106 protein-coding genes, 13 tRNA genes, 1 other RNA gene and 2 pseudogenes (2 of these 122 running past the window's edge) are annotated in these 115,343 nt (G+C 52.0%); 83 read left to right on the forward strand and 39 right to left on the reverse strand.

The annotated features are described in order from the left end of the window. The 3 genes from clpB to pgi all read left to right on the forward strand — a co-directional run. A protein-coding gene (gene clpB, locus VCU37_RS03475) for an ATP-dependent chaperone ClpB (RefSeq protein WP_418896460.1) crosses the window boundary here: on the forward strand, window positions 1-1,540 show its 3' portion. It extends 1,091 nt beyond the left edge of the window; the window shows 1,540 of its 2,631 coding nt (coding positions 1,092-2,631); its start codon lies beyond the left edge, outside the window; its stop codon occupies window positions 1,538-1,540. An 83-nt stretch (window positions 1,541-1,623) separates the two neighbouring features. After that, window positions 1,624-2,319 carry a hypothetical protein gene (locus VCU37_RS03480; RefSeq protein ID WP_336249237.1) on the forward strand — a complete coding sequence of 232 codons (696 nt, stop codon included), beginning with the start codon at window positions 1,624-1,626 and terminating at the stop codon, window positions 2,317-2,319. A 241-nt stretch (window positions 2,320-2,560) separates the two neighbouring features. Further along, a complete protein-coding gene (gene pgi, locus VCU37_RS03485; protein ID WP_336249238.1) occupies window positions 2,561-4,198 on the forward strand; it encodes a glucose-6-phosphate isomerase in 1,638 nt (545 codons plus the stop codon). A gap of 81 nt (window positions 4,199-4,279) precedes the next feature. On the opposite strand, the gene VCU37_RS03490 is transcribed toward pgi, so the two are convergent. Next, on the reverse strand, window positions 4,280-4,987 hold the full coding sequence (locus VCU37_RS03490) for an LppM family (lipo)protein (protein WP_336249239.1): 708 nt from the start codon (window positions 4,985-4,987) through the stop codon (window positions 4,280-4,282). 68 nt (window positions 4,988-5,055) lie between these two features. On the opposite strand from VCU37_RS03490, the gene VCU37_RS03495 reads away from it, so the two are divergent. The 3 genes from VCU37_RS03495 to VCU37_RS03505 are packed head-to-tail and all read left to right on the forward strand — an operon-like array spanning window position 5,056 to window position 8,814. Continuing rightward, on the forward strand, window positions 5,056-7,071 hold the full coding sequence (locus VCU37_RS03495) for a beta-propeller domain-containing protein (protein WP_336249240.1): 2,016 nt from the start codon (window positions 5,056-5,058) through the stop codon (window positions 7,069-7,071). A gap of 33 nt (window positions 7,072-7,104) precedes the next feature. Beyond that, on the forward strand, window positions 7,105-8,508 hold the full coding sequence (locus VCU37_RS03500) for an amino acid permease (protein WP_336249241.1): 1,404 nt from the start codon (window positions 7,105-7,107) through the stop codon (window positions 8,506-8,508). 45 nt (window positions 8,509-8,553) lie between these two features. Beyond that, window positions 8,554-8,814, forward strand: coding sequence for an HPr family phosphocarrier protein (locus tag VCU37_RS03505; RefSeq protein WP_336249242.1), 261 nt, complete (start codon window positions 8,554-8,556; stop codon window positions 8,812-8,814). Between the two features lie 166 nt (window positions 8,815-8,980). On the opposite strand, the gene VCU37_RS03510 is transcribed toward VCU37_RS03505, so the two are convergent. Then, window positions 8,981-9,070, reverse strand: a tRNA-Ser gene (locus VCU37_RS03510). 147 nt (window positions 9,071-9,217) lie between these two features. Between VCU37_RS03510 and VCU37_RS03515 the strand changes: the two genes are divergently transcribed. Beyond that, on the forward strand, window positions 9,218-9,553 hold the full coding sequence (locus VCU37_RS03515) for a hypothetical protein (RefSeq protein ID WP_336249243.1): 336 nt from the start codon (window positions 9,218-9,220) through the stop codon (window positions 9,551-9,553). A gap of 73 nt (window positions 9,554-9,626) precedes the next feature. Then, a tRNA-Ser gene (locus VCU37_RS03520) sits at window positions 9,627-9,715 on the forward strand. A gap of 68 nt (window positions 9,716-9,783) precedes the next feature. Here VCU37_RS03520 and VCU37_RS03525 read toward each other — a convergent pair. The 4 genes from VCU37_RS03525 to VCU37_RS03540 form a co-directional block, all read right to left on the reverse strand. Continuing rightward, window positions 9,784-10,800: a zinc-dependent alcohol dehydrogenase family protein gene (locus VCU37_RS03525; protein WP_336249244.1), complete on the reverse strand. Its 1,017-nt coding sequence runs from the start codon at window positions 10,798-10,800 to the stop codon at window positions 9,784-9,786. 111 nt (window positions 10,801-10,911) lie between these two features. After that, the gene (locus VCU37_RS03530; RefSeq protein WP_336249245.1) at window positions 10,912-11,262 is read right to left on the reverse strand and encodes a DUF2304 domain-containing protein; all 351 of its coding nucleotides are present in this window, start codon (window positions 11,260-11,262) and stop codon (window positions 10,912-10,914) included. 3 nt (window positions 11,263-11,265) lie between these two features. Further along, on the reverse strand, window positions 11,266-12,006 hold the full coding sequence (locus VCU37_RS03535; protein WP_336249246.1) for a glycosyltransferase family 2 protein: 741 nt from the start codon (window positions 12,004-12,006) through the stop codon (window positions 11,266-11,268). Window positions 12,007-12,047: 41 nt separating this feature from the next. Further along, window positions 12,048-12,761, reverse strand: a complete 714-nt coding sequence (locus VCU37_RS03540) for a hypothetical protein (protein ID WP_336249247.1) — start codon at window positions 12,759-12,761, stop codon at window positions 12,048-12,050. 91 nt (window positions 12,762-12,852) lie between these two features. On the opposite strand from VCU37_RS03540, the gene VCU37_RS03545 reads away from it, so the two are divergent. Both VCU37_RS03545 and VCU37_RS03550 read left to right on the forward strand, forming a co-directional pair. Continuing rightward, window positions 12,853-12,929 (forward strand) — tRNA-Arg (locus tag VCU37_RS03545). Between the two features lie 164 nt (window positions 12,930-13,093). Next, a tRNA-Ser gene (locus VCU37_RS03550) sits at window positions 13,094-13,185 on the forward strand. Window positions 13,186-13,206: 21 nt separating this feature from the next. Here the strand turns inward: VCU37_RS03550 and tadA are convergent. Continuing rightward, window positions 13,207-13,701: a tRNA adenosine(34) deaminase TadA gene (gene tadA, locus VCU37_RS03555; protein ID WP_336249248.1), complete on the reverse strand. Its 495-nt coding sequence runs from the start codon at window positions 13,699-13,701 to the stop codon at window positions 13,207-13,209. Window positions 13,702-13,876: 175 nt separating this feature from the next. On the opposite strand from tadA, the gene VCU37_RS03560 reads away from it, so the two are divergent. Then, window positions 13,877-14,581: a DNA alkylation repair protein gene (locus VCU37_RS03560; RefSeq protein ID WP_336249249.1), complete on the forward strand. Its 705-nt coding sequence runs from the start codon at window positions 13,877-13,879 to the stop codon at window positions 14,579-14,581. A gap of 42 nt (window positions 14,582-14,623) precedes the next feature. On the opposite strand, the gene ffs is transcribed toward VCU37_RS03560, so the two are convergent. Next, window positions 14,624-14,724, reverse strand: an RNA gene (ffs, locus tag VCU37_RS03565) — signal recognition particle sRNA small type. A gap of 83 nt (window positions 14,725-14,807) precedes the next feature. Between ffs and VCU37_RS03570 the strand changes: the two genes are divergently transcribed. From VCU37_RS03570 to VCU37_RS03605, 8 genes are all read left to right on the forward strand, one after another. Further along, window positions 14,808-14,899, forward strand: a tRNA-Ser gene (locus VCU37_RS03570). Window positions 14,900-15,021: 122 nt separating this feature from the next. After that, window positions 15,022-17,175, forward strand: coding sequence for a DNA polymerase III subunit gamma/tau (dnaX, locus tag VCU37_RS03575; protein ID WP_336249250.1), 2,154 nt, complete (start codon window positions 15,022-15,024; stop codon window positions 17,173-17,175). A gap of 51 nt (window positions 17,176-17,226) precedes the next feature. Next, entirely contained in the window at window positions 17,227-17,544 is a 318-nt protein-coding gene (locus VCU37_RS03580) for a YbaB/EbfC family nucleoid-associated protein (protein WP_418896434.1), read from the forward strand. 5 nt (window positions 17,545-17,549) lie between these two features. Further along, window positions 17,550-18,158, forward strand: a complete 609-nt coding sequence (gene recR, locus VCU37_RS03585; RefSeq protein WP_336249251.1) for a recombination mediator RecR — start codon at window positions 17,550-17,552, stop codon at window positions 18,156-18,158. Between the two features lie 93 nt (window positions 18,159-18,251). Next, window positions 18,252-19,520 carry an aspartate kinase gene (locus VCU37_RS03590; RefSeq protein WP_336249252.1) on the forward strand — a complete coding sequence of 423 codons (1,269 nt, stop codon included), beginning with the start codon at window positions 18,252-18,254 and terminating at the stop codon, window positions 19,518-19,520. Next, window positions 19,517-20,557, forward strand: a complete 1,041-nt coding sequence (locus VCU37_RS03595; protein ID WP_336249253.1) for an aspartate-semialdehyde dehydrogenase — start codon at window positions 19,517-19,519, stop codon at window positions 20,555-20,557. The genes VCU37_RS03590 and VCU37_RS03595 overlap by 4 nt, the downstream gene beginning before the upstream one ends. 89 nt (window positions 20,558-20,646) lie before the next feature. After that, window positions 20,647-20,720 (forward strand) — tRNA-Pro (locus VCU37_RS03600). A 427-nt stretch (window positions 20,721-21,147) separates the two neighbouring features. Next, window positions 21,148-21,639: a hypothetical protein gene (locus tag VCU37_RS03605; RefSeq protein WP_336249254.1), complete on the forward strand. Its 492-nt coding sequence runs from the start codon at window positions 21,148-21,150 to the stop codon at window positions 21,637-21,639. 104 nt (window positions 21,640-21,743) lie between these two features. Here the strand turns inward: VCU37_RS03605 and VCU37_RS03610 are convergent, their stop codons facing one another. Then, the gene (locus VCU37_RS03610; protein ID WP_336249255.1) at window positions 21,744-22,352 is read right to left on the reverse strand and encodes a hypothetical protein; all 609 of its coding nucleotides are present in this window, start codon (window positions 22,350-22,352) and stop codon (window positions 21,744-21,746) included. Between the two features lie 27 nt (window positions 22,353-22,379). Then, window positions 22,380-23,288 (reverse strand): metallophosphoesterase, encoded by a 909-nt coding sequence (locus VCU37_RS03615; RefSeq protein ID WP_336249256.1) that lies wholly within the window; start codon window positions 23,286-23,288, stop codon window positions 22,380-22,382. 221 nt (window positions 23,289-23,509) lie between these two features. On the opposite strand from VCU37_RS03615, the gene VCU37_RS03620 reads away from it, so the two are divergent. Further along, entirely contained in the window at window positions 23,510-25,261 is a 1,752-nt protein-coding gene (locus tag VCU37_RS03620; protein WP_336249257.1) for an RNA polymerase sigma factor, read from the forward strand. 11 nt (window positions 25,262-25,272) lie between these two features. Here VCU37_RS03620 and VCU37_RS03625 read toward each other — a convergent pair whose 3' ends face one another. Together VCU37_RS03625 and VCU37_RS03630 are read right to left on the reverse strand one after the other, a co-directional pair. Further along, a complete protein-coding gene (locus tag VCU37_RS03625; RefSeq protein ID WP_336249258.1) occupies window positions 25,273-27,336 on the reverse strand; it encodes a chloride channel protein in 2,064 nt (687 codons plus the stop codon). Continuing rightward, a complete protein-coding gene (locus VCU37_RS03630) occupies window positions 27,337-27,894 on the reverse strand; it encodes a hypothetical protein (RefSeq protein WP_336249259.1) in 558 nt (185 codons plus the stop codon). 336 nt (window positions 27,895-28,230) lie between these two features. On the opposite strand from VCU37_RS03630, the gene VCU37_RS03635 reads away from it, so the two are divergent. The 10 genes from VCU37_RS03635 (at window position 28,231) to VCU37_RS03680 (ending at window position 38,759) form a co-directional block, all read left to right on the forward strand. Next, window positions 28,231-28,815, forward strand: a complete 585-nt coding sequence (locus VCU37_RS03635; RefSeq protein ID WP_336249260.1) for an RNA polymerase sigma factor — start codon at window positions 28,231-28,233, stop codon at window positions 28,813-28,815. Window positions 28,816-28,875: 60 nt separating this feature from the next. Then, window positions 28,876-30,270, forward strand: coding sequence for a DUF5667 domain-containing protein (locus tag VCU37_RS03640; RefSeq protein WP_336249261.1), 1,395 nt, complete (start codon window positions 28,876-28,878; stop codon window positions 30,268-30,270). 232 nt (window positions 30,271-30,502) lie between these two features. Further along, window positions 30,503-31,735 carry an MFS transporter gene (locus VCU37_RS03645; RefSeq protein ID WP_336249262.1) on the forward strand — a complete coding sequence of 411 codons (1,233 nt, stop codon included), beginning with the start codon at window positions 30,503-30,505 and terminating at the stop codon, window positions 31,733-31,735. Between the two features lie 32 nt (window positions 31,736-31,767). Continuing rightward, complete coding sequence (locus VCU37_RS03650) at window positions 31,768-33,456, forward strand: VanW family protein (protein WP_336249263.1); 1,689 nt, start codon at window positions 31,768-31,770, stop codon at window positions 33,454-33,456. A gap of 136 nt (window positions 33,457-33,592) precedes the next feature. Next, complete coding sequence (locus VCU37_RS03655; protein ID WP_336249264.1) at window positions 33,593-34,681, forward strand: phosphate ABC transporter substrate-binding protein PstS; 1,089 nt, start codon at window positions 33,593-33,595, stop codon at window positions 34,679-34,681. A gap of 79 nt (window positions 34,682-34,760) precedes the next feature. Further along, window positions 34,761-35,702 carry a phosphate ABC transporter permease subunit PstC gene (gene pstC / locus VCU37_RS03660; protein ID WP_336249265.1) on the forward strand — a complete coding sequence of 314 codons (942 nt, stop codon included), beginning with the start codon at window positions 34,761-34,763 and terminating at the stop codon, window positions 35,700-35,702. A gap of 117 nt (window positions 35,703-35,819) precedes the next feature. Beyond that, window positions 35,820-36,893 (forward strand): phosphate ABC transporter permease PstA, encoded by a 1,074-nt coding sequence (gene pstA / locus VCU37_RS03665; protein ID WP_418896436.1) that lies wholly within the window; start codon window positions 35,820-35,822, stop codon window positions 36,891-36,893. A gap of 10 nt (window positions 36,894-36,903) precedes the next feature. Continuing rightward, the gene (gene pstB, locus VCU37_RS03670) at window positions 36,904-37,683 is read left to right on the forward strand and encodes a phosphate ABC transporter ATP-binding protein PstB (protein ID WP_336249267.1); all 780 of its coding nucleotides are present in this window, start codon (window positions 36,904-36,906) and stop codon (window positions 37,681-37,683) included. Between the two features lie 27 nt (window positions 37,684-37,710). Continuing rightward, the gene (locus tag VCU37_RS03675) at window positions 37,711-38,157 is read left to right on the forward strand and encodes a DUF4236 domain-containing protein (RefSeq protein ID WP_336249268.1); all 447 of its coding nucleotides are present in this window, start codon (window positions 37,711-37,713) and stop codon (window positions 38,155-38,157) included. Window positions 38,158-38,294: 137 nt separating this feature from the next. Continuing rightward, window positions 38,295-38,759, forward strand: coding sequence for a Dps family protein (locus VCU37_RS03680; protein ID WP_336249269.1), 465 nt, complete (start codon window positions 38,295-38,297; stop codon window positions 38,757-38,759). A gap of 146 nt (window positions 38,760-38,905) precedes the next feature. Here the strand turns inward: VCU37_RS03680 and VCU37_RS03685 are convergent, their stop codons facing one another. Then, the gene (locus tag VCU37_RS03685) at window positions 38,906-40,057 is read right to left on the reverse strand and encodes a hypothetical protein (protein WP_336249270.1); all 1,152 of its coding nucleotides are present in this window, start codon (window positions 40,055-40,057) and stop codon (window positions 38,906-38,908) included. A 271-nt stretch (window positions 40,058-40,328) separates the two neighbouring features. Here VCU37_RS03685 and VCU37_RS03690 point away from each other — a divergent pair, with 271 nt between their 5' ends. Then, on the forward strand, window positions 40,329-41,285 hold the full coding sequence (locus VCU37_RS03690) for a hypothetical protein (protein WP_336249271.1): 957 nt from the start codon (window positions 40,329-40,331) through the stop codon (window positions 41,283-41,285). 38 nt (window positions 41,286-41,323) lie between these two features. Here VCU37_RS03690 and VCU37_RS03695 read toward each other — a convergent pair whose 3' ends face one another. Further along, window positions 41,324-41,932 carry a class I SAM-dependent methyltransferase gene (locus VCU37_RS03695; RefSeq protein ID WP_336249272.1) on the reverse strand — a complete coding sequence of 203 codons (609 nt, stop codon included), beginning with the start codon at window positions 41,930-41,932 and terminating at the stop codon, window positions 41,324-41,326. Between the two features lie 14 nt (window positions 41,933-41,946). Then, a complete protein-coding gene (locus VCU37_RS03700; RefSeq protein WP_336249273.1) occupies window positions 41,947-42,867 on the reverse strand; it encodes a glycosyltransferase family 2 protein in 921 nt (306 codons plus the stop codon). Window positions 42,868-42,951: 84 nt separating this feature from the next. On the opposite strand from VCU37_RS03700, the gene cysK reads away from it, so the two are divergent. Then, window positions 42,952-43,902, forward strand: coding sequence for a cysteine synthase A (cysK, locus tag VCU37_RS03705; RefSeq protein WP_336249274.1), 951 nt, complete (start codon window positions 42,952-42,954; stop codon window positions 43,900-43,902). A 177-nt stretch (window positions 43,903-44,079) separates the two neighbouring features. Here cysK and VCU37_RS03710 read toward each other — a convergent pair whose 3' ends face one another. Continuing rightward, window positions 44,080-45,624 (reverse strand): alanine/glycine:cation symporter family protein, encoded by a 1,545-nt coding sequence (locus VCU37_RS03710; protein ID WP_336249275.1) that lies wholly within the window; start codon window positions 45,622-45,624, stop codon window positions 44,080-44,082. A gap of 88 nt (window positions 45,625-45,712) precedes the next feature. Here VCU37_RS03710 and epsC point away from each other — a divergent pair, with 88 nt between their 5' ends. The 9 genes from epsC (at window position 45,713) to purB (ending at window position 56,071) form a co-directional block, all read left to right on the forward strand. Next, entirely contained in the window at window positions 45,713-46,291 is a 579-nt protein-coding gene (epsC, locus tag VCU37_RS03715) for a serine O-acetyltransferase EpsC (protein WP_336249276.1), read from the forward strand. A 59-nt stretch (window positions 46,292-46,350) separates the two neighbouring features. Next, window positions 46,351-47,631 (forward strand): adenylosuccinate synthase, encoded by a 1,281-nt coding sequence (locus VCU37_RS03720; protein WP_336249277.1) that lies wholly within the window; start codon window positions 46,351-46,353, stop codon window positions 47,629-47,631. Next, the gene (gene purD / locus VCU37_RS03725) at window positions 47,631-48,893 is read left to right on the forward strand and encodes a phosphoribosylamine--glycine ligase (RefSeq protein WP_336249278.1); all 1,263 of its coding nucleotides are present in this window, start codon (window positions 47,631-47,633) and stop codon (window positions 48,891-48,893) included. Before VCU37_RS03720 ends, purD begins: the two co-directional genes overlap by 1 nt. A gap of 228 nt (window positions 48,894-49,121) precedes the next feature. Continuing rightward, entirely contained in the window at window positions 49,122-50,621 is a 1,500-nt protein-coding gene (locus VCU37_RS03730; RefSeq protein ID WP_418896461.1) for an amino acid permease, read from the forward strand. Window positions 50,622-50,974: 353 nt separating this feature from the next. Next, window positions 50,975-52,243, forward strand: coding sequence for a hypothetical protein (locus VCU37_RS03735; protein WP_336249279.1), 1,269 nt, complete (start codon window positions 50,975-50,977; stop codon window positions 52,241-52,243). A gap of 380 nt (window positions 52,244-52,623) precedes the next feature. After that, a complete protein-coding gene (locus VCU37_RS03740) occupies window positions 52,624-52,905 on the forward strand; it encodes a hypothetical protein (protein WP_336249280.1) in 282 nt (93 codons plus the stop codon). Between the two features lie 83 nt (window positions 52,906-52,988). After that, on the forward strand, window positions 52,989-53,954 hold the full coding sequence (locus VCU37_RS03745; protein WP_336249281.1) for an SMP-30/gluconolactonase/LRE family protein: 966 nt from the start codon (window positions 52,989-52,991) through the stop codon (window positions 53,952-53,954). A 73-nt stretch (window positions 53,955-54,027) separates the two neighbouring features. Then, complete coding sequence (locus tag VCU37_RS03750; RefSeq protein ID WP_336249282.1) at window positions 54,028-54,627, forward strand: CPBP family intramembrane glutamic endopeptidase; 600 nt, start codon at window positions 54,028-54,030, stop codon at window positions 54,625-54,627. Between the two features lie 34 nt (window positions 54,628-54,661). Beyond that, a complete protein-coding gene (gene purB / locus VCU37_RS03755; protein WP_336249283.1) occupies window positions 54,662-56,071 on the forward strand; it encodes an adenylosuccinate lyase in 1,410 nt (469 codons plus the stop codon). A gap of 161 nt (window positions 56,072-56,232) precedes the next feature. Here the strand turns inward: purB and VCU37_RS03760 are convergent, their stop codons facing one another. The 3 genes from VCU37_RS03760 to VCU37_RS03770 form a co-directional block, all read right to left on the reverse strand. Next, window positions 56,233-56,493: a DUF1540 domain-containing protein gene (locus tag VCU37_RS03760; protein ID WP_336249284.1), complete on the reverse strand. Its 261-nt coding sequence runs from the start codon at window positions 56,491-56,493 to the stop codon at window positions 56,233-56,235. Window positions 56,494-56,649: 156 nt separating this feature from the next. Continuing rightward, window positions 56,650-56,949, reverse strand: a complete 300-nt coding sequence (locus VCU37_RS03765; protein ID WP_336249285.1) for an antibiotic biosynthesis monooxygenase family protein — start codon at window positions 56,947-56,949, stop codon at window positions 56,650-56,652. Between the two features lie 196 nt (window positions 56,950-57,145). Then, a complete protein-coding gene (locus VCU37_RS03770; protein ID WP_336249286.1) occupies window positions 57,146-57,763 on the reverse strand; it encodes a precorrin-2 dehydrogenase/sirohydrochlorin ferrochelatase family protein in 618 nt (205 codons plus the stop codon). A gap of 105 nt (window positions 57,764-57,868) precedes the next feature. Here VCU37_RS03770 and VCU37_RS03775 point away from each other — a divergent pair, with 105 nt between their 5' ends. The 3 genes from VCU37_RS03775 to VCU37_RS03785 are packed head-to-tail and all read left to right on the forward strand — an operon-like array spanning window position 57,869 to window position 59,901. Then, window positions 57,869-58,657: a sugar phosphate isomerase/epimerase family protein gene (locus VCU37_RS03775; RefSeq protein WP_336249287.1), complete on the forward strand. Its 789-nt coding sequence runs from the start codon at window positions 57,869-57,871 to the stop codon at window positions 58,655-58,657. Beyond that, window positions 58,658-59,197, forward strand: coding sequence for an adenine phosphoribosyltransferase (locus VCU37_RS03780; protein ID WP_336249288.1), 540 nt, complete (start codon window positions 58,658-58,660; stop codon window positions 59,195-59,197). Further along, window positions 59,194-59,901 (forward strand): 2-phosphosulfolactate phosphatase, encoded by a 708-nt coding sequence (locus VCU37_RS03785; RefSeq protein WP_336249289.1) that lies wholly within the window; start codon window positions 59,194-59,196, stop codon window positions 59,899-59,901. Before VCU37_RS03780 ends, VCU37_RS03785 begins: the two co-directional genes overlap by 4 nt. 195 nt (window positions 59,902-60,096) lie before the next feature. On the opposite strand, the gene VCU37_RS03790 is transcribed toward VCU37_RS03785, so the two are convergent. From VCU37_RS03790 to VCU37_RS03845, 12 genes are all read right to left on the reverse strand, one after another. Continuing rightward, window positions 60,097-60,369, reverse strand: a complete 273-nt coding sequence (locus VCU37_RS03790; protein ID WP_336249290.1) for a hypothetical protein — start codon at window positions 60,367-60,369, stop codon at window positions 60,097-60,099. A gap of 249 nt (window positions 60,370-60,618) precedes the next feature. Continuing rightward, window positions 60,619-61,410, reverse strand: coding sequence for a pyrroline-5-carboxylate reductase (proC, locus tag VCU37_RS03795; RefSeq protein WP_336249291.1), 792 nt, complete (start codon window positions 61,408-61,410; stop codon window positions 60,619-60,621). After that, on the reverse strand, window positions 61,407-62,609 hold the full coding sequence (locus VCU37_RS03800) for a glycosyltransferase (RefSeq protein ID WP_336249292.1): 1,203 nt from the start codon (window positions 62,607-62,609) through the stop codon (window positions 61,407-61,409). Before VCU37_RS03800 ends, proC begins: the two co-directional genes overlap by 4 nt. Before the next feature lie 5 nt (window positions 62,610-62,614). Then, on the reverse strand, window positions 62,615-63,163 hold the full coding sequence (locus VCU37_RS03805; RefSeq protein ID WP_336249293.1) for an RsiG family protein: 549 nt from the start codon (window positions 63,161-63,163) through the stop codon (window positions 62,615-62,617). Between the two features lie 11 nt (window positions 63,164-63,174). Beyond that, window positions 63,175-64,605, reverse strand: a complete 1,431-nt coding sequence (locus VCU37_RS03810) for a peptidoglycan DD-metalloendopeptidase family protein (RefSeq protein WP_336249294.1) — start codon at window positions 64,603-64,605, stop codon at window positions 63,175-63,177. Window positions 64,606-64,623: 18 nt separating this feature from the next. Further along, complete coding sequence (locus VCU37_RS03815) at window positions 64,624-65,139, reverse strand: inorganic diphosphatase (protein WP_336249295.1); 516 nt, start codon at window positions 65,137-65,139, stop codon at window positions 64,624-64,626. A gap of 64 nt (window positions 65,140-65,203) precedes the next feature. After that, window positions 65,204-66,070 carry a CAF17-like 4Fe-4S cluster assembly/insertion protein YgfZ gene (gene ygfZ / locus VCU37_RS03820; protein ID WP_336249296.1) on the reverse strand — a complete coding sequence of 289 codons (867 nt, stop codon included), beginning with the start codon at window positions 66,068-66,070 and terminating at the stop codon, window positions 65,204-65,206. Between the two features lie 5 nt (window positions 66,071-66,075). Next, the gene (locus VCU37_RS03825) at window positions 66,076-66,390 is read right to left on the reverse strand and encodes a DUF4333 domain-containing protein (protein ID WP_336249297.1); all 315 of its coding nucleotides are present in this window, start codon (window positions 66,388-66,390) and stop codon (window positions 66,076-66,078) included. Window positions 66,391-66,434: 44 nt separating this feature from the next. Further along, on the reverse strand, window positions 66,435-66,812 hold the full coding sequence (locus VCU37_RS03830; RefSeq protein WP_336249298.1) for a hypothetical protein: 378 nt from the start codon (window positions 66,810-66,812) through the stop codon (window positions 66,435-66,437). After that, the gene (locus tag VCU37_RS03835; RefSeq protein WP_336249299.1) at window positions 66,809-67,162 is read right to left on the reverse strand and encodes a hypothetical protein; all 354 of its coding nucleotides are present in this window, start codon (window positions 67,160-67,162) and stop codon (window positions 66,809-66,811) included. The genes VCU37_RS03830 and VCU37_RS03835 overlap by 4 nt, the downstream gene beginning before the upstream one ends. Further along, entirely contained in the window at window positions 67,159-67,482 is a 324-nt protein-coding gene (locus VCU37_RS03840) for a DsrE family protein (protein WP_336249300.1), read from the reverse strand. The genes VCU37_RS03835 and VCU37_RS03840 overlap by 4 nt, the downstream gene beginning before the upstream one ends. Next, window positions 67,479-68,435 carry an ArsR family transcriptional regulator gene (locus tag VCU37_RS03845; protein WP_336249301.1) on the reverse strand — a complete coding sequence of 319 codons (957 nt, stop codon included), beginning with the start codon at window positions 68,433-68,435 and terminating at the stop codon, window positions 67,479-67,481. The genes VCU37_RS03840 and VCU37_RS03845 overlap by 4 nt, the downstream gene beginning before the upstream one ends. Window positions 68,436-68,546: 111 nt before the next feature. Between VCU37_RS03845 and VCU37_RS03850 the strand changes: the two genes are divergently transcribed. After that, window positions 68,547-69,179 carry a hypothetical protein gene (locus VCU37_RS03850; RefSeq protein WP_336249302.1) on the forward strand — a complete coding sequence of 211 codons (633 nt, stop codon included), beginning with the start codon at window positions 68,547-68,549 and terminating at the stop codon, window positions 69,177-69,179. 68 nt (window positions 69,180-69,247) lie between these two features. On the opposite strand, the gene VCU37_RS03855 is transcribed toward VCU37_RS03850, so the two are convergent. After that, window positions 69,248-70,165: a GNAT family N-acetyltransferase gene (locus VCU37_RS03855; RefSeq protein WP_336249303.1), complete on the reverse strand. Its 918-nt coding sequence runs from the start codon at window positions 70,163-70,165 to the stop codon at window positions 69,248-69,250. A gap of 75 nt (window positions 70,166-70,240) precedes the next feature. On the opposite strand from VCU37_RS03855, the gene VCU37_RS03860 reads away from it, so the two are divergent. From VCU37_RS03860 to VCU37_RS03880, 5 genes are all read left to right on the forward strand, one after another. After that, complete coding sequence (locus tag VCU37_RS03860; protein ID WP_336249304.1) at window positions 70,241-70,687, forward strand: Fur family transcriptional regulator; 447 nt, start codon at window positions 70,241-70,243, stop codon at window positions 70,685-70,687. A gap of 162 nt (window positions 70,688-70,849) precedes the next feature. Next, window positions 70,850-70,924: transfer RNA gene (locus tag VCU37_RS03865), tRNA-Asp, on the forward strand. 35 nt (window positions 70,925-70,959) lie between these two features. After that, window positions 70,960-71,033: transfer RNA gene (locus VCU37_RS03870), tRNA-Phe, on the forward strand. Between the two features lie 279 nt (window positions 71,034-71,312). Beyond that, window positions 71,313-71,756, forward strand: coding sequence for a Fur family transcriptional regulator (locus VCU37_RS03875; RefSeq protein WP_336249305.1), 444 nt, complete (start codon window positions 71,313-71,315; stop codon window positions 71,754-71,756). A gap of 4 nt (window positions 71,757-71,760) precedes the next feature. Next, window positions 71,761-73,215, forward strand: coding sequence for a catalase (locus VCU37_RS03880; RefSeq protein ID WP_336249306.1), 1,455 nt, complete (start codon window positions 71,761-71,763; stop codon window positions 73,213-73,215). A gap of 179 nt (window positions 73,216-73,394) precedes the next feature. On the opposite strand, the gene VCU37_RS03885 is transcribed toward VCU37_RS03880, so the two are convergent. Beyond that, window positions 73,395-73,470: transfer RNA gene (locus VCU37_RS03885), tRNA-Thr, on the reverse strand. Window positions 73,471-73,610: 140 nt separating this feature from the next. Between VCU37_RS03885 and aspA the strand changes: the two genes are divergently transcribed. Beyond that, window positions 73,611-75,062 (forward strand): aspartate ammonia-lyase, encoded by a 1,452-nt coding sequence (gene aspA / locus VCU37_RS03890; protein ID WP_336249546.1) that lies wholly within the window; start codon window positions 73,611-73,613, stop codon window positions 75,060-75,062. A 108-nt stretch (window positions 75,063-75,170) separates the two neighbouring features. Beyond that, window positions 75,171-76,034, forward strand: a complete 864-nt coding sequence (locus VCU37_RS03895; protein ID WP_336249307.1) for a hypothetical protein — start codon at window positions 75,171-75,173, stop codon at window positions 76,032-76,034. Window positions 76,035-76,118: 84 nt separating this feature from the next. Here the strand turns inward: VCU37_RS03895 and VCU37_RS03900 are convergent, their stop codons facing one another. Then, complete coding sequence (locus tag VCU37_RS03900) at window positions 76,119-76,700, reverse strand: hypothetical protein (protein ID WP_336249308.1); 582 nt, start codon at window positions 76,698-76,700, stop codon at window positions 76,119-76,121. Between the two features lie 833 nt (window positions 76,701-77,533). Here VCU37_RS03900 and VCU37_RS03905 point away from each other — a divergent pair. Continuing rightward, entirely contained in the window at window positions 77,534-78,586 is a 1,053-nt protein-coding gene (locus tag VCU37_RS03905) for a hypothetical protein (protein ID WP_336249309.1), read from the forward strand. Here VCU37_RS03905 and VCU37_RS03910 read toward each other — a convergent pair. Beyond that, entirely contained in the window at window positions 78,555-79,130 is a 576-nt protein-coding gene (locus VCU37_RS03910; RefSeq protein ID WP_336249310.1) for a phosphatase PAP2 family protein, read from the reverse strand. The two genes, VCU37_RS03905 and VCU37_RS03910, sit on opposite strands and share 32 nt — an antisense overlap. Window positions 79,131-79,211: 81 nt before the next feature. On the opposite strand from VCU37_RS03910, the gene VCU37_RS03915 reads away from it, so the two are divergent. The 10 genes from VCU37_RS03915 to lysS all read left to right on the forward strand — a co-directional run bounded on the left by VCU37_RS03915 (window position 79,212) and on the right by lysS (window position 87,577). After that, window positions 79,212-79,724 carry a phosphoribosyltransferase gene (locus VCU37_RS03915; RefSeq protein ID WP_336249311.1) on the forward strand — a complete coding sequence of 171 codons (513 nt, stop codon included), beginning with the start codon at window positions 79,212-79,214 and terminating at the stop codon, window positions 79,722-79,724. A gap of 2 nt (window positions 79,725-79,726) precedes the next feature. Continuing rightward, window positions 79,727-80,782: a zinc-dependent metalloprotease gene (locus VCU37_RS03920; RefSeq protein ID WP_336249312.1), complete on the forward strand. Its 1,056-nt coding sequence runs from the start codon at window positions 79,727-79,729 to the stop codon at window positions 80,780-80,782. Beyond that, window positions 80,733-82,022: a tRNA lysidine(34) synthetase TilS gene (gene tilS / locus VCU37_RS03925; protein WP_336249313.1), complete on the forward strand. Its 1,290-nt coding sequence runs from the start codon at window positions 80,733-80,735 to the stop codon at window positions 82,020-82,022. The genes VCU37_RS03920 and tilS overlap by 50 nt, the downstream gene beginning before the upstream one ends. 26 nt (window positions 82,023-82,048) lie before the next feature. Next, window positions 82,049-82,648 (forward strand): malonic semialdehyde reductase, encoded by a 600-nt coding sequence (locus tag VCU37_RS03930; protein WP_336249314.1) that lies wholly within the window; start codon window positions 82,049-82,051, stop codon window positions 82,646-82,648. A 10-nt stretch (window positions 82,649-82,658) separates the two neighbouring features. Beyond that, window positions 82,659-83,216 carry a hypoxanthine phosphoribosyltransferase gene (hpt, locus tag VCU37_RS03935; RefSeq protein ID WP_336249315.1) on the forward strand — a complete coding sequence of 186 codons (558 nt, stop codon included), beginning with the start codon at window positions 82,659-82,661 and terminating at the stop codon, window positions 83,214-83,216. After that, a complete protein-coding gene (folE, locus tag VCU37_RS03940) occupies window positions 83,216-83,851 on the forward strand; it encodes a GTP cyclohydrolase I FolE (RefSeq protein WP_336249316.1) in 636 nt (211 codons plus the stop codon). Before hpt ends, folE begins: the two co-directional genes overlap by 1 nt. After that, window positions 83,848-84,270: a dihydroneopterin aldolase gene (gene folB / locus VCU37_RS03945; RefSeq protein ID WP_336249317.1), complete on the forward strand. Its 423-nt coding sequence runs from the start codon at window positions 83,848-83,850 to the stop codon at window positions 84,268-84,270. The genes folE and folB overlap by 4 nt, the downstream gene beginning before the upstream one ends. Before the next feature lie 25 nt (window positions 84,271-84,295). Then, the gene (gene folK, locus VCU37_RS03950) at window positions 84,296-84,904 is read left to right on the forward strand and encodes a 2-amino-4-hydroxy-6-hydroxymethyldihydropteridine diphosphokinase (RefSeq protein WP_336249318.1); all 609 of its coding nucleotides are present in this window, start codon (window positions 84,296-84,298) and stop codon (window positions 84,902-84,904) included. Between the two features lie 152 nt (window positions 84,905-85,056). Continuing rightward, window positions 85,057-85,977, forward strand: a complete 921-nt coding sequence (gene folP, locus VCU37_RS03955) for a dihydropteroate synthase (protein WP_336249319.1) — start codon at window positions 85,057-85,059, stop codon at window positions 85,975-85,977. A gap of 58 nt (window positions 85,978-86,035) precedes the next feature. Beyond that, window positions 86,036-87,577 (forward strand): lysine--tRNA ligase, encoded by a 1,542-nt coding sequence (gene lysS, locus VCU37_RS03960; protein WP_336249320.1) that lies wholly within the window; start codon window positions 86,036-86,038, stop codon window positions 87,575-87,577. Between the two features lie 1,870 nt (window positions 87,578-89,447). On the opposite strand, the gene VCU37_RS03965 is transcribed toward lysS, so the two are convergent. Next, the gene (locus tag VCU37_RS03965; RefSeq protein ID WP_336249321.1) at window positions 89,448-90,356 is read right to left on the reverse strand and encodes a flagellar motor protein MotB; all 909 of its coding nucleotides are present in this window, start codon (window positions 90,354-90,356) and stop codon (window positions 89,448-89,450) included. An 8-nt stretch (window positions 90,357-90,364) separates the two neighbouring features. After that, window positions 90,365-91,162 (reverse strand): motility protein A, encoded by a 798-nt coding sequence (locus VCU37_RS03970; RefSeq protein ID WP_336249322.1) that lies wholly within the window; start codon window positions 91,160-91,162, stop codon window positions 90,365-90,367. Between the two features lie 215 nt (window positions 91,163-91,377). Between VCU37_RS03970 and VCU37_RS03975 the strand changes: the two genes are divergently transcribed. Both VCU37_RS03975 and VCU37_RS03980 read left to right on the forward strand, forming a co-directional pair. Further along, window positions 91,378-93,936, forward strand: coding sequence for an ATP-dependent Clp protease ATP-binding subunit (locus VCU37_RS03975; RefSeq protein ID WP_336249323.1), 2,559 nt, complete (start codon window positions 91,378-91,380; stop codon window positions 93,934-93,936). Between the two features lie 771 nt (window positions 93,937-94,707). Beyond that, window positions 94,708-95,580 carry a M48 family metalloprotease gene (locus VCU37_RS03980; protein WP_336249324.1) on the forward strand — a complete coding sequence of 291 codons (873 nt, stop codon included), beginning with the start codon at window positions 94,708-94,710 and terminating at the stop codon, window positions 95,578-95,580. Window positions 95,581-95,588: 8 nt separating this feature from the next. Here VCU37_RS03980 and VCU37_RS03985 read toward each other — a convergent pair whose 3' ends face one another. Both VCU37_RS03985 and VCU37_RS03990 read right to left on the reverse strand, forming a co-directional pair. Next, window positions 95,589-96,437, reverse strand: a complete 849-nt coding sequence (locus VCU37_RS03985) for an SDR family oxidoreductase (protein WP_418896444.1) — start codon at window positions 96,435-96,437, stop codon at window positions 95,589-95,591. A gap of 59 nt (window positions 96,438-96,496) precedes the next feature. Next, window positions 96,497-96,985 carry a YajQ family cyclic di-GMP-binding protein gene (locus VCU37_RS03990; protein ID WP_336249325.1) on the reverse strand — a complete coding sequence of 163 codons (489 nt, stop codon included), beginning with the start codon at window positions 96,983-96,985 and terminating at the stop codon, window positions 96,497-96,499. Window positions 96,986-97,155: 170 nt separating this feature from the next. Between VCU37_RS03990 and VCU37_RS03995 the strand changes: the two genes are divergently transcribed. The 18 genes and pseudogenes from VCU37_RS03995 to VCU37_RS04080 all read left to right on the forward strand — a co-directional run. Further along, on the forward strand, window positions 97,156-98,313 hold the full coding sequence (locus VCU37_RS03995) for an ethanolamine utilization protein EutH (protein ID WP_336249326.1): 1,158 nt from the start codon (window positions 97,156-97,158) through the stop codon (window positions 98,311-98,313). Window positions 98,314-98,316: 3 nt separating this feature from the next. Continuing rightward, window positions 98,317-99,750, forward strand: coding sequence for an ethanolamine ammonia-lyase reactivating factor EutA (locus tag VCU37_RS04000; protein WP_336249327.1), 1,434 nt, complete (start codon window positions 98,317-98,319; stop codon window positions 99,748-99,750). A 66-nt stretch (window positions 99,751-99,816) separates the two neighbouring features. Continuing rightward, window positions 99,817-101,184 (forward strand): ethanolamine ammonia-lyase subunit EutB, encoded by a 1,368-nt coding sequence (locus tag VCU37_RS04005; RefSeq protein ID WP_336249328.1) that lies wholly within the window; start codon window positions 99,817-99,819, stop codon window positions 101,182-101,184. Window positions 101,185-101,193: 9 nt separating this feature from the next. Continuing rightward, the gene (gene eutC, locus VCU37_RS04010; RefSeq protein ID WP_336249329.1) at window positions 101,194-102,246 is read left to right on the forward strand and encodes an ethanolamine ammonia-lyase subunit EutC; all 1,053 of its coding nucleotides are present in this window, start codon (window positions 101,194-101,196) and stop codon (window positions 102,244-102,246) included. Window positions 102,247-102,255: 9 nt separating this feature from the next. Next, complete coding sequence (gene eutL, locus VCU37_RS04015) at window positions 102,256-102,915, forward strand: ethanolamine utilization microcompartment protein EutL (protein ID WP_336249330.1); 660 nt, start codon at window positions 102,256-102,258, stop codon at window positions 102,913-102,915. Window positions 102,916-102,924: 9 nt separating this feature from the next. Continuing rightward, complete coding sequence (locus tag VCU37_RS04020) at window positions 102,925-104,388, forward strand: aldehyde dehydrogenase family protein (protein WP_336249331.1); 1,464 nt, start codon at window positions 102,925-102,927, stop codon at window positions 104,386-104,388. 558 nt (window positions 104,389-104,946) lie between these two features. Further along, window positions 104,947-105,948: pseudogene (pta, locus tag VCU37_RS04025) on the forward strand (phosphate acetyltransferase); the annotation flags it as partial. A 56-nt stretch (window positions 105,949-106,004) separates the two neighbouring features. Continuing rightward, window positions 106,005-106,086 (forward strand) — tRNA-Tyr (locus VCU37_RS04030). A 60-nt stretch (window positions 106,087-106,146) separates the two neighbouring features. Next, window positions 106,147-106,219: transfer RNA gene (locus VCU37_RS04035), tRNA-Thr, on the forward strand. A gap of 118 nt (window positions 106,220-106,337) precedes the next feature. Beyond that, window positions 106,338-106,410: transfer RNA gene (locus VCU37_RS04040), tRNA-Met, on the forward strand. A gap of 191 nt (window positions 106,411-106,601) precedes the next feature. Further along, entirely contained in the window at window positions 106,602-107,120 is a 519-nt protein-coding gene (gene infC, locus VCU37_RS04045; protein ID WP_336249332.1) for a translation initiation factor IF-3, read from the forward strand. A 73-nt stretch (window positions 107,121-107,193) separates the two neighbouring features. Continuing rightward, window positions 107,194-107,269, forward strand: a tRNA-Trp gene (locus VCU37_RS04050). A gap of 58 nt (window positions 107,270-107,327) precedes the next feature. Further along, window positions 107,328-107,555, forward strand: a complete 228-nt coding sequence (secE, locus tag VCU37_RS04055; RefSeq protein ID WP_336249333.1) for a preprotein translocase subunit SecE — start codon at window positions 107,328-107,330, stop codon at window positions 107,553-107,555. Between the two features lie 3 nt (window positions 107,556-107,558). Further along, window positions 107,559-108,392: a transcription termination/antitermination protein NusG gene (gene nusG / locus VCU37_RS04060; protein WP_336249334.1), complete on the forward strand. Its 834-nt coding sequence runs from the start codon at window positions 107,559-107,561 to the stop codon at window positions 108,390-108,392. 201 nt (window positions 108,393-108,593) lie between these two features. Next, a complete protein-coding gene (locus tag VCU37_RS04065; RefSeq protein ID WP_336249335.1) occupies window positions 108,594-109,010 on the forward strand; it encodes a hypothetical protein in 417 nt (138 codons plus the stop codon). 207 nt (window positions 109,011-109,217) lie between these two features. Then, on the forward strand, window positions 109,218-112,817 hold the full coding sequence (locus VCU37_RS04070) for a cell wall-binding repeat-containing protein (RefSeq protein ID WP_336249336.1): 3,600 nt from the start codon (window positions 109,218-109,220) through the stop codon (window positions 112,815-112,817). 464 nt (window positions 112,818-113,281) lie between these two features. Beyond that, window positions 113,282-114,427: a cell wall-binding repeat-containing protein gene (locus tag VCU37_RS04075; protein ID WP_336249337.1), complete on the forward strand. Its 1,146-nt coding sequence runs from the start codon at window positions 113,282-113,284 to the stop codon at window positions 114,425-114,427. Window positions 114,428-114,768: 341 nt separating this feature from the next. Next, window positions 114,769-115,343: pseudogene (locus VCU37_RS04080) on the forward strand (hypothetical protein); its annotated part runs 448 nt beyond the window's last position; the annotation flags it as partial.

A 115,343-nucleotide genomic window follows, 5' to 3' on the forward strand; every position in this document is an offset into this window, starting at 1 on the left:
CGACGATGCCATTATTGCGGCGGTTCGTTTATCTGATCGCTACCTCACCGATCGGTTATTGCCGGATAAGGCCATTGATTTAATTGATGAGGCTACAAGTCGGCTGCGTATTGAGATTGATTCCCTTCCCTCAGAAATCGACACGTTGATGCGTCGATTGCGGCAATTAGATATCGAGTCTGCCGCCCTAGAGGGTGATCAAACTGCTGACGACCGCCGAGCTGAGATTGAAACTGAACGTGCCAGCCTTGAGGACGAACTCGCACCGTTACAGGACCGTTGGGAACAAGAAAAGCTTGGCATTGAACGCCAGCGTGGATTGATGGAAGCCCTTGAGGGTGCGCGCGAGGAACTTGAACGCGCCAAGCGCGATGGTGACTTCGCGAAGGCCGGTGAACTCGAATACGGGCGTATTCCCGAACTTGAACGCGATGTGGCCTCGGCCAAGGACGAGCTTCAATCCTTACAGGGTGAAGGGGCGTTACTTCGTGAAGAAGTTCGTGCAGATGACATCGCTGAAACCATCAGTCGATGGACAGGTATCCCAGCAAGCCGAATGTTAGAGAGTGAACGTGAACGGCTATTGCACTTAGAAGCGTTGCTTGGTGAACGTGTCATTGGTCAGCCAGACGCTGTGCAGGCGGTGTCAGATGCGGTTCGTCGTTCACGGGCTGGGCTGAGTGACCCAAATCGGCCGCAAGGGTCCTTCCTCTTCTTGGGGCCAACTGGTGTAGGGAAAACAGAGTTAGCCCGCGCACTCGCTGAGTTCCTCTTTGACGATGAACGAGCGATGGTGCGCCTTGACATGGGTGAGTTTGGCGAAAAGCATGCGGTTTCGCGCCTCTTTGGGGCACCTCCTGGTTATGTGGGCTACGAAGAGGGCGGTCAGTTGACTGAACCGGTTCGCCGTCGTCCCTACACGGTTGTGCTGTTGGACGAAGTTGAGAAAGCCCACCCCGAGGTCTTTAATGCGCTCTTGCAGGTGCTTGATGATGGGCGCTTAACGGATGGGCAAGGCAGGACCGTTGATTTCAGAAATACGGTTGTCATTATGACTTCGAACTTGGGTAGCCAGTTGATTCTGGATGCTGAAGATCCGCAGACAATCCGTGACCAGGTGATGGGGCAAGTCGGCACACATTTCCGTCCGGAGTTCATTAATCGGCTCGATGAGATCCTTATCTTTAATCGTCTCGGCCGTGACTCCATCCGTGAAATTGTGGATGTGCAGGTCAAACGTATCGCGATGCGATTTGCGGATTTAGATATGTTCCTCGAAGTAAATGATGATGCACGTACTTGGTTAGCTGAACGTGGGTATGACCCAGCATTTGGTGCCCGCCCGTTGAAGCGAGTCCTCCGTAAAGAACTCGAAGATCGTGCTGCCAAACTTTTGCTTGGTGGCCAGGCACAGCCAGGGTCCACCATTCATGTTGGGGTGCGCAATGGTGAGCTATTTGTTTCTGTTGGTGAGGTGAGTGAGGACTACCAGGCACCGGATGAAGATGTCGTTGATGGTGAGGTTATTGACGAGATCTAGGGACGTGTAGCGATTGGCCGGGTGAGGGGTATCCCCCACCCGGCCACATTGTATTGACTATGGGTGTATGTATAAATGTACGTATGCCTAATAAGACCATTTACATTGCTGATGCCGACCTTCCGATTGCTGATCGCGCCGCTGAACTTGCTGGTGGACTCAGCCCTGCTGTTATTGAAGCCCTCCGTTTATATGTTGAAACTGCCGAGCGTCGACAGGAAGGCTTTGAAGAAATACGAGTCGATACACGTGTTGAAGGCAAGCCTTCGGCAAAGGTATTTAGTGGGCGCCACTTGGCTCGTGTCATCGAAAGCTATGACGGACATAGCCTGCGATGGACCACCTACATCACACCGAAAGACCGTATTGTGGTCGTTGCTCGAGATGAACCCGACATTGTTGGTGTTGCCAAGGGTGCAGTTGAACATACCGCCGATAACGTGACACGGTTGGCTCGTGATGTTGAGACGGGTTTGCGTGCCACCTTTGAAGGGCAAACGGATGTAGCCAAAGAACATTGGCGCGTGAGTGCTGCCAAGTGGGTGGGGCGTGGTTGGGATGATGCCACCTCGCTTATCGACCCACGTACCTGGGATGCGCAACGGTGGCGTGCCTCAGAAAATATGCACATCTTTGATTCTGTCGGGGAATTACGAGATGCGGTCATGGCTCGACGTGAGTTCGCAGTGGGGAGTGAGAGCCGCTACATTCCGATGCGCCTCATCGATGCAACCCAAGATGCCTTAGGTGAAGAGCATATTGAGATTATGGATATTTGATTATCGTCTGCCTGGTAACGGCCTGGGTGGTGGGTGAATGATAACGGCTTGTCTCAATCGACAGGCCGTTATTCTATGGTCAGAATATGTAGGTTGGAATAGATTGTATTGAGTTGGATAACATTGGTTCTGGGAGGGTTCTCGGGTCGGAACAGGATGTACCGCGGCGCCTATCAACGTGACTATTGCAACGTTTTCGTCTACGTTTTGCCTACAACTCAATCTCCTGAAAGGGCACGCTATGGCAGCTTTGGACCCCACATCAACCTCCGCTTGGAATAGCCTTGATGATCTTGCGCATAAGGTCGGTGATACCTCGCTGCGAGACCTCTTTGCTGAAGATACCCAACGGGCGGAGAAACTAACCGTTTCTGCTGGGGATTTAACCGTCGACTTCTCCAAGAACAGAGTGACCGATGCGGTTCTAGATGCCCTGATCAAACTGGCTGAAGAAACAGGCGTCCAGAAGAAAATCGATGCCATGTTCGCCGGGGAACATATCAACAACACGGAAGATCGTGCGGTTGGGCACGTGGCGTTGCGGATGGCCAACGAGCAGTCGTTTGTTGTTGACGGTGAAAATATGGTGCCAGCTATCCATGCCGTCATGGAACGGGCACGAGCATTTGCCGAACAAGTTCGCTCTGGCACCTGGAAAGGCCACACCGGAAAAGCCATTACTGATGTGGTCAATATCGGAATCGGGGGGTCAGACCTGGGGCCGGCGATGGCCTACCGTGCATTGGCACCTTTCCACGATGGTCCGAGGGTGCACTTCGTTTCCAATGTGGATGGTGCCGATTTGGGCCGGGTGGTTGCGAACTTAAATGCCGAGCAAACCCTCTTTATCGTTGCGTCAAAGAGCTTTACAACGATTGAGACACTTACTAATGCAGAGAGTGCTCGTGAATGGTTGTTGCGTGAACTTCAGGCTGATACTTCGGCTGTCGCCAAACATTTTGTTGCCCTGTCCACAAATGCCCAGGCAGTTGGAGAGTTTGGGATTGACACTGAGAATATGTTTGGGTTCTGGGATTGGGTTGGCGGTCGGTACAGCGTGCCTAGTGTGATCGGATTAAGCGTCATGCTTGGCGTCGGGCCAACTCACTTCACGGCGTTTCTTGATGGGTTTGCCAAGATTGATGACCATTTACGTACTGCACCAGCCCGCGATAATGCCCCACTCCTTATGGCGCTCATTGGGGTGTGGTACCGCAATTTCTTGGACTTCCCAGCTGTCGCCGTATTGCCCTACAACAATGATCTCGCTCGCTTTCCTGCGTATCTGCAACAACTGGATATGGAAAGCAACGGTAAACGGGTACGCACGGATGGGGTGCCGGTCACCTACGAAACTGGCCCTATCGTCTTTGGGGAACCTGGCACCAATGGGCAACATGCCTTCTACCAGCTCATTCACCAAGGTACGACCACTATTCCGTGTGAGTTTATTGGGTTCTTCAACGCGATAGACACCCTTGCGGAAGAACGGGCATGGGTACATAACGACCAACTTTTTGCCAATATGATCGCCCAAGCTGAAGCGCTTGCTTTTGGTGAAACCGCCGACGAAGTACGTGCCGCAGGTGTAGAAGAGGCGTTAGTTGAGGCCCGCACATTCCCTGGCAACACGCCCTCAACCCTGATTGTTGCTGATGCTTTAACGCCAAGTGTTTTGGGTCAGCTTATTGCCTTATATGAACACAAAGTGCTTATTCAAGGTGCCATTTGGCAGATCAATAGTTTTGACCAGTGGGGTGTCCAACTAGGGAAGGTGCTGGCTAAGGTCATTGAACCCGAATTAGCTGGTGGTGAAACCGGCACGCATGATGCAAGTACAACAGCGATGATTGCCGCCTATCGTGCTAAGCGAGGATAGCGGAAGGCACAACATCACCTGATACAACGAACGGGACCTACTAACAGGGTCTCGTTTTATAGGTCCAGCAATACGTGAGGGTTACGGCTTTGCACCCAATTTGGTCCATACAAACCAGCCAGCTCCAATACTGACCACTGCGATACCAATCCAAACCCAAAGTGGGATACCACTATCCGTTTGTACGGCGGGTGCCGCCGTCGGTGTGGGTTTAGGTGCGCCAGATGATTGAGCCAATTCAGCTGAATCGTCCGCAACAGCGGTCAATGTAAAGGCCTCAAGGTTCGCATCACGGGTTGTCCACACCACCCATTCGCCATCCAACTGACCATTGGTTTCTTGGACGCTACCAGGCACGTGTACCCGTAAGCGCAAATCGGCTTCACTGTTCACCACTTCATCGAAATTCGATGACTCCGCTCCCCACCCCAACTGACGTGGCGATGTGCTAAACGTGATTGTTTCACCTTGACGCTCATAGGATAACAACCCCCCGTTGAGCACATTCTCTATCGGCGTATTTGGTGCGATAAGGTGCTGGCCAACCCACTTGCCGTCAGCCCATTGTTCGAACCTCGCTTCAGGTCCAAAGCTACTCGCATCAACCTGCTGCTCCTGGGTTTTTGCATCAAGGTCTATCCCCTGTTTCGCGGCCCATTCGGTATCGGCTGCCGCAATCATGTCAATATCAATTTGACTGCCATCGGGGTGAACCGTCATATCGACATGCTGACGAACGCAGCCGGTGAGCACAAGAACGAAGAGCAAGGGAAGTAACCGTTGAAACATTGGGCCATAGTAAGGTAAAAGCAGCGTATGGGATGATTCGCCAAGTCATTCTGTCCTATCGTTGGAGTATGAACCGTATTGCTGCTGCGCTCTTAAGTCTCGTTACACTCACTGCTTGTACTGGCCCAGATCCAATCAATACCACGCTGACCCCACAGCCTTCAGACGAAGGGTCAGCACGATCTGAACGGTCAGAACCAGCCGTATCTCCCTCATCACCTCGTCTACGCTTGAATGCCATCGACCATGATGTCAAATCACTGACGTACACCAAACCGCAATCATGCGATGACTTGCTTGCAACACTCAAAACCCACGGCACTAAAAACGTTACAGCTTACGGCTTTAATGACGGTATTTTTCCTGTCCAAGATATCGGGATCGGTAAGCCGGCGACTGGTCAGAATGAGCCGTCACGTGGTGATGAGCAAGCAGCCGTTGCAGACTCAGTGGCGGGGAGTGCGCAGGCGGCAGGACCAGACAATCATTCCGACACCAATATTCAAGAAGAAGGCGTTGGAGAGTTTACGACGAGCCTGACGAACGGAAAGATTATTGCGACGGTCCGACCCCATGATGGGCTCTTTTCGCGCTCTGATCGTATTCAACTGATTGACCCAGAAACATTAGAGGACCTAGCCACACTCGATCTTCCCAAAGAGCTTTCAGGCGGTGAGATCAAACTTGCGTTTGCGGATTCGTCCACACTTCTCGCTATATCCAACGTGCCGTCTTACGCAGCTTCTCGGGTCGTTCTCGCACGCTTAGATGTGCAGGATCCCAAACACCCAACGGTTACCTCTAGCCTTCGACTCAACGGGTATTTATCAGGAGCTCGGCTTATTGATGGGCAGGTCATCATCGCCGCAACAAGCACACCACACGGTCTCGCATTTAAAACGCCAGAGGACCAGTCGATACGGAGTGAACGTGAAGCCATTGATCACAACACCAAGGTGATTGAAGACTCGACGATTGACCAGTGGCTCCCTGATGCTGAAATTGCAGATCAACAAGGGCAACGAGTTCAACAACATGTGGTCGATTGCAATCAAACCTGGCTTGCAGACAGTGATTCGTTGGCATTCACGTCCGTTTCAAGTGTCGATACCACAGGTTCAACCTTGACCCTTCATCCTGGAGCAGCCGTAAATGGATATGGTGATCGCATCTATAGCTCATCATCTCGTCTGATTTCCTGGCAACAACCATGGAGTAGCCCTCAAGAGTCTGTTGCGCACCTGGTCAGCTTCGATATCAGTACGCCAGATCACATTCGGGTTAAAGCAACAGGATCGGTCAAAGGGCAGATTGATACAACATGGGCGCTGGATGAGCAAGATGGCATTGTGCGCACCGCGTCCACGTTTGAAGATGGCGGGAAGCAAGTAAGTCGAGCCACCATATTGCAAGAACAGGGAGATGCCTTAGTTCCCGTTGGGCAGCTTGATAACCTCGGTCGAGACGAAGAAATTAAATCGGTTCGCTGGTTGACTCCTGAACTAGGTGTTGTCGTGACGTTTAAACAAACTGATCCGGTGTACACGATTGATACCCGTGATCCGAGCTCTCCAAAGGTGGCGGGGGAACTCAAGATTCCGGGGTATAGTGCCTATCTCCACCCCGTAGGCGACCATCAACTTCTCGGGATTGGCCAACAAGCTGACCCTGAAACTGGCCAAACAAAGGGATTTAAATACAGCTTGTTTGATATTCGGGATGTCGCCAACCCCAAGGAGTTAGATGTTCGTGAGTTCAGTGGTGGTAGTTCGAATGCGGAATACGATCACCACGGCTTCACCTGGTTTAACGACAAGGGATACACGGTTATTGGTGGATACAACTTGGCTGAGCACGGGCCAGAGGAAACAGCCAAACAATCGTTACTTGTCTCAGGTATCAAGACAGATGACGGGAAATTAGTTGAGCTTGGTCGTGGTGAGCTACGAACGGAATATGGGTATGAGGGGGCTCAGACGATGGTTATCGGGGAAAAGCTCTTTGTCGTTAGTCGCACGGTAATTGGTAAGTATGATGCGAATAGTGTTGCTCAGGAACGTCAACGTGAATTAGCACAAAACTAGGTCGGTATTGCGTTGGGGGGCTAAATTGCTGGAATGGCTACAGCAGCACCCCAAGTAGATGAATCAAAACCTGAACCAGCGACCATAACTCGACTCGCCAATTGGCACATCGGCTTTATAGCCCTTGGCGGGGCAATCGGTACCGGCCTTTTTCTTGGGGCCGGTGGCGGGATTCAAAGTGCTGGACCCGCTGTCCTTATCGCCTATCTCCTCAGTGGATTGACGATTTATGTCATGTTGCGCTGCCAGGCGGAAATGACGATCGAGCACCCTGCAACAGGTAATTTTAGTGCACATGCAGGGTTGGCTTTTGGGCAGCTAGCAGCACTCTTTACAGGCTGGGTCTACGTCTTTTTGATGCTTGTAGTGAGTTTGGCCGACACGGTTGCCCTTGTGCATGTGTACTTCCCTTATGTCTTCCCGTCCGTTCCTCACTGGGTATGGGCTATTGCCGTTATTGGGGTCATCGCTCTCATCAATGTGATGCCGGTCCGAGTATTTGGCTCGGTGGAAACCGGCATGACGATCATGAAAGTCGGTGCAGTTGTCGCCATCATCATCGGCGGTATCGTGATATGGGCCTTCGGTCTGGGGGGTGACAATGTGGCGATTTCCAACCTATGGTCACACGGAGGCTTTTTGCCGAACGGGCTTGCAGGGTTTGCTGGATCCTTAGCCATCACCCTTTTTGCTTTTGGTGGAACAGAGGCAATCGGCTTTGCTGCCGCAGATTCTGAAGATGTTAAAACCGGCACCATTCATGCGGTCAACACCGTACCGATTCGGATTGCCTTGTTTTATATCGCCTCTGTTGCCATCTTGATGGTGCTTGTGCCCTGGAACCAAGTCAGCACAGAATCAAGCCCCTTTGTGACGATTTTTTCCCAGATCGGAATTACCTGGGCTGCAGCCTTCATGAATGTGGTTGTTGTCCTTGCTGCCCTGAGCGCTGTAAATGCACTTATCTATGCGGCTGGCCGGATGATTACCGGTATGGCTGAACAAGGGTTGGCACCAGAATTACTGGCAAAACGTAATCGGTTTGGAACCCCAGTGGCGAGCATTATCGCTCTCATTCTCGTCCTCAGTACCTCGGTTGTTGCCAATGAGTTGGTCCCCGATGGTCTGTTCTTAACAGTGGCGATGGTTGCAACGATATTCCTGATGTTTACATGGGGTGCCATCATCGTGACCCAACTGAAACTGCACTACGGGAAGGGCACGCAAGACCGATCGGATCATGGTTTTTTGGTCCCATTTACTCCATATGCACAAATCTTGGCATTGGGATGGATGGGCATAATTTTGATCGTACTTATTGCCGATGAAGGTTCACGAGTTTCAGTAATTGTTGGAACCTTGGCATTGCTCGCCGTAGGAATGTTGAGTTGGCTCACCATGAAGGTGCGTACAACGAAGGAACAATCACTACAGTAGTGATGTCAGACAGTAGGGTAAACACTCGTCCTTGAAAGGATTGTTATGGCAACAGTAACCGTCAAAGTTGGCTCCAGCGTGGGCTTACATGCCCGCCCAGCGGCTGTGATCGCTGATTATGTGGCTCGCAGTGGTCATACCGTAAAGTTGTCAACGGCTGCAAAAGGTCCGATTGATGCAAAGTCAACGATGATGATCATCACCCTGGGTGCAAAGCACGGTGATGACGTTGCAATTGAATGTGATGATAAAGAAACGTTGATGGGGGTCGCTGAGCTTATTTCCAACAATATGGAAGCTAAATAGCGATGTAATAGACGTTTTAATCGTGGCCGGGGCCTATGCCTCGGCTCTTTTTTTTGCGCTAGCCGTTCGTTTCGCCTGTCATGAGTCTGATGCTCATGGTGAACAACGTTCTGACAACCAATAAAAGGCATCCCCTCAATGCGTGAGGCAACGGGGGATGCGGTGTTGGCGGAGACGGTGGGATTTGAACCCACGGAACCATTGCTGGCTCGACGGTTTTCAAGACCGTTCCCTTCGTCCGCTCGGGCACGTCTCCAAGGGTGACCATCATAGATGCTGTTTAAGAATCTACCCATCTTCTGGTAATACCTCTGTACGTGAGCTAGCAAGAAGGGTGAACATCCATTAAGTTGATCTAAGATCAAATCGCTGATCAATTCCATCAATCCTAAAAGGAATATCTATGAATAAGCGTTTACTTGCCCTCATCAGTGCCGGCGTCATGATGTTTGGCCTGGCTGCATGCACGGGCACTGATTCTGTAGATGCCACCAGCTCGGAATCAGATATGGCTTCAGAAATGTCTTCTGAAAAGGTTGAGGCCGTCCCGTACAGCGAGAAGGCCTCTGAAGAAAAGAAGAAGGCCTCTGAGGAAAAGAAGAAGGCTTCTGAACGAAAGAGTGAAGCCTCTGAAATGAAGTCAGAGATTGACCGTGCTGCTTCTGAAGCGAAGAAGGAAGTAGATAAGCAGGCTTCTGAAGCGAAGAGCGAAGCCAAAGCTTCTGAGTCAGATAAGTAACTGATAAGACAGCGGGAGACCGCTGTCTTTGGTTGTCTTTCATTGTGGGCCCGGCTACACTGCTCGGCTCCAAGGAGGCGTCGCATAGTCTGGCCTAGTGCGCATCACTGCTAATGATGTTGGGTGTAACAGCCCTCGAGGGTTCGAATCCCTCCGCCTCCGCTCTTGATACGGCATACCGTAAACCCGCCGAGATACGGCGGGTTTTGCGGTTTAGGCGGGCCCATGCATCAAGGGGTCAACATCACCTTGATAGCTTGGCGCTCATCCATCGCTGCATAGGCGTTTGCGGCTTCCTCAAGTGGAAGGGTATGCGTAAATACGTTCCCGGGGTTGAGTTCGTCGTTCATGATGCGGTCGATGAGGTCAGGCAAAAATCTACGCACAGGTGCAGGTCCACCATGGAGATGAATTTCCGTAGAGAACAGCAACGCACCATCCAGTGTTACCCCGTGAGATACCCCAACAAAGCCAACATGACCCCCGGGACGGCAAGTACCGATGGCTTGCAACATGGCTTCTTGGGTGCCTACAGCTTCGATCACACTGTGGGCACCAAGACCATTTGTCATCATCTTAACTGCTTCGATGCCCGCTTCTCCACGTTCAGTCACAATATCAGTGGCACCGAACTCTCTAGCCAATGCAGCACGGTCCTCGTAGCGGGACATGGCAATGATGCGTTCAGCACCAAGTGCGTTGGCGGCGAGTACCCCTAGGAGACCGACCGCTCCATCACCAACAATGGCAACGGTTTTACCTGGACGAACATCGGCTGCTACCGCAGCAAACCATCCTGTCCCAAAGACATCAGAAGCGGCCAGTAGCGAAGGGATATACCGATCATCAGGGCGACCGCCAGGTACAACAACCAAGGTGCCATCAGCCTGGGGGATACGCGCAAATTCGGCTTGGGTCTCACCAACGAATCCGCCATTCACACACCGAGACTGGTATCCCGCCCGACAGATTTCGCACGTGTTATCTGAGTAGCAAAATGAACCAACAACAAAATCCCCAGGCTTTACTGATGTTACGGCTGGTCCAACCTCAATGACGGTGCCGACATATTCGTGCCCCATCGGTCTATCCTCAGGAATATCTATCCCGCGGTACGGCCAGAGATCTGACCCGCATACGCAAGCAGCAGCAACCTCAATAATTGCATCGGTTGGTTCAATAATTGTGGGCAATGGACGGTCTACAACCTGTACATTCCGTGGCTCATGGAGCACAACTCCGCGCATAACACTCCTTCGTATGCTGTCTTGTGCATGTATAAGTCAATCCTATGTGCATACCTATGTACTTGGAGATACGCGCGGTATTTGAAATGATGGGGCGATAGGCTCGCCAGACTACGGTTTGTCTTGGGTTTTATTGGGATTAGTTGCTTTTAAGAGGGCAATTTCTTCAGCCAATACGCGTACTCGCTCTTCAAGCTTGTTCGTTTCCAACGTCAGATGAACGATTACACCAATCAGAAACCAAACCCCTAAAAAGATGAGCAGATTTGGTGGGTCGGCGATACCCAAGACACTTGCTAGCGCATTCAACAGATTTGGAAACAGCGCGAGAACAACGGAAACAAGACCAAGCAGAATCCACTGCAACGCATACTTCTCACGGATACGGCCTTGGCGTACCAGTCCAAAACTGACAAGAAGGACAACAACCGCAAGGGATAGCGCGATGAGCTGAATAGCCATGTATTAGTAGTCCCCCCGTTCAAAGGCATTCGGTTGACGACTCATCGCTAATGAACACGCGATAATCGCACGGCCTAAGTAAATTGCTGATTTAAATGCTGTTGCACTCGGTGTACCACCTTGGCGAGCGTACATCTCCACGGGCACCTGAGTGATGCGTAGCCCTGCTTTGTGAATGCTAACAATGGCATCCAACGTGTCACCAAGATATTCCGCTGGCATCGTGTGGCTCAATAGCCTGATCGCACGTCTACTAAAAACACGAAACCCGCTTGTGGTGTCTGTCAACGTCGTGCCCACATAGGCACTTAGGGTGCGCGAAAGTAAGACCATTGCCCAACGACGTGGTCCAGCTGTTGTGTACGAACCTACCCCAGCGAAGCGAGCACCAATCACCAAATCGGCATCATCGAGCTTTGCGCAGAGCTCAGGAAGATGGGCAGGATCGTGCTGACCATCTGCGTCTATTTGAGCGCAGGCATGATAGCCATGTTCACGGGCATACCGTAGCCCAGTGCGAAGGGCACCGCCGACACCCAAATTAAAGGGCAAGGTAGTCACGATAGCACCAGCGGCACTTGCGACTTCAGCAGTTTGATCGATCGACCCATCATTGATAACCAGGACATCGGCGTCAGGAAGTGCTGCGCGTGTTTGTTCAATCACCGTCGCAATTGTCTGCGCTTCATTGAGCGCAGGAATGATGACGAGCACTGCTCGATGTGCGCTATCCCGTGTTGCCATGTACTCCTCCAGGCAGGTTTCGGTTAGCTTAGCGGTTTAGATTAAATCCCCGAAATCTCGTTCCGAATTGTTGTGATGTGGTCGGGGTTACCGGTGTAGGTGACGGTAGCAACGTGCTCACGGCCGGTCAGTGTTAAGAGCAGTTCGCCAATGGATCCGGTAATCGTTACATCTGGTGCGACATTGGTCATGTTGGCTAAAACTGCTGAGCGGGTACCTGGACGGACCATCCAGGTTCGTTCAAATCCCTCGCCATCGGTGAGGTGGATACGAAACGGACCGGCTAGGGCGCGAAATGCGAGAGGCGCAAAACGATCACAGGCACGGACCAATCCGGTATACAAAGCGGGGGGATGGGTGCCCGAATCAATCTCTAGTTCATGATTAGGATCAGCATCAGTGGCATGACCTCGGACAATATCTTGGGTATGAATCCAATCTTCTCCAATATGAATTTGGCCAACGCGAGTCCACCAAGGGGGGCCGTCATAAAGACGATTAATGAGCCAGGCTCGTGGATAGGTTGAAACCTTAGCTACTCCGCGGGTATGGAAGCCCGAAAAGGCAGGAAATACGATGCCGAGGGCCGCAAATGGATTGCGTTCACGAACGATCAGATGGGCGGCGATATGGCTAGCATTCCACCCTTTGCACACCGTTTCTGCATGCCACTGGGGAGTTGTAAGTGACTCTAGGACCTTACACAAGATGATGCGTTGATTGAATGGTTTCGATACCGATGAGTCCGCCATCATGTCTCCAGGCTTGACAAAGAAAACGCAATCATAGGTGTATGAAACATTTTGTGGCGCTCTCGTAAACGCCCTTGTACACTGATGCGCCCTTGGGTCCATAGCTCAGCTGGATAGAGCGTCTGTCTACGGAACAGAAGGTCGGGGGTTCGACTCCCTCTGGACCCGCCACCGTACCCACATCAGCCGATGTGGGTTTTGTGTTTTCAAATGTATCCATAGGCCTATCCTGTGCGGGGTAAGTGCGGCTAAAGCCTATCGGTGGCAGTAAAGTTACCGGGATACGTTGCACGGAACAGCCCCGGTTGTTTCCCTGCAAGAAGTCACAATCACCTGGTGGAGTCGCATAGTCCGGCCTAGTGCGCTCGCCTCGAAAGCGAGTAGGGCAGCAATGTCCTCGAGGGTTCGAATCCCTCCTCCACCGCCAACATCGTCCGGCAAAGAGGGTTTATCCGTCTTGTGGTGGGATCGCTGAAGACTGTTTTTTGGCTTTGGCGCGAAGGCGACGTTCTTTGAAAAACGACCGGAGTATCTCGCCGCATTCGTCCTCCAATACGCCGGTAACAATGTCGGCACGATGGTTGAGGCGCGGGTCATCGGCGATGTTATATAACGACCGAGTTGCACCGGCTTTGGGGTCGGTCGCCCCATAAACCACGCGGTCAAGCCGTGAAAGCACGATCGCACCGGCACACATGGCACACGGTTCAAGCGTAACAACCAGCGTGAGCCCATCTAAATGCCAATTCCCGCGATGTTGTGCGGCGTTTCTGATGGCCACAAGCTCAGCATGGGCGGTGGGGTCTTGAATAACCTCTCGAAGATTCCTCCCTGTGGCAATCACTTGCTCTCCGTCAGTGATAATGGCACCAACCGGGACATCCTCATCCTGAGCGGCTGCCCTTGCTTCATCAATTGCTAGTCGCATCCAGGGTTCCCACATACCCCTACTGTAAGCCTGACCGCTGCACACGGGACCGTTGTGCGCGAACACCGTTGCACCCAGTGGTCTTAAGTCTGTAAAAAGACTGAAACCTGTCCCACAATGCAGTACCCACCTGCGCAAGTAGACAGGCACGGAGGGTTGCGATTTGGTTGCTTCTTGTAACGTTGCATCCATGAGTCCAGAGGAACTGGTGGAAGAGGTAGCTGCCGCATTCAAAGAAGCTGCTAACCCCGTGTTAGCAGACCAAATGTATGCGCGGTTGGAAGGTAGGTTTACCTATTACGGTCTATTGAGACCGGCACGTGACCGTGCGGTTGCGTCGATTCTGGAACGTGTACCTGAACGTCCCCACAATTTTTGGCTCCTTAACTTATTGGAGCTGTGTTGGATGCGTCGAGAGCGTGAGATGCAGTACTTTGCAAACGACTTTCTCACCACCCATGTCCATCTTCTTGAGGAACCGTTCCCCGATGTGGCTCGTCGAGTGGTCATGGTCAAGCCTTGGTGGGATACCGTTGACCCGTTTGCGGTCCGTATCTTGGGGCCTTGGATTCGTCGCACTGGCCGCCACGATGTTACAGATCGGTGGGTGCGCACCTCCCAGCGGTGGATGGTGCGTTCAGCGCTCTTGCACCAGTTGTCCTTTGGACAAGCAACAGATGAAAAGCGCCTCTTCGATTATTGCCTTCAACATGGTCGCAGTGAAGACCATATGGTGCGCAAAGCAGTTGCATGGTCACTCGTGACCTATCGCACATCAAACCCACAAGCGGTGGAACGGTTTTTACGGCGCAATCCCAACGCCTTCACCCCTGATATCAATGTGGACCTTGCGAAAGACTTGGCAGATAGTCACTCAGTAGCAAAACCACGGTAAGGGATACGGGAGCGGCATAATAAACCCGGTCTACTAGCAGGTGAGCCCGCGGCTAAACCACGGCACCCGTCTTCAATCGCTTATGGCTGCTGCATTCCTGCCCTGACCAGGTTCACAATGATGACGTCGCGTGGGACCTCGAACTCACCCGCTACTAAACCGGGTCGTGCCAGGGTAGCAGGGCCACGCTAATCTGGTCGCTCCGCACGCTCGTACGCGGGTTTTTGGAGTCGTCGCCTAGTCTGGCCTATGGCGCTGTCTTGGAATGGCAGTTGGGTAGCAATGCCCTCGAGGGTTCGAATCCCTCCGACTCCGCCACTCCCTCACCTACGTGTTCGATATGCTCGGGCACTTATCCGTTCGATACCCTCGGGTTGGTGAGGAGCTGCTAGTTTCTCAGGTGAATTGTTCTGAGTGTTCGTTCTTTTACGGAGGAATCTGTGGCCCACGTGTCCTTGTATCGCAAGTACCGTCCGGATTCATTCGCAGATGTGGTCGGTCAAGACCATGTGACTGAAACACTTGCTCGGGCGGTTGATACCCAAAGCTGGCATCACGCCTACCTGTTTTGTGGGCCTCGTGGCACCGGAAAAACATCGTCCGCACGGCTCTTAGCGATGGGGTTAAACGCTTCAATAGGACCAACCTCTCATCCAGATCCGAACGACCCAAACGTGGTTGCAATTCGTGAGGGCTCCAGCCCGGACGTTATCGAAATTGACGCAGCCTCAAATAGCGGTGTTGATGATGTGCGTGATCTCCGCGACAAAATCAACTACTCCCCAACCCAAGGCCGACTTCGTATTTATATTGTTGACGAATGCCATATGCTGAGTAATTCAGCCTGGAATGCATTTTTAAAAACGATTGAAGAACCCCCTGGGCATGTGGTGTTTATTTTTGCGACGACAGAGCCGCACAAAGTGTTACCAACCGTATTGAGTCGCACCCAGCGTTTTGATTTTCGTCGGGTAAGTGACCAGGTACTGACCGATCATTGCAAGCGCATTTGTGTTGCTGAACAGGTCACGATTACCGATGAAGCCTTGGCCCCGATTGTGCGAGCTGGAGATGGCAGTGTTCGTGACACGCTCAGTGTCCTGGATCAAGTGATTGCATTCACGGGCAATACGATTGATGTTGAATCGGTTAATCGTGTCCTTGGTACGGTTCCGAGTGATTTATTAGACCAGTTGGTGAACGCTATCGCGCGGGCCGACGTTGCTGATGCCTTTGCACTTGTGGGGCGTGTTGCGGACCAAGGCATTGACCTCCGCCAGTTCGCACTTGATGCGCAAAATCATTTGCGGGAGTTGTTGATTTTAAGTGCGGCGCCTGATTCGGGACTGATTGAAGGTACCCCAGAACGGCTAGCTGCGTTGCAGGCTCAAGCGGCGAGTGCAGACACTGAACGGCTGTTGTTCGCCGTAGAAATCTTGAATGATGCCCAGGTACGGATGCGGGCTGGTAACACCCGCTTACCCCTCGAAGTAGCCCTCGCTAAGGCGGTACTCAACGACGCTGATCGTGCCAAGCCAGTGCCTCGTCTCGCCCCTACTCCACGTACTCAGGGAGCGGGAACACCGGCTCCAACGGCGAGCACGCAGGCAAACGCACCAAGCCAGCAGCCTTCACCGGCCTCAGCAGCAGGAACTGAGCCGAACACGCAACAGCCCCGTTCTTCGTCTGCTCCAGGCAATGTTGTTGCCACACCTTCAGAACAAGCCGGAGCCGAATCACACCAGCACGCTGTCGAACCTGAACCTCAGGAACATCGTGCGTCTGAAGAAAAGAATACTCAAGCGGAGCAGAACGCGGCTGCATCGGTTCAGCCCGACGACGCACTGCAGTCAGCAAGTGAGCGCGCGGTACCACTGGAGGGTGAGGTGCTTGATGCGGTGGCCGAACAGGAGCTTGCACCGCAGCGAGAATCGCTCTTTAGTGCCGATGAAGATGCCCCCGCACCACTGCCATCGACCCAGGTCAGTCCACCTCCAGGCCAAGATGTATCACCCGATGAACCTGTGGTTGAGTCTGAACCAGCTCCACCAGAACCAGCCCCTGAAATAGAACCAGACCCTGAAATAGAACCAGGCCCTGAAGTGGTCGCGTCTGACCACCACCCCGAGCAGGCCACGGTGCAAGCGGTGGCCGACAAAGAAGCAACGACTGAAGACGCACCTCGCCTCGATATCGCAACGGTAAATGCGCTTTGGAATCAAGCCCTCGGCCTGATCATGGGTGAATCCAAACGTATCGGATCAATTTATAGTCAGGGAGAACCGATCCGCGTAGATTCAACAACGGTGACCATTGGGTATCGGTACCAATTCCACGCTGATATGGCGAGTGAAGCGGACGCTAAAGCTGTCGCCAGCCGTCATATGTCAACATTGCTAGGTACCGCTGTCAAGGTTGAATCAGAAACAAACGAACAAGCTGAACCTACAGCGGTGGCTGAACCAGCCGTAGAACCCGTTGAAGAGATTGAACCACTCATCGATGATCGTGTGGTTCAGGTTGATCCTGAACAACAGTTTCAAGATGCGGTCTCACTCGTTAAACGAGAACTTGGTGCCAGAGACTTCGAATAGGCGCATCGCCGTCTACCCTATGAGGTCAACCATTTCAGTAAAGGAAGAACTATGAGCAATCAGCAACAGCAGATGATGCGTCAGGCCCAGGCCATGATGAAGAAGATGACTGCCGCTCAAGAGGAGTTGGCAGAACAAGAAACGACTGTCACGGTTGGTGGCGGTACCGTTAGCGTTTCCATCACCGGCGATGGCATGGTAACGGGTATTGAAATTAAGCCTGAGGTTGTTGACCCTGACGACGTTGAAATGTTGCAGGACTTAATTTTGGCTGGAGTCAATGAGGCCATTACGGCGGCCAAAGAGCTCGAAGGTGAAGTGATGGGTGGCATTGCTGGCGGTCTGGGTCTCCCACCGGGACTGCTGTAACCACAATGTACGAAGGGCCGGTTCAACGGCTCATTGATGAGCTAGGGCGCCTTCCTGGGATAGGCCCCAAAAGCGCTCAGCGGTTGGCGTTCCATCTTCTTGATCAGCCGACCGCTGAGATTGAACGTCTTGCGGATGCCATCATGGCAGCAGGGCGCGATGTTCATCTTTGTGCTCAATGCCACAACGTTGCCGAGGGACAAATCTGCCGTATTTGTGCGGATACGCGACGCGGTGATGATGTGTTGTGCGTTGTTGCTGAGGCACGGGATATCCAAGCTATTGAGAAAACGGGGGAGTTCCGGGGTCGGTACCATGTGCTCGGTGGTCTCTTGATGCCGATTAACGGCATTACCCCTGATCAGCTTCATATCGACACGCTGGTACAGCGGATTTCCCAGCTCAGTGATTTGAATGAAGTCGTGTTGGCGTTTTCATCCACCGTTGATGGTGAAACAACCGCGAACTATGTGCGCCAACAGATTGAGCGCCAGCATCCAGGGGTTCGCGTAACACGTATTGCCAGCGGGCTTCCTGTAGGTGGTGACCTCGAATATGCGGACCAAGTCACCTTGGGGCGTGCCTTTGCAGGGCGCACCGCTATGGAGAACTAGAAAGAGTCATTGATAGGCTCTGAAAGTGGCGTGCCTGATCGACGCCCATTTTGGCTACAACCACACGAAATCTGACATGTAGTCTTGTTCCCCATGACAGAACCGGCAGATCTCCCGATCATCGTCCAAAAATTTGGTGGGACGAGTGTGGCAACAACCGACCGGATCGAACGGGTAGCTGATCGTGTGCTACGCACCCAGAAAGCAGGCTATCGCGTTGTTGTGGTGGTCAGCGCGATGGGAAAGTCCACTGATGACCTTGTAACCATGGCTGAACGTATCACCCGGCGTCCTGGTGGTCGTGAGATGGACATGTTGTACACCACCGGTGAACGGGTGACGATGAGTTTGCTCGCGATGGCTATTGCCGAAGAAGGCGGCAAAGCGCGTAGTTTCACCGGCAGCCAGGCCGGCATCATCACCGATGATATTCACGGTAAAGCAAAGATTTTGCGTATTACCCCACAACGTGTACTCGACTGTGTTAATGCCGGAGAAATCGCCATTGTGGCGGGCTTCCAAGGGGTTAGTGAAAACACGAAAGATGTAACAACCTTGGGACGTGGGGGGTCAGATACCACGGCGGTAGCCCTAGCTGCGGCGCTCGAGGCTGATGCGTGTGAGATTTATACCGATGTGGATGGGGTGTTCTCTGCAGATCCGCGCATCGTTCCTAATGCTCGCAAGCTTGATCGTATTAGTGCAGAAGAAATGCTTGAGATGAGTGCTGCCGGGGCGGGGATTCTCCAGCTCCGGAGCGTGGAATTTGGACGCAACCACGGGGTTGATATTCACGTGCGTTCATCGTTCTCTCAACAACCAGGAACTTGGGTCTACGCCAAGGAGGATGAAATGGAACATGCCGTCATCGCTGGGGTTGCCCACGATTCAAGTGAAGCCAAAGCAACATTGCGCTCTATTCCAGATCGCCCTGGCGTCAGCGCCGCGATTTTCTCGGCATTAGCTGATGCGAATGTGAACGTGGACATGATTGTGCAAAACGTCTCTGAGAGCGCAAAAACAGATATGACGTTTACATTCCCTGAAAGTGATCGTGACACCGTTGAACGTGTCCTTCATCCAGTTGCAGCCGCGTTGGGATCGCCCGGGTTTGAGATTGAAGACCGAATTGGCAAAGTTTCCCTTGTTGGTGCTGGCATGAAAACAAATCCGGGGGTGGCTGCCAAAATGTTTGAAGCCCTCCGTGATGCCAATATCAATATTCAAATTATTTCTACATCTACGATCCGTGTTTCAGTTGTCATTGATGAAGATGACATTGACGAAGCTGTGCGAGCCATCCATGCCGCATTTGGGCTAGATGGTGACCAGGCTGTTGCCGTTGAAGGGAGCCGAGGGTGAGTGCCCGGACTATTGCGGTTGTCGGCGCCACAGGGGCAGTGGGTGAGGAAATCCGCTCAATTCTATTGGAACGGCAGGTAGAAGCTGACCATTGGGTTTTTCTTGCCTCTGCGCGCAGTGCAGGGCGGTCTATTGACCACGGTGAGCAAACTATTGAAGTGCGCGACCTGGCATCACCGAACGCTTTTGATGGCGTTAACATCGCCCTCTTTTCTGCGGGTGGTAGTCGTTCGTTGGAATACGCACCTAAGGCCGTTGAAGCTGGTGCTCTGGTTGTAGACAATTCCTCCGCATTTCGAAGTGACCCCGATGTACCACTCGTTGTTGCGGAAGTGAATGCAGATGCCTTGGATACACGACCGGTAAAGGGCATTGTGGCGAACCCGAATTGCACAACGATGGCGGTTATGTTGCCCATGAAAGCGCTGCATGATGCCTTTGGGCTGACTGAAATGGTGTGCTCAACCTATCAGGCGGCCGGTGGGGCAGGACAAAGTGGAATTGATGAACTTCATGCCCAAGTCGATGTGCTTATCCATCACCGGGATGCATTGCGCCATGATGGGGTAGACGCCATTGGTCAGGTAACCCCTGAGGTATTCATGTCTCCGCTGGCCTACAACGTTGTGCCAATGTTGGGGAATATGCAAGACAATGGCTATACCGATGAAGAACTGAAACTGCTCTTTGAGAGCCGGAAGATTCTCGGTATCCCCGCCTTAAAGGTTGCCCCAACGTGTGTTCGCGTTCCGGTGGTCAGTGGCCATGCTATTAGTGTTCGGGCCACGTTTGCGGCCCCTGTCACACGTGAAGCTGCGTTGGAGGCTATGTCCGGATTTGACGGAATGGTCCTCGATGAGTTTGCTACCCCGCTGGCCTATGCCGGTGGAGATCCCGTTGCGGTTGGTCGTGTACGTCAAGATCTCTTTGATGACCATACCCTCAACCTTTGGGTGGTCGGGGATAACCTGCGCAAAGGGGCGGCATTAAATGCGGTTCAAATCGCTGAAGCGTTGATTGAACGTGGTCACGCCTGAGCTGAAAAGATTACGTATCGTTTACTGATAACTTCTTAGCGTAAGAACAGTGCGTATCTGCTCAAAGCCATGTACCATAACGGCCCAATCGGGATGTGGCGCAGCTTGGTAGCGCGCTTCGTTCGGGACGAAGAGGTCCGGGGTTCAAGTCCCCGCATCCCGACGATAAGAACCGCCTGCATAGGCGGTTCTTTCACGTTGCAGGATACTTCGAGCTATTGATTGCCCTAGCTGGAATAGCGGGTAGTTGCATGTAGTAAATAACTTACGTTATTGACTCATATAACGTTTGCCCGCAATGGGAGTATTTAGGTACTCTTTGCGAAGTCGTCCAAAAGATATGTACGAATAGGCTTTGGTAGCTTTCAAAGCAAGCTTCTTTGTCGCATCTTTATTCTATCGCATTTGTTAGGTAGGTAGATTTAACATCTTATTACCTTTACATATCCGATAGTAAATAAACCTGTTTTACCTCTCCCTCTATTTTTGGGACTCTCATTCGACAAGTCATCTAAGAGATGTCATTAATGGTTCTCCAAAAGTAAATACGAACTTGGAACCAAATATTAAATGAGAAAGGTGATGGATATATGTCATTCATAGCATCTAAACGATTAATCAGCTCAGCACTCGCATTGGGTATCGCGGCCTCCGCATTCACCGTGCTTCCAACAACGTCAGCTTCTGCCGCTCCATGGAATAGTCACGACGTAGCCAACACTGCAAGTCATCCTCGGTACAACCAGGCGCGTCAAGTCTCAACGGATATTCCAGACATTACGGTTAAATCTGGTGAGTACTTCACATTGGATTTAGGGCCATATATTCACAATGCTGATGATTTCACCGTTCTTATCAATAGCTTGCCCTACGGTGTGAACTATGACCACGACACTAAAACAATCAGTGGAAGTACTCCGTTCGCTCAAGACTATAATGTCAATGTCTTCTTAAAGGGGCGTCGTAACAAGTGGCTACAGTCATTCACCTTAACTGTAGAACCAAGTTACTCAGACCCCAACGATTATCCGCGGAATACAGATGATCCGGCGCTTAATCGCCTTCCGCATTTCCGTCGCTAGCATTACTTGACAATCAGGTGTTGGGTTTGGCATAGGTACATGTCAAACCCAACACTTTTTGTGTGTGAATGAGTTTGATAAACCTAGTAGGAAATATGTAGGTATTACCGAAGTGATTTTTTAAAGTGGTTAATATCTTGGCGCTCAAAGTGAGGTGCATTAAACGCAATATCGGGGGCATCGTGCTTCCCAACAAGTACTCCGCCATAACCGGTAGGGTCATCTGTTTTGATATGTTGTGCAAATAGCATCGGTAACAGACCAGCATGACATACGGTCGTAATGATATGGATACCTACTCGTCCGCTCTTAAGGACGAGGGTTTGAAATGTTGAGGCATGATCCTCAGGTAACCCATCAACAGCAGGAAAAACAGCCACAATTGGGTGGTACGGTGCCGTTTCATTCTCTAGCCGACGATAGAGTTCATCATCAACATGAGATAAGAGCGCAAGCCCTTGTGGACCCTCACGCCCTTCCATACCGAGCAGTTCGGGCTCAGTATCTATAGAACGAAAATGACGAAAGAGCCCCATGACGACATTCCATAGATGCCGCTCAGGTTGCCCCTCGCCATCAATCTCTATGAGGGTATTACCAACGCTTAGCTCAATCGGTTCAGACTCTGGCAGGAGCGCGAGAAGGGTACGTGATCGAGCTCCCTCGGCGTTGGCAATGTCGTCTAGCCCATACACGAAATCCATACGGGTCATACCTTCCTACGTATTGTGGTTATGCTCCTACATCTGAATATCAATAATGCGTACCTCAGGGCGGCATGCAAACCGGAACGGCGCATAGGTTGAATGACCGAGGCCTGCGGTAACCACGAGTGGGGTATCACGGTGGTAACTCAGCCCACTTGCTTGAGCAGGAGGGAGATCGCAATTGGTGACAAGTGCCCCATAAAACGGTACACAGACCTGTCCACCATGGGTGTGGCCGGCAAGAATAAGGTCACACCCAATGCCTACATAGTGGTCCAAGACCCGGCGATAGGGGGCATGGGTGATTCCAAGTTGTATCACTACAGGTTCGTTAGGTTGGTGGGCAACCGCACCCAAGTCATCACGGCCAATATGCGGATCGTCAACAACACTGAAATGAATACGGCCCTGTGGTGAGGTAAGAACTCCTTGACCATTCACCGGAACGATCCACCCGGCATCCTCTAGACCGGCGATAAACCGATCGGTGTTAAATCGTTCACCGGTAGGTTTGACATTACTGGTACGTGAAACAAAATATCGAAATGGATTCAGTGCTGGTGTCGGCCCCCAGTAGTCATGGGCACCCAATGCCGCAATAGCTGGTACCGAAGGCAATGCGGCTGTCATCGCAGCATGGGTGGCAATGACAGCATCCATACCCCCCGCATGTTCCAGATTGTCACCCGCTGAGACAATCAAATCTGGCTGCGCATCGACCACCGCATTCATCACATAGTGCAGACGATGCTCTTGACCGGGCCGATAATGTAAATCACTAAAGAGGGCGATTCGCAAGGGAGATACCACGGGACGGTCACGGTGGATCGTGTCGAATCGAGTGGTGTACCAGCGGCGTTCAATAGCCACACCGTAGAGAAAACAGGTAGCGGCCATTCCAGCAAGCCCCAACGCGCTTCGGGCAATAAAACGGTTGCTCACCACTGACTCCTTTTCAGCGTTCACGGTTTGTGTAACCACAAGATTACGTGTCTAAACCCTTGTAAAACCTGACTTTTGCATAGACGGTGTGGGCAGTGTGTTGTGATTTTGTGTCAGGGTTTACACTGGGAAACCTGTCCACATAGACAGGTCAATAATGAACTGGCAGATAGGCGAGGGGTCGGACAGCTAGAGAAAGCCCCCATGACTAAAGGGATAGAGTGCGAGCACTGCGCGCCCCCAATGAAGGGGGAGTTCAAGAGCACGATGGCTTGTTCGACAGCACCGGCAAATTGCTTGCTGCGATAAAACAAGGCGATTCGTCCGTTGGACAAGCACTCTACGCACGTTTTGCTGATCGGCTCTTTGACCTTGCATTGTCTTGCACACACGACAATGACGTAGCTGCGGCCCTTGTTGCTGACGTCATTGTAGAAGCCAGTCACTCATGTCCAAATACCGACTCGTTCACGTTAAGTGTCTGGATGTACCGCCTCTTACGTGAGCACCTCTCAAATTGGATTGGCACCCGCATCGCCTCAGATGACCGTGTGGTCCATCTTCCAGAACACGATGTAACAGATCCCATTTGCCGCGGTCACTTGATGTGGACTGCACTTGAAGGGGCCACCGAACGAGATCAGCTCATGGCCAATCTCCGTTTGCGCCACGGCATCAATGCTGCCGATCAAGCCGCCATCTTGGGCATTAGTTCAGCAAGTAATGAATTATTGTGGGAAACGACTTCTGCAGCCTTACGAACCCAATTATCAGCCCTGATGGCATTGTCTTGGCAACGAAGCCATCCAGAGCACCCCATCCCCGCCCTATCGCCGCTTTATGATCTTGCCTTGGCGTGGGATGGGGATTTCACACCACTCGTCCATCGAGAAGCTGCACAGCGTATTGCTGACCACCCTGAGGCGATGGAATGGGTGAAGACCAATCTGGATGATCCCCTCAATAGTTTTGCCTCAGTGCCACTCACACCGGCCCCTGCAGGCTTGCAGGTTGTCGTGATTGAACGGCTCAATATGGCTGAGCAGTTACGCGCTTCAGCCAGTGAACAGGGAATGAAACCGGTTGAAATTGCCGTAGATGATGACGACGCAACGATTCCACCCGGTGCATGGCCAGGAGGGCCAATTGAAGCACCTGATGCCTCCACAAAGAGAAAATCTCGGAAACGGACACGCCAGTCAAGACGTACCCTTGCCGTTGTTTCTGCACTTGGGGGTCTTGCCGTTGGTGTTGCTGCCACTCTCAGTGCCCAAACGGTGCTTGGTCCGACGCGATTAACTGAGTCCGCGATCGCCGAATCATCCGCAAGTACCAGTGGGCAAGGGGTAGCCTCACCATCAGCACAAGCCGGTTTACCGGGCCGGTTAACCGTTCCTTCTGGCGTCCTTCCCGTTGAGAGTGGTACTTCGACGTCAATGTTGTTAGCAAATACCGGCGGGACAGCGTTGGACTGGCATATTAAACAACTCCCCGATTGGGTAGAAACGCGGCCATCATCAGGGTCCCTTGCCCCTGGTACCACCGTTGAAGTTGCTCTCACCTTAGGCACGGTGAGTGATAGTACCGACCAATCTGGCCAGATTGATATTGCATGGGGCGGCGTCGAAACGGGTGTTTCATCCGTCCGTGTTCAGTCTCACGCAGGGCTTCCCCCCCAAGTTGGCGAACTAACCATTTCGCCTCAACCCCAATCGTGTAGCCAACCCCTCACCGTATCTCTGCCTGTCGAGGACAGCGCGGGTGTCCGTGAAGTCACGGTCACCGGACACAACGCAGAAGGCAAGAGTTACAACCAGGTTTTGACTGATACCGGCCAAAACAATATCTGGCAAGGCATCTTTGGTCCCATCGCTGAACCAGGTGAGCTGAATATGACGGTAATTGCCACGGACAAGTTAGGCAACACCATTGAAGCGAACCGAGGAACGATTGTTATTCAACCCTGTTCATAAGTAAGAGGACCTTAGTCATGAACCTTTGATGGGTTCGCGATGAGATCTTCCACCGCGTCAGCGCTAGCGGTTGGTGCAACATACACAACGGTGTCTCCCGGGAGCAGTGTGGTATTCCCGTTAGGCATGGTCACGTCGCCATCTCGCTGGATACTCACCAAAACGGTCTGGACGGGCCAGGAGATAGTGGCCACGGTGCGGTTGGCCACAACCGAATCCTGGTGAACAACGGCTTCCCGGAAACTCGTGCCACCCAGATTGCGAAGCCGTGATTGTTCACGTGCTTGCTGGTCACTTAGTGAGCGTACTAACCCATGTTGATAGGCGCGTACAAGATCAGCCCGACTGACAAGGCCAATTAATTTTGTACGATCAGTCGGGTCCACGACCGGAAGTCGGCCAACGTTAAGTAGGCTCATTCGGCGCATTGCGGTCCACGCCATGTCCGCTGTGGTGACTGTAGTAACGCGTTGGGTAGCGATGTCATCTACATAGGTTTGGTCGATCCCTGAACGCGCGATGAGATCCGCATGGTCACGAATATCAGATCCAGAAACGATGCCTAATAAGGTGCCATCTTGGACAACGGGTGCCGAATTAATCATCTTGTCTGCAAAGAGCGTTTTTAACTCGGCAACGGTCATATCTGGTGACACCGTATGCGGCGTCCCCGACATAATCTCTTCTACACCAACACATTGGAGTACATCTTGTGTTTCCGGTGCAAGTTTGCGTTCACCTGTTTCATATAACGCCCACGTGAACATTGAATGGTTCCATAGCCGATCTGCGAGGAACACACTGACGCCCGTGGCCAACATCATGGGAACCACAAGATTGTATGCACCTGTTAACTCAAAGATCAGCAAAATAGCGGTCATCGGCGCTTTCATAGATGCACCGAGCACTGCGGCCATACCCACCACAGCAAATGCCCCAGGGGAGACCGACTCCGTATCAAGAATGATGCCAAAGATTTGTGCACTCATCGTTCCCCAAGCGGCACCAATAAAGAGGCAGGGCGCTAATGTGCCCACCGGTTGACCGAGATTAATAGAAACCCCGGATGCCATAATTTTGGTGATAATGAGGACACCCACAAGCAAAATGCCAGCTATGCCAGTTGTTGGACCCCCCTGTATGAAGGTGAGGAGGGGACTGGTACCGATTGATGGACTGAGATTAGCCAGAGCCGGCAAATGATCTCCCATACCCACAACTTCTGGCATCCCAAGGGCAAATATTCCGATCACTGCCCCAGCGATAATCGGTTTAAAGACGGTGGGTACGTGATCAAGTTTTAAGAATGTGGCTGAGTGGTAGCGAGCCAACATCAGTGCGCGTGCAATCATTGCCGCACCGAGGCCAAGGAGAAGATAGCCAATTAATTCAAGCGGGTGGTTTAAGGCATATTCACCATGAACGGCGTAGTGCACGGGATTACCTAATAACATTTGTGCGACAACTGACGCCACAACTGATGCAACCACAACAGCTTGCAAACTACGCACGGCAAATCCGCCGATTATCACTTCCATAGCGAAAATCATGCCTGCAATTGGTGCATTAAATGCCGCAGAAATACCGGCTGCAGCTCCGGCGGCCATCATGGTGCGTGTTTGTTCTGTATCCATGGCAACAAACCGACTGAAAACTTGACCGATAGTAGCCCCAATTTGAACCGATGGGCCTTCTCGCCCACCCGATGCACCAGTACCTATTGCGATAGCACTCGCTACAGTTTTACCCACAATCGTGTGCGCAGGAAGTCGGGTATTGCGTGCAACCGCATTAAGGGTCTCAGACGTCCCTGGTCCTCCAGAACCAGGACTAAGCCATAACACTAAACTAACGAGTGCTCCACCAATAATTGGAACAAGCAACGTTGTCGCAATCGATGGGTTTGAACCAAACCCCCAGGTGTGAACAACACCAATAAGTTTTAATAACGCAACACTGACCAAGGCAGTGGCTACCCCGGTCAGTATGGCAACTACATTGAGCGCCCCATCACCATCAGCACGTTTCGCAATACTGAGGCGGAATCGCTCAAATAGCGATGGTGCAGGGTGCATTTAGACGTGCTCGTAGCGTACTGGTGCCTTCCCGCGGCCTTCGTAGGTTTCATCAATACCGCGTTCGACAACATTGCCTGCATCAATTTCTTCTTGCAGGGTTTTGCGAACGGTTGCCTCTGTCCCTTGGCAGGCTGCAACAAGCTGAGCGACAGTGAATAACCCTTTGGCGGGAATGTGTTCACGAATAACATTCTTTGATACACGTGGTGCACGCGGACGAGATGAAACTGTTCCCTTGCGGCGACCACGAGTTTTAACTTTAAACCCAGCGCGATTCAAAACATCCGCCGGTACGCCTTCTGCAAGGAACGCTTCAACGGTGACACCATTAGTTTCTGCCCATTCTTGAGCATTAGCAATGAAGTCATCCTCTAAACCTTCAAGAGAGGGGCTGCGTAGATCCTGTAATTTAGACTGAAGACGCAAACGTTCAAGAGGGCTGTTCGCTTTTGCGAGTTTGTCCTCGATAGCTGAAACTTCAGTTTCATCAACAAGGCTCTTAGGATCATTGAGAGCTCGCATGTAGCGTTCAACAGCATGTTCTTGTGAGGTCATCTGATTCATTCCTGTCGGTGTGTAATTAGTTGGTAACGACGAGTAGGGATTATTCTTAATAAGCTTTATCCTTTGATACTCGCTTTATAGCATAGATACTAAAGTACTAATTTGCTCAATTTGAATCAAAATTACTTCAAATAATCTTAAGTATTCTGTTCCGTTCACAATTTGGTTGATAGTAAAACCCGGTGGGCGGCCCCGTGATGATGGGAAATGAAGTATGGTGGCTACCAGATATATCAGACGTACATGTCTAATAACTAAAGGTAGGCTTGAGTGTGCCAATATATAGTCTCCACGATTTATTAGAGGCACACCCTCTGGAGCGGATGTATGGATACCCCATTTAGTGATAGTTGTGCCGAGCGAGTCAAAGCCGGAGACCCTGACGCTATAGGCGAGGTCTATTCGGTGATGGCGGACCGACTATTGGGGTATCTGGTTGCGCGTATTCGTGATCGTCAGATTGCAGAAGATTTGCTTGAGCAAGTCTTCATCAAGTTGATTCGTAAGGGTCATGCCATTTCTGGTGATGCGATAGCGATGAAGGTTTGGTTATTCCGTGTGGCGTATACCACCGCGATGGATCATCTTCGCAAGGTGTCTCGACGGCCAGAATGTATGGTCGGCGACTTTGGCGACATGAATGTTGCCAGTCTTGAGGACGGTCCTGTTGACTCTGTTTTGCGCGAGGAGAACCGAGCCACTGTTCGCGCTGCAATGGCGCACCTATCTGAGGATCAGCGGACGGTCCTTGAATTACGGTATATCGCTGGTTTAGGGGCTCGAGAAATAGCTGAAACGCTTGGGAAGACTGAAGGGGCTATTCGTAGTCTCCAGCATCGGGGTGAGCGGGCGATGCACCGTATGCTGACCGATGTTCTTTCCAGTGAACAATTACCAAAGTCAAACCCGTAACGTTTTCGTTCTCGGCGTCGTCTTCTCACACACAATCCCTTCGCACAAGTAAGAACAGGTATGGCAGAATCCTTCAAATCTCAAGACATAGATCCGGAATTAGCGGATCTGTTTGTTGATGCCTTTGAGGTGCATGTCGATATGGATTGTGCGTCTCGGCATCTGTGGTCTATCCACCAAGAAGCGCGCCGTGTCCAGGAAGAACGGCGATCCGCGAACGGGACTGACCACTCCTCCGGTCGGAATGGGAAAGCCGATAATTCCAAGGTAATCGAGCAGCTTTTAGTAAAGGCCTCAGGTTCAGAACACGTAGCCGATGCAACATCTGACCTACATGAGGGGCTCGGTGAGGACGACTTTTTATTTGCAGTTGACCCTCAACCTCAACTACATCCTCAATGTGCAACCGCTGATTACGTTGAGGAGGAAGTGGAACCGTCTGCCCCAAGAGGTCGACGCCGACTTTTAACCTTGGCCGGCGCGCCCATGTTGTCTGTTGTGATCATGTTGGCTATGTCCTCGACGGGTATTGCCATGGCCAGCCAACACAGCCGTCCGGGCGATTTGCTCTACTCCATCAAGCGTGGCACCGAACAGGCCCGTCTTGCGATGGCAACGGACAAAGAATCCCGGTCGTCCCTTCAACTATCATTCGCTAATGAACGGTTGAAAGAACTTCGTGACGTTGGTCCGGTCAATCCTGAGGTTGTCGCCAACTTGGTTACTGAAATCGGGGCTTCTCTTGTTGAGACCACCGATGCAACCGCTGTTGAACGTATCCGTTTGGCAACCATTGATGAGGTAAAGCACCTTGAACAGGTTGCACCGCTCCCCGTTGCTGTTCAGATTCCGCCTGCGTTAGTTGAAACGAAGCGTGTTGCTTCCGCGCCCAAGCCTGTTGATACTACCGGTCCTTTAACCGGCCCTGGAGTGCCTCCCACGCCAGTAGCACCTGCTAATCCTGAACCGGCTCCTGCTGAGACAGCGAGTGACTACGTCGTACCCATCAAGTTTATTAAACCAACAGAATCGCCGAAGCCGGCAGTTACCGAAATTGCGCGCGTGTCTGAACCGGCGAAACCTGCCAATAAACCCAGTACAAAGCCGTCAGCTAAGCCCTCTGAACCGGTTGCTGCCCAGACTGAGGTGGTTGAGGTACCGGTGCTGGTACCGGATGAACCAACTGAGCAAACAAGTGATGAGATCAGGAACCGAGAAGAGGTGAGTGAGGTTGGTCCCTCACCCACTGTGCAGCCCCAGCCATCAACACAATCAAGTAATAAGCCAAGTGCGAAACCACCGGTAAAGCCCATTGCAAAACCACCGGTGAAACCAGCACCAAAACCGTTAAATCCCGCCAAGCCTGATACAGAGGATAGTGCGAGCGCAGTTGAAAAGTCCTCGTCTGAGGAGGCTCAATCGCATGATAGTGATATTGAGGACGAAATAGAGTAACGAGAGATACCTCGTTCCAGTCAACCCTGCCAGATATGGCAGGGTTCGTTGTATTCCATGGTAATTTCGCTGTTTTAGTGCCCTGAACTACGATAATGATTTTCGCACACATGCACGAGTTTCGATACATCAGTTCTTTGAAACGCTAATGTCTAAGAGAATGAGAACGTTAACGCCAAAGGTTTGGTCCTGGGCCTTATGGGATCTAGGGAATAGCGCCTATAGCTCCATCGTGACTACGTTTGTATTTACGGTGTATCTGACGAGTGAGTATTTTCCTGCTCGTGCTGATGAATGGCTAGGTTGGGCCCTTGGGATCACTGGTATGTTCATCGCGTTGCTTGCACCAATGATTGGACAGCAGGCAGACCGTCGCGGCAACCATGCAACGTGGATGCGGAGCACCACGTTCTTAATCACGGCGTCGACATTTGCACTGTACTGGGTAACGCCAGGGCGTCTCTACCTCGGCTTATTCCTTCTGGCCTTTGGCACATTGGTGAGCGAGATCGCCAATATGCACTACAACGCCATGTTGCCGATGATTACAACACCAGAGCGCTATGGCCGCGTGAGTGGGTTCGGCTGGGGTTTAGGCTACTTAGGCTCCATCATTTGCCTTGTTGCCCTCCTGGTGGGCTTTATCTTGCCTGATATTGGTTGGTTTGGCGTGTCGGCCGACCGTGCATTAAATATCAGGTCAGGCATGGTATTCACGGGCATTTGGGTATTCGTATTTTGTTTACCAGCACTGTTCATCGTGCATGATGATCGTGCCCAACTGAAACGCACGGGTCGAGAAGGCCCATTAGCGGCATACCGGCGGCTATTTAAATCTGTGAAGGTGATTTGGGTTAAACATCGCAATATCGCCTTGTTCTTAATCGCGAGTGCGGTATTTCGTGATGGGTTGGCCGGTATCTTTGCCTTTGCTGGTGTCATCGCTGCTGGTACGTTCGGCTTCTCTGAAACAGAGGTCATTCTGTTTGCCATCGTGGCAAATATCGTTGCCGGAATCATCACCATTGGGTGCGGATGGATCGATGAGCGGGTCGGGTCGCGCCGCCTGATTGTTATCTGCTTATCCCTGCTCGTTATCTTTGGGCTAGCTGTATTTTTCCTTCATGGTTTCGGGAAAATAGCCTTCTGGGTATGTGGCCTTGCCTTAGCTGGATGCGTCGGTCCGGCCCAATCTGCGGCCCGTACTTACCTGACTACGCTTACACCCCACGGTATGCATACCGAAGTATTTGGACTCTATGCCACCACCGGTCGAGCGGTTAGTTTCTTGTCGCCAACCTTATGGGCACTTTCGCTTTACATCGGACGTGAATTAACGGGAGACCAATCGCAGTATTGGGGGATTTTGGGGCTGGTATCAGTCAATGCGCTCGGACTTCTCTTGATGCTTGGTGTGAAGGTAAAGGAATCCACATCACCTGAGCTGGACCTTGTAGCATCTTGATATTCCCCATCCATCGCTGCTAAGGGCTCACTTTGCGAACTGAATCACGTCGGCTGCTCATCACCACCACCTTGTCCACAATGGTGCTCGGCGGAATTGGGTTAGGTACATATTTCGCCGTCAAAAACCCTGCCCCTGGAACAACAATTGCTGGGCATCCACTGAGTAAACCCGAAGATGCCACTGAGGTTGCCGCAGAAGTTGCGCACGAGATTCATTCAAAGCCGGTAAAGATTGAAGTAAACGGGCAAGAGCAACATGCCACGGTTCAGTCCTTGGGTATACACGTCGATGAGGCGCTACTCGTTACCATTGCCCAGCAGCATACGGGGCTTTCTGCATGGGTGGATGCACTGACGTCTGGTTCGGCGACCGTTGAGTTGGAAACCTATCGAACCGGTGAGATGGAGACGGTCCAACGCATTGCTGACGAACTGACCAAAGAACCCGTAAATGGCAATGTCACTATCTCTGGTGCTGAGGTTCGGACCTTCGCAGCTGAAAAGGGGAGCATCGTTACACCTGATGCTATTACCACGGCTCTAGAAGAGGCGTTGAATGACCAAGCCAGAACCAATCCGAGTGCATGGCCCGAGGAACTGGTTATCACTCCAGAGGTCCGTGAACAAGAACCAGCAATCACACAACAGATTGTCGATCAAACTGCTCAAGCACTGAACGGGCTGATCGGAACCCCGTTTACGGTAACGAATCCAAAAACGAATGCAGTTGTTGAACTGGCATCGGAGGATCTGAGTGGACTGTTGGTTGTGCATGCAGACCCTGAAGCCGGTGACCCAACAAAACGTCTCCGTATTGAACAGGTCGAACAGTTACCACCGCCCCCCAGTAAACTCACAACCTTCTTGGGGAAGGCAGTTTTACCTGAAGGGGCAAGCGCACGGGTTGTTGACCGTTCGCCTGCACCACAAAAAGGGTCGAACGAGGCGCAGCTTACCGATGTGGCCTCAATCACTGGCAGCGTGGTGTATGAGCCGGGGCCACAAGGTGTACTTCCCAATAATGAGGCGACCTGGAATGGTGTAGCAAGTGCCCTTGCCAGGGGAGAACATACAGCCCCTATTGCTGTTTCAGAATCAAGCGTACAAGACCTTCGTGCGCTTGGTATCACCCAGCCGGTGAGTACATTTACAACATTCTTTACTGAGGGTCAGCAACGTAACACCAATATCAAACGCATTGCCGAACTCGTCAATGGCACGATTATTGCTCCTGGTGAAAGCTATGAACTGAACCATGCAGTTGGGCCTCGCACGGCGGCTAAGGGGTTCGTTGAAGGTGGTGCGATTCTTGAAGGCGAACTTATTTCAAGCGTTGGTGGAGGTGTTTCTCAATTTGCCACAACCTTCTTTAACGCTATGTGGTTCGCAGGGGTCAAAATCAATACCTTTAAACCGCACACCTACCATTTTGACCGCTACCCATGGGGGCGTGAAGCCACCATTGACTATCCCGGTGTTAACCTTGAACTCACCAATAACACGCCCTATTCAATTCTTGTTGAGGCAACGACCACTGCGAATAGCGTGACTGTAACCTTTTGGTCCACACCGCACTTCAAGGTAGATCAGAGTATCGGCCAACCCTATCCCGTACGTGGTGGTACCAATGTGAAAATCTCACGTACCGTGACTGCTCCAGATGGGCAAACAGATCAAACTGATGTAACCGTGCACTATCGAACGCAGAAGGATGCATGACCTACACCGTTCAATCCAAAGGTGCGAGAGTTTCCCGTAAGTTCATCTAATGGTTACTTTTAAGGGGAGTTGTTCCGGGTAAGGGCACTTACGCTCTTTACGTAATGGTGGTGGAATACGTGTACAAGGAGAAGCCGTGCTGACCAAGCACCCGCTGAAGGGCATGAGCCTCGTGGCACTGCTTGTACTGAGTATGAGTGCTTGTACGAGCGGTGGTACCCCCAAACCGACCCCTACAAGTACTTCAACGTTGTCTGGCGCTATCGCAGGCGCTGGGGCGTCGTCTCAATCGGCAGCTATGCAAGCCTGGATTGCGACGTTTGCTGGTGCTCATCCATCCGCAACGGTGAACTATGACCCGGTGGGTTCTGGCGGTGGACGAGAACAATTTATTGAGGGTGCCGTCGCATTCGCAGCTACCGATGCGCCCTTGAGTACCGACGAAGTCAAGCGGCTACCGGACCATTGCAGAGACTTCATTCAGCTACCTGGCTATATCAGCCCTATAGCCATTGCCTTCAACATTGAAGGAGTTTCTGAGTTGTCTCTCTCACCAGATAGTGTGGCTAAACTCTTTGCAGGTGAGATCACCCGCTGGAATGATCCTCAGCTCCTTGCGGAGAATCCCGGTGTTCCTCTTCCTGACCTCTATGTCAATCCAGTTCACCGTTCTGATGGGTCTGGAACAACCGAGACATTCACCGAATACTTGCATGACACGGCCCCTGATATTTGGACTACCCCACCAGATAAAAATTGGCCAGACATTCTCCCAGGAGAAGCAGCCCAGCAGACGAGTGGTGTGGTTCAAACGATTGCCGCTGGAAACGGATCCATTGGCTATGCCGACGCCTCACAGATAGGGGCACTCCCGAGCGTAAAAATCAAGGTAGGGGACGAGTTTGTACCCTATAGCGCTCAAGGTGCCGCAACCCTTGTTGAACAGAGCCCCCGTATCGCTCAGCCTGCTTCACCGTTTGACTACAGCTTGCACCTTGACCGTACCGTCAAAGGCGGCTATCCGATCGTGCTTGTTGCCTATCAGCTGGCTTGTCCAACCTATTCGGATGGGAATGATGCAAAGCTAGTACGTACCTTCCTATCCCATGTATTTAGTGAAGACGGCCAGGCCATTGCGGCTGTTGCATCTGGTTCGGCACCGCTGTCTGCGCGTATGCGTGAGCAGGCGCTGAAAGGGATCGAGACCATTGGGCCGACTGAATGACAGAACACCAACTACCACAGCATTCCACGTGTACGACCTAGCCCAGAACATCTGGCACATTATTTGCTGAGGATGCGCAATGAGTAACACCCTTCAACCAGCTCGCGCTGCCATTGCGACCGATCGTAAACATCTCGGTGACACGATCTTTACGGCTATGGCCTATGGGTCTGGTGCCATTATTTTGGCATTGCTGGCTGGTGTAGCCCTTTTCTTGCTTTGGCAAGCCGTTCCGGCAATTACCGCTACCCCCGAATCCCTACCCGGTGGAAAAGGGTTCATCCACTATGTAGCGCCACTGGTATTCGGTACTGTGCAAAGTGCGGTCATTGCGGTAGCCATCGCCCTCCCACTGTCCATCGCCATTGGCTTATTTATCAGCCACTATGCTCCCCGTCGTCTGAGTACCTTCTTAGGCTTCATCATTGACCTCTTGGCTGCGATCCCTTCCATTATTTTTGGTTTGTGGGGTTCGTCTGTCCTCGCTGGTGGTGTTGTGCCCGTACAACAGTGGCTACACACCTACTTGGGATTCATCCCATTTTTTGCTGGAAACCCATCCCCATCAGGGCGCACGATGCTGACGACAGGTCTTGTCCTCGCCATCATGATTCTCCCGATTATGACGGCAACGAATCGTGAAGTATTCATGCAAACCCCACGCCTTCAAGAAGAAGCCGCCATTGGTTTGGGTGCAACCCGTTGGGAGATGATTCGCTTGGCTGTCATTCCATTTGGGATGTCAGGGGTTATCGCAGGCACCATGCTTGGCTTGGGGCGGGCGCTTGGTGAAACGATGGCGGTTGTCATTATCTTGTCCAATACCGGCCGCTATAACTGGAGTGTGATTGAAACGCAGAATGCGGACACGATCGCAGCCAATATCGCCCGTCAATTCCCTGAATCTAGTGGGCTAGATGTGAATGTACTGATTGCTTCAGGACTCGTGCTCTTTGTCCTGACGCTCCTAGTGAACACGATTTCACGGTGGATAGTCGGTCGAATGACGGTGAAAGGGTAGGGTATGGCGACGCAACGATCACGTAATGAATTCGTGCTTGACCCCGAAGCCCACCTCCCGAGCCAGGTCGTAACCTCTCACAGCGGCCTGTTACCAGAGGTGGATGCTCACCTTGAGATGGCATCCCAGGTAGGACCGGTTGAAATTACGGAGCATCGGTCGCTGCCCTACTACACCCAGTCGATCGTTCTGATTATTGCACTGGTACTCGCAGGGAGTTTTCTCGCCATTACCGACAGCTTCAATCTATTCACCCTGTATGCCCTCGCGGTTCCGATCTATCTCGGTATTTTGTTACCACTTTCAATCAGAATCGAAGGCCGTCGGTATGCGATAGATCGCCTGGCAACCGGCATTATCGTATCTACCTTTGCTCTGGCCTTATTCCCACTGATCAGTGTGTTACAAACGGTTATTACGAATGGAGCGGCGCGATTTGATGTGGCCTTCTTTACCCAAACCATGCACGGGGTTTTTGGTGACATGCTCGGCGGTTCCTTCCACGCCATCGTGGGCACGCTGATCATTACGGCGGTTACCGCCGTCATTTCTATCCCGATCGGTGTGCTTGCTGCAGTCTTCTTAGTTGAATACGGCGATGAAAGTCCAATGTCAAGAACGTTCGCTCGGGCGCTCCGTTTCTTCGTTGATGTGATGACCGGTATTCCATCCATCGTGGCAGGTCTATTCGCCTATTCCGTGTTTTCGCTCTCATTCTTCTACGGTGTCGGGGCAAGAGCCGGGTTCATCGGTGCGGTGGCCCTCACCGTGTTGATGATTCCCATTGTGGTACGTAACACCGAAGAAATGCTTCAGCTTGTTGCTCGTGACTTACGTGAAGCAAGCTATGCGCTTGGGGTACCAAAATGGCGAACCATCCTAAAGGTAGTTATTCCAACAGCATCAGGAGGTATTGCGACGGGGGTCACCCTCGCAATCGCCCGTGTGATTGGAGAAACTGCACCCTTACTGGTCACGGTTGGCACTGCGGTGGGATTGAACCTCAACCCGTTTAGTGGTCGTATGGCTACCTTGCCCTATTTCACCTATATCAGCTATATGCAGCCAGGCGTTCCACCTCAACATGGTATTGAACGCGCTTGGGCAGGCGCGCTGGTACTCATTTTGCTTGTTATGGCGTTAAACCTGCTCGCCCGTCTTGTTGCGGCCTACTTTGCCCCAAAGAAATAGGATTTGAGGTATGTCTGATCAGATCATCGTCCGTGACCTGGACATCTACTACGGCGATTTTCTTGCCGTCCAGAACATCAATATGGTGATTGAACCGAGAGCGGTGACTGCGCTCATTGGTCCGTCTGGGTGCGGGAAATCAACATTTCTCCGTACCATCAACCGAATGCATGAAGTCATTCCGGGTGCCAGGGTTGACGGGTCTGTTGAAGTACAGGGTCAAAATATTTATGACAAACATGTTGACCCAGTGAGTGTGCGCCGCAAGGTTGGCATGGTCTTTCAAAAGCCCAACCCCTTCCCTACCATGAGTATCTATGACAACGTCATTGCAGGGGCAAAGCTAAATAATCGCAAAATGAACAAGTCAGATGCCGATGACTTGGTACAAGCAAGCCTTGAAGGGGCTAACCTGTGGAAAGAAGTGAAGGACCGCCTTCACAAACCGGGGAGCGGCTTATCTGGTGGTCAACAACAGCGGTTATGTATCGCACGCGCCGTTGCCGTCCAACCAGACGTGTTGTTAATGGATGAACCGTGTTCAGCCCTAGATCCGATTTCTACCTTGGCGATTGAGGACCTCATTACGGTGCTCAAGGATCTGTACACCATCGTGATTGTGACACACAATATGCAACAAGCATCCCGTGTGAGTGATATGACAGGGTTCTTTAACCTTGAAGGCCCTGGTAAACCAGGCACGCTGGTTGAGTATGATGAAACCCAAACGATTTTCCATAACCCGCGTGAACGTGCGACAGAAGACTACATCACCGGGCGATTTGGATAACCGGTTGGGTGTATCTGGAGGAATCTCATGGCAAGGTCGCGGAGAGATCGTAAACGCAAAAAGACGATTGTGCCTGGTGTAGAGGTCCGTTCTGGACACCGTGGTGCCAATATTTCATTTGGGATTCCTGGTGAGCGAGTCACGATAGGCACGTCTGGTCGCGTAACCACAACTCACGGGTACCGAACATCTTGGGACCAAGCATTTGACCCCCTCAATTCACCTATTCCTGGGTTACCTGGTGGGGTGACAGGGAAAATCGAGGCGGTTGGGCCTCCCCCTGAGGAAGGCTGGTTGAATGCACTTCCTAAACCAGCTGAGGAACCTGTGGACCCTCATTTTCAAGCAGCATTGGACGACCTGGACACCGTAGATCCAACCCAACCAGAGGATTATCTCCCTGATCGAGGACCAATCCGTCGTGAGGCGGAGGGCATCGTAGATATGCACGACCCAACCTCACCTGAGGATTAGTACGGCGAAAAACATAACCAGATCGTTAGGTAAGCATCAGGTAAGTAGAGTTTTCTGTACATCTTTGTGCGCCTCCGCCTACTGTGGTCCTACCAGTTGAACGTAGGTTCGACGTCGCAAAGCATTAAGGAGTGCATATGTCCAAGATTGAATATTCAGTGGATTCAGAGGTTGCCAAGAAAATCCATGATCTGTTGCAGCCCACACTGGTTGAGCTGATTGATATTGCCCTCACCGGCAAGCAGTTGCACTGGACCATCATTGGTCAGCGCTTCAAGGATGTGCACGAGCACTTAGACGAAATTATCGATAGTGTTCGCGTGCACAGTGATGATATTGCTGAATACATCACCACGGTTGGCCAGATTCCCGATGGTACGGCAGGCACCGTTGCCAAGGGTCGTCCATTTGAGGATGTGCCAATTGAATCTATTGATGTTGAAGATGTGTTGAATTACACCGCTCAGATGCTGAAGACAGCGAGCCAGAACATTCGTGGTCGTATTGATGCCGCCGACATTGACCCGGTCGGCCAGGACCACCTCATTCAGACTGCCGCCACCTTGGATAAGCACCTGTGGATGATTAGTGCCAGCCGGTAAGGCGCACTAGGGATACCACGCAACCAATCCCGCCATTCTTAAACGCCGTGCGGCGCCCCGCACCTGGAATACACCCAGGTTCATGGGCGCCGCATGGCGTTTCTATTTGTGTGCTCGGTCAGTACCGGGGTGTTTAGCACCACGGGTTAGCTGAGATAGCCCTCAATCCCAGTTGTGTCAGAGCTGCCGTCTTGTTCGATGACAGCAGGTTTGGCACCGTTACCAGAGGCGACAAGCTTGCCACCGAGCTTCAAGGCCTGAACTACACCCCCGTTGACGTGATAGCTCACAACATGATCACCAGACGTCACCACATCACCATCAATGGTGAGTGTTTCAATGAGCCCACCGTGCAACACACTGATTGCATCAGCATTGAGCTCAACGATTTCACCCTTCACGAGGGTTTGGCCCTTTGCGCCGAGTGTCTTGATACCACTGCCAATGGTGATATTGCCTACTGGCTTGCTGAATTGCATCCCGATAGAACCGTTGCCAACTGTTGTGATCTGTTCAAAGTAGGCATCTTTAATAGTGCCATCGTATTGATTAAAGCCTCGGGCGCCAAGGCCGTAGGTTTGAATGGTTTTTTCAGATTTGAAATAGTCAACATCACCAAAGTTGACAAAGCCGATACCACTCGCTCCATAACTGGTAACGTTTTCTTTGACAACCCAGCTTTTAACTTTACCCCATACATCCAAAACCATGTCATTCGTGCCATAGGTTTTGACTTCGTTAAGGGAAACAATCTCGTTGGCTTCAACACCATAAACAATGAAGATACCGCCAGTAATGAGGTTTGGTTGTCCGGTTGGAATCATGCCGTTTGAGTAGACGCCAGTTGTCGTTAATTTATCAACGATAACTGGTCCAGCTGTGTCATTGAACCCTGAGATAAAGATACCGCTACCAATGACGGGGGCTTTCTCACGGCCAACCCCGATATGTTCGGCATGAAGCGTGATACGGCTCTCTGCTTCGGGGTTAAAGTTATAAATGGTTAAGGCTCCCTGGTACACATTAACCCCGTACTTCATCGGGCGTTCTGGGTAGTGGCGAGCATCAGCTGACACGATGTCTATATCGGATAGGTCAAGTGACAAGACCTTATTAGGAGCCCTTGTGAGCAGTTGTACAACACCAGTAACCGTGAGATGTTCTAATCGAATCGTCCCAAGGTCAACTTCGGGTGAATCAATATAGATGGCACGATTAGCTGGTGATGTTTGTATCGATATTCCTGATATTTCATTGTCGCCAGTCAATGCAACACCATCACCGCCAATAAAGCTCAAAAAAATATTCTCCTTGTTGGAGAACAATTTTTGGCCTTTATGTAGTTTGATGCTGTTGGGAACACTAATAGAATTATCCAATTCAAGTAGTTTCTCATTTTGGTCTATTGCGTGTTGCAAATCGAGATGATTGCTGATTTTCATGGGTGTATTCCCTTTCTATCTTTATAAGTGTTCATCTCCCAATCTACTTTCCAACGTCAACCCCGAGCTTTCGGTGTAGAGAAGACTCAAGGGCTATTGGTTTCAATCTGGTCGATATACTCTGCCTATGACTGAGGCAAAAGGCTGGCAATGGCTGCGCTATGGCTATGTATTCTTGATCACGGCTGCTTTTTGTTACGCTCTCGTTACTCAAGCTGATGACCTGATTACAGGCTTGCATCTTCTCGGTCCGATTCCTATCGCCAACAGCATCGCATTTGCCACAGGAGGTGTTGGTTGTAGTGGGCTGGTTTGGTATGGCATTATCCGTTCACTGGGTGGCAACATCAGTTTGGCTGACGGCGCCCGAATGTTCTTTATCACCCAGCTAGGGAAATATGTTCCCGGTTCCGTTTGGCCTGTCTTAATGCAAGCCGATGTGGCTCGCCGTATCAAGATGCCCATCCGTGTTGCCATGATGGCACAAGTACTCTTCATGTGGGTTCTCGTAGTGACAGGAACAACGATCAGCATTCCTTTGGGTATCGTTACGCTGGCGGACGCATTAGATCTACCTTCATTTAACCCGTGGTTATTACTCTTCAGTTTGCTGTTCCTGGTGGTATTACATCCTAAGATCACGAGCTGGGTGACCGCCCGACTCCTCGCGCTCTTTAAGCGGCCGCCCTTACCGGGCCGTTTGAGTTGGTTTGCAACCATCCACGCGATCATTTGGGCAATGGTGATGTGGGGGTGCTTTGGTGGCCATCTCTATGTGTTGACCTCAACCCTCAACCCAGATCGATTCTTGCTAGAGCTAGATATCTTTCCGCTCACGATGGGTTTTGCCGGCGCCTGGGTTATCGGCTTTATCATCATCATCGCACCCGCGGGGGCTGGCCCCAGAGAAGCAGCGTTGTACTGGTTGCTTGCCGCGATGAACCTGAGCCACGCTGTTGTGGTTATTGCAATCAGCCGTCTCGCCCTCACCGTGGCTGACGGAATATGGGCAGGCCTCGCCGCCCTCACTCCTCGCCCGGCCTCAGCTTCTCCCAGCGATAACGAACCTGTTATGGGCGATTAGGCGCCATCACCCGAGTAGGTGAGGTGCTCAGCAGACCGTTAGAGGTCTGCAGAAGCACGCACTAGTGTCCACGGGAAGGGGTGCCGGACCTCATCAAGTGCAGCGTGCTTAGACACGAGTGCTTGGAAGCCGATCGGTGTCCAATGGTTCCAATGTCCTGGAGTATTGCCTAAGCTACGGACATGGCGGCCAGTTAAGAGATTACCCATCCGAAAGAACGGTTCGTTGGGTACGCTCAGGATGAGTGGGCCCTTCGTAACTCGTACCATCTCAGCGAGCACTTGATGCGGGTCGGCCACATGCTCGAGAACTTCAAGGCCAAGGACCAGATCAAAGTGGTTGTCCTCAAAGGGCAGCTCGTGTGCATCACCGGTCACCAAAAGGCCAGGACCATTTGCCCAGGCTGATTCAATGGCGGTGTCAGGAAGGTCAAATCCAGTAACCGATGCACCGGTGAGTTGCGCAAGCCGACGGGCCACCGTGCCCTCTGCACAGCCCACATCGAGGATAGTGGCGGGGATAGGTGAGACCGTATCAACCATCCGTTCAAGGTGGCGAACAAAGCGGTTTGTCAATACCCCAATACAAGGGTTGGTGTGGATCCCGCCATATTTCGGGTGATGGTTACCCGTCACAATATTGCTCACCAAAACCTCCTGATCTAAACGGTGTTGTTGTCCGGTTCGTTGACCCGTTGGCCAACTCGAACAATGAGGTCCGCAAGCAGACCGATTGCGAATAACAGTAACCCGGTGACGATAAACAGCACGGTATTCGCGGCAAGCCGAAAGGGATCGCCGTCTCGAATAAGCCCACCAATGATGTCAAAGAGGAATTTGCCCAGACCCAGCAACAAGAGGAACAACGCCGGAGGCGCAAACACTCGAAGTGGGGCAAAAAACGTAATCATCCGCAATACCTGCAAGATATAGCGATAGGCATCTCCAATGGGACGGAAATGGCTTTTCCCAGCCCGTTTAGCGTAGTCAATGGGCCAGTATTCTACGGTCAGACCATTGCATAAAAAGGCCAATGTAATGGTGGTTACGCAAGAAAACCCGTCGGGTAATAACCAGAGATGCGGCAACGCATCCTTGCGGTAAAAGGCTCTAAACCCACTATTTAAATCAGGGATGGAGGAACGGCTCAATGATTCAGCGATTTTTCTGATCACCCACTTCGCAGGAATCCTAGCCCACTTATGAGTTCCTTCTTCCGTGCGCCGCGCACCGACAATCTGGTTGGCACCGGAACGTTCAAGCGCAGCAACGAGGTCAGGCAAGCGCTCATTGGGGTAGGACATATCGGCATCGGTCCACGCCACGATGGGGGCGTGGGCATGTTGGGTGCCGTAGCGGCGAGACGCCCCTGCTCCCCGATTCTGGTTGAATCGAACCAAACGGACATGGGGCGCCCCTGCAACGATGGCCGCAGTGTCATCGGTAGAGCCATCATCAATAAGCAAAATTTCGTGGGTATAGGGGGAAGCCGCAAACCCGGCATTAATACGTTCTATTTCGTTCAGAATATGACCGGCTTCGTTATAGGCCGGCAATACCACGGTGACATCCACGTCGTCCATAGCTCACCACCCTAGTAATCACCTTCAAATACAAAAACACTATTTTCACCATATCAATAGTGAAGGAATCCTTAGTCTGGGCGAATGACCATTTATAACAACATCCTTGAAACGATTGGGAATACCCCTTTGGTAGAGCTGCATACAGTTCCCGAAGGTATCGGTGTTGATGCCAGCGACGTTCGTGCCCGTGTTGTAGCCAAACTGGAGTTTTTCAATCCGGCGGCCAGCGTAAAGGATCGTATTGGCAACGCCATGATTGAAGCGGCAGAAGCTGCTGGGGCGCTTAAACCAGGTGGCACGATTGTCGAAGCGACCAGCGGTAATACCGGCATTGCTCTGGCAATGGTCGGGGCGGCAAAGGGTTATCAGGTTATCCTCACGATGCCTGAATCAATGAGCAAAGAACGTCGTGCACTGCTTCGTGCCTTTGGTGCGAAACTGGAATTAACGAGTGCTGCTGGCGGCATGAAAGAAGCCATCGCCAAAGCAAATGAAATTGCTGAGCAAGTTGGTGGTGTCCTCGTTCGCCAGTTTGAGAATGAAGCCAACCGCACGGTGCATTACAAGACAACCGGGCCAGAGATTTGGCGTGATACCGACGGCAAGGTTGATGTCCTGGTTAGTGGTGTGGGAACGGGAGGCACCATCACGGGGGCCGGTAAGTTCTTGAAAGAACAAAACCCCGACATCCGTATTGTGGCTGTTGAGCCTGTAGAAAGTCCGGTGCTATCTGGTGGTTCACCTTCACCACACAAAATCCAGGGTATTGGTGCGGGCTTCGTACCTGATGTGCTCGATACTGACATCTATGAACACATCGAGTTAGTAGATAGTGATACTGCGCTTGAAACCGCCCGTTTTGTGGCAGCCCACGAAGGTGTCTTGGTGGGTATTAGCTCAGGTGCGGCGATTGCGGCGGCATTCCGTGAAGCAGCTCGACCAGAAAACGAAGGCAAAACGATTGTGGCGATCATCGCCAGCTTTGGTGAGCGCTACTTATCCAGTGCGCTATATGCGCATTTGGCTGATTAGCCATCTCACCCCCGTTGCCCTTAGCCAGTCGGGTCAGGGCAGGGCTTATTAGTAAATGAGGTACGGCCAGGCCAATCACAGTGAAGGGCAAGTGGTCGTAGGTGCGGATGTGAACAAGCCATCACAAATAGAGTGACCCCTGGCTCAAGCCAGGGGTCACTCTATAACGCGGTAGTTCTAGGCAGAACGGTCGTCGTCATCTTCGTGGACTGCGATAGGTGTCAGCCCATCCGTACGAGTCCACACATCGGTTGGCAAGTCGGCTTCCATATGCTCATTATCCACGCCACGATACGCCAGGTCGTGAATGTTATTCTCCTTCACATGGTGACGCTGCGACTCATAGTCGCGGAGTGCGCCCTGGAACACCCGGAACAAGAGCAACAGCCCAATGAGGTTCACGGTTGCCATCATGGCTTGAGCGAGGTCACCAAGGTTCCATGCCAGGTCGATTTTGATCATCGCACCAGCAACAACACTTGCAATGACAAGGAGACGGAGCCATAAGTTGTTGCTGCCCTTACCCCCGCCCAAGTAGTCAGCGTTTACTTCTGCGTAGGTGAAGTTTCCAAGAATGGACGAATACGCAAACACAAAGATCAGGATAGCCATGACAGGAATGGCCCAGCCGCCCAGGTTGGCTGCCACACTTTGTTGAGTAAGGGTTGCACCAACGAGTTCTTCAGATGCTTCGGGGGTGTAGAGACCACCAACAAGAATGATGAATGCGGTTGAAGAACAGACCAGAATTGTGTCGGCAAAAACACCAAAGCTCTGAATAAGGCCCTGTTGAATGGGGTGGGCGACGGTTGCGGTTGCGGCCGCATTAGGTACAGAACCCATACCAGCTTCGTTGGAGAACAACCCGCGCTTGACACCGTTTAGCATCGCAGCAGTGACACCACCGGCAACCCCACCTGCGGCTGGACCGATGCCGAGGGCTGAACCCACGATCAGCGCAAACATGTTTGGAACCTGGGTAATGTTCAATACGACGATGGTGAGCGCAATAAGCATGTAGAGGAGTGCCATTGCTGGGGCAATCATTTCAGCGGCACGTGCCACAGGGCGAATACCACCTAACACGAGGGGGCTACAAACGATGACCAAGAACACGGCGGTCATCCACGGTGCAATATTCCAGGTCTCTTCAAACGTTGCCGCAATGGTGTTGGCCTGAATCATTTCAAAGGCAACACCGAATGCAAAAATAACGAGAATGGCGATGACTCCACCCAGTTTTGGACTTCCAACACCATCACGGATGTACCACGCCGGGCCGCCACGGAAGGTTTGATCCTTTGGGTTACGCACCTTGTACATCTGCGCCAATGTGGCTTCGACTAAACCGGTTGCCATGCCGAGTAGCGCAACCAGCCACATCCAGAACACGGCGCCAGGGCCACCAAGCAAAATAGCGATGGCAACACCGACGATGTTGCCCGTTCCTACGCGGCTAGAAAGGCCGATTGCAAACGCCTGGAACCCGCTGATGCCACCTTCTGCCCCACCACGTGAGTTGAAGATTGCTTTCACCATGTCTGGGAAGAACCGGAACTGCATTCCACGGGTCATCATGGTGAAGAAGGCACCGCAGCTCAATAACATCCCGATAACGACATAGCTAAAGAGCGAATTGGCGCTCGAACCAACGAGTTTGCTTGCAAGGTCGAGTATGGAACTTGCTTTCTCGGCCTCTTGGGCAAAGAGAACATCAATCATTACTTCCCCTTCTAAAAATTTGGTATCGACCAGGCATCGTACTGTTTACACTCCGCTTACGTCCATTTGACTATTAAGGTGGGGGAATATGTTTGAGCTCCTCCGCGAAGATCTTGACGCTGCAATGAATAATGATCCGGCTGCCACCAATCGGTTCATTGTGGCCTTGTCTTACGCAGGTTTGCATGCGATTTGGGCCCATCGCCTCAGTCACTACTTATGGAATTGTGGGTTTACCGGTCTTGCACGTCTGCACTCGCAGTGGGCACGTTTTCTTACCGGAATTGAGATACACCCTGGGGCCAAAATCGGACGCCGATTTTTTATTGATCACGGCATGGGTATTGTCATCGGCGAAACCACAGAGATTGGGAATGACTGCATGTTGTACCACCAGGTCACCCTTGGTGGGCGTTCATTAGAGCCGGGTAAACGCCATCCCACATTAAAAGACGGGGTCGTTGTGGGGTCAGGTGCCAAAGTGCTCGGCCCGATCACCTTGGGTACCCACTCCGCAGTAGGCGCGAATGCGGTTGTGGTCAATGATGTGCCAGATCACCACAGTGCGATTGGGATTCCAGCGAAGAACCGGCCGATAAAACCCGACACGAAAACGGTGGCCTACGACCCATGCCTGTGGATATTGGGTCAAGGGGAAGGGATCTAACGCGTCACCCTGAAGGCGACTAGGCTTACAACGTAACCGTTACCAAGCCAGGAGCTGTCATGAGCGCGATCATAATTGTGGGCACCCAGTGGGGGGATGAAGGCAAGGGTAAGGCCACGGACCTGCTCGCTGACCAGGTGGACTATGTGGTTCGATACCAAGGTGGAAATAATGCCGGCCATACGATCATTGTGGGTGATACGACCCTGAAATTACATCTCGTTCCATCAGGTGTGATGTATCCCGATGTCACTCCGGTGATCGGCGATGGGGTTGTCCTTGACCCTGGGGTGTTGCTTGAAGAACTCGATGGTCTTGTTGCCCAGGGTATAGATGTATCGCGTCTCAAGATTAGTGGTAACGCCCATCTGATTATGCCCTATCACCGTGAGATGGATGCGGTGACGGAACGGTATCTAGGTAAACAAAAACTCGGCACCACGAAGCGTGGCATCGGGCCAACCTATGCCGACAAAGCAGCCAGGGTGGGGTTACGTGTACAAGACCTCTACGACATGAAGATTTTCCGCCAGAAGCTTGATGCCGTGCTGCGCGAGAAAAATGCGATTTTAACCCGCGTGTATAACCGGTTACCGATGAAAGCGGCTGACATTGAGACGGAATACGCCGTGTATGCCGAGCGCTTACAGCCCTATATCTGCAATACGATGCAGCTCCTCCATGAAGGGATGGAACGCGGTGAAACGGTGCTTCTTGAGGGGGCTCAAGGCACCATGTTGGACCTTGACCATGGCACCTATCCGTTTGTGACCAGCTCTAATCCTGTATCGGGTGGGGCGTTGTCAGGAAGTGGGTTAGGGCCAAAGGACATCACCAGTGTGATCGGGATTACTAAGGCCTATGTCACCCGGGTTGGTACAGGCCCGTTCCCCACGGAGCTCTTTGATGCGGATGGGGAGAAGATTGCCCGGATTGGCCATGAGTTTGGTACAACCACGGGACGTGCCCGTCGTGTGGGGTGGTTTGACGCCGTGGTAGCGCGCTATGCCGGTCGGGTTAATGGGCTGACTGAACATTTCTTGACGAAACTTGATGTACTCAGTGATTTTGAAACGCTGAAGGTGTGTCGTGCCTATGAGTATCAGGGTGAGGAGTATGAGCACTTCCCTGATGATTTCCAGACCGCCATTCACAAGAGCACCCCGATTTATGAGGAGCTACCGGGTTGGAAGGAAGACATCACCCACTGTGAACGGTGGGATGATTTGCCAGATAATGCGAAGCGATATGTTGAGCATCTTGAACAGTTGATGGATGTGCCTATCCGGTGGGTCAGCGTTGGTCCGGCCCGTCGCCAAACCCTTGAACGGACGATCTAATGCGGGTACTGCTTATCGGTTCAGGTGGGCGTGAACATGCGCTGGCTGCGGCACTTGTCCGTTCACCATCGGTTGAACACGTCTTTTGTGCAAATGGCAACCCAGGTATTGGTGAGATTGCTGAACTTAAATGCATCAATGAAGTAGATGCAGGTCAGGTACTTGAACTGGCGCGTGAGGTACACGCCGACCTGGTCGTGATCGGTCCAGAAGCACCACTTGTGGCCGGTGTGGCTGATCGCTTGCGTGATGCCGGGTTTGCAGTGTTTGGGCCTGGGGCTGCGGCCGCACAGATTGAAGGGTCCAAAGCGTTTGCCAAAGATGTGATGGCCAGTGCTGGCGTAGATACCGCACGCTATATCGCTTGTGATGACATTGAAACGGCCCTTGATGCCTTACATGAATTCGATGAACAGGTTGTGGTGAAGGCAGACGGTATTGCCGCTGGGAAAGGGGTGCTGTTGTGTCATTCCCACGACGAGGCACGCGATGCACTCAGCCTGATCATGGAAGATGAAGCCTTTGGTGAAGCTGGTGCGCGTGTAGTCGTTGAAGAAATGATGACCGGGCCAGAAGCCAGCTTGTTCTTCCTGTCTGACGGTAAAACCGTTAAACCATTACCCAGCGCTCAGGATTTCAAACGGGTATTTGACGGAGACCAGGGCCTCAATACCGGTGGAATGGGGGCCTATTCCCCAGTGCCGGCGGTTGATGATGCCATGGCCAATGAGTTGGCAACCACCATCGCCCAGCCAGTGATTGATGAACTTGCTCGCCGTGGCATGCCGTTTATTGGGCTGCTTTATGCCGGACTGATGTTGACCCCTACGGGTGTGCGTGTGGTTGAGTTTAACTGCCGCTTTGGTGACCCGGAAACCCAAGCCATTTTGCCCCGACTTCGGTCTGATCTTGGTGAGGTGCTGCTTGCCTGTGCCCAAGGTCGATTGGACGAGATAGGGGACCTTGATATTGACCCGCGAGACGCGGTGACCGTCGTACTTGCCTCAGGTGGGTACCCCGGTGACTATCGGACCGGCCTCCCCATCACGGGCCTTAATCAGGTGCATAATGTAGCGGTCTTTCATGCAGGAACTGCAACAAAGGATGGACAGCTTGTCACTAAAGGTGGACGCGTATTGGCCGTAACTGCCCTTGGCAGTTCGATTCGTGATGCCCGTGAGACGGTATATGACGCTGTTGATACGATTCAGTTTGACGGCAAACATGCCAGGCGTGATATTGCCGAATATCCCACGGTGTAATACCAACGTATCGAAGAGAACCCCGGGTGAGCGTGCTGGCCCCGGGGTTCTTGCTATCAACGGGTGTGGCTAACGGTATTCACACGCTGTGTTACCCGCTGGTTTAGTTCATAATCATCCGGTTCTGACCTGCCAAACGGTGCGATTGAGATAGTGTCTTTTACCTTGTTTTAATTGCGATTGCCCACCACATGGCAGAACACCGGTGTCGTCCGGCTGGAGAACAATATGGATACACACGCCAATACATCACCCAACCCGCCCATGTCAGGGGTGGCTAATGGTGATGCCGGTGAGGAACAAGGCTTGAAGCGCAGTCTGGGCGCTCGCCATCTCAACATGATCGCTATTGGTGGGGCTATCGGAACAGGGCTACTAGTGGCCTCTGGTGGGTCTATCAGCCAGGCAGGTCCCGGTGGTGCCCTGGCGGCATATGCCGCCATCGGGGTGATGGTGTACCTCCTGATGCAGTCGCTGGGTGAAATGTCAACGTGGCTCCCCGCATCGGGGAGTTTTGAAACGTGGGCAACACGTTGGGTAAGCCCGAGTTTTGGTTTTGCGATGGGCTGGAATTATTGGTTTAACTGGGCGATCACCCTGGCTGCTGAGCTTGTAGCTGTGTCGGTCGTGATGCGCTACTGGTTCCCTGACATACCGGCGATCATTTGGTCGGCACTATTTTTAACCCTGCTCTTTTTAATGAACGCCTTTACCGTGCGCGGCTTTGGTGAAAGCGAGTTTTGGTTTGCGCTTATTAAGGTCGTCACCGTTGTGGTGTTCTTGGGTATTGGCCTGTTGATGATTCTTGGCATTCTTGGAGGGTCATCACCGGGCGTGAGTAACTGGGTGATGGGTGAGGCTCCATTTGTGAACGGGTTCTTAGGCACCTTTTCAATCATGATGATTGCCGGCTTCTCATTCCAGGGAACAGAACTGCTCGCGGTGGCCGCTGGTGAAGCGGCAAACCCTGATGTGACGATCCCTAAGGCAGTTCGTTCGGTATTCTTTCGAATCACCTTGTTCTATATTGGCGCCATCGCCGTCATTGGGTTCTTATTGCCCTATACCGATCCCAATCTGCTCAGCGCTGACATCGAACAGGTAGCAACTTCTCCGTTCACGCTGATTTTTGAACGTGCCGGCATTCTAGGTGCCGCAACCTTGATGAACGCCGTTATCCTCACCGCTATTTTGTCTGCGGGGAGTTCGGGTATGTACGCTTCATCACGCATGTTGTATGCCATGGGGGTAAGCGGTAAAGCCCCAAAGTTCTTTGCCAAGGTGGATAGGCGTGGAGTACCGATGCCTGCGCTATTGGCTACAACCGCAGTAGGTGCGTTCGCCTTTATTACCTCCCTCATCGGTGATGGTGCGGCCTATATTTGGCTTATCAACGTGAGTGGCTTGGCTGGCTTCATCGTGTGGGCTGGTATCGCTTGGTCACACTACCGGTTCCGCAAAGCGTTTAAAGCCCAAGGCCATGCTGTAAGCGAACTCCCATTCCGGTCCAAGCTCTATCCGGCCGGGCCAATCGTGGCGTTGTTGATGGTGCTGGCCATTATTGCTGGTCAGAACCTTGAGATTTTCACCGGAAATGCCACCTTCCTTGGGGTGTTATCGACCTATATCGGCGGTATTGCATTCCTTGCGATTTGGGCTGGACATAAGCTCGTTACCAAAACAAAGGGCGTAGATCCCGCCACCGCAGACCTTTCTCGCATCGAATAGGACATGATTGCACGCTGACTTGGTAGCGCTTTGGCTGGTATGTACACACTGCTTCGATTGGTGCGTATCGACCATCGTTATGTGATAAATAGGTAAAAGCAACTTGCCATAATATCCTGTCCTAAAGCACAGGATATTATGGCAAGAACATGTAAAGATGTAGCTAATTTCACAATAATTATAATTACAGGGTGTAGTTATTGTTTTTTCTTCTCATATTGAAGAGAATATATATCAAGAAATAAGTTTACTTTACGTTTATTTGCTGCTTTTCAAGCTTGCATTTACGTTGTTTGCCTTTTCTTTTCGTGAAGGTCGTTGTTTCATTGCCTGAAACTTCTTTACGTTCGGCCATGGCATTGGAAAACCAACTACACGAAGGGATGAATATGCCATTCTTAAATAAACAATTCATGACCGCTGTAGCTGTGTTTACAACAGCTGGTGTGGTGTTTGGAACTGCAGGGCCAGCGCTGGCCGAAGACAGTACCGACGCGATCCAAGACAGCCCAGAAGCAGCTATTGAGTCTATCCTCATGGAAGGGGTTGACCCTGAAACGCAGCGGATGAGTGAAGAAGAGTTGCTGGCCACTGCGTCGCAACCTGAAACAAAAACGAACCCTGCTCGCGATCTTATCCTGGAGCATGTTGATGCCCTCGATGGTGATAACAGTCAGGGGCTCAGAACGCTGGGTAACGAGCTCCAGGAGCTTGTTGCCCCGGCAACAAATGTTGATGAAGTTCGTGCAGTAATGAGTGACCGTGAGATTCAAGCCAATATCGAAGGCGGTCAAGCTGCAATTGAAACCCTGCCTGATGTCAGTGCTGAGTCTGGTGCCGTGCAGCTGAAACATCCCAGCAATGATGGGCGCACTATTTCACTTGCGGCCAAAGATTCGATTACAACTCGTGAACACGGCGATGTTGTTGAAACGAAGAACCCGCATACCGGTGTTGTCTCTGTTTCTCAAGTAACTGAAGATATGGGTGGTCAGGTTGTCTCTATCTTGAACTCACCCGAGACGCCATATGTTGATTTTTCAACTGATCTTCCCAATGGGTATGCACTTTCACCCGAGGCGGATGGTACCGTATCGATCCGCGACACCTTGGGGCAAGTCGAAGGCAAGATTGGTAAGGCCTGGGCCGTTGATGCGAAAGGCAAAAAGCTCGAAACGACCTATGAAGTGCTCGGTGATGGTACCGTCCGCCAGCATATTGATACCACTGATGCTGCCTTCCCGATTGTTGCAGATCCATCCTGGTGGTGGTGGACCGCAACTGTGGCCAAATGTGCTGTTGAGATTGCCATTGCCTTCACTCCCATCAAGATTGGCAAGGTACTTGCGAACCTTCGCAATCTCATCAATAGATCAAAGGTCGTAGCCCAGGCGGTAAAGGCACTCGGTGGATTGAAAAATGCTGCCATATCCTTTTTGAAGTACTCCATCAATACATTGAGGAAAAAGTTAGGGAATTGGGGTAAAAAGCTCCCGAGGTACTCACTGACTGCGGCTCAGAGAAAACATGCTGGAAAGATTTTCTCATTCCTAGGATTAGGACTATTTGAATTCCTTGGATTCGGTGGGTGTGGTTTACTTGTTCGAGAGATCGTAAAATAACCCGCTGTTGTCATTAATGCGCAGCATGTGCTTGAGTAATTCAAACTCCATCAATCCTAGGGGCGTTGTGTTGGCATAACGCAAGTGCGCAGTGAAACCTATCCGGTATCCAGGGATTCAACTTGCACAGTCGCTCTGGATATCGGCTCAATATAGCTGTGTACTGCTCCTAGATTATTCCTTATCAGAAAACGGAGATGAAAACATAGCATTCATCATTGAACAAAAGCGTTTTCGACAATTGGACGTTCATGAGGCAATGTTGAACGATAAAACTATTGTCGAAATTTTGGAAAATAGGTTCAAAGGCATTATTAGGTACTGGAATGTGTTATGTACATAACTGTAATCTACACATAGACACTAAGTAAGGGGTTGAGATGGATAGTTCAATTGTAATCACTCTGTATGGTTTGTATCTGCTGTCATGGGTGGGTGCCGGCATTGCTTTAGCTAGAGATAAACAAAGCCGTAAAGGCGAAACTTCAAATCTTCCATGGCCGGTCATGCTGCTACTCGGTGTAGGGTTTGCGATTGCAGCTTTGCTGGGTGCCTATTCAGATACGAGTGCAATCGTTAAGCTGATATATGCCCTCGCAAGTGCGGGAGCGGGGCTTCTCGCCTACTGGATTACACTCCGCATGTACCCAGTAGTTGAATAAGGAGGCCATACAGCATTCCCTCATTGTTTGCATTACGTGACCAGCGGTTCTTAGGATGAAAGACCACATTGAAAGGAACGCTGATGACGACAGATTTCAAAACTCTAGTTCCAAACCCTGAGGGGTTGACTGAGATTTTTGAAGGGGGCACATGGTTTGAAGGGCCATGCTGGGTGCCAAACAAAGGGGTGCTGCGTTGGTCCGATGTAATCGGAAACTGCATCTGGGACCATGATCCGTCCACAAATGAAACGGTGAAATACCGTGAGGGAGTTGACCACACCAACGGTCGTACGATTGATATTGATGGTTCGGTCCTGCAGTGCTCCCACGGTAAGCGGCGGGTAGAGCGTGACCGTGATGGAGAAATTGATGTGCTCGTTGATCGGTTTAACGGGCACCGGCTGAACGCACCCAATGACATCGTGGTTCGTAGTGATGGCACCGTCTTTTTCACCGACCCGTCCTATGGCATGTTAGTAACCCCGGAAGGGCACCCTGGGCGGCGTGAATACGGTGACCACTACGTATTTGCCTACACTACAGACGGTCATCTGCGCCCGGTCGTGGTTGATATGGTGGACCCCAACGGGCTGGCCTTTAGCCCAGATGAACGCCTCCTATATGTGGCCGATTCTGCGCTGCTCACCCACGATGGGCGCTATGGCCGCCACCATGTGCGTGTCTATGAGGTGGAGGGGTTGCGCGTCAAGAACGGGCAAGACTTCGTTGAAATCACCCAAGGTGTACCAGACGGGCTGCGTATCGACGAGCACGGCAATATCTGGTGCACACAGTCGGACAACCTCGACCAAGGGCGAAATGCGGTCATCATCTTTAGCCCGTCCGGTGACGAGATCGGCCGTATCCCGGTACCTAAACGTATCGGCAATATCGCCTTTGGTGGGGCAGACGGCTCAATCCTCTATATGGCAGCATCAAGCTCCATCTACGCGATTGAAACAGGAACCCGTGACGCCCGCTTTACCCGTGAAGCCACCTACTCCAACGAAAACCGCCTCTGGGACATGGCAACCGACTGGCAGTAATTGAACACAATTAAGGTGTTGGACTAGAAGCGTATTTGTGCTTCTGTTCCAACACCTTGTTTAATTCATAAGCATGGAACTGTTTTCGTCTGCGGTTATTCAAGTTGCAATTGCGGCGCTCATTCCGTTCATTTGGTGGGCGTTTACGGCCCGGAAAGAAACAACATTCTTTCATTGGATCGGGTTTCAATGGTTCAAACCAACACCTTCAATCTGGCTTTGGATAGTCGGCGCATTACTACTCCTCGCAGTTCCATTCTTGCTACTATCAAGCCGCCTTGGCGGTGAAGCCACGGCAACCCAAGCATTTGCCGGCAAAGGGGCCGCTGCGATTCCCGATATCGCAATATTTGCCATCATTCAGACTGGCCTCAGTGAGGAACTCTTTTTCCGTGGCTTCCTAGCCAAGCGGTGCATTGCCCGTTTTGGTCTGCAAACCGGCAACTCCATCCAGGCCACAATCTTCGGTCTTCTCCACCTGGTGATGGTGTACGCCATTCTTCCCGACACCCTCATCGCCCTCGGTGTGGGCTTTGCCACCATGCTCGGTGCTCTTGTTATGGCGTATGTGAACGAATCCCTCGCTGATGGTTCTATCCTCCCCAGCTGGATCATCCACGCATCCGGCAACCTACTCGCCGGCCTGGCTGCGGCTTTCAACCTATTTAGCTAAAACCCAACACCATATATCCTCCTAAACTGGCGGCATGATCCCAAACGTTCTCGCAAACCGATACGCCAGCGCCCAGATGCAAGCTATTTGGAGCCCCGAAGGAAAGATTCGTGCAGAGCGTCAGCTCTGGATTGCGGTGTTGAAGGCCCAGCAGGCGCTCGGTGTTTCGGTTAAGCCGGGTGCGATTGAAGCCTATGAAGCGCATGTGGATGATATCGACCTAGATGATATTGCGACACGTGAAGCCATCACTAAACACGATGTAAAAGCTCGGATTGAAAGCTATAACGCCGCAGCCGGGTTTGAAGAGATCCACAAGGGCATGACAAGTCGTGACCTCACGGAAAATGTGGAGCAACTGCAGGTTAAGCAGTCACTCGACGTCATTCGTACCAGGGTTATTGCTGCCCTTGCTGTGCTTGCCGACCAGGTAGCCCAACATGCGGACACGGTACTTGCCGCTCGGAGCCATAATGTTCCCGCGCAGCCCACAACGGTTGGCAAGCGCCTGGCCAATACCGGAGAGGAAATACTGTATGCCCTTAACCGGCTTGATGATCTGATTGCGCGCTATCCTCTTCGCGGTATTAAAGGCCCCGTGGGTACCCAAGCCGACATGCTAACGTTGTTGGGTTCGCCTGAAAAGGTAAGTGAATTAGAGCATCGTGTTGCTGAGCACCTTGGTGTTTCAACGGTTTTAACGAATACCGGCCAGGTGTATCCACGTTCAATCGACTTTGATGTGGTTGCCGCCATGCACCAACTCGCCAGCGGCCCAGCAAACTTTGCGCGCACCATACGCCTTATGGCCGGTCAAGAACTCGCGACTGAGGGTTTTCTCCCTGGCCAGGTTGGTTCGTCGGCCATGCCACACAAGATGAATGCGCGCTCGTGTGAACGCATCAATGGGTTTCACTCAATCCTGGCCGGCTATGTCACCATGGCCACCCACATCACTGGTGACCAATGGAACGAAGGAGATGTGTCATGTTCGGTCGTTCGCCGGGTTGTCCTTCCAGACACCTTCTTTGCTATCGACGGCCTCATGGCGACCTTCCTCATCGTCCTTGGTGGGCTTGGATTCTTTGACGGGATGATTGCCGCAGAGCTCAATCGTACGCTGCCCTTCTTAGCCACAACCACCATGTTGATGCAGGCGGTGCAACAAGGGGCCGGGCGTGAACAAGCCCATGAGGTCATTAAAACCCATGCAGTTGCTGCGGCACTGGCCATGCGTGAAGGCGAGCCGAATAACCTGGTTACCCGTCTGGGACAAGACCCAGCCTTCCCACTTGATGAAGCCCAAATTGAGGCCATCTTGGCAAACCCGTCGGCGTTCACCGGCCAAGCCAGCGCACAGGCGCAGGCATTTGTTACCGAGGTAGCCACATTAACCGCCGCCAACCCTGAGGCAGCTGCCTGGCGACCTGGCGCCATTCTTTGAGTCGTTGAGGTGAGCGGTTGGGAACCATTTTTGGCGGTGTTCAGCCTCTAACCGTTTCGTGCTACATGCACATAGCACCGTTGCAGGAAAAACACCAAGACCGCCCAAAACGGGCGGTCTTTGCGGTATACGTAAATCAGATGAGCAAGTCCTGCCGTGGCTTAGCGAGCGGAGAAGCTCTCACAGAAGGCAACGTTGCCACCGACGGTAACCACATCGGCTGTGCAGATCAGCTTGTCGTTGTGCGCACAAGATGTGCGGCTGCAGGTGGCTACAGAGGTATCAACACCTTCATGGCCGGCAAGGATATCCAGCACCGAGAAAGTAGAGCAGGTGTTGCCCATCGTGATGGCGGGAGCGGAGCAGCCATTGTGGTTAAAGGCGCAATCGCTTACAGAGCAGGAGGTAAGGGTGGCAGACATGATCAGACTCTTTTCACTTAGAAATTGATTTCTTATGTGCTTAAGAGTACGCCCATGTTGGTACTTAATTCAATAGATAAAAAGAATTAAGTAAGCCTAATACAAACCTGTATTTATTAAGGCAATCCTTACTCTTTAATACTTAAGTAAGCCTTATTAAAGGTCTACAACCTCAAACTGCATCATCTTGTGGTCTGTGGTTATAGGCGCTGGTTTCCCTTGGGGCTCATGGGCTTTTCGCTCTGCGCGCTTCACCATCCAGGCATCAAAGTGTGCTTTAGTTTCCCACGTAGTAATCACAAAATAACGCTCCGTACCTTCAACGGGGCGTAATAATTGAAATCCTAAAAACCCTGGCTCATTATCCACTTCATGCTTGCGATCACGAAAGCGACCTTCTAATACTTCTTCAGCGCCTTTCGGAATTTCAAGAGTATTAATCGTTATATATGACATGGTTGCCTTTCGTTTGTCGGTGTTTTGATATGTATATACTTTCGTATATACATATTACGATAATCATAGCTTTCGAAACTGGAGCTATGGGTAGGCAAACCTTAGCGCTAACTGATGGAGGGATATCGGGATAAATGGACGGGGGTCAAACCGCATGTGCCACCGAGTGCACCACGAATACCCATTCAGCGGCGCGCTAGTACTCCAAACCAGTCAAAATACGCAAGAGCGCAAAGCGATCATTCTCGCCATCAAGGGCTGCGTCAACCGTTAACCGCCAATTGGCGGCTCGTTCACTTTGCGGTAGTGCTGACAACGCTTTACGAACGTCAACATCTCGACGCAGCTCACGCAACACCTCAGCGGCTTCGGCCCACTTTGGGTCAATATCATGGGCGAGATGGGCACTAAGGCGAGCTGTCAACGCTGGTACACCAGTAGCAACGGCGACCGTCAAGTCATCAACAGGAACCCGTGCAGGCAAACTCATATCTCCCGCCTGGTCAATACGTAAACACCACAACCCAAGGGCGTCGGCATCGGCTTTGACCTGTGCGTTGACCTCACGCACATCAGAGGCAGCCACCACAAGGGCAGGCTGATTACTTGGCTTGATATCCCCCGTTTGATACTCACGCGGAATGATCTCTGCTACCCGTTCTTGGAGCAGTTCATGAACCTCGGGGGAAATGAGTGTGACCTGCGCACCGGCGTCAATCATCGGGCCAACCTTGGCGGCAGCCATTTCACCACCACCTACACACCACACTGGCGTGCCGGATAAATCCAGCATGATTGGAAAATAATTCTTCACGATTACCCCTGCCTAGGTGCAAAAACGGCTACTACGAGCATAGTGTCTCATTCAACCTTTACTTGAGGGTGAGCTAGAGTCAATGTGCCCGACTAGCTTAGAGGTATGGCTCCTGAGATTCTTGCGGCTACTGGTCCGCTTGTCCTTACCCCGTTGCCGATGGTCATGCGCTGTATTGCGAAGGCTGGTTTTTCAAGCGTCGAAGTTATGTCCGGGTTTAATCGTGCCACTCATGATCCTGGACGCATTAAAAGCGCTGCAAATGCCTACGGACTAGACGTGGCCGCTATTCACGGGCCATTTCTCCTTGCACAACGGCATCTCATGGGTGCGTACTCAACAAAGTGCATTCAGTCCATGCGGCTTGCCCAAAAGGTTGGGGCCAAGGTCATGATCGCCCACAGCCCGTTTCGCTTTGAACCGTGGAGTATGCGGTGGCTATTTAACAACGTGGATCGGCTAGAAGCTGAAACAGGGGTCTTCTTTGCCATGGAAAACCTCTACCCAGCACACGGAGTCAACGCCGCTGCGGTCATCACGATTGACCAAATGCGTCCATTTAAACATCTGACCATGGACACGAGCCATGCTGCGGTATCAGGTATTGACCTCTTTGATATGTTCGACGAACTGCGTGACCAGATCGTGCATCTCCACGTGGCCGACAATTACGGCAAGGGGGTAGACAGTCACGCACCGCTTGGCTCTGGAGTCCTCCCACTCGCACGTTTTTTGCGACATGTTGGCGACAGTGGCTGGGATGGCACGATCACGTTAGAACTTGATGTGCGCGCCTATCTTGACACGCCGCGCTCATTGAGCGAGTTTTTAGCTCGACAACGCCTGAAGTGTGAAGCTGCCCTCGCAGGCGAAGTAACTGACAAGGACTGGTAAATGCCCCTCTATACCTCTGCTCAACAAGCGATTACTGCCCTAATGCGGTCGGTTCCCGACTTTCCCGAACCCGGCGTACTCTTTCGAGACCTTACCCCCGTGCTGGCCAACGCCACAGGTTTTCAACTACTCACCGACCACATGGCAGATGTGGCCCGAACCCATAAGGCTGAGCTAATAGCTGGGCTAGATGCTCGTGGGTTTGTCTTTGGTGCTGCGGTTGCTAAAGCTGTTGGTACCGGATGTCTCGCCGTACGCAAAGCAGGCAAATTACCTCCGCCTGTACTGCGTGAGGAATATGCACTCGAATATGGCACGGCTGCACTCGAACTTCCCGGTGAGGGCATTGACGTCATGGGTGTGCGAGTGTTGATAGTTGACGATGTACTAGCCACAGGAGGCACCGTGAATGCCAGCCGTGCGCTCCTCGAACGTGCTGGCGCCCATGTCGTTGGTACCTCGGTCGTACTTGAGCTCGAAGCCCTTGGCGGGCGTTCACGCCTATCCGATATGCCCATTGACTCGATTTTGAGTCTATGAATCACCACCTTGACGCAAAAACCGAGCCGAACCAGCCAGATTGGGTATGCGTTGGCCCTGAAGCGATTACGAACGCCACGGGCACGGTCGTGGTCATTGATGTGTTGCGGGCGTTCACGACTGCGTGTGTGGTGTGGGCCAATCAACCGGCCTCTTATGAACTCACCGCGAGCGTAGAAACTGCACTCGCAAGAAAAGCAGAAGGCGCCATAGTGATTGGTGAAGTCAATGGCGCCAAGGTTGATGGCTTCGACTATGGCAACTCACCTGCCGAACCTGGCTTAGCTACAACCACTGGCAAGGTTGTGGTTCATCGCTCCTCAAACGGTACGACGGCGGTCGAACGGGCGGAGAACGCTAAACGCCTGTTTTGTGCAAGTTTTAACAATGCCACCGCAACCTACGAGGCAATCAAGAACGACACTGACGTAACATTTTGCATCACCGGCAAAGGGTTTCGTCCTGGGAGTGCAGCCTTGGACGGCGATGAAGACCAAGCCTGCGCTGATTTCATCATGGCACTCCGTCATGGCCGCATTATCAACCCTGAGGCCTACACGGCACGGATTCATACGTCTAATGCCGGACGAGATGAATCCACCAATCCAGCCCACGACCGAGCTATCGCCACTCAGATAGACACCTATCCTCACGCCTTGATCGTTACTCGAACCCAAAGCCGTATCTGGTTGCACCCAACCTAAATAGATTTATTCATGCAATACCGTCAGGTAAAAGGAGGTCGCGCTACCTCCTGCTATGCATCAAAGGCCTTCACTGTTTCCGCCACCTGGTGGGATTTCTACAGCACGTTATGGCTATGTAATAGCTTGTAGCTGAGTAAAGACGCTAAAAAGCCCCACACCAAAAGGTGTGAGGCTGGTCTTGTCTTGGACCTCTTAGACGTGGCAGGGTTCAACCATTGAAGGTAGGTCGAATGCCAAGTCGGCCAAATGGCCAACACAGCAACGGTGCCCATCAAGGTGCTTTGGGTCTGCTGTGGCGCGCAGGGCCTGTACACGTTCACTTACCGGTAGGCACGCTACAGCTTCAAGGTCAACGGTGTTAATGGCAGCTTCAATCGTTTTACGGCAGCATGCGAACACCGGCGTGCCATCACGCCAGGGTTGATCGAACTGGGCTAAAAGTTCGGCTTGTTTCAAGGTTGTCATATTGATCCTCCCATCAACATCCACAGGCCTTCATAGTAAGGACGATAGGTTGTAATCACCTGTCGTGCCGCTGTAAGAGTAAATAGTCTATAGGGTCTGGCCATTAGGCCTTTCCCTTTGACAGGGTTTTACGATTCTCCCCATCAATAGCGGCAATCCTTTGCCTTGCATTAACACAGGCATCAGATCCCATACACGCACTGTAGCGTAGCGCGCAACCGTTCTAGATAGCGTGATTGGGGCATCTGCCTAAGACAGTTCAACACCACGGTCATGTGCCGCTTGTACGGCAGCCATCGTGGCCGCCCGTAAGCCTGCCTGTTCAGCTGCAGCCATGCCCGCAATGGTCGTACCACCAGGGCTGCACACGGCCTTGCGCAGCACACCAGGGTCAGTGCCAGTTTCTTTGACTAGTGCAGCAGTGGCTTCCATCGTTGATGCGGCCATCTGGGTAGCCGCATCGTAGGACAACCCGTTTGCCACCCCGGCGTCAATGACTGCTTCAAGAACGGTTAAAAACCAGGCCGGAGCGCTACCAGCCACCCCGATAACGGCGTTGATGAGATGCTCAGGTACCTCAGTGACCGTGCCAGCCGGCTCAAGTACCTGGCGTGCGCGAGCCATGTCGGCTTCGGTGGCCAATGCCCCATAGCTGACCGAGGTAGCCGACTTACCAATGCGTGCACCGAGGTTCGGCATGGCGCGGATGACATGGGCACCAGGAATCGCTTCTTCTATGGCGGCACTCGTCACCCCAGCAGCCAAACTGAGCAGCGTGACACCTGGTGCAAGGTCACTTGCTACAGATTTGAGCACATCAGTGAGTTGGTGAGGTTTCACGCCGAGGACAACAAGATCGGCGTCGTGCACAAGAACCCGAGCGTTCACCCCAGCAACCACACCAAACTCATCGGCCACTAATTCGGCTCGTTCTGGCCGACTCGTCACGGCTCTGAAATGTGCAGGTTCACCGCCATTAGCGAGATTAGCTGCCAAGACAGCCTTACCTATCGTTCCACAACCCAATATCGTCGTAATCACGCTGTTTTCCTTTTGGCCAGGACCGATTCGTAAGCGTCGATCGTACGTGAAATAGTTGCATCCCATGAAAAGCGTTTAGCGGTGACGAGCGCACGCTGTTGGTAGGCCTGGTAGACGGGTTGAGAGGATGTGATTTGTTCAACCGCCCATGCCATCCCAGGGGCGTCATTAACGGGCACTAACATGCCGCCTCGATGCCCACCGAGCACATGCATCAGCCCATCAATATCACTCGCCACGACCGGGGTGCCACAGGCCTGGGCTTCAAGTGCCACAAGCCCAAATGACTCGGTGTGGCTAGGTACGAGTACAACATCACTTTGACGGAACATGCGTGCCAAGTCAGGCCGATCCATGGCAGGTAGGCAGGTGACCTGATCACCAACACCAAGTTGTGATGCAAGGGAGAGCAAATCCTCTGGCCGCATTCCGTTTCGACCGGATGGTCCACCCACAATCGTAAGGTGGGCACGACGATTCAGGTAGGCAATAGTCTTGACGGCAACATCAGGTGCTTTCAAGGGTTGAAGGCGGCCAGCAAAAAGAATGTTCAGTGGCTTCGTCAGATCCCATGGCGCACGTAAATCAGGTTGGGGTGGGTAGAAGCAGCGTAAATCTACGCCAGGCTCAATAACCCGAACACGGGCGCCTGGAACGTGTTCTCCTAGCCACAATGCTTCTGCCGGGGCTGGCGCACTGACCAAGTCAGCGTGACCGGCAAGCCAGTACTCAGCCTGCACACGATGCTCAGGTTCGGGTACGTCACCGTGGGCTAAGCGCTCGTTTTTAATCCCGCCCAACGTATGAAATGTTTGCACAACAGGACGGGTGAATAAACCACCCAACCCGGCTGCTGCACACCCACTCAACCAATAGTGACCATGCCAAAGATCAATAGTCGGGGCAACCGGATGGCTGAGGATACCCCGAACAAAATCAGGGATAAGGTCAGCAAGGTCTTCTTTACTGGCCTCCTCTGGGCCGGCTGGAATGTGGTGGACGACCACGCCGCTATCGGTGAAGACCACCCCGGCTTGGGTTGGGTCATACCGTCGTGTAAACACGTGAACACGATGACCTTGGCGTACAAGCCCATCAGCAAGTGCCGCGACATAGACGTTTAATCCCCCACCATCCCCGGTTCCCGGACGAATAAGCGGGGAGGTGTGAAAGGAAACGAGGCCAACCGTGAGGGACATGCCCTCTAGGGTGTCACAATATCTTCGATTGTGGTCGTACCTTCACGGTATCGGCGTACCAGCTCTTGCTGAAGGGCATCCAAATGGTCAAGCACTTTGCGACGGGTCGTGCTCACCCACTGCACCTCACCCGTTACTTGGTCGACAAGGGCACTCACTTCGTCAACAGACATATCCGGTATGTTGCCCAACGGCACATCTTCAATAACCAGGTCACCACGTCGGCGCCCAATAGGTTCTTGAGCTGTATACATGTGGCGATGGGCGGTTGGCATGGTAGCCGCATTAATAGCCTGATCTCCGTCACTGAATAGGTTAGAGATAGCTTCTACACGTGCAGCTTGGTCAGCGACATCAGAGCCACGAACGTTCAGTTCGTGCTGCAATACATCAAGCTGGCCAAGAAGGACACGGCGAGCATAACTGAGCCGGTCTTCCTCTTCCCGGCAGTCATCGCGCATCGTCCTTAACTCGGCAGCAGACTTGCTGTCCATGTCGGCTAAGAAATCTTCGGCAGTTACACGATCAATACGGCGGCGTGCTGGACTGTTCATCGTGCACAATGCTAATCGTTAGGACCGCACAAGCTACGTGTTAACTCGTATGGAGGTACAGGCCCGCCATGATTGGGGTGGAATTGGAAGTGCAAGTGCGGAGGGGTTGACTGAGCGTTGCCCGTGTTCCCCACGGCACCCATCACGTCACCCACCTTCATTTGTTGTCCATCAGTGACGTACACCGCATCCATGTGCGCGTAGTAATACTTATGTCCCAAAGAATCAACAAAGTTGATGCTGAGCCCACCGAGCCGGTTCCAGTACGCCCGTTCAACATGGCCGTCTGCTACGGCATAAATGGGTGTGCCTTTCGCGGCCATCATGTCCACACCCTTGTGGGTTCGCCCACCAGAACGTGGGAAGCCCCAAGAGTCGATAAAGCTCACCGGATGTCCTACCGGACAAGTCATGACCTGTTGTGCGCCATTGATGGTAGCCATACGCCACAAGTCCCAACCAGCGTTCATATTTTGAGCTTGGGCGGGGATCGGGCTCACCACAACCTGTGTACCGTCCGGGCTCACCGTGCGCGCTTGTTGAGCCGCCTGCTGGGCTGCTCGGGCAGCCGCTTCAGCTGCAGCTTGAGCATCGAGGCGGGCACGCGCAGCTTTACGGGTTGCTTCGAGGGTTGCGCGAGCTTCGGTCAGGTTTTGATTGCCCTGTTCAAGTGCCTTATTTAATGCTTCACTGGACGCTTCTAACTCATTGATTTCTGCAAGTGCAGCACGCGCAGATGTTGATGCAATTTGGAAGTTCTCACGGTCAAGGGAGGCTGCATGTTCGAGCTGGCGGATGTGTTCATCAGCACGTTCAATCGCCCGTCGGATTGATTCACCGCTGTGTAATGAATCATTGATATTGGTTGCATTACCGGCAGACAAGGGGTCTGCCTTGGTGATGGTTGCCGGTGACTTGTAGGCCGTCCGCACCAGCTTTGCGCGTTCGTCCTTAGCTTCTTGAATACGCTTAGCGGCTGCCCGAATTTCATCTGGCTTGCCATGCAGTTCTTCAAGCAAACGAGTGGCGTGACCTTGGGCGATTTCATACCGGCGGGTACGGCCTTCAAGGTTCGCTTGGGTTTCTTTGACCCAGTCACTCAACCGGTCAACATTGGTCCGTGCCGCAACCACATCAGGTTCAGCTTCAACCCGTTGGGTCATCTCATCGGGTTGGGCAGGGGTGACGTCCAGGTTCTCCACAGGTTGTTGTGGAAGGGCTTGGTCATCACCGCTGGAATCACCAACGTCGAAGCCTGCAAAGGTATCGCCCAAATTGTCGGCAGGTGCAGGTTGTTCAGAACCTTGTTCAACAAACTGCAGTCCGCCAAGGTGCTCAGATTGCACATGTTGGAACCCGCCAGCTTGACCGATGGCTGGGTTGGCAAGAGAACCAGCGCCAATGCCGATAGCAGCAAAGGCGAGGGCGATACGGGAATTCACAACGGATACCTCATAGGATTAATGGGATTGACCAGGCATGGCCGGTTTGGGATCAGCCGCTTCGTAATTGGCGAGTGCCTGAGCAATCTCAGATTCCGCAGCGTCACGATCACGCCAGCCACGAATTTCTACGGCTTTATTTTCCAAATCCTTATAGCGAGCAAAAAAATGTTCGACTTCTCGCAGGACGTGCGGTGGTAAATCTGCCAATGTTTCACAGTGTGACCAGCGAGGATCGTTGGCACTCACACCAACGATTTTTTGGTCTTCACCTTTGTCATCTGCCATGTCTAACATGCCCAGGACCTTTGTTGGTACCGTGCATCCAGGGAATGTGGGGTGGCTCATGAGGATAAGAACGTCCAATGGATCGCCATCACCGCCCAACGAATTAGGAATAAACCCATAGTCACCCGGATAGAACATTGGGCTGAACAGCACACGGTCGAGGACGAAGCCACCGACTTCGTGATCCCATTCGTACTTGTTATGACTCCCAGCGGGGATCTCAACAAACACATTGACGATAGACATTAGGTACCTTTCAAGGAGATGAAAAAGGGAACAAGATAAAACGCAAAATGGGCCGACAACGATGCTAATGCAATGGCGTGTTGTCAGATGTGTTACGCCAGCCGCCGGGAATAGCCCACTTGGCTCCGATGACCTCAACTACAGGTAGAGACTGACGTTCCAATGGAATTGTTTCGGGTGCTTTACCGTCATTTAATGAAATCATGGCTAAAGCATGGGTCCCATTTGAAGAAGTGATGGGTGCGGGTCGTTTCTGCTCAGTGATTATTTGACCAACCTGCACTGGCTCAGGCGTTTCGAGTAAGCACAGTGCACGGCGGACTTCGCCGAGGTTGTAAATCTTGGCGATGCTTTCTTGGCCTGGGTAACAACCCTTTTGCATATGACCGTGCGTTGGTAACAGGCCTAATTCTTGGGTCCGGGTACCGGCGATAATCTCACGTCCCCAACGTGGAACACCGGCACTAACCCGCCAATTATCCCATCCTTCAACCAGGGGTAGGGGTGCAACGGTTTGGGTGGGCGCGATGATATCGCGGTATCCATAGGGGTAGGTAACGATCCAGGTGTGTCCTTCGTGCGTAAGTTCGGGGTAGGGGCCAGGAGGAGCCGTACCTGCATGAAGATCGCTATACACGGCCAAATCGGTTCGGACGTCAATATCTGCTTTAAGTGAAAACCGAAACCGAATGAGTCGTTCAACAACGGTTGTTTCTAATTCTTGGTCAACAACTAGCCATGCGGTCTCCGGATCAGGGAGTACCGCCGTTCCAGCCGCAATGATCGCACCCTTGGCCTCTAACCAAAGCCACTCACGTGCGGCTGGTAAGTCAAACGCAACAAGCTGTTGGGTAAGGAGGAGGTTTAACAGATGATGGGCGTCAGGCCCTTGCACCTGTATCACTCGTAGGTGACGGGCCCAAGTTGGCATGGGGATTAGCTTTTCTTGGGACTACTTGCAACGCGGATGTCATAAATCGGTGCATCCTGGTCATTCTGGCCCTTGTAAGTGACGGTCACTTCATAGGTTTGACTGTCACTTGGGTTAACTAGTTCGCAGATTGTTTGCTCTTCAGCTTTTAATTTCAATGGATTGGGACAGTTCACCTGTGGTGTTTGGGGAGAGCCAATCTGGGCGGTGAGGGTATCCCCAACCGTTTTAGCCAATGCGGCCTTATCCGCGGTCGGAGTTGAGCACGCGGCCAACCCAAGGACTGCCAACATGGCGAGGGCAATGAAACGGATGCGCATAGGGACCTCCAAGCAAAAACAACTAAGTACACACAGCCTAACGCTTACCATGTCAAAATCGTGTCAGCTTCATGAATCAACTGCGCTAATTCCTCACGATTTATGGTGTTGACACCTGGTACGAGGTGCGTAGGGGTTAATCCAGCGGCTGTAAGTGAGTCGTTGAGGGCAACCACTTGAACACCGCTTTCAATGAGACCCACCAGGTCACAGTGCGTTGATGAGGCCGGAAACTGAATACCAGAAATCGAATGGCTTTCCACCTGCGCATTGACCGCGGCAAGTTCTACAGAACAGTCAGTCAGTACGACAGTTAAATCAACATTGCGCATGACGGCGTAAGCGTTGGCTTCTAGTCGTGGGTCGGTATGGACCGGCTCACCAATGGCATGCCGTAACAGGCTAACAACTTTCTTTGTCATGCATCCACCCCCAAGGTGAGTACCAGGTCAGAAGCGGTGACAATATTCCATAGATCAGATGCGCTACCGAGCACCACTCCCTTTGTTTGGTTTTCACACAGTCCAAAACATTCAGCGCTTGCTTCATCCACAAGCCAGGTCAAGGCACCTCGGCCACCACCACTTCGGATGAGCTCAGTTACCGCTCGTGCAAAAGGGGTTGAGCCGGAGGTGTGATGGGTCGCATTGTCGATGGCATAGACACGCACATGGACGCCCCGTTCAAGCATCCGGGTGATCAGCTTCAAGCACGTCATGGTTCGTTCAGTGACCTGCCCTTGATTGAGAATGACACCAACGGTCGTATTCATAGCCACACCACCTTCGTTGTAGCATCAACAAGCTCATCGGCGATGGTATTGGTATCAACCATCGTGACCCCGTCCGCCAATCGTTTGTGGTCAATGCCTCGACGGGCACACGCCGCCGCTTCAGCATAAACGGTGACTTGCTGGTGTAACAGATTTTGAATTAAGGCCGCATTTGGATGGTCATGGCGAGCCAACGGTGTTGCGGCATCACACAACACCACAAGAAGTTGAGGATGGGCCTCTGCCAGTGATAACGCAATATCAATGCCACTGACGCGTGAGGAACTGAGGAGCACCGTCACATGGGTGCGATGGGTCATGAATCGGCCTTTCTGAATAAGAGGCGGATTGCAGGTTGGCCAAGATGATCTTGGGAACGATCCACACTTAATAAATCGTGGTTTGCACGGTCTGCCCAGCGGGCAAAGGCAGCCGGCGACCCTGGGCCTTCACAGAGTACTTCGAGCAACTCACCGCTATTGAGGGTCGTCATGGTTCGCATCGCTTCAACAACGGCATCGTCGCGGTCCATACCTCGTGTATCTAATGTGGCGTGCACATGGGCGGTCACATATTGGCCACGACTGGCCGCCTTGCGGATACGGATCGTTGAATCTGGGATCGTGTTGTTGTCAATATCCAAGCGAGTGCCAAGAGCATCGCCAGCACCCACAATGAGCCCATTAATAAATACTTTCGCAAGTTCTTCATCATGGTTTGCGAGTGGTGCCGCAAGGTGATCAAACCCAACGACTTCAGCCCAGTCAGCCGTTTTCGCACGAACGGCAATGGTTGGTTCATAGGCCGACAGGGCGTTAGCTATCGTTGTTGCTATCTGTCCGATGGGCTGGTTGCGATGCGATTGATACCCCGCAAGGTGCGCATTGCCTAATGTCTTGGCAAGCGTCCACCCTAATGATAGTCGGTCAGGTGGTTCACCATGATGTGAACTGGTTCGTTCAACAAGCGCAACAAGAAACGCAATAACGAGCGGGGTGGACTGTGTGGTGGATGTTGCTGTTTCTTGCTCAGAAGGTGTAAAGAGCACCGCACGATAGATACGGGCAGGGCGTCCACCTTGTTCACGACGCTGTTCGGTATAGGACACAAGCTTGGCTTGCGTCAACTTCGTGAGGTGGGTCCTTGCCACATTGGGGTGAATGCCCACCATGGCAGCCACATCTTTAACGGTTTGCCCTTCTTGGGAACCACGCAAAATATCGAGAATCTGGGTGCGTGTTGGTGAATCAGTGATCGTGTCACTCACTTGCATAGCTGATTCCTATCCTTACCCATACCCCCAGTCTTGCACGTGAATAACGAATAAGAGGGTCAGGTTCGCTGAGATGGTACCGATAAGGAAGCGAGACGTACGGAGCACCCCATGATTGACCTTCAGACCACATCGTTAGAAACCGCCATCGAGGCCGATGACAGCGTTATCGAGATTCCCCGGATTATGGCGTATCTGCCCTTCCCATTGGCGATGATTCCGGCGGGGCCACGACGGTGGGCGCCAGTGGATGTATGGGCTGGTATTCATGAAAATACGTTCCATGAAGTGCGCGTAACCTATTCAGCTGCTGGTGACCGTTCCATCACGGTTGTTGCCGCACCGCATGGTGTGGATATCAATGATTTGGTTATGCGAGTGGCAACACCACTCCTCTTCGCCCAGTTCCGTAAACAACATGGCACACTCCCAACGGGAGCAGTGATGGCTGCACTCAGTGGTGAGCCGATTTGGCCTAGTAAGCATGGAGAATGGACATTGGGTCGGTGCGGTGTGAGTGACCGCCCGCTCAGAGTTGGCGCGTATGTCAAAGACGGAATACACCTGCTGATTGCCAATGGGGTGTCCTGTGAGGAGTTCGAGACGCTCCTTTCCTCAGTGACGTTCTTAACCGGACCCGGCCCTGATGCAGACATCCTTGGAGAACGCCACCGCAAGGCCCTTGCTGACCGCTGGTTACAGGCACCTCGGCGGCCCTATCGGCCTGGCGTTGACCCGATGTAAAGGCCAGGTGTGCCGCAAACCCCAGGTGCATCGGGGTTTGGGAGCGGCAGAGTGAATGCCAGTGCCTGCTAATCCTGTCGCTTCATGTTGGTTGATGTATGACCTTCAAAGCACTCTGATCGTTCAGCGACGGTGAATCCCATTGATGTGTATAGGCGCATGGGGGCTGTTTCAGCTTCATTTACCCACAGATCGAGCAGTTGGGCGCCGCTGGTAACAAGAGCGTGCAGGCCGGTAAGTAACATGACTTTCCCTAATCCTCGGCCTTGCGCATCAGGATGGACCCCAATCACATATACTTCACCGGCTGGCTTTCCTTCTTGGGTTTCATGTTGTTTTGTCCAGTGAAAGGCCAAGAGTTTTCCAGGTTCAGATGATTGACTGGTTTCTTGGGCAATAAAGAGCTGGTCGAATCGTACCCAGGGTTGTCTCAGTCGTTCTTGCGCAAGGTCCCTTGTCCACCCACCCTGGTCAGGATGATGTGCAAACGCGGCGTTATTGAGTTCAACAAAGGCATCAAGGTCATCCCAAGTAAATGGGCGAATAAGCACGCCAGGTGGGGTTGGAGGAACCCCTGGCAAATCGCTGGTATCGCGTTGCATATGTGCCAAAGACCGTTCTAGGGTCAGTCCAAGGTCGTCAAGTGCCACAGGGAACGGGCGATGTCGCCATAGGTGGACCGGGCCCTGCACTCTGGCGGCCGTTTCTGTTAGCGCATGTTTGGCGGCTTCCACATAGGTATCAGGATCTTGGGTCACGGATGTGATCTCAATCACCGCTACCGGGTTGGGTTGCCCTGTCAACCGAATATGGGCATAGGTTTGATTTGCCTCGTTGAGGAGCCCAATAAATCCTGAAGCGCTTTCGTTGAGTTGGTATTGCTGTTGCTCGCCCAATTCCCACGGGTGTTCAGCAAGGATTGTTCGAACAACACGCAGATGTTCAGGTGTGAACTGGGTAAATACGGCGGGTGAATGAAAAGCCATGCTTACATACTCCTGTTTGCTAGAAATTAAGGGTCGAGATCGCGCCATCTGGTGAAGTCAGACATACTTTTAGATATGAGCGAGAAGTTACCTCCCGGTTACCTTATTCTCCGTGTGAGAGAGGCCGGCTATCGAGTTACGGCTGCTCGCATGGCGGTATGTCAGGTCCTTGAAGAATCTGAAACCCATGTGAACGCCGAAGAATTGTGTGCAGAAGCCCAGAAGATTTTGCCTGCAATCAATCTGGCAAGTGTCTACCGAACGTTAACCATTTTGGATGAGCTTGGTCTTGTCCACGAGGTGAGAATTGGCACCTTGCCAGGACGCTGGGCAGTAGCATCAGGCGATGCCGAGTTGCATTTGCACTGCACCGAATGTGAAGCGGTCTATCACCACCCGCTGAAAGACACACTCGAACCACTCTTGGACCACATCAAAGCCGACCACGGGTTTGAAGTTCAGCGCGCAAACCTTGTACTCAACGGTGTGTGTGGGAATTGTATGCACAATCACCTGAAATAGGGTGCTTGGGTGTATGTGCGCATTATTGATGCGGAACGGGTGTCTAGTGGTAGCTCAATTACGAAAGATTTTTTAAAAATCTAGTGCAAAGGACACTACGAAGGGGCTACAATCCTCCTTCCGCTTGAGCACGTGTGAAGGCGGAATTATATAAAACCCCTTGGACCCGTGGAGCAGCCAGGAGTGCTCGCCACCCTGTCAAGGTGGAGGTCGCGGGTTCGAAGCCCGTCGGGTCCGCTTCGCCAAGTGTCTTACACCGGCGATATGTCCAAGGTCAGGTAGCTCAGTTGGTACGAGCGTCCGACTGAAACTCGGAAGGTCGGCGGTTCGACCCCGCCCCTGACCACGATGTATGTGAACAGCCGCCTTATACGGGCGGCTTTTTGCTGTCTGCATTACATCCTTTTCTCTGCACCGCAACAAGGTGGCTGGTCCCAGCAGAGATGCCATGAGGTGGTGCGAAGGCTTATAGGCGCATCGCTGATCAGAATGCAAAAACCTTGTCAAAAGAGAGTTTAGAGAGCACATCAGAGAGGCTCATAACCAGGCTGTTTCGAATGAAATGTGACCTTTGATAGGGGTCCAGTCTGGATGATGTCCATTTTATTTCGCTATGGTCGTTGACATGAGCACTGAACACGATCGTGAGATGCTCCGGGCTAATGGGCTTCGGGCAACTGAGCCACGACTGGCGGTACTTGCGGTTGTCCGTGACCATCAACATCTCATGGCTGACGAGGTAGCAGATGGAGTTCGTAGGCGATTGGGTTCAATTAGCAGACAAACTATTTATGACGTTTTGGCCGTGCTGACAGAGGCTCATATATTGCGACGAGTAATCGTCCAAGGGCGCGGCTCCCATTACGAGATAGACGCAGATGACAACCACCATCATGTGTGGTGTTGGCGGTGTGGCAAGTTCGAAGATGTTTCTTGTCCGGTAGGCAGTGCACCTTGCCTGTCACCTTCAACCGATACGGGATTCCGTATCGATGTTGCTGATGTGGTCTATCGGGGGCTGTGCCCGGCTTGTCAAGACGTCGAGAACAACCTTGAGAAAGGACAGTGAAGGTATGTCTACCTTTGATCCTACGAAACCATCTACCACCGAGTCCGGCGAGCCACGTGGCTCAGATGCTCATTCGTTGAGCTTGGGACCTGATGGCCCCTTGTTACTCCACGATGTGGCCCTTGTACAAAAACTTGCGCGTTTTGACCGAGAGCGGGTACCTGAGCGGAGTCCACATGCGAAGGGTTCCGGTGCATTTGGTGAATTTGTGGTCACCGGCGACGTGTCCAAGTACACAAAAGCGGACTTCTTGCAGCCAGGTAAAACGACACGGGTCTTGCATCGTTTCTCCACCGTGGCTGGTGAACTGGGTTCGCCTGATACCTGGCGGGATGTTCGTGGATTTGCTGTGCGGTTCTACACCGAAGAGGGCAACTTTGACATGGTGGGGAACAACACGCCTGTGTTCTTCTTGCGTGATCCGATGAAGTTCCCTGACTTTATCCACTCCCAAAAACGCTTACCTGACTCCGGTTTACGTGATGCAACGATGCAGTGGGATTTTTGGACCCTTTCCCCAGAAACAGCCCATCAGGTGGCCTACTTGATGGGTGAGCGAGGGTTACCGCGCACATGGCGCCACATGAATGGGTACTCATCACACACCTATATGTGGGTGAACGCCGAAGGTGAGAAGTTCTGGGTGAAGTATCACTTCTTGAGTGACCAGGGGGTAGAGAACATCACCAACGATGAGGCCGCCAAACTTGCCGGTGAAGATGCGGACTTCCATCGTCGTGACCTCTTTGAATCTATTAAGAAGGGTGATTTCCCAAGCTGGACCCTTCACGTGCAGATCATGCCCTATGAGGATGCGAAGAACTATCGCTTTAACCCGTTCGACCTTACCAAGGTGTGGCCATTCAAGGATTATCCACGCATCGAGGTTGGCAAGCTCACGCTGAACGAAAACCCAACCAACCACTTTGCGCAGATTGAACAGGCCGCATTCTCACCGTCGAACACGGTGCCAGGGACGGGTGTATCACCGGACAAGATGCTGTTGGCAAGGGTGTTCTCCTATCCGGATGCCCAGCGCAACCGTATCGGTACGAACTACAACCAGATTCCGGTGAATGCACCAGTTTGCCCGGTGAACTCCTACGATAAGGAAGGTGCCATGCAGTATCACCACAGTGGTGATGCACCGGTGTACGCACCGAACTCCTTCGGTCGGGCCTACCAAGATGACCAAGGCCCTGTAGAAAATGGCTGGGAAGCAGACGGCACGATGGTGCGGGCGGCCTACACCTTGCACGCCGAAGATGACGACTGGGGTCAGGCCCACACTCTTGTGCGTGATGTGTACAACGATGACCAGCGTGCTGCGCTCGTTGAAACGGTTGCCGGCTCACTCGCCGGTGTTGAAGATCCGGTGCTCAGTCGCGTATTTGAATATTGGCGCAATATCGACACCGAGGTCGGTGACGCCATTGAAGCGGCCGTGCGTGCAGGCTAAGCCTGAGCACACCCAATCTCATGGGGGCAGGCCTGCGGGCTTGCCCTCACTTGTTTCCCCTCAAGGTGTTGGGCTGGACGCGTTTCTATGCGTCGGATCCAACACCGGAATGGGGTAACAACAGGTAGACCACAGGGAATAACAAAGGCCCACAACGGATGCTGCGGGCCTTTGGAATGTGGAGCCGAGTAAGGGAATCGAACCCTTGACCTATTCATTACGAGTGAATCGCTCTGCCGACTGAGCTAACTCGGCGGGGAGGGTGGAATTATAGCAGCATTAGGGCTGTTGTGAGTGAAAAACTCCTGGTTGCTATCTTCGGTCCTTCGGTTAGATAAGTGCCCGCAAAAGGGGTATTGTGCGCGAACAAATAGGTCTAACTGTAGGAATTGATGATGTCAGTTGATCAGGCAGAAACGTCAGTAACAGCAACGCCGGGTACACGGGTAGAAATTGACCTGCTTGGCCCGATGGAAGTACCAAACGACGCATGGTACGGCGTGCACACGATGCGCGCGATGAACAGCTTTAACCTCACATGTCGAACCACGAGTGACAATCCACTTCTTATTAAGGGCATCGTGTTGGTTAAAAAGGCGTCTGCGTTAGCGAATAAAGAGTTACGCACGATTCCGGCAGATGTGGCTGATGACATTGTTGCGGCCTGTGACATGATTTTGAATCAAGGCAAGTGCTTAGACCAGTTCCCTACTGACCAGCTTCAAGGCGGGGCGGGGACGAGTGTCAATATGAATGCCAATGAAGTGATTGCCAACCTTGCCCTTGCTAATCGTGGCGTGGAAAAAGGTCGGTATGACATCATCAATCCCAATGACCATGTGAATGCGTGTCAATCAACGAATGACACGTATGCAACGGGTATCCGGTTAGCCGTCTATATGCGTGTGCGTGAGCTAAATGATGCTGTTGGTCGGTTGCGGTCAGCGTTGCGGGCCAAGGGCACGGAGTTTGCCCATGTCATCAAGATGGGGCGAACCCAAATGCAAGATGCGGTACCGATGACGCTCGGACAAGAGTTCAATGGCTATGCCGCGCTGATGGATGATGAGATTTTCCGTTTAGAACGCTGTATTGAAGAACTGCTGAGCGTGAACCTCGGCGGTACTGCTATTGGGAGTGGGATTAACACCCCTGAGGGCTATAAAGAAACAGTTATTAACCACCTAAAGAATGTGACGGGCTGGCGCATTATGAGCGCCCCTGACCTTATTGCGGCGACGTCTGATGCGGCAGTGTTTGTGACGGTGCACGCCCAAGCGAAACGCCTTGCCGTGCGTGTTTCAAAGATTTGTAACGACCTGCGGTTGTTGAGTTCTGGTCCTCGTGCTGGGCTCAATGAAATCAATCTGCCTGAAATGCAGGCGGGTTCATCAATCATGCCGGCCAAGGTCAATCCAGTTATTCCTGAAGCGGTGAACCAGGTGTGTTTCAAGGTGATTGGTAATGACGTGTGTATCACGATGGCAGCAGAAGCTGCACAGCTTCAGCTCAACGTCATGGAGCCGGTGCTCATTCAATGCCTGCATGAGAGTCTGGTGTGGCTTACCAGGGCGGTTGACCACCTCCGTGACCGTTGTGTCGAAGGCATTACCGCCAATGTTGAGGTATGCCGTGAGCAGGTGATGAACTCGATTGGGCTGGTGACCTACCTGAACCCCATCATTGGCCACCATAACGGTGACCTTATCGGGCGTGAGTGTGCTGAAACCGGTAAAACGGTGCGTGAGGTGGTTCTGGAAAAGGGCTTGCTCACCGAAGAAGAGATTGATGAGATTTTCTCCATTGAGAATCTCCTCCATCCTCGCTACAAGGGCCCGCGGTATTAGGCTTATTCTATAAGTATTCTCGATCTGGCACTTGAGAAGTTTAACCAGATAATGGCCTGTCTTATTATAAATCGATGGAGGTAAAGGCCTGATTGAAAGGATTGGAAAATGGATATAGCTAACCCGCATGCTTTTGCAGTACAAATTTCTGGGAGTCTGACATTTAATAGTATATTTCAATCCTTGATTGATGCCGGAACATTTGATCCTGAATTCGCTTCTGATATCTATGCTCGATACTCACGATTATTTGATATTGCTGACTACAGATATAGTAGGGATGGAATTCAACTTCATGATTGCAACTATCTTTTTAATCCAGAACCAGGGACGCGATCGATACGAGGATCTGCGGCTTGTTTGGACCATAGTTTCAGTAAAAATGAAGATAGCTTTATTTACCTGGATCGAGTGATTTCCTGTACCTCTAAAATGATGGAAGTTGCCGGGGTGTGGGATATAGAACAGATTGCCATCCTTGTGCCAAGCAGTCGAAAATGTCAGGATGTTAACTACCTATCGGAACGGATCATGGCCTGTTGCCTTAGAGAGACGAACCCCTCTGTCCGTCGAATTGTCCGTGCTCGACTAATTACGCATTCAATTGGGGAAATATCGATTAAGAGTGTGATAAGCAAATTGCTTTTGCCTTATCTTGAAGATGAGGAGATTTATATTGGTATTAGCGACGTTGATATCAAAGATAGGAAATTGGGGGGATGCGATGAGATTCTGGTAGAGAATAGCTCATTTTCGCATACGTGTGAGTCCGTGATTCGAAACTATATAAATTCAGTATCACTCGAACGCTATAATGAATACTTTGCACTATTTTCTCTTTTAGATGTGGATGATATTCACTTGGGATTGGTAGCTGAGATGATGCGTAGTTCATTTCGTCAATACTCATCATCCGGTTTCTTATTAATTCTTGATGTCTTACCCAATTCATCCTTCGAATTAAGAGATTGATAAATAACGATAAGAATTTAAATAGGAAGGTATTTGAGTACTTTAAGTCTGGTTTGAAGATGGGTTGAGCAGAAAAAGGGATGCTCACATGCCTTCCGGAGTATGCTTTAGGTGAATGAGCCACACTCGTTCACTGCCATCGATGCGGTTCGTATCGTTCAGTCTCTCCCAGCTGGCTATTATCGCGATTCGGACCTCGTTGTTATTGATGAGATTAGGCAATTCACTAAAAGAAAAGTCAATCATGTTTTCCGAAGTAATAGCAGCGCAGGTACGCGGTCCTGATTGCTCACAGAGTATTTCAGAATAGTCTGGTGGAGTTTCAGGGCCTCCTTTTGGAAGGCCATTTACGTCAACCGGTCCATCTATTCGTGAAATATCGACTGACACTGGTGGGGTGTCAGAATAAACAGACACGATCACCTCCTCGGAATTCTCAATCAAAAGCTCATTCCACACGACAGATGTGGGTATCTTCGATAGTTCAAAATCTGCATCAGTATTCTTCACTACTGCTGGTGAGAGATTTAGAGATTCTGATCCTCGTTTGATTTTTGCATCGATGGTTTTGGGAAGTGGACTGGCCTCCACAAACTGACCAGTATTGTCGCCAGATGTTTCAATACGTCCTTGGTTCGGTGTGTGTGCTGCAACCTGTAAATGCACAACAAATTAGAGATTGCATAAATATTGAAAGGAGGCCAGTGGTAAGTTTCATGATCTAAATTTATTTCCAAGGCTTACAATCGACACGAGCAGTAGAGGAGTGAAATCCCGGTTTGATGGGGACGTCGCCAGGTTTCAGAGGTAGGTCTAGCCTGGTCGTATTCTTCCACAGGTACAAACCACTTCCCCAGCACTTTGCCCGAGCATTGGTTCGTTTCCCCCTACCTCCCCCCGGTTTAAGTAGGAGGGTTGGTGATTGGCTTACCGAGTACCATCCCAAGAACCCCTTCCCATACAATGTGTTTGAGACTAAGCCCCTTTTAACGCCCCTTGCCTCGTACCACCAGCCGTGTCCTGACGTAGTGTTTCCAGACTTATGCGGATTATCTGATCTTGCTCTCCCCGTGACTATCACTTTTTGGGCTGGGAGAAGCGGATAGTCGTCATCTTCTGCTATTGGCAAAATTGATTCATCATCAAGTTCGAGTGGGGCAATGGCTTCTATGGAAGCTTCTGCGGTTTCATCGGCCGGGGTTAATTCTGTGAGAGTCGGGTCCTCTAAACGATATTGATCTGTTGTTGGGTCGGGGAGGCTCGGGATGGTAAGTGCCATTGCGAGTGCACCTGCGAGGGTCGCTGCTAAAATATTCGTGTTATTGTCCTCCTGTCTAAGAACGGTCTGATTTGGGCATCGCTCTTGTACCAAGCGATTCGTCCTTATCACAAAGGAACTAAGGTAAAGAAAAGATAATGTATCCGGTTCTGCTTAATCAGAGCTGCACTTCTTTGCTGGTTTCCATAAGGAAAGCTCTTACCTCGCTAAGGTGGCGGGCATGTTTACCCTGAGCGAAGCCCAAGCCAAATTCGATGAGATTGTTAAAACCAGCGCTGATGCCAATGACCAGGTGCCAGGGTTGATAGCACTCCTTGCTGGTCCTCAAGATTGGTTAGAGACAGCCAAAACCGGCGACGAGCAGGCCCAAGAATTTGCGGGTGTCCTCACCCATTTCTTAGCAACGGCCATCGGTGAACATCCCCGTCCAGCCGCTGCGATCGCGGATCTCCTCAGTGTCCTTGAAGATGATGAAGACGGGGTTCGCTTGTATCTCGTCCAGAATATGTTTCTTGATTCAAGCCCAGCCGTCTTAGCTACAGCCCGTCAGGTTGTTGAACCGAAACAACATGAGAACGAGCTGTACCTCCATTTAACGGGCGGCATTATTCGCCTCCAGGGTGATCCGGAGGAGTTTGAGGCGTTCGTGAAGGCCAATACCCCTGAGATGGGTGACGAAGACTGGTTTCGGGTGAGTGAACTGTATGTCACTGCCGACCGGCCAGAAGAAGCACTGGAGCGTTTGGATAAGATCACTGATGAACAGGCGCTTTGGCCCGATACTGCCGTGATTCGCCACGCGGCATATCGTCAGCTTGACGATACCGAGAAGATGCAAGCCCTCGCGCGCACGTTCTTTGTGGCGATGCCGATTCCGGTTGCCTATCACATGATTTCGCTGAGTTGGCCTGACATTGAATCGCAGCAGCAAGAAGCAGAACGCCTCGTGGGGCTTATCACCCAAACCCCAGAGCTCAACCCAATTTTTGTTTCCACATTATTGAACCTTGAGCAGGAACCTCGTGCGGCAGAATACGTGCATGGTCACTATGAACGCTTAAGTGACGCCGGCCTTGGGGCACTTGCCACATGGACCGATGCGTTTACTGAAGCGCAAGAGTACCTGGCTGCGTATCTGAGTGTGCGTGCGGCTATGGCGTGTTTAGATGAGGTAGACCCGAGCCAGCGCGACATGGTAGGAGACCATCTCATTGCCCGTGCCGAAGAACTTAAAGGCCAGATTAAAGACTGGAAAGGAATAGACGTCGGATAGCCCAAACAACGAATATTCCCAAGGCAGTGCCGATGGCTGCGCCCACAATGACATCAGTAAACCAGTGGGCACCCACATAGATACGACTAAACCCCATCAATACAGCAAATACCAGTCCGACCTTTCCTGCACGTGGGTCCCACGCCCAGAGCACGGGCACAACGGCAAAGGCCCATCCCGTGTGCCCACTTGGGAAACTGGAGTGCACCGTGGTGATGTCAAGGTGATTCCAGATGGGGTTGACCGCAATCGGTCGGGGGCGGTTAACCAGCGGCTTAATGGTGACTTCAACGACAAGTTGAGAGAGTCCAAGCGCCGTCCACACCCCTAAGCCGGTAGCCAGGCTTTGGCGCCGCGCGGCTGACGGTGATTGCACCCATGCCCACCCCAATAACAGTGCGCCCAGCACGATCCAGATACAGGCAAAATTACCTGATGTTGTGATGGGCCAAAAAATGGCGTCACCGAGCCCTGTCCGCGTAGCTACAACGGCTTGGGTTATTGCCCAGTCAACGGGATTGGTTAGCCACACGGATAGCATCATGGTTCAACCTTATCGGTGCGTCAATGGGCGCAATGCCTATTGTTTTCGGCTAGGCCTCATGAATAGCGGCATCATTGGGGAATGACTGATCAGGACAATGTCGCTGGAAACGAACGAGAAGTGCTGAGCTGGGAAGGGTATGGCGATGCCGTTGAAGATCTCGCCCAGATGGTTGCTAAGGATGGATTCATCCCTGACGTCATTTTGAGCGTTGCCCGTGGTGGTATGCCGCTCGGCGCATGCCTTGGGTATCGCCTGGGTATCAAAGAAGTAAGTGTTGTCAACGTGGAGTTTTATACCGGTGTTGAAGAGCGTCTTCCCGAGCCGGTGTTGTTGCCGCCTACCCCACCGAAAGAAACCCTGGCTGGCAAGCGGGTATTGATCGCTGATGATGTTGCAGACACTGGTGGCACGATGGGTTCAGTTCTCGACTACTTAGACACGGTTGCCGCAGATGTCCGAGTTGCGGTGCTTTATCAAAAACCACATTCAACGATTGATTGTGAGTATGTCTGGCGACAAACCGATGAGTGGATTATCTTCCCGTGGTCAGCGAAACCTCCAATTCTTGAAGGTAGCGTCAAGGACGCCTAGTTGTGTTGCCGTCTCTCCTTGATTGGGCTGAAGCAACACGGTGGGGTATCAGGTACGCCCATACTCGCGCTGTACCGGCTTTAGATATTGAGCAGATTGACCTGCTCCATCTACTTGTTCGTGAACGAGCTCATGAGGTTGATCCGGTTGTCCGTGAGGTAGCACAGCTTGGGGCTGACCTACCGGCCCCAGTTGTAGATGTAACAAGTCGAAAACGAATCGTTGAAGCCAGCCTCGATTCGATGCGCGCGATCGCCGACCCACATACATTCACCCTTGCAAGTGCCAGTCGCTTTCCCAATCTTGTGCGTCGGCGGTTGTGGGCACACAACCTTGGCGCGACTACTGGACTGTACGCAGCCAAAACAATTGGTCAGCATGAACTGTTTATTCCACCGGCTCATACGAGCGGTCGTACTTGGGTGGTTGGTCCTAACCTGACCGCGTTGGTAAAGCGTCTTGGGCAGCGTTCACACGACATACTCAATGGTGTGTTAAGCACACAACTTACCAGTCGAACACTTTTTGAAGGGTTGGAATGGGTGAGGCCGTATGCGCTATCACTGCTCGATACCTACATTCGAGAGATTGACGGGTACGACAAAGCGTTTATGAAGGCAATAGAACGCTTTAGCACATTTCTGAATGATGCGAATGCACCAGTAGGTATTGAACCCTATGACTGGGGCAATGTTGTATTCACGCCACGCCAAGTGCGGGCTATTTATGCTGGGCAGGCACTAATGGCGGCTATTGATGGCTATTGCACCTATATCACATCCTTAGTTTGTAATGCGATGGATCTTGACGGCGCATTCGTTGAGCAGGTATTGGCTTCTCAAGTTGCTGGACACCATGTGATTCTTCGCTTGACACAGGTCCTACCCGGTATGGGTATTAGCCGCATTGATGCGACGGCTGGGTATGCCTTTATGCGGGTGATTGCACAGCACGGTGGAGTTGATCTTGTCAACAAGATGTGGGAGGCACCAACCACACTTCCTACTATTGACGAGCTTACAAACCCTGAGCGTTGGATGGAACGTATCGGTGCTTGAACCAATGGCTGATCCGATGGTGCCTATTCCTGAACGCGCACGGATTATGGTCGGCCTATCGGGTGGTGCCGATAGCACGGGGTTAGCGGTATGGGCGGTTCGAACCTATCCGAATCATGACTGGCATATGGTGCATGTCCGTCATGGACTTCGAGATGATGAAGCCGATAGGCGTGCAGCCCAAGAAACCGCGCAACTGCTCAACCGTCCATTCTTGGAGGTCCAAGCAAAATGGGACGATATTGAACGGGCGAATGGGCCTGAGGATCGGGCTCGCCAAGCACGATATGCCGCATTCGTCGCAGCAGGTGAGCAACTCAATACGCCTTACCTTGCCCTCGCTCATACCGCTGATGACCAGGCTGAAACAGTCATTCTTCGCCTTGTTAGAGGTACTGGCCCATCCGGGATGGCTGGTATGCAGCCAGTTTCAGCGCGGGTAGGGCTGACGATTATCCGGCCACTACTGCATTGGCCTCGTGCAGCAGTTCGCAACTTATCCCAAGGTTTTCCAACGGTAGAAGATCCTACTAATACTGATCTTGACCAACGGCGTGCCTATGTTCGGCACCAATTGTTGCCAGTTTTGGGCTATGCACGACCCGATAAACAAAGTGCGGTACCCGCAATCAGTCGCCTAGCTGCGCTCCAGGCACAACAACGGATGCTTATTGATCACCTTATTGCTCCCTATGTGGGGCCATCTTGGGGTTCGATTCAGCGCATTTCAGACGAATCTGCACCGATCGTGCAAAAAGAATTGATTTATCGTGCCCTTGGTCATGATGTGAGTCGCGAGTTGGCCGATGGTATAGCACGGCTTCAACGCGGAGAGCGCATAGATATTAAGGGAGGACGATGGGCAGCCCGGGACCGGTTCGGATGGCTTATCGGCCCTAAGAAGATTGCGTGGTCAATTAATAAAGTTGACCCGCCCGTACATTTTCCTGACCACGTGCACCGTGATTTCGATCCGCTTAAAACCCATCCATTACCTTGGAAAGTGCCTATTTACAGGGATGTTAATATTCGAGATGTACGGGTGCGCTATCGGCTACCAGTTGATAGTGTGCACAAAGGAATCTTTGAGTATTTTGAAAAATCGTTGCGTAAGCAACTACCTGTTGTATATACTGCTGCTGGTAACGTAGTGGCCATTGGTCCTGTAAGCACCCTGCCTATAGGACGTTTAGGGGCTAATGTGCAATGGATTGCAATTACCCAAAGCCATCAATTGTAAGAAACCCCTTGTTTAGGAGTAACACCATGTCATTTGTCATTGATCAAAAAGCTATGGACGCCATGTTCTTGGAAGCACATAGCGCCAACGCATACACGGACTATCAGGTCACCGACCAGGAACTAGCTGAAGTTTGGGACTTGATTAAGTGGGGCCCAACCGCTATGAACAACCAGCCCATGCGTATGTTCACCGTGCGTCCTGGTGAGGCACAAGATGCCCTCGTTGAGGCTGCTATGGACACGAACAAGGCCAAGGTGAAGAGCGCTAACCTCAACCTGATTCTGGCCGCTGACCTTGACTTCCACACCTACTTGCCAAGTCAGCACCCCCACGGTGAAGGCTTTGCCCCTGTGCTGGAGGCAAATGCCCCAATGCGCCAAGATTGGGCCATTTCTAACGCTTGGTTGCAAGCTGGTTACTTGGTCGCAGGTCTGCGTGCTCACGGCTTAGCTGTTGGCCCCATGCTTGGTTTTGACTTTGACAAGATTAAGGCCACGTTGATGCCGTCTGAGCGTTACCTTCCGTTCATGGTTACCGGCGTCGGTCACCCTGATGTTGAGGCGTACTACCCGCGTGGTCCTCGTTTGGACGCAAGCAGTGTGATTCTGCCAGCAGGTAAATAGTCTTTAAGGCATGAGCAGCCCTTCGCATTCTGATATTCAGTCCGTTCTCATTGCTGAAGAAGATCTCGCCAGGCGGGTTAAAGAGCTCGGTGATGAGATATCAGCCACATATCAAGAGCGTGGCATTGAGGACATTGTGATCGTCAGTGTGTTGAAGGGCTCCTTCATCTTTATGGCGGATTTGATTCGCCATATCTCAGTCAATGCAGCCGTGGATTTCATGGCTGTTTCTAGTTATGGGGCAGCAACGAAATCCAGTGGTGTCGTCCGGATTCTCAAGGATTTGGATATTGAACTAGAAGGTAAGCATGTACTGGTCATTGAAGACATCGTTGACAGCGGGTTGACCTTGCATTTCTTGCTGAAGAATCTTCGCAATCGTAAACCCGCAAGTTTGGAACTCTGTTCCTTATTGGTCAAACCAGAGGCAGTTCAAGTTGATCTCAATATTTCATGGACTGGGTTTGAATGTCCAAATGAGTTCTTGGTCGGGTACGGTCTCGATTTTGCTGAACGGTATCGGAATCTCCCCTATGTGGGCATCCTGAAGCCGGAGGTGTACGCCTAATGGGTTCGCCAGCCGATTCCGTTAATCGGATTCGGGTTGCTACAAATGCTGAGCCACGCGGCCAGTTCAATCACGAACAGATCCGTAATGGGGTCGAAATGATCTTTCAAGGACTGGGCCTAGATGTTCATGATCCACGCATTGTGGGTACCCCAGATCGTGTCGCACGCATGTATGACGAGATCTTTGCCGGGCTACTTGTCGACCCGGCAGATGTCCTTGATACAACGTTTAATGAAGGACACGAAGACATTGTTCTTGTTCGTGATATTCCGTTTGCATCAGTGTGTGAGCATCATTTGATCCCCTTTTTTGGGAAAGCTCATGTGGGCTATCTTCCCAACAAGGACGGGCATATTGCCGGACTTAGCAAAATTGCGCGGGTAGTGGATGTGGTCGCTAAACGTCCGCAACTTCAAGAGCGAATTACGACCGAAGTTGCCGATGTGCTCGAAAAGAAACTTTCTCCCAGAGGGGTTATCGTACAAATTGAAGCAGAACATCTTTGTATGAATATGCGAGGTGTGCGAAAACCAGGCGCGATAACCGTGACCAGTTCGGTGCGTGGACTGATGCGCTCTGATCCCAGGACTCGTGCCGAGGTCATGTCATTAATCCACGGAGGACGGTTATGACTGAACATTCAAAGTCTGACGACGACGTGATGCCACTTGATGAGATTCGTCTTACTGGCCTTCAGGTTCGGGCCAGCCATGGTGTTATGCCCCATGAGCAGATCGTGCCACAAACCTTCATCGTGGATATGGCAGCCAAGGTAGACCTGTTTACACCCTCTATGAGTGATGATCTATCGCACACGATTGATTACGGTCAACTTGCCGAGATGATCGCAAATATTGTGAGAGATGAACCTGTACGACTCATTGAAGCGCTTGCAGGGACCATCGCAGACGAAATTATGGGTTCGTACGAATCTATCCATGCCGTTGCGATCACCGTGCATAAACCTCAGGCACCTATTAGCGAATTGGTTAGTGATGTCAGTGTGACCGTTAACCGCGTCCGCGACGCCTATACCTCACGTATCTGGTGAACTAAATCAGTATTTGGAGCATGTGATGATTACGGACTTGCAACACGATTTGCGCGTTGCAGGACGAACGATTCCGGCCCTTCGCGGGTTTATCCCCTTTGGGGCGCCGCGTACCGCTTGGCTAGGGCTGGGGTCCAATGTGGGTGATCGTGCGCGATATTTGCGGCGTGCGATAGAAGAGTTGTCATCAATTCCTCGAGTTCAGATCACAAAAATATCCAATGTTTATAAGGCTGATCCTGTTGGTACGCAGGGCCGGTCATTTTTAAATCTTGTCGTTGAAATCAAGATAACTCGTTCACCGCTATCCTTGTTAAAGGCGACTCAAGAAGTTGAGTACCGTCTTGGACGAGTGCGTACTGGACATTGGACCGCACGTACTATCGACATCGACATTCTTGCGATTGAAGGAATCGCACTTCAGTCCGCAACATTGCAACTTCCACATCCATTCGCCTCGTCGCGGCTCTTTGTATTAGTACCGTGGCTTGAATTAGCCAATCCTCGCTTATCTTGCGGGCACTCCGTTCGGTCTCACATGGAGTCAACCCAATTTCATGACAATGCGCAGGCTCAAGGCTTGGCGAAGATTGGACCTCTCGAGACCATCATCGATACCGCTCATTCGCCGTAAGCGCACACCTTTGGCCTCGTGAGCCCAACCTAAATGGTCCAGACCTGTGGTCTGGGGCCTTGCATTACTAATAACCCCTTAATGGGTACAGAACGTTATAAACGCCCGTTTCTCAGGGCGTTAAAACGTTTTTACCGTTTGAGAAAGGAATCATGACTACCGCAATTGACGAAGTAGAAATCCCTGAAGCACCAAACCTCCGTGTACGCGGTGGAGTAACGATTCAAACGCAGGTTCGCCCAGCGATTATGGGCATCGTTAACGTCACACCTGATTCATTTGGAACAAAACCGCTGTATCCGGACAATCATCCCCAAGCCGCTCTCGAATATGCACAACGATTACACGAGGACGGCGCTGACATTATTGATATTGGGGCTGAATCTACACGTCCTGGGGCTGAGCGCATATCCAATGCAGAGCAACTTAAACGCCTCATTCCAGTTGTCCAAGGCTGTGTTGATGCAGGGATGATTGTGAGTGTAGATACGTGCTCAGCAGATGTGGCCCGTGAGGTCTTGGAGGCGGGCGCGCATGTTATCAATGATGTGTCCGGTTTAGCAGACATGAGTGTTGCTGAGGTGTGTCTTAACTATGACGCGGCGTATGTGTTGATGCACGCACGTTCTACGCCAAAGGAGATGCAGTCCGCAGAGCATCTTGATTATCCTGAGGGGATTGTTGATGCTGTGGATGAGTTCTTTCACACGAGCGTAGGGTCGCTCCTTGACCTCGGGTTTGATGAGGATCAGATTGTGCTTGACCCTGGTTTTGGTTTTGCCAAGTCTGTGCGCCATAATTTTGAACTGATTCAGAAGCTGACGCTCTTTACGACTAGCGGCTTAAATGTACTGGTGGGAATAAGCCGGAAATCCTTTATTGGTGCGGCAACAGGGGTAAGTAACCCATTGGACCGAGATCCAGGCACGACGACGCTGTCAGCCTTTTTAGCGATGATGGGTGCCCAGATTCATCGTGTACATAACGTGGCTCAGACGATTCAGGCTATCCGTATGATGCAGGCCATCGACGCCGGAGAACCATTGGATTGGCCTCCGGTTCTCGGAACTTAACGGGGCTTTCGGTGCTATTTCGTTTCGGTACAGGGTTTTCACCTGTACCCTAGCGCCCATGAGTGAGCCACAAGATTCTGCCCAACCCTCTGGAGATGACGCCGGCACCCTGGCTGAGCTAATCGGTCAGCGTCGTGCAAAGGCATCGGCATTACGCGAACGGGGTTTTGACCCGTGGCCCGCTGGTGTAGGCGTGAGTGACAAGATTGGAGATGTTGTCACTGGGTATGCGGACAGTATTGAACCTGGTGAGGGATCAGGTGACGTTGTCACGGTGGCTGGCCGGGTCGTGAACCGGCGTGGACACGGCAAGTTAGTGTTCCTTGATGTGCGTGAACGCGGCGTTGATATCCAATTTATGGTGTCAAAGGCTGCGGTCGGTGACGAGACCATGACCATTGTCGATGACATACTTGATGTTGGTGACTGGGTTCGTGCCAGCGGCGAAGTGATCCGTTCCAAGCGCGGTGAGTTGAGTATCCGTGTGGCTGAGCTGGCCATTATTTCTAAGGCGCTCCGCCCGCTGCCAGACAAATGGCATGGTTTGAGTGACACGGATACGCGGTATCGCCAGCGCTATGTGGATTTGATCGTGAATGACGATTCTCGTCAGGTATTCGTCAAGCGGTCAGCGATTATCAACGCAATTCGCACCGAGCTACTGAGCCAGAACTTCATTGAGGTTGAAACGCCGCTCTTGCACCCGATTGTGGGTGGGGCAACGGCGAAACCATTTATCACGCACCACAACGCGCTGGATATGGAGCTTTATCTGCGTATTGCCCCTGAGCTCTATCTCAAGCGCTTGATTGTTGGTGGTTTGGACCGAGTATTCGAGATTGGTCGCACCTTCCGTAACGAAGGATTGAGTACGCGCCATAATCCAGAGTTCACGATGGTAGAAACCTATGAGGCCTATGCCGACGCTGAACGGGTGATGGATATGACTGAGGCCATTATTCAGCGTTGTGCCCAAGCCGCCAATGGACACATGACTGCGGTGCAAACAGGCCCAGATGGTACGGAGTACACGATTGATCTGAGCGGTAAGTGGGCCCGTCGCCCGATGGCTGAACTGGTGAGTGAAGCGGTTGGCCAGGAAGTATCAGTAGATACCGACCGTGATGTGCTTGTGAAGATTGCCGATGACCACAAGGTGCATGTGCCTGCCGGCGCTGGCCCAGGCAAGGTGCTGTTCAATTTGTATGACGAGCTGGTTGAGCACACGCTCATTAACCCGACTTTTGTCACGGACTATCCCGTTGAGGTAAGCCCCCTTGCCCATGTTCATCGTGATCATGAGCAGTTGACTGAACGCTTTGAACTGATTATCGGTGGGCGTGAGTTAGCCAACGGGTTCAGCGAATTAGCTGACCCGGATGATCAGCGCAAGCGTTTTGAAGCCCAGGTGGCGGCTAAGGCTGCGGGTGATGACGAAGCGATGATGATGGACCACGATTATCTGCGTGCGCTTGAATACGGCCTTCCACCTACCGGTGGTTTGGGTATTGGCGTTGACCGCCTGGTGATGTTGCTCACGGGTTCGGCCAGTATCCGAGATGTGCTGTTCTTCCCAAGCCTGCGCCCCGAAGCCCTCTAACCCAAACCCCTACACATAGCAAACAGCAATGGCGTGACACCCTCAGTTTGGGGTGTTGGTGTTGGCTGGTAGTGGCTAAGGGTGTGGGCGTTGTCTCCCAGGGTGATAGGAGCCCAGGATGGGCGAGTTCAGTGAGCCGGGTTGCCGCCATGGATGGCGGCAGGCGAACGTGCCCGAGGCGGGGAATGCCCGCGACCGTGCCAGGGTGTGCGCGTGCCAGAGTGTGCCCGAGGTGGGCAATGTCTGCGCCTGTGGTAGGGGGTCTGTGTCAGGGCGTGGACGCGTAATGGTGGGGCTGTGCCGGAGTGCCCTGGGCTAGGTGATTGGGTGCTGGTATTGTTTGGCAGGCGGGGTGTTGGCTGAGGGTGTGGGTGTTGGTTGCTGGGGTGATAGGAGCCCTGCTGGGGTGGGTGTTGGCTGAGGGTGTGGGCGTTGTCTGCCAGGGTGATAGGAGCCCAGGATGGGCGAGTTCAGTGAGCCGGGTTGCCGCCATGGATGGCGGCAGGCGAACGTGCCCGAGGCGGGCAATGCCCGCGACCGTGCCAGGGTGTGCGCGTGCCAGAGTGTGCCCGTGCCTGGGTGTGATCGTGTCGGGGTGCTTTGGGCTAGATGTGTATGGGGATCGGTGTTGTAGTGGATACGGGGTGATGGCCTGGAACCTCGCGTCAGCGGTGGGGCTCGTTAACTGCGCATTGCAGGTATATGGACGGGCGACTTATGTGGTAAAGGAGTTCTCATGAACGTACATATTTTGACCATGGGTAACACTATTATAGATAGATAACTAAAGTCATATTTTATGCGCTGAATAGGGCTTTTAGTTTGTATTGAATGATTGTAGTATGTGTCCAGTTGGTCTTCGTATAGATTCTGGTATAAGTGAGATTTGGTTTTGTGATACGCTCTTTTTGTTCTATCTATAAAGTAGTTACTATATATAAGGGAGTGTTATGCCTATTGTAGGCATCCTTATGTGCAGGTAAAGATGAGTTCTCTTAAGTATTCCAAACGGCATGGCCGTCATATAAAGCGTCAGAAACCGTACGTTTGGTAATGGTTGTAGGGAAGGGATTGGCGGTATGAGTATTCGGAATATTCTCATATTTGCATTCTATTTAGCTACTTCTATGTTTGCTAATGGGATTCTAATTAATGTGATTTTAAAATCAAATAGTAATTCATATTACTACTCTGTTGCTTTATTTTTGTCTATACTGTTATGCTTAGCGGCAGTATGGCGATGCAACGAGGCTCAGAGCGGGATTCACCTCCAATCAATGGTAATTTCATCTGCTATTGTTCTTTCCAACACACTTACTTCGGCCATATCTCCATCTTCATTTCTGTTATGGCCTGTCATTCCATTAGTTATTTTTGCCATGACTTATATGTTGTTTGGAAAGGCAATATTTCGACAGTTTGGGAGCAGTTGAAAAAGATAAATAGGTGCTCCTGTGGGAATGGTGCTGGGATAACACAATAAGCAGCTCAGCTGAGGGTGAGGACGTTGTGTGCTGGGGTGATAGGAGCCCTGGTTGGGTGGGTGTTGGCTGAGGGCGTGGGCGTTGTGTGCTGGGGTGATAGGAGCCCTGGTTGGGTGGGTGTTGGCTGAGGGCGTGGGCGTTGTGTGCCGGGGTGATAGGAGCCCAGGATGGGCGAGTTCAGTGAGCCGGGTTGCCGCCATGGATGGCGGCAGGCGAACGTGCCCAGGCAGGCAATGCCCGCGACCGTGCCAGAGTGTGCACGTGCCTGGGTGCGGTGGTGCCCAGGCAGGCAATGCCCGCGACCGTGCCAGAGTGTGCACGTGCCTGGGTGCGGTGGTGCCCAGGCAGACTATGCCCACGAGCTGTGTCCGTACTCGGATGTGAGCCTATCGGCCAGAACTCGGCGCGATTTGTGGGCGAATGTCCTTAGGTGGGGCTGGGCTGGCCTTTGGCTCTTGGGGGCCGGTGGTTTGGTCTAGGCTCACAAGGAGTACTTCAACGCGGCGGTTAGCGCGCTGGCCTTCGGGGGAGTCGTTGGGTACCTTGGGGCGGCTTTCACCATAGGACGTGGCACTCACCCGTTCAGGGGGTAACCCATTCTTCACGAGGGCTTTTAACACCGACACGGAGCGGTCAGCCGCGAGATTCCAGTTGTCGTAGCTCCCACCTGAGAAGGGCTGATTATCAGTGTGTCCTTCAATGACAATCGTGTTTGGGGTTTCAATGAGTTCTGGGGCGATAGACGCGATCAACTCCTCGCCGGCTTTGGTAAGCGTTGAGGAACCTGTTTGGAAGAGCACGTTGTCGGTGTCTAAGTCGATGACAAGGCCACGAGCGTCATCACGAATATCTGCACTCAATCCGTCTAGGTTTAACTCTTGGAGTTTGCCAGCAACGTCGGACTGGAGTTCGCGTTCGACTTGCATAAGCTGTTCGGCCGGAGTTTGGCCGTTTTCGAGAATGCTGTTTTGGCCGTCCATCACATCGTTGGAGTTTTGTTGGTTGGACTGGTCTTTGTCTGAGTCATGGCTTTCTTCGGACTTGCCGTTATCGCCGAGCCGTTCGATGATCTGCGGTTCACCGTTTGCTGAGCCGGTGGTGCCATCAAAGTAGGCAGTGTTCCCAAAAGGCATGGCCAAACCGCTGAGGAGGGCCTGAAACTTGGTCACATCAGTTGAGGACATGGCAAAGAGCATGACGAAGAAGGCCATGAGGAGCGTGACCATGTCACCGTAGGTGCCCATCCATGCGTCGGTGCGTTTGGGTGGAGGAGGACATTCGTGCCGTTTAGCCATGATGCACCCTAGGCTACGAGTGGGGCGGCTTCGGCCATGCGGTCGCTGTAACCGATTTGCTGTGCCGGGTCGAGGTAGCTTTCAAGTCGTTCAACGAGCATCTGGGGACTCATACCTGCCTGGATACTCAATACCCCATCAAGGGTAATTTTCATCGCCGTCTGTTCATCTTCCATGATGGCGGTCAGCTTGGCGGCGTAGGGGTTGGCGATGATGTTGGCCAACAGCACGCCATACAGGGTGGTCAATAGGGCCACGGCCATACCTGCTCCGAGCTGTGAGGGGTCGCTGAGGTTCTGGAGCATGTTGACCAACCCCACTACGGTGCCGATCATCCCGAATGAGGGGAGGAACCCACTCCATGCTTCGAACCAGGAGACGAGGTTCTTACGGCGAGCTTTGGCCGTTTCCATGCGGATATACATCGTTTCTTCGACGCGTTCAGAGTCCATGCCGTCGATGATCATCTGCGCACCCTGGGCTAAGAACTTGTCTTCGAGGGTGGCGATTTTGCTTTCTAAGGCGAGTACACCTTCACGGCGGGCAATATCAGCAAGCTGACCGATGACGGTAACCATCCCATCAATATTGAAGTCTGGTGGTTGAATACCTTCTTTGAAGGCTTTTCCAATTGCCTTGTTCGTATCCAACGATGAGGATGCAACGGCACAACCAAGTGAACCAAGCACCACGATGAACATTGAGGAAGCGCCCCAAAGCACCGCAAAGCTATTTCCATCCCACAGCACGTTTGCAATAATTGAGAACACTGCAATCAGCATTCCGCCCAACAGTGCTAAATCCATGAATGTTCCTTTATTTCTACCTTCGTCGGATCCGTCCTGACTACTCCCCGTGAGGAAGCTCGGGCAATCCATCGGCAGTAGGTTGCGCAATATAAGGAACGTTTTGAGCTGCTTGTACGATCACCCTTGACATCTCCGGAAAAGTGTCGTATTTAAGAGCGGCGAACCTGGGTACCATTGATAGTTACGATTGTGACCAACGAACTGAGGTTCCAATGTTTGAACGCTTTACCGACCGCGCCCGTCGCGTTGTTGTCCTGGCCCAAGAAGAAGCCAGGATGCTTAACCACAACTACATCGGGACAGAACACATCCTTCTTGGCCTGATTCATGAAGGTGAGGGTGTTGCGGCTAAGGCTCTTGAGTCTATGGGTATCAGCCTTGAGGCCGTGCGCGAACAGGTTGAAGAAATTATTGGCCAGGGCCAGACGGCTCCGGCAGGACATATTCCGTTTACACCCCGTGCCCGAAAGGTACTTGAGCTGAGTTTGCGTGAGGCGCTTCAGCTGGGCCATAACTACATCGGGACTGAGCATATTTTGCTTGGGCTTATCCGTGAGGGTGAGGGTGTTGCCGCACAGGTCTTACAAAAGCTTGGTGCTGATCTGCCGAGTGTGCGCCAGCAAGTGATTCAGCTACTGAGTGGATATGAACAAGAAAGCGGTGAAGGTTCGCGCAAAGGCAAGGGCCCCAAGGCCAGTGTGAGTGGTGGCTCAGGCGATGGATCTGAATCGAAGGGTTCTGCGGTACTTGACCAATTTGGGCGCAACATGACCATGGCGGCGCACAATAAAGAACTTGATCCGGTGATTGGCCGCCAGAAGGAAATCGAACGGGTTATGCAGGTGCTGAGTCGCCGTAATAAGAACAACCCGGTGCTTGTTGGTGAACCTGGTGTCGGGAAGACTGCGATTGTGGAGGGTCTGGCTCAGCTGATTGATTCTGGTCAGGTACCTGAGACGATTGCTGATAAACAGCTGTACACGTTGGATTTGGGTTCTCTGGTGGCGGGTAGCCGTTACCGTGGTGATTTCGAGGAACGCTTGAAGAAGGTACTCAAGGAAATTACAACGCGTGGTGACATCATCCTCTTTATTGATGAGTTACACACCCTTGTTGGTGCTGGTGCGGCTGAGGGTGCGATTGATGCTGCCTCTATTTTGAAGCCGATGCTGGCCCGTGGTGAGCTGCAGACGATTGGGGCAACCACAACGGAGGAGTATCGCAAGCATCTCGAAAAGGATGCGGCCTTAGAGCGCCGGTTCCAGCCGATTACGGTTGAGCAGCCTTCGATTGAGCACACGATTGAGATTCTGAAGGGTCTGCGTGACCGGTATGAGGATCACCACAAGGTGACCATCACTGATGATGCGTTAGTGGCAGCGGCCAATTTGGCTGATCGGTATATCGCAGACCGGTTCTTGCCTGATAAGGCGATTGACTTGATTGACGAGGCAGGGTCTCGGATGCGTATTCGCCGGATGACTGCACCGCCTGAGTTGAAGGAAATGGATGAGAAAGCCGCCGAAGCCCGCAAGGCAAAGGAAAAGGCGATTGATGACCAGGACTTTGAACGGGCAGCTGCGTTGCGTGATGAAGAACGCAAGATTCTTGAACAGCGTGCCGCACGTGAAGCTGCTTGGAAGGAAGCCCGTAATACCGAGGTAGGTGTACTTGATGAGGACGAAATTGCTCAGGTATTGAGTGCGTGGACGGGCATTCCGGTCTTTAAGTTGACTGAGGAAGAAACGAAGAAGCTATTGCGTATGGAGGATGAGCTCCATAAGCGCATTATTGGCCAGGATGAGGCAATTCAGGCGGTGAGCCGTTCGATTCGTCGTACCCGTTCCGGCTTACATGACCCGAAGCGGCCTGGTGGGTCGTTCATTTTCCTTGGGCCGTCTGGTGTTGGGAAAACTGAGCTGGCGAAAACCTTGGCTGAGTTCTTATTCGGTGATGAGGATGCACTCATTCACTTGGATATGTCTGAGTACATGGAAAAGCATTCTGTGAGCCGTTTGATCGGTTCTCCTCCTGGCTATGTAGGGTTTGACGAAGGTGGGCAGCTCACGGAGCTGGTTCGTCGTCGTCCGTTCTCGGTGGTCTTATTTGATGAGGTTGAGAAGGCGCACCCTGATGTGTTCAATATCTTGTTGCAGATTCTTGAAGACGGGCGCTTGACGGATAGCCAGGGCAAACAGGTGAACTTCAAGAATACGATCTTGATTATGACCTCTAACTTGGGGAGTCGAAACCTGGGTAAAACACCGGCTGGGTTTGCGGCTGCACCAACCCATGAGGATGAGTACGCCCAGATGAAGGCACAGGTGGATGAAGAGCTGAAGCGCCACTTCCGGCCGGAGTTCTTGAACCGTATTGATGAGACCATTGTGTTCCATCCGTTGACCCAAGATGAGGTTGGTCAGATTGTTGACTTGATGATGAAGCGTGTGCGTGACCAGTTGCGCGAACGTGAACTCGATATTGAGCTGACCGATGAGGCAAAGAAGTGGTTGAGTAAGACGGGCTATGACGTGAGCTTGGGTGCTCGCCCCTTGCGCCGCACGATTCAATCAAAGATTGAAGATCCGTTGAGTGAGAAACTGTTGTTCAATGAGTTTGCGCCAAATTCATTGATTATGGTTGATCTTGAGGATGATGATTTGGTGTTTCGTTCGGTGAGTGCACCGCTTATTCCTGAAACTGCTGCTGAGGTCCTCGAAGAGACAAGTAATGAGCCGGTAGAAGAGTCTGGCTCTGACTCGGTTGACTAGCGAGTTGCTCTAACCTTCAATCCTCACACTGGTATATCGGTGTGAGGATTGTTTATTTGCGGAGTTAGTAACTGTTCTGAGGTACTGATATTCAAACCCAACTTGTCTATGGCCAGTTTTCTTTATTTTACATAGTTCCTGCTAAAATATTTTAAGTGTATAAGTTATTATTGCTTAGTCAATATGGTAAGTGTTCATCTATATACCGTATATGGCATTTAGATAATGGGCTATGTGATGGGAGTAAGTGGATTGAAGTCTTTGAGATGGTATGCTTGAAATAATTCATAAATTAGTTTCAACATATTCTTGGAGGGATGCAACCTACTTGCCTAATAGTATTCGAGAGATAATGTTGAGGCATATTGCTCCCCTATCTTGATGCCTCCTTGCCTCTCTACGCTGCTTGTCGGGCATGCGATGAAATGAATTATATGATTCGTATTGAATGATTTTTCTCTATATATCTTATTGTATAGGTATTGTTGGGTATAGGAACAGCACTGTGCAATATGGTATTGATTAGGTTCTTCGAGATGGTGCCTAATAGTCTTTCTATCTTCTCCTGAGCAAAGAGATAGTTGTTGAGTGATTTGTTCATCTGTTCATGCCCTTCAAAATATGGGCAATTACTCCATGTTGTAGGAGTGAAGTGTGATGCGAATGTCAGCGCCATTGGAATGGTTAATGTTCGGTAATACTCCTTAGATCGGGTTGGTTTTGTATGCCTTACCCTGCCAGAATGGGGTCTCCATCTAATGAGGAGAACACATGAACGGGTTAAAGACCGCTATTTTGCTTGGCTTGCTGAGTGGACTTGTGCTATTGATCGGTCAGCTCATGGGTGGACGATCAGGTTTGATCCTTGGCCTGGGTATTGCGATTGCAATGAATGTGGGCTCGTACTGGGCCAGTGACAAGATTGCTTTAAAGATGGCTCAAGCTGAGCCGGTTACTCCTGAACAAGCCCCAGACTTGTACGAGATTGTTGAGCGGCTTGCGGCGGTGGCCAAACAGCCTATGCCACGGTTGTATGTGAGCCCCAGCCCCCAGCCAAATGCGTTTGCAACTGGCCGGAGTCCTAAACATGCTGCTGTGTGTGTGAACCGTGGGCTCATTCCGCTGCTAACGAAAGATGAGATGGAAGGGGTCCTTGCACACGAACTCAGCCATGTGTACAACCGTGACATCCTTATTGGTACGATTGCGGCCACGTTGGCTTCTGTGGTGACATTTGCGGCACGCATGGGCTTCTATTTTGGTGGCCGCAGCCGGCAGAACGGTGTTGGGGTAATCGGCTCGTTGCTTATGGTCTTCTTAGCGCCAATTGCGGCAACAATCATCCAACTCGCGATTACCCGTAGCCGTGAAACCGCTGCCGATGCAAGTGGTGCCATGCTGTGCCAAAAACCATTGGCGTTAGCAAATGCGCTCCTCAAGCTTCAAGGACGTAACAATGAACTGCTGGCACGCAATCAGCTCCAAGCTTCACCGGCAGAAACGAGTCCATCGTTTGCGAGCCTCTATATTTCGGCTCCATTCAATGGACAGTTTGTGAATAAGCTATTTTCAACGCACCCAGACACCGACACCCGTGTCGAAAATTTGAAGAGTATTGCTCGTCAGATGGGGGTAGCTCAGTAAGCGCTTGGCTACTGGATGGGCTGGTCGAGGCGTTTGAGCGTGTACCCGTTGGATTGTTCCACGGGCTTAATCACCATCTGGTCGATATTGACATTTGGTGGCAGCCCGAGTGCCCACACAATTCCCTCTGCAATATCAGCACCAGCTAGAGGGTGATTGACACGCTGATAGAGCGACTCTGAAAAGTCCACATCACCAGTGCGGTTAAGGGTGAACTCGGGGGTTTGTACCAGGCCAGGGCATATTTCAATAATGCGGACTGGTTCCCCAAGAAGCTCTAATCGTAACGTACGCGGCAGCATTGCTTCCGCGTGTTTGGCACCGGTATATCCTGCACCATTGGGATAGGTATCCAGTGCGGCGATGCTGGTCACAAACACCACGTCACCACCACGTTCACGAAGGCCCGGCAAGAAGGCCTTGGTTGTATTGAGGGCGGTGAGGACATTCATCTCATACATTTTGGCCCACCCTTCGGGGTTGCCCTCAGCGACGCTATCCAACCCAATGGCCCCACCAGCATTGTTCACGAGGGCGCGAACGGGCCCGATGATTTGGGCATAATCTGCAAGTGCCTCAACCTGCTCTGGAACGGCGAGGTCAGCTACAAACCCGTAACAGCCAGTTACCTTGGCAAGCGCGGCAAGGCGGTCGGCACGGCGTGCCACCGCAATGACGTCCCAACCGGCAGCGCGTAGGGCAACGGTGGTATCCCAACCAATCCCACTACTTGCTCCGGTCACCACTGCAAGGCCAGGGGTCATTGGTGCCAAGCGGGTGGGTTCAGTGATACCGCTATTACCCACCCCTTCTACATAATCGGATTCAGTAATCGGACGTGCAGCTCCTTCAGACATGATTCCTCCTGATCTCGGGTGAACGAATAACGGGCAACGGCATCCAGTCGCCCGTCACCTTACTTGTAGTTCGTAAACTTCAGCGGCAAGTCTTGGTCATTAGCCCGCAATAGTGCTTGAACTTCTTGTAGTTCATCACGGCTTTTCGATGTGATACGGAGTTGGTCATCCTGAATGGCCGGAGTTACCTTCAGTTTTGAGGCTTTGATAATTTTCACCATGGCCTTGGCTTTGTCAGTTGGGATACCGGCGACCAAATCGATGGTGATGCGATATATCCCTTGCCCACCAGCAACAGGGTCACCTGTTACAAAGCTCTTCAAACTAAGTTTCCGCTTGACAGCCTTGGTTTGGAAGACATCAAGCACCGCTTTCACCCGTTCCTCGCTATTGGCACTCAGGACGATCTGATCGCCCTTCCACTCGGCGTTCGCGTTGACGCCTTTAAAATCAAAACGCTGAGCGACCTCTTTTTTCGTTTGCTGAACTGCGTTGTCTACTTCTTGGCGGTCGACTTCTGCCACCACATCAAATGAGTTTTGAGCCATAGTTGAAGTGTAGGCCGTAGAGATACCACGCTCGTAACAGCGATACGTTCAACAAAAGAAAATCTTTCAGCACGTTTGTGTAAATCTGCTGGTCAATTTGCTATTTCATGCCCATATGTGTTTGTCTGGTGGGCGATCGTCCGTATAGGCGAAGAGAGCGAGAGGGATATATGAGTATTAACGAGGTCATTATTTGGATCTTGATGATCTGTATGGTTGCCGGTGGCATTGATTTTGCGATTGGAAACCGTTTTGGTCTTGGCAAGCAGTTTGAAGAAGGTTTCATGGCGCTTGGGCCCCTCGCCCTCGCCATGGTCGGTGTGGTCAGTTTGGCGCCTGTGCTCGCCAAGCTGCTCGCTCCAATCGTTGTGCCTGTTTATGGGGCACTCGGGGCGGATCCTTCCATGTTTGCAACCACACTGTTGGCCAACGACATGGGTGGCTATCCACTAGCACTTCAACTGGCAGAAGATCCTGATGCAGGGCGTCTCGCCGGTTTAATTTTGGGTGCCATGATGGGCCCGACAATTGTATTTACGATTCCCGTTGCGTTAGGCATCATTGATAAATCAGACCGCGGCTATCTTGCGAAAGGTGTGCTGGCTGGCATCGTCACGATCCCCATCGGGGTATTCGTCGGCGGTATGGTTGCAGGCTTCCCAATGATGATGGTGCTGATGAACCTAATCCCCATTGTGATTGCAGCAGTGGCGATTGCGATCGGTCTGTGGCTCGTTCCCGAAGCCATGACAAAGGGTTTTGAAATCTTTGGTAAGGGATTGACCTCCCTCATCGCCATCGGCTTGACGATTTCGGTTTTTGAATTCATGACCAGCACCAAGATCACCCCTCCGGGTTGGGATTTGGCGCCACCAACTGACGGTCTTGAGATTGTTGGTTCTATTGCCATGGTGCTACTTGGGGCATTCCCAGCGGTGCATTTAATCGTGAAGCTATTGAGCAAACCATTGGGCCATGCCGGTCGACTGATTGGGATTAACGACGCGGCGGCAGGCGGCATGATTGCCTCCTTGGCAAATAACATTCCCATGTTCGAGATCTACAAGAACATGGATGCCCGAGGCAAGATATTGAACGCTGCCTTTGCGGTGAGTGCCGCCTTCACCTTTGGTGACCACCTTGGATTCACTGCTGGGGTTGACCGTGAAATGATTGCTCCGATGATTAGTGGCAAGTTAGTCGCTGGTATTACTGGTGTGATTGTTGCCTACATCTTGTTTAGTCGTTCGTATGGTCCAGCTACCGAAGAAGATAACCACATCGGTGAAGACGAGGACGCAACGGTGGCTGAGGCTGTGGAGGGCTAATCCGTGTCAAGCTTGGTGAGTGTCGGCATTGATGTCGGAACAACGACCTCACAGGTTGTTGTAAGTGACCTGAAGGTTACAAATACCGCGCGTCCGGGGTTTATGCCCCAGCTTGATGTCACCGAGTCGGTAGTTCGTTACCAGAGCGAACCAATCATCACCCCGTTGGTAAGCCCAACGGAAGTAGACGTCCATAAACTACGGGAGTTTGTACTTGGTGAGTACAAACAAGCTGGTATCAAACCAGAGGACGTAGAAACCGGCGCCGTCATCATCACGGGTGAGACGGCGCGCAAGGACAACGCCGCGGCCATCCTCGCGGGATTGAGCGAGATGGCCGGGGACTTTGTTGTCAGCGTGGCCGGTCCTAATCTGGAGTCCTCCATCGCGGGGCGCGGATCGGGAGCATGTGCATATTCCTCGGAGTATTTCACCACTGTTGTTAATGTGGACATCGGTGGGGGGAGCGCAAACGCAGCCGTCTTTACTGCTGGCAAACACGTGACGAGCGCTGCATCAATGGTGGGTGGTCGCCAGATCACCCTTGATGCCAACACCGGCGTTATCGTTCACATCAATCCTCCCGGTGAGGCGATTATTGCGGATCTTGGGTTGAACCTGAAGGTTGGACAACAGCCAGATCTGGGCGAACTGCGACGCTTCTGTGATGAAATGGCAGAGGTCGTTGCTGATTTGGTTCTCGGTGAAGCCCATCACTTGGGAGACAAGGTTCAATTAACACCGCCGTATTCACTACCTACCCCGCCTAAAGCGGTATTTATTAGTGGTGGGGTAGGGCATTTGTTGGATACAGACTACGGCCCATACACCCTGGAGCACATCGCTCGCTTTGGTGATATCGGACCGTTGTTCGCTGAATCCATTCGTCAACATCCGCGGCTTTCCCAACTGAACATCTTGATCCCCGAACAAACCCTTCGGGCGACGGTGATGGGTGCGGCAAGCCAACAAGTCACGATGAGTGGTTCAACGATTTTCATCGACGGGGCTACATTGCCTATTGCCAATGTGCCGGTCATTGTCCCTGAGATTGATGACTTGTCGGATGCGTCGGTTGTTACTCAGGCCTGTCAGGATGCCATTGACCGGTTCGATGGCGCCCCGCAAAGCGCTGCGATTGCACCGCGTCTACCGGCCAGATTGAACTGGAATCAATTACAGACTCTGGCTCAAGGCCTTGCCGTGCACATGCGTGCAATCGGTGTGGCTGATGAACCATTAATTGTGGTTTTGGAACATGACCACGCCAAGGTACTGGGCCAGACCCTCCGGGCAGAAGGCATCTCGAACCCACTCATTGTTGTGGATCAGGTGCATCTGGGCGAAGGTGACTGGGTAGATGTTGGTGAACCCTTGTTTGACCAGACGATTGTTCCTGTAAGTGTTAAGACCCTGGTGTTCTACACCAAAGATTAAGCTCCGATTTGCGTTAGATGCCCGGAGTATGAAAACCTATTTTGTCCGCTGTATTGAGGAGAAGCAGTGCTGTTAAGGACCAAATTATTTGGCCAAACCTATGAGTTTGGCTCCATCAAAGAACTATTGGCAAAGGCCAATGAAGAAAAGTCAGGTGATCAGCAGGCAGGTATTGCTGCCACGTCGTCGGCTGAACGCGTAGCCGCAAAGGGTGTTCTTGCTGAGGTGCCCTTGCAGGTGCTCCGTGAGAATCCTGTCATTGCTTACGAGGATGATGAAGTCACCCGTTATATTGACGACAACCTAAATGAAACGATCTACGACGAGATCAAGGGTTGGACCGTTGGTGAGTTCCGTGAATGGATCTTAAGCAACAAAACAACCCCGAAACAGGTGGCTCGTGTCTCCATGGCACTAACCGGTGAGATGCTATCTGCCGTTGCCAAACTGATGTCCAACATGGACTTGATTCTGGCCGGCAATAAAGTGCGTGTCGTCAAACATTGCAATAACACCATCGGTCTCCGTGGCACGATCGGGTCTCGTTTGCAGCCTAACCACCCCACTGATGACGTGGATGGTATTCGTGCCGCTACCTACGACGGGTTGAGCTACGGCTCTGGCGACTCGGTGATCGGGATTAACCCGTCTGATGACAGTGTGGGTTCAGTGAGTCGGTTACTTGAAATGACGTATGGTGTCATCGACCGTTGGGAAATCCCTACCCAGAACTGTGTGCTCGCCCACGTCACAACCCAAATGGAATGCTTGAAGCGTGGTGCCCCAGTTGGCCTCGTCTTCCAGTCGCTTGCTGGTAGTGAAAAGGCGATGAAGTCCTTTGGTGTGGACATCGACACGATGAGTGAAGCCTACGAACTGGCGAAGAAATACTGCTGGACTCCAGGGCCGAACTATATGTACTTTGAAACTGGTCAGGGTTCTGCCTTGAGCGCTGACGCACACAATGACGCCGACCAGTTGACATTGGAAGCTCGTATCTACGCGATGTGCCGTCACTGGGATCCGTTCCAGGTCAACACCGTGGTGGGGTTCATTGGGCCTGAATACCTTTATGACGCCAAGCAGATTACCCGTGCGGCGTTGGAAGACCACTTCATGGGTAAGTTGGCTGGCCTGTCAATGGGTTGTGATGTGTGCTACACGAACCACGCCAAGGCTGACCAGAACGACAACGAAAATCTGCTCACCTTGTTCGCGGCTGCAGGCGGCAACTTTGTGATGGGTATTCCGATGGGTGACGATGCGATGTTGAGCTATCAGACATCCAGTTTCCACGACGCCCCAAGTATCCGAAATGCCCTTGGTCTTCGTCCACTCCCTGAGTTTGATGAATGGATGGAGAACGTTGGGTTGAGCAAAGATGGCATCTTGACCGATAAAGCCGGCGACGCCTCCTTCTTCTTGAGCAAGTAAGGCATCATTATGGATTTGAATAGCAAAGAACTCGCTGATCTCGTTCGTCAGGTTATTGCTGACGTTGTAAACGAGGAGCCCGCCTTAGCGCCACAAGCTGCATCGGCACCTCCCGCAGCGGCCGCGCCAGCACCAGCTCCTGTAGAAGCGCCTTCACCGGCATCTGAACCACCCGCTGCCCCAGCAAATGAAACATCTGGAACGGTTGTTGCAACCGCACCCGACTCAGTGGGCAATGGCATCAAAGATGATAAGCCGTCTGAATCATTACTCGAACTCTCAATCGATCTACCTGATCCAACCGAAGATCAGTATCGGTACGCCGTTGGCGTTGAAGACCCACTTGATGCTGAAGGCTTGAAGAACCTGGTGGGCTCCACAACAGCTCGTTTGGGTGTTGGCCGTGCGGGGAACCGTCCGAAGACACAAACATTGTTGTTGTTCCAGGCTGACCATGGTGTTGCACAAGATGCCATCTATGGTGAGGTTGAGGAGTCAACCAAAGAAGCCTTTAACCTCTTTACGGTCAAGACCAATGTGGCCGACCGTGCAGAATATTTGCTTCGCCCAGACCAAGGCCGTCTCCTGTCTCCAGAAGCACGTAAGACCATCGACGAGAAGTGCGTAAAGAACCCGGATGTTCAAATTGTGGTTGGTGACGGACTGAGCGTAGCCGCAATCGAGCACAACCTGGCAGATATCATGCCGGTGCTTACTCAGGGGTTCGAACGGGCGGGGTACTCACTTGGAACACCGTTCTATGTTGAGAACTGCCGCGTTGGCATCATCAATGACATTAACGCCATCATTAAGGCAAAGGCAGTTGTGTTGTTGATCGGTGAACGCCCTGGTCTCGGTATCGCAGACGCGATGAGCGCCTACATGGGCTACGACCCACAACCTGGTAAGTCAGACGCAGACCGTGACTTACTGTGCATGATCACCACCGGCGGCGGTACCAACCCGCTTGAAGCTGGCGCTTATGTGGTGGACTTTATTTCCAAGATTCTTACCCACGGGGCCAGCGGCGTTGAGCTGCGCAAAGCCACGGATATCGCCTAAAGGAGGACCATGGCAACTCTTGATCCCATCAAACCAACCATCCTCGCGACGCGCATTTTGACGCGTGTCCAACCTGACTACGCCAAGGCCGTCGGCATGCCCGATGGTCACCGTTCCCTGGCGATCCTGACCTGTGATATCGACGACTCGTTGTATGTTGCCCTCGATGAAGCCACCAAGGCTGCACAAGTTGAGGTTGTCTATGCTAAAAGCTTCTACGCTGGTTCTGGTAACGCGAGTGGCCCACTAAGTGGTGAAGTTATTGGTATGTTAAGCGCGCCGACGCCGGCTGAGGCTGAAGCGGGCTTGCGTGCTGCCATTGATTATGCGGAGAACGAAGCTTGGTTCTATGCTGCTGATGATTTAGAAGAAGGTGTTGCATGCTTCTCCCACGTCATCAGTCGTACAGGAAGCTACCTATCCAAGGAGGCGGGCATCCCGCTTGGGGACCCCCTTGCCTATCTGATTGCGCCTCCGCTTGAGGCTACCTATGCCGTTGACCTGGCGTTAAAGGCAGCCGATGTTGAATTAAAGGAATGGTTCGGTCCACCTAGTGAAACGAACTTCGCCGGAGCATGGCTCACTGGTTCACAGAGCTCATGCCGTGCAGCTGCAGAAGCCTTCCAACATGGCGTCATTGAAATCGCCAACAACCCGCGTATCTACTAGGAGTCATCCATGGATTTTGACGCAGACCTTCGCAGTATCCAAGAAGCACGTGAATTAGCTGTTCGTGCCAAAGAGGCGCAAAAGGCATTCGCTATGGCCGACCAAGAGACGGTCGACCGGATCTGTGAAGCCATGGTTTCCGCTGCAATGGCTAACGCTGCTCGCTTAGGGCAGTTGGCGCACGAAGAAACTGGGTTCGGTAACCCAATCCACAAACGACTGAAGAACGAACTTGCAGCGCAGGGTGTTTGGGACAATATCAAGGATCAAAAAACCTGCGGTGAGATTCGTCGTGACGAAGCAAAGCGCATTGTTGAGTTTGGCGCACCGGTAGGGGTTGTGCTGGGGCTTTCTCCATCAACGAACCCCACGGCGACCGCAATTTTTAAAACGCTTATCAATGTGAAGGCCCGGAATGCCTTCATCTTGGCTCCACACCCCACGGCAAAGAAGTGCACTGCGGAAGCCATTCGTGTTATTGCTGAAGCTGGTGAAGCGGCCGGGATGCCTAAAGGATTGGTGAGCTGCGTAACTGAGGTTCATCCGTCAGGAACGGACGAACTCTTCCACCACTACGCCGTGAACCTGATTCTGGCCACCGGTGGTCCAGGTATGGTCAAGGCGGCTCACTCGGCAGGTAAGCCCGCCATCGGTGTTGGTCCAGGGAACGTGCCTGTCTATGTAGACAGTTCAGCATCTCCGAAAGCGGCAGCAGCCAATATCGTCGATTCAAAGTCCTTTGACTGCTCAACCATTTGTGCTACGGAACAGGCGGTATTCGCCCACGCCAACATTGCCAAGGAATTGCGTGAGGAGATGAAGGCAAAGGGTGCGCACTGGCTTTCTAAAGAAGAAGCCGACAAATTGGCCAGCATGATGTTTCGCCCCAACGGGCTGATGCATGCCTCCTTTGTTGCAAAAACGCCCAAACGTATCGGGGAGTTGGCTGGTATCAGTGTTCCTGACGATGCCCGCATCCTTGTTGCAGACATTGATGAGATTGGGCCGAACAGTCCGTTGAGTCGTGAAAAGTTGACGACGGTGCTCGGCTTCATGGAAGTGAAGGATTGGCGTGAAGGCTGTGAACGTTCGATTGAATGCCTGAAGTTCGGTGGTGATGGTCACTCACTTGCTATGCACTGTGAAGACATGAGCATCATTGAAGCCTTTGCTAATCAGAAACCAGCGCACCGGATTGTGGTGAACACCTGGTCAAGCTTGGGTGCTACTGGAGCTACGACGGGTATTGACCCGACATTCACCATCGGCCCGGGTGGGGTTGGTGGCGCGGTGACGAGCGATAACGTTACGCTCCGCCATGTCTTGAATGTTCGTCGCGTGATTTGGCCGGTACGTGAACCACACCCCGATGCGTATACCCGCACTGTTCAGGGTGAACCAAGTAGCGCGAGCTCAGGCGATCAAATCGCTGAAATCGTACGCCGTGTTGTTGCTGAATTGAAGCGCAGCTAGTCCGTTACTGGAGACACGATGACAGTACTCCTCACAACCTACGGTCCTACCTCTGCCCTGCCCGCTGTGGCAGGTGCGGTAGTGACCGGAGGCACAACAGCCCGTATTTTTACGGTTGGTCAAGGCGAGGTGTCACAGACCGGTTCGGTCAACCATTTGGTTGGCCGGGCCGATCATCCAGGTATTGCATCTACCATTCTGGACGCAGTTGAGGAAATAACGGGAGAGTCCGAGGTTCTCGTTGTAACTACTGACGGGGCAGCAGACTTCGACCCGATGGCCTTTGCTCGAAACCTCCGCTTGGCAAGCAAGGTCGGGGCAGAAGTGATTGTTGTCGCTGATGGTGAGTGCATCGGCCAGGCTGATTGTGTGAACGTGGCAAAAGATGTGGCACTTGCAGCCAAGGATGACCATGTGCTGTTGCGCTCCATCATTCTTGTTGGTGGCAGTGGCCCTGCCCCAACGGTGGCGAATGTGCCGGTATACCGACTGGCTTCACCAACGACTGACGATGTGGTGAATATCGCAGGTGGTGAAGCACTCTATGGCGTATCCGGTCGTGAAACGCCGATGAGCCCTGAACGTTTTGAACATCTCCTTGTTAGTCGTGCCCGTCAGGTCCAAGGCCATATCGTGTTATGCGAAGGGTCCGATGATCGTATTTTGACGGCTGCACATAAATGTCTTGCCCGGAAGGTCGCCAAGTTGACGATCTTGGGTGAGGTGTCCACGATCATGGAGCGGTGCGAAGATTTGGGGTTGGACCTCTCTAATGCCCAATTGATCGACCCCACGAAATCTGAACTACGTCCTCAGCTTGTGGCTGCCTTGGTAGAAGCCCGTAAACACAAGGGCATGACTGATGAGCAGGCTGAAAAGCTCATCAATGAGGTGACCTGGTTCGGAACGTTGATGGTCCATACCGGGTTGGCTGACGGGATGGTTTCTGGCGCTGTTCACACCACAGCTGAAACCGTGCGTCCTGCCTTGCAAGTCATTAAGACAGCACCGGGTATGAAGTCAGTAAGCGCCGCATTCCTTATGGCGTTAGCCGACCGTGTGCTGGTGTTTGCTGACTGTGCAGTGACTCCAAATCCCGATGCGGTTGGTTTGGCGTCGATTGCAATGCAATCAGCCCAAACAGCAACGGCCTTTGGTATTGAACCCCGAGTCGCCATGTTGTCCTACTCGACGGGTTCGTCTGGCACGGGTGCTGACGTTGATCGTGCGGTGGAAGCCACACGGCTGGCAAAAGAAGCAAATCCAACCTTACCCCTTGATGGGCCACTGCAATTTGATGCCGCCTTTGATCCAGAAGTCGCCGCATCTAAGGCCCCGAATAGTCCGGTGGCTGGTAAAGCAACTGTCTTTATCTTCCCGGACCTTGAGAGTGGCAATGTCACCTATAAAGCGGTGCAGCGCACAGCAGGTGCCGTGGCGATTGGCCCACTCCTCCAGGGGTTGAATAAACCGGTTAATGATCTGTCTCGCGGATGCACCGTCACGGATATTGTCAATACTGTTGCGATGACCGCTGTTCAGGCAGGATATTCGAAATAAGATCACGGCAGAGAAGCGTGCATATCCTTTTTCGCGTGGTACGCTTCTTTGCCCCTGGTGGGTTGCCCGAGTGGCCAAAGGGAAACGGCTGTAAACCGTTCGGCTTGTCCTACGTAGGTTCAAATCCTACACCCACCACGAACTTTAAAATCCTGGTTGCATAAACCAAACCAGTGAGGCAGACTTTTGCCTTCAAATGCCCCCCTAGCTCAGTCGGCAGAGCGTCTCCATGGTAAGGAGAAGGTCAACGGTTCGATTCCGTTGGGGGGCTCGGTACTAGATCCCGGACACTGGGATTCTGAGCTCTACGACTGTGGGCTTTACAATCCCGAACCGCAAGGGTCATACCTTACGGGTATGGGGTACCTGGTACACTGTTTGTAGTACATGGCCACGTAGCTCAGTGGTTAGAGCACTCGGCTCATAATCGAGGTGTCGGTAGTTCAATTCTACCCGTGGCTACGCTATCAACGTGAGGTTGGCACGACAGGTGTCGGCCTCTCGTTATTTTGTCTGCAAGTTTGCTTATCTGCTGGCCAGTATCTTAGAGTCGTTGCTGACATTCTGTGATCGCATCCGTACGGGTGCGTTACCATGGTGATACGTAGGTATTAACTAAATATTGCCAACCACCTGGCCAAAGAAGGAGATTCGTGGCAGACGTTAAATTGAGGATTAATAACGAGATTCGTACCCGAGATGTACGCCTCATCGGACCGGAAGGCGACCAGATCGGGATTGTGCCGCTTAAAGTTGCATTAGATGCGGCGGCGGCAGTAGATCTCGACCTCGTGGAAGTTGCGCCAAATGCCCATCCACCAGTGGCAAAGGTGATGGACTATGGCAAGTATCTGTATGAACAAGAACGTGCTGCACGCGAGGCAAAACGAAATGCTAAGGCCACTGGTCAAAAGGCGATTCGTATGCGCCCTAAGACGGACGATCATGACTTTGACACCAAGGTCCGTCAGGCACGTAAGTTCTTGCAGCAGGGGTACAGCGTCCGGTTCCAGGTGATGTTCCGTATGCGTGAACTGCGTCGTCCGGAGATTGGGCTTCAACAGTTAGACAAACTGGCTGAGGATCTTGCCGATGTTGGCATTGTTGAAACGCGGAGTGGATTGCAGGGGCGTTTTGCCACAATGGTGATTTCACCCAAGGGCAACAACTAGGACATTGCCGATTCCTACGGTAACTGCAATACTTGGGAGTCTGCAATTTCGGTTGCAAGGCAGGAACCCAAATAGGGGCGTAGCTCAATTGGCAGAGCGACGGTCTCCAAAACCGTAGGTCGGGGGTTCGATTCCCTCCGCCCCTGCCACATACTCTAGGGGTCGCAAGGCCCCTTTTATTTACCAAAGCGATGAGTTGTGAGTCTTATGAGTGACCTTCCCACACAAGATGTAGCCACCCCCGAAAAGGCCGGTGGTCCACTTGGCTACCTGCAACAGGTTCGTGAAGAATTACGCAAGGTGTACTGGCCGACCAAAATGGAGGTCGCCAAGATGAGCCTCATGGTCATTCTCGTTACGGTGGTTGTTGGTGCCCTTGTGGTTGCAATGGATTACCTATTTGGCCAGCTCGCCCTTACGATTTTTGGTGGATAACCAATGAGTGAACAAGAACATATCGAAGAGCTTGAAGCTATTGACACTGCCAACGAACCGGTAGATGCACCAACGGATGATTTCACCGATCTCCTTGCGGCCGCGGGTGGTGTTGATGAGGAAGCTGAGTTAGATCGCCAAGACGATGGTGAATCTGACGATGACGTATCTTCTGCTGATTCAGCACATGATGGAGACACCGATCAAGATGAGACTCCTCGGGTTACGCCGCCGTGGCTGCTTCCTGGCGAGTTCTACGTCGTTCATACCTACAGTGGGTATGAAGCGAAGGTCAAGTCCAATTTAGAGAGTCGAGTTCGCTCGATGAATATGGATGACCGTATCTTTGATGTGATTATCCCAACCGAAGATGCGGTTGAGATTAAAAACGGGAAGAAGAAAGAAGTTAAACGCAAGGTGTACCCCGGTTACGTCGTGGTGCGTATGGACTTTGATGATGACACGTGGAGAGTTGTGCGTGACACACCGGCAGTGACCGGGTTCGTTGGAGACAATAACCGTGCCAACATGGTTGCCCTTGGACGGGCCACTCCGCCTGTACCGCTAAGTCGGGCGGAGCTAGAAGAACTCTTCGGGGAGCCAGAAGAGGAATTGGTCGAAACCCCAGATGGCACAGCCAAACCGGTCAAGAAAAAGACAACGATTGATTTCGATGTTGACGAGAATGTACGGGTAACCAGTGGTCCATTTGCAGACTTCACCGGAACGATCAGTGAGATCAATGCTGAAGCTGGCAAGTTAAAGGTATTGGTATCGATTTTCGGTCGTGAAACACCGGTTGAACTAACCTTCGATCAGGTTGCCAAACTGACCTAGAGTTAGCTAGGTAGAGAAAACCCACCCGAACAGGGTGGGTTTTTCACGTTTTGAGATGTAGTTGAATGATCCGTAGGTCTACAAAAAAGAAACTAAAGTTTCCTTGAGATTGTGAATGAGTAGGTAGACATGCATCATCGCAGTTCTGTTCGGAACGACTTCGTTTCTAACAGTTCATTTAACCGACTGAAAGCATTGATAATGGCCTTTTCATTTACAAAGAACCTGGTAACCCTTTCTCTTGCGTTAGGCTTGGCTGGTGGGGCGCTTGTCGCCATTCCAGCAGCTCCGGCAACCGCGGCACCATCCACGACCGCCGGCGTCGTACAGCAAGAGGACTCAGCTGCCAGTCTCAAGGGTGGGCGTATCTACGTACAAGCGGGTACCACTGTGGCACGACGCTTGCCAACCGTTGATGCGAACAACAATCCCTTGACCTACCACTTTCAAGGGCGTCCCTTGGATTGGGTGACGCTTGAGAACAATCTGGTGGTTTTCGAGGCTCCTGCAACGCAGGAACCCGGCGTACACCGCGTTACCGTTCGTGTAACTAACGGTAAGGGTGGCCGGGCCTATGTGAAGTACATCGTCAATATCCTTCCAGCCGAACACAACTAAATCATTTCATTCGATTCCTTTCACCCGAACCGCCTCACTATGAGGCGGTTCGTGGTTTTGAGCTCGAAATACTGCGCTGTACCAGTATTAATCCTGGTCATCAGGGTTCTCCTTAAAAAGAAATAAATGGCTATCAGAAGGATTAGGTTTACTAAAGAAACTGCAATAGCATGACAAAAACAGTTTCTTGTTGACGGAGGTACCTGTATGAAACCTGTGGCCGCACTTATGACGATAGGATTGCTAATGCTGGGGGTGCCCGCTGTAGCCCAGGCGCCACCGGACACGCAGCCGGTAGTGATACATAGTCAAGGCAACAGAACAAGCACCGGGACTCAGCCCGTTGGAAACGGGTCCCAACCAGTTTTAAGTAATCCACCTTCACTGATCATTCCGAGTGAAACCCATATCCCCAAGGGCACGGGTGAAGGTGAATATGAACTGAATATTAGTGATGATAAAACGCCCTTGAAAGACTTGAAGGTGCGTGTCGAGTCTCAGCTCACACGGATGCGGACTGAATTTGATCATGGGCACTGGCATTTGATGGTTGATAACACCAAGATTGCCGATGTCGATGAAGCCATTATCGAAGTTGAAGATGCTGACGGCAATATCACCAAGAAGATGCTGGAGGTATATGTCAGCAATAATGCTCCCTGGCTACACCCCATCGTGAATCACACCATGCGAGCTAATCGGGCAATTCGTCCGATCATGGTCATGCAGATGGAAGCAAGGAATGGTTTGGGATTTGTGAGTTTTGAGGGGGATATTCCGCCTGGCTTAACCTTCCCACAACAACAGCGTGTTCAACGGACAACGATTACGGGTACACCCACAACGCCAGGAACGTACAAGCTCACACAGGTTCTCACGGACTCTGGAGGTAATCGTTTATACGAGCAGCCTTTTGTAATTGATGTTATAGCCGAAGATGCTCCGGTGGTGTTGGGTGATTTCAACATAGCGATGCGCAAAGGACTCAATTTCCAGGAGGAAACCAAGATTGCACCCGCTGTTGGAGAAAAATGGCGGGCTTCGAACAACCTCTTCCATACCGCCGGCGAGTGGCCCTATGGCACCTTAACGTTCCGTGTGGATCGGGGTGCGGAGTTTGTTTCAGTTCGCAAATACCACAACCGCTACCGCATGTATACCAAGACGGATAAGGCAACCGGGCCTATTCCAGTCAAACTGACGATGGTTGATGGCGGTAAGAATGAAGTGTCGCATTGGACGGTTATTCAAGTTGACCCTAAACGAGGGCAGCCGCTAAAAACCCGTGAGCTACGCAACCTTCCGTACTTGCTGAACCTTGAACCAGGTAAGGCAATGAACCCAGCGAAGATACGAGCGAGTAGTGCGGAACCTGGTGATGTCTTTACGGTTGAAGGGCTGCCAAGCGGCTTGAAGTTCGACCCAACAACCAACACCATATCGGGGACTCCGGTCACCGCAGGTGAGTTTGAGGTTGCTATTTCCTTCAAGAATGCCGCTGGTGAAGCGCAAGATGCCAAGATCGTTCCCTTCACGGTAGCTCAACAAGCCAACAAGCCGCCGGTGCTGAACTTCCCCTTTGATAAACATGTGACCAAGGGCAATGGGGAAGCCGAAATCGAGCTTGATATTACCGACGACACCACACCGGTAAAAGACTTAAAGGTTCGCGTCGAGTCTCAATTTATTAAGATGCGCCCGGAACTGGACGGAGGGCATTGGCATCTGATGGTGGACAACACCAAGATCGCTGATGTTGACGAAGCAATTATTGAGGTTGAAGACGCCCAGGGTGCAAAGAGTACAAAGATTATCGAGGTGTATGTAGACAAGGGTTCACCTTGGATTCATCCAACTGCTAAACGAATTGTGCGTGTCGGCCAACCAATCCCCAAAATCATGGTGTTGCAGTTAGAGACACCCCACGGTCCTGGCACGGTTGAAGTGACCGGCCTACCCGATGGCCTTGGTCCGAATACCTTTAAAACGAAGCGAGGCTATATCGAAGGTATCCCAACCAAGGTAGGTACCTATCCCATTAGCCAGGTCTTGAAAGATTCCAAAGGGACCGTGCTCGCCCGCATGGGGTTCGAGATTGAAGTGATTGCATCGGATGCACCCTATGTGCATGGCACCTTTGACATCGATATGCGTCGGGGGCCTGGATTTGTAAAGGAAACAACGATTGCGCCTGCCCAAGGTGACACGTTCCGTAACACCTACAACCTGTATCACAAGGCGGGTGAAGCTCCTTTCCAAGACTTGCAGTACCGGATTGATTATGGTGGCTCCGTTGCTTCAGTGCGCAAGTACCACGACCGTTGGCGGATGCGCCTTGATACAAGCAAGGCCACAGGGCCAAAGCCCGTTTTAATCACGATGTTTGACAAGCAGGGGCGTACCTTTTCGCGCTGGGTAGTCATTCAGGTTGATCCACAACGCGGCCAACCACTACAAACGCGCAAAATCATCGGTCTCGAAGAGAACTATACGTTTGAGGCGGGTAAAGCGATTACGCCGATCAAGGTCACCTTTGAAGGCCTTCTCCCAAGCGATTATCCCCACCTTGCTGGCAGCTTACCGCCAGGTATCACGTTTGATATTGCGTCCTCAAGCTTTGTAGGTACGCCCACTGCTGAAGGGAACACGACCGTTGCGGTTGTTTTTGAGGACAAAGATGGCGTTGGCCAGGATGCCAAAATAGTGACCTTCAACGTGAAGAAGGCGGTGATACCACCCCCGCCGAACCCCAACCCGAATCCGAACCCCAATCCGAATCCGAACCCGAACCCGCAGCCGCAGCCGCAGCCGCAGCCAAGTCCCACGGGAACGCCTTCTCCCGCAGGTGACTTATCTGGGATTCAAATCTCGGGTGCATCGCGTGTAGAAACAGCCGTGGCTATTAGCCAACAGCATGTTCAAGCCGCCAGCTTGGACACCATAGTGTTGGCCCGCGCTGATGAGGTTGCTGATGCCGTGGCAGCAACACCGCTAGCCCACCAAATGGGTGCCCCGGTGTTATTAACCCAGTCAGATAGTTTGCATCCAGCGACCCTCAAAGAAATAACCCGGACAATCAAACCTGACGGTCGGATAGTCCTGATGGGCGGTCCGGTTGCGATTCATCCTAGTGTTGAAGAAGCCCTGAAGGGAGCCCTCCCAACTATCAAGTTCGAGCGTGTGCAAGGTGATAACCGCTTTAGTACTGCAGTTGCGGTATATGACCGCCTCGGACAGCCCACCACCGTAGCCATCATTGATGCTGATAAAAAGCATGTGGGTGATGCGTTAGTTGCTGGCGTGGCCATGGCGCAGCTTAAGACGGGGGGTAACGTAACCCCCGGCGCGGTCCTCTATTCATCCAATAACAAGGTGCCTGTAGAAACCCAAGGGGTGCTATTGCCCAAGGTAACCAAACGGTACACCTATGACCAGTCGGTGAAGGAAGCGGCGAACGCCACGCTTATCGAAGGCAATGATCCCATCGCACGGTCAGTGACAACCGCAATGACCTTCTTTGATAAGAATGTACGCGTTGTAACGCTTGCGTCGTCACGGGAAGCGAACACAGTTGACGCTCTAGCTGGCGGTGTAGATGCAGCTCGTCTGGGTGCCCCCCTAGTTCTTGCACCAGCCACATCAAGTGATGGGCGGGTACGCGACTACCTGGCCAGCCTTGTAAAAGGCAAGCAGTTAAGGTCCGCCATGATATTTGGTGGTCCTCAAGCGGTCTCACCTGATGTGCGTGACCACCTATTTGCAAGCGATACCAAGATTCAATGGGATACGGTTGAGGCAAGACCATAAGCTCATCTCTGCCCAAGGTATTCCGACCTACCTTGGGCTATTTCTAGTCAATAAGGGCTGCCTAATACACAAATCATTACTGGAAGTAATAGTAGTAGTGCGAAGCGTGTTTTATTGGGTTGCGCAAGAGGTCGGCTGGCACAGTGTTATCCAACAAGGCAGAAGCAAACCCCAAAAGGAGCCATCATGAAAATCAACACCCTCAGCGTCCTCGGTTTGATGGTCGCCATGCTCGCAGGCGTGTTGGCAGACATTGAAGCTCCAGCCACTGTCTAGTTAACGCAGAGAGAGAACGTAAGCCCGGCCGAAAGGCCGGGTTTCATTTTTATTTATTTTCTGATGATGGTACATTGCATTGTTGTAGTAAATACAAACAGGTTTATTTAAATAGTTTTCAAATAATGCCGGTTATTGAACATTGTTCAATTAGATGAATAATGTTGACCTTATATATGGAGCCAGTGATGACCCGATTCTCTGTTTTAGTATCCGGTATGGCAGCATTGTTAGTACTAACAATGGTCACGTCGGTCTATGCATCGGAATTACCGGATCATGCTGGGGAAGCTGTCATGAGCCAGGACGTTCGTGCTGCAAGGCAGGATCGGTTGGCAGGTGCAGACCGGTATGGCACTGCAATCACGGTGACGCAATTACTCCATCGTGACCACACGGTCGACGTTGTCTATATCGCATCCGGTGATAACTATCCGGATGCAATCTCAGTCACAAGCTTGATGGCGTTGTCTAACACAACCAATCGCCAAGCAGCAGTGTTGCTGAGCCCGAAAGCCGGATTAACGCCCGAAGTATTGGCTGAGGTGCGGAGGCTGTTAAAACCCGAGGGAACCATACGTCTGGTTGGCGGTGAAGAAGCACTCTCAACAAATGTTGAGTATCAACTCAGTACATTAGTGCCAGAGGGTAAACCCAGGCGGTTGGCTGGGCCGACCCGAGTGGAAACAGCCTTGGTGATCGCCGATGAAGTGAGGGTGTTGACCACCGTGAGTGAGGTCATTATTACCCCTGCTCAGAACTATGGCATTGGAATGGTGAGTTCAGCGTTAGCGGGTAAACGAAATGCGGTACACCTTGTGGCTCCAGAAACCCGTGATGGAGGCTTACACCCAGCCGTTGCTGAATGGATTGCGCGCACAAAGCCCAAGAAGGTAACGATCCTCGGACCGGAGCCGTTTTTAACATCGTTCACGTATTCAACATTGGAGCGGATAACCGATCAGGATGAATTGAACCTCACCAGCTTCCCTTGCAAACCCGGGTACGGCACCTGTAATCCTCCAGAAACACATGCCGCAACAGATGCCCAAGTGATTGCTGAGAAAGTGGTCAACCAGCATTTTCAAGGGGTTGAAGATTACGTGATGGTTTCATATGCCGGGGCTGCCGACGGTCTGGCCGCCGGCCAATTCGCAGTTTCAAAACTTGCCCCCATCCTTCCTATTAAGAATGGTGCACCAGGTGATGACCGGTATGGCTACCTCATTAAGCAAACAAGCGGCCGACCACTCATTACCTTGTGGGCTATCGGTGGTGAGCGCGTTATCAATCAAAGGGGTATTGAACAGGTGGCCAAGGCATTTGAAAGCTAACTGAAGTGGGTTGACTGGACGGCATTGGCCAATGGTTCATTGTGTTGTTGCACAATAATGAAACTATTTCAATTAATCCCTGAGACATGCCGAAGGGTCTTGCCCATTTGCAGGTAACTTTGGGTGTATTTATGTGCTGCTCAGCCCGTTTAAGGACTCCATGTAGTTAGAGGATAACTATACGTTAAGTAATGAGACTTATGGAGCGCTTGGCCTATAGTTACAGCAAGTGTTGCATGAGCGGAGTTCTTTCATAGAAGAAACGTCTTTATCCACTATCCATAATTCAACAAATTGAGGAGAGTCCGCTCGGTAACCCGTTCGTCTCTCTAGGGGTATATATGAAATTTGATCAATCCAAAAGTCTTATAACCGCTGCATTACTGATGGCACTTGCGACATCAGGGCTTTCTGTCGTTCCCGCGACACCAGCATCTGCTCAGTGGCAGCCAATTGGAGACAGCCTGCGTCCGCTTGAAGACCCAGCGGATTCAATCCGTAGCCCGCATATGTGGCCAGATGATCTTGAGACCTTTTCCACCGGAAATCGCCGTGACTTTAAATTGGTTGCAATTAACGCTCGGGATGATCGGCCAGTAAGTGAACTGAGGATTACGAGTCCGAACCTTCCATCAGGTGCTCAAATCGTCTTTGAGGGTGGCGAGTGGTACATCCGTGTTCCGCTCCGTAATCCTATTGACCGTACGATTGTGGATCTAGAAGCTCGTGACCGTGATGGAAACGTTGGTCGCAGCCGCACGATGATTGTTGTGCACGAAAAGTCAGATCCATCCCTCCCTGATCTGATCCCTGACTACCCGACCGCTTCCCCAGAACCAAGCGATCAGCCTGATTTGCCGACGCCGACGCCGACGCCGACGCCTACCCCGACGCCGACGCCTACTCCGACGCCGAC

This window comes from Stomatohabitans albus, assembly GCF_036336025.1.
Taxonomy (GTDB): domain Bacteria; phylum Actinomycetota; class Nitriliruptoria; order Euzebyales; family Euzebyaceae; genus Stomatohabitans; species Stomatohabitans albus.

What these genes read in the sequence shown, in the direction of transcription:
- VCU37_RS03480 (WP_336249237.1), top strand. Translation starts at nt 1,624, where the DNA reads ATGCCTAATAAGACCATTTACATTGCTGATGCCGACCTTCCGATTGCT.
- pgi (WP_336249238.1), top strand. Translation starts at nt 2,561, where the DNA reads ATGGCAGCTTTGGACCCCACATCAACCTCCGCTTGGAATAGCCTTGAT.
- VCU37_RS03490 (WP_336249239.1), bottom strand. Translation starts at nt 4,987, where the DNA reads ATGTTTCAACGGTTACTTCCCTTGCTCTTCGTTCTTGTGCTCACCGGC.
- VCU37_RS03495 (WP_336249240.1), top strand. Translation starts at nt 5,056, where the DNA reads ATGAACCGTATTGCTGCTGCGCTCTTAAGTCTCGTTACACTCACTGCT.
- VCU37_RS03500 (WP_336249241.1), top strand. Translation starts at nt 7,105, where the DNA reads ATGGCTACAGCAGCACCCCAAGTAGATGAATCAAAACCTGAACCAGCG.
- VCU37_RS03505 (WP_336249242.1), top strand. Translation starts at nt 8,554, where the DNA reads ATGGCAACAGTAACCGTCAAAGTTGGCTCCAGCGTGGGCTTACATGCC.
- VCU37_RS03515 (WP_336249243.1), top strand. Translation starts at nt 9,218, where the DNA reads ATGAATAAGCGTTTACTTGCCCTCATCAGTGCCGGCGTCATGATGTTT.
- VCU37_RS03525 (WP_336249244.1), bottom strand. Translation starts at nt 10,800, where the DNA reads ATGCGCGGAGTTGTGCTCCATGAGCCACGGAATGTACAGGTTGTAGAC.
- VCU37_RS03530 (WP_336249245.1), bottom strand. Translation starts at nt 11,262, where the DNA reads ATGGCTATTCAGCTCATCGCGCTATCCCTTGCGGTTGTTGTCCTTCTT.
- VCU37_RS03535 (WP_336249246.1), bottom strand. Translation starts at nt 12,006, where the DNA reads ATGGCAACACGGGATAGCGCACATCGAGCAGTGCTCGTCATCATTCCT.
- VCU37_RS03540 (WP_336249247.1), bottom strand. Translation starts at nt 12,761, where the DNA reads ATGATGGCGGACTCATCGGTATCGAAACCATTCAATCAACGCATCATC.
- tadA (WP_336249248.1), bottom strand. Translation starts at nt 13,701, where the DNA reads ATGTGGGAACCCTGGATGCGACTAGCAATTGATGAAGCAAGGGCAGCC.
- VCU37_RS03560 (WP_336249249.1), top strand. Translation starts at nt 13,877, where the DNA reads ATGAGTCCAGAGGAACTGGTGGAAGAGGTAGCTGCCGCATTCAAAGAA.
- VCU37_RS03580 (WP_418896434.1), top strand. Translation starts at nt 17,227, where the DNA reads ATGAGCAATCAGCAACAGCAGATGATGCGTCAGGCCCAGGCCATGATG.
- recR (WP_336249251.1), top strand. Translation starts at nt 17,550, where the DNA reads ATGTACGAAGGGCCGGTTCAACGGCTCATTGATGAGCTAGGGCGCCTT.
- VCU37_RS03590 (WP_336249252.1), top strand. Translation starts at nt 18,252, where the DNA reads ATGACAGAACCGGCAGATCTCCCGATCATCGTCCAAAAATTTGGTGGG.
- VCU37_RS03605 (WP_336249254.1), top strand. Translation starts at nt 21,148, where the DNA reads ATGTCATTCATAGCATCTAAACGATTAATCAGCTCAGCACTCGCATTG.
- VCU37_RS03610 (WP_336249255.1), bottom strand. Translation starts at nt 22,352, where the DNA reads ATGACCCGTATGGATTTCGTGTATGGGCTAGACGACATTGCCAACGCC.
- VCU37_RS03625 (WP_336249258.1), bottom strand. Translation starts at nt 27,336, where the DNA reads ATGCACCCTGCACCATCGCTATTTGAGCGATTCCGCCTCAGTATTGCG.
- VCU37_RS03630 (WP_336249259.1), bottom strand. Translation starts at nt 27,894, where the DNA reads ATGACCTCACAAGAACATGCTGTTGAACGCTACATGCGAGCTCTCAAT.
- VCU37_RS03635 (WP_336249260.1), top strand. Translation starts at nt 28,231, where the DNA reads ATGGATACCCCATTTAGTGATAGTTGTGCCGAGCGAGTCAAAGCCGGA.
- VCU37_RS03640 (WP_336249261.1), top strand. Translation starts at nt 28,876, where the DNA reads ATGGCAGAATCCTTCAAATCTCAAGACATAGATCCGGAATTAGCGGAT.
- pstC (WP_336249265.1), top strand. Translation starts at nt 34,761, where the DNA reads ATGAGTAACACCCTTCAACCAGCTCGCGCTGCCATTGCGACCGATCGT.
- pstA (WP_418896436.1), top strand. Translation starts at nt 35,820, where the DNA reads ATGGCATCCCAGGTAGGACCGGTTGAAATTACGGAGCATCGGTCGCTG.
- pstB (WP_336249267.1), top strand. Translation starts at nt 36,904, where the DNA reads ATGTCTGATCAGATCATCGTCCGTGACCTGGACATCTACTACGGCGAT.
- VCU37_RS03675 (WP_336249268.1), top strand. Translation starts at nt 37,711, where the DNA reads ATGGCAAGGTCGCGGAGAGATCGTAAACGCAAAAAGACGATTGTGCCT.
- VCU37_RS03680 (WP_336249269.1), top strand. Translation starts at nt 38,295, where the DNA reads ATGTCCAAGATTGAATATTCAGTGGATTCAGAGGTTGCCAAGAAAATC.
- VCU37_RS03690 (WP_336249271.1), top strand. Translation starts at nt 40,329, where the DNA reads ATGACTGAGGCAAAAGGCTGGCAATGGCTGCGCTATGGCTATGTATTC.
- VCU37_RS03700 (WP_336249273.1), bottom strand. Translation starts at nt 42,867, where the DNA reads ATGGACGACGTGGATGTCACCGTGGTATTGCCGGCCTATAACGAAGCC.
- cysK (WP_336249274.1), top strand. Translation starts at nt 42,952, where the DNA reads ATGACCATTTATAACAACATCCTTGAAACGATTGGGAATACCCCTTTG.
- VCU37_RS03710 (WP_336249275.1), bottom strand. Translation starts at nt 45,624, where the DNA reads ATGATTGATGTTCTCTTTGCCCAAGAGGCCGAGAAAGCAAGTTCCATA.
- epsC (WP_336249276.1), top strand. Translation starts at nt 45,713, where the DNA reads ATGTTTGAGCTCCTCCGCGAAGATCTTGACGCTGCAATGAATAATGAT.
- VCU37_RS03720 (WP_336249277.1), top strand. Translation starts at nt 46,351, where the DNA reads ATGAGCGCGATCATAATTGTGGGCACCCAGTGGGGGGATGAAGGCAAG.
- purD (WP_336249278.1), top strand. Translation starts at nt 47,631, where the DNA reads ATGCGGGTACTGCTTATCGGTTCAGGTGGGCGTGAACATGCGCTGGCT.
- VCU37_RS03730 (WP_418896461.1), top strand. Translation starts at nt 49,122, where the DNA reads ATGGATACACACGCCAATACATCACCCAACCCGCCCATGTCAGGGGTG.
- VCU37_RS03735 (WP_336249279.1), top strand. Translation starts at nt 50,975, where the DNA reads ATGGCATTGGAAAACCAACTACACGAAGGGATGAATATGCCATTCTTA.
- VCU37_RS03740 (WP_336249280.1), top strand. Translation starts at nt 52,624, where the DNA reads ATGGATAGTTCAATTGTAATCACTCTGTATGGTTTGTATCTGCTGTCA.
- VCU37_RS03745 (WP_336249281.1), top strand. Translation starts at nt 52,989, where the DNA reads ATGACGACAGATTTCAAAACTCTAGTTCCAAACCCTGAGGGGTTGACT.
- VCU37_RS03750 (WP_336249282.1), top strand. Translation starts at nt 54,028, where the DNA reads ATGGAACTGTTTTCGTCTGCGGTTATTCAAGTTGCAATTGCGGCGCTC.
- purB (WP_336249283.1), top strand. Translation starts at nt 54,662, where the DNA reads ATGATCCCAAACGTTCTCGCAAACCGATACGCCAGCGCCCAGATGCAA.
- VCU37_RS03760 (WP_336249284.1), bottom strand. Translation starts at nt 56,493, where the DNA reads ATGTCTGCCACCCTTACCTCCTGCTCTGTAAGCGATTGCGCCTTTAAC.
- VCU37_RS03765 (WP_336249285.1), bottom strand. Translation starts at nt 56,949, where the DNA reads ATGTCATATATAACGATTAATACTCTTGAAATTCCGAAAGGCGCTGAA.
- VCU37_RS03775 (WP_336249287.1), top strand. Translation starts at nt 57,869, where the DNA reads ATGGCTCCTGAGATTCTTGCGGCTACTGGTCCGCTTGTCCTTACCCCG.
- VCU37_RS03780 (WP_336249288.1), top strand. Translation starts at nt 58,658, where the DNA reads ATGCCCCTCTATACCTCTGCTCAACAAGCGATTACTGCCCTAATGCGG.
- VCU37_RS03785 (WP_336249289.1), top strand. Translation starts at nt 59,194, where the DNA reads ATGAATCACCACCTTGACGCAAAAACCGAGCCGAACCAGCCAGATTGG.
- VCU37_RS03790 (WP_336249290.1), bottom strand. Translation starts at nt 60,369, where the DNA reads ATGACAACCTTGAAACAAGCCGAACTTTTAGCCCAGTTCGATCAACCC.
- VCU37_RS03800 (WP_336249292.1), bottom strand. Translation starts at nt 62,609, where the DNA reads ATGTCCCTCACGGTTGGCCTCGTTTCCTTTCACACCTCCCCGCTTATT.
- VCU37_RS03805 (WP_336249293.1), bottom strand. Translation starts at nt 63,163, where the DNA reads ATGAACAGTCCAGCACGCCGCCGTATTGATCGTGTAACTGCCGAAGAT.
- VCU37_RS03815 (WP_336249295.1), bottom strand. Translation starts at nt 65,139, where the DNA reads ATGTCTATCGTCAATGTGTTTGTTGAGATCCCCGCTGGGAGTCATAAC.
- ygfZ (WP_336249296.1), bottom strand. Translation starts at nt 66,070, where the DNA reads ATGCCAACTTGGGCCCGTCACCTACGAGTGATACAGGTGCAAGGGCCT.
- VCU37_RS03825 (WP_336249297.1), bottom strand. Translation starts at nt 66,390, where the DNA reads ATGCGCATCCGTTTCATTGCCCTCGCCATGTTGGCAGTCCTTGGGTTG.
- VCU37_RS03830 (WP_336249298.1), bottom strand. Translation starts at nt 66,812, where the DNA reads ATGACAAAGAAAGTTGTTAGCCTGTTACGGCATGCCATTGGTGAGCCG.
- VCU37_RS03835 (WP_336249299.1), bottom strand. Translation starts at nt 67,162, where the DNA reads ATGAATACGACCGTTGGTGTCATTCTCAATCAAGGGCAGGTCACTGAA.
- VCU37_RS03840 (WP_336249300.1), bottom strand. Translation starts at nt 67,482, where the DNA reads ATGACCCATCGCACCCATGTGACGGTGCTCCTCAGTTCCTCACGCGTC.
- VCU37_RS03845 (WP_336249301.1), bottom strand. Translation starts at nt 68,435, where the DNA reads ATGCAAGTGAGTGACACGATCACTGATTCACCAACACGCACCCAGATT.
- VCU37_RS03850 (WP_336249302.1), top strand. Translation starts at nt 68,547, where the DNA reads ATGATTGACCTTCAGACCACATCGTTAGAAACCGCCATCGAGGCCGAT.
- VCU37_RS03855 (WP_336249303.1), bottom strand. Translation starts at nt 70,165, where the DNA reads ATGGCTTTTCATTCACCCGCCGTATTTACCCAGTTCACACCTGAACAT.
- VCU37_RS03860 (WP_336249304.1), top strand. Translation starts at nt 70,241, where the DNA reads ATGAGCGAGAAGTTACCTCCCGGTTACCTTATTCTCCGTGTGAGAGAG.
- VCU37_RS03875 (WP_336249305.1), top strand. Translation starts at nt 71,313, where the DNA reads ATGAGCACTGAACACGATCGTGAGATGCTCCGGGCTAATGGGCTTCGG.
- VCU37_RS03880 (WP_336249306.1), top strand. Translation starts at nt 71,761, where the DNA reads ATGTCTACCTTTGATCCTACGAAACCATCTACCACCGAGTCCGGCGAG.
- aspA (WP_336249546.1), top strand. Translation starts at nt 73,611, where the DNA reads ATGTCAGTTGATCAGGCAGAAACGTCAGTAACAGCAACGCCGGGTACA.
- VCU37_RS03895 (WP_336249307.1), top strand. Translation starts at nt 75,171, where the DNA reads ATGGATATAGCTAACCCGCATGCTTTTGCAGTACAAATTTCTGGGAGT.
- VCU37_RS03905 (WP_336249309.1), top strand. Translation starts at nt 77,534, where the DNA reads ATGTTTACCCTGAGCGAAGCCCAAGCCAAATTCGATGAGATTGTTAAA.
- VCU37_RS03910 (WP_336249310.1), bottom strand. Translation starts at nt 79,130, where the DNA reads ATGATGCTATCCGTGTGGCTAACCAATCCCGTTGACTGGGCAATAACC.
- VCU37_RS03915 (WP_336249311.1), top strand. Translation starts at nt 79,212, where the DNA reads ATGACTGATCAGGACAATGTCGCTGGAAACGAACGAGAAGTGCTGAGC.
- VCU37_RS03930 (WP_336249314.1), top strand. Translation starts at nt 82,049, where the DNA reads ATGTCATTTGTCATTGATCAAAAAGCTATGGACGCCATGTTCTTGGAA.
- hpt (WP_336249315.1), top strand. Translation starts at nt 82,659, where the DNA reads ATGAGCAGCCCTTCGCATTCTGATATTCAGTCCGTTCTCATTGCTGAA.
- folE (WP_336249316.1), top strand. Translation starts at nt 83,216, where the DNA reads ATGGGTTCGCCAGCCGATTCCGTTAATCGGATTCGGGTTGCTACAAAT.
- folB (WP_336249317.1), top strand. Translation starts at nt 83,848, where the DNA reads ATGACTGAACATTCAAAGTCTGACGACGACGTGATGCCACTTGATGAG.
- folK (WP_336249318.1), top strand. Translation starts at nt 84,296, where the DNA reads ATGATTACGGACTTGCAACACGATTTGCGCGTTGCAGGACGAACGATT.
- folP (WP_336249319.1), top strand. Translation starts at nt 85,057, where the DNA reads ATGACTACCGCAATTGACGAAGTAGAAATCCCTGAAGCACCAAACCTC.
- lysS (WP_336249320.1), top strand. Translation starts at nt 86,036, where the DNA reads ATGAGTGAGCCACAAGATTCTGCCCAACCCTCTGGAGATGACGCCGGC.
- VCU37_RS03965 (WP_336249321.1), bottom strand. Translation starts at nt 90,356, where the DNA reads ATGGCTAAACGGCACGAATGTCCTCCTCCACCCAAACGCACCGACGCA.
- VCU37_RS03970 (WP_336249322.1), bottom strand. Translation starts at nt 91,162, where the DNA reads ATGGATTTAGCACTGTTGGGCGGAATGCTGATTGCAGTGTTCTCAATT.
- VCU37_RS03975 (WP_336249323.1), top strand. Translation starts at nt 91,378, where the DNA reads ATGTTTGAACGCTTTACCGACCGCGCCCGTCGCGTTGTTGTCCTGGCC.
- VCU37_RS03980 (WP_336249324.1), top strand. Translation starts at nt 94,708, where the DNA reads ATGAACGGGTTAAAGACCGCTATTTTGCTTGGCTTGCTGAGTGGACTT.
- VCU37_RS03985 (WP_418896444.1), bottom strand. Translation starts at nt 96,437, where the DNA reads ATGTCTGAAGGAGCTGCACGTCCGATTACTGAATCCGATTATGTAGAA.
- VCU37_RS03990 (WP_336249325.1), bottom strand. Translation starts at nt 96,985, where the DNA reads ATGGCTCAAAACTCATTTGATGTGGTGGCAGAAGTCGACCGCCAAGAA.
- VCU37_RS03995 (WP_336249326.1), top strand. Translation starts at nt 97,156, where the DNA reads ATGAGTATTAACGAGGTCATTATTTGGATCTTGATGATCTGTATGGTT.
- eutC (WP_336249329.1), top strand. Translation starts at nt 101,194, where the DNA reads ATGGATTTGAATAGCAAAGAACTCGCTGATCTCGTTCGTCAGGTTATT.
- eutL (WP_336249330.1), top strand. Translation starts at nt 102,256, where the DNA reads ATGGCAACTCTTGATCCCATCAAACCAACCATCCTCGCGACGCGCATT.
- VCU37_RS04020 (WP_336249331.1), top strand. Translation starts at nt 102,925, where the DNA reads ATGGATTTTGACGCAGACCTTCGCAGTATCCAAGAAGCACGTGAATTA.
- secE (WP_336249333.1), top strand. Translation starts at nt 107,328, where the DNA reads ATGAGTGACCTTCCCACACAAGATGTAGCCACCCCCGAAAAGGCCGGT.
- nusG (WP_336249334.1), top strand. Translation starts at nt 107,559, where the DNA reads ATGAGTGAACAAGAACATATCGAAGAGCTTGAAGCTATTGACACTGCC.
- VCU37_RS04065 (WP_336249335.1), top strand. Translation starts at nt 108,594, where the DNA reads ATGGCCTTTTCATTTACAAAGAACCTGGTAACCCTTTCTCTTGCGTTA.
- VCU37_RS04070 (WP_336249336.1), top strand. Translation starts at nt 109,218, where the DNA reads ATGAAACCTGTGGCCGCACTTATGACGATAGGATTGCTAATGCTGGGG.
- VCU37_RS04075 (WP_336249337.1), top strand. Translation starts at nt 113,282, where the DNA reads ATGACCCGATTCTCTGTTTTAGTATCCGGTATGGCAGCATTGTTAGTA.